The sequence below is a fragment of the Photorhabdus aballayi genome, from assembly GCF_026153155.1.
GTDB classification, from domain to species: domain Bacteria; phylum Pseudomonadota; class Gammaproteobacteria; order Enterobacterales; family Enterobacteriaceae; genus Photorhabdus; species Photorhabdus luminescens.
This window is the reverse complement of record NZ_JAPFCD010000014.1, coordinates 1-105296: the sequence shown is the minus strand read 5'-3', so window position 1 is coordinate 105296 and position 105296 is coordinate 1. Positions and strand designations below refer to the sequence as shown.

The following is a 105296-nucleotide window of genomic DNA, read 5'->3' as shown; positions in this document are numbered from 1 at the left end:
GTGTGATGGAGGTGTTCAAGTTCGGCTTTTTGTTCATCGGTAATGAATATTTTCATGACGGATACCATGAACCTCATTTGGGCTAAAATCAAGCAGTTTCAATGAGCACGGGTATATATCCTTTCATTCCAACTATCAGAATGGACTATATTTCCATCATTGTGTTTCCAGGTAATTTTTTCGTAGCGAAGTTCAATGATTTCCATATGATTGAATTTCTCTTTTGATGTATCCTTGATATCCAGCATAACGGGAACAATATTCACTATTTTCACATTTTCCATTAAGGTATTAAAATATTCCTTTTCTTGACCATGATCGTTTATTTTATACCATTTAAGCTCTGCTGATTTTAGTGTTTTCCCCGTAGTCAATGCCTTATAAAGATATGGGGATGACGAATCAATTTCTTTCTCAATCATAAATGGAAGGTGTTTCCTCGTTCCAGTTAATTTTCCTGTATTATCATCAGTGGTGGTACTGACGCTATGATGAAGACCTAAAATCTCAATACTGCCTTCTCTACCATAGATATCAACGGAACCTTTAATATCTGCTCCACCGTCGTCTTTTATATACATATATAGAGGAATAGCCATTATTAATCTCCTTCAGAAAACGATTTTGAATTACCGGTGGCAGAAATAAGCTTTTGTAAGCATTTTTCACCACTTTTACTTTTATACAGTACACGAATACTATCAACGACATACTGATTTAATTCTGCTTCTGTTCCTCGATAAAAAGGCAGTGAGCAGACAGAGTCAGTGCTAATTGAAACATTGGAATCATCAAGAATAGATAATACTCCGTTTACGTTTTTCGGTAATGCAGTAGCTAACGCTGTTGATAGTGTTTCTGATGAATGGGCATCACTTCCCTTTGCAAGTAAAGGAGCTACTTTGAGCCACGTTATATCTCCACTTGCAATATGATCTGTTATATAATCCCATTCTCCGTTGTCTCCCTCTGGCATATTTGCAATTACTGCTCTTGCACCTTGCTGTTTTATTTGTAGGGTCAATTGCTTTGGTGTTAAATTCGGATATGGATTTTTAGCCGTAACATGATGATCCACGGCCAATGAGCTAAATGATACCAGCATTAAAAGCAAAACCAGTTTTTTCATTTAACCACCAAAATTGTATCTTGAAAAGGGAATGTCTAAACGCCATGATTAGTGTTCCTGAAATGTTTTTGATTTACCGATAGTATTAACAAGCGTTTTTAAACAAATCTCGCCTTTTTTTGATTTATAAAGTGCTCTGATACTTTCGATGACATATTTATTTATTTCTGCTTCGGTACCTGAATAAAATGGCAGTGAACATACAGAATCGGTGCTAATTGAAACGTTAGCATCATTAAGGATCGATAAAACAACTGAGGCATTCTTGGGTATTGCTGTTGCAACCGCTATTGTTAAATCTTCTGCTGAACCGGCATCGACTCCAGTTGATAATATAGGAACAATGTTCAACCATTCAGAATTACCACTTGATATATGAGATAAGATGTAATCCCATGTGCTGTCATCAGTATTAGGCAAGGTTGATATTACGAATTTCCTTGCTCCCATTGAATTTACTTTTTCAGTAACTTGCTTTGGTGTCAGGTTAGAATAGGGATTAGCTGTTCTAAATGATCCCGCTGCATAGGAGTTAAAAGCTAAAAGGTTTAAAGCTATTATTGGAAGTAATTTTTTCATGGTACCACAACTAATATATCATCACTGGATGAAGCAATATTTTTTCTTAGTCCTGCACCGTTTATAACGATACAACCCTCAGAAGCTTGATGATATGAACCATCATTTCTATCTCCGTGGATCCTAAAAGCATCCCGTCCATAAGTGTTTGTGCCTAAAATCGGAACGAGTTTTACGGTATATGGGCCTTTATGATTATTGTATCCGTTAATTCTGTAATGGCCTTGTGGAATGGGGCCTATCAAATATACGTCCTGCATGGATGGATTATTTATCCCTGCTCCGTGACCGCTATAACCTTTTGCAATAAAAGAGCCGTTATGTGTTAGCTCGCCAGTGCTTTGTGAATATTTCCACGTCATACTTGTTTCCATTAGTAAATATTAAGAAATTTAACTTTAAACTTAATAAACATTTTTAAAAGCATAATTTTGTAAAAATAGTAATATTTTTGTAAATATAAGTATTTAAGATGATAAGTTAAGAGTAATTTTAATGATTATTGATTTTGGTAAGTAGGTATGAACGATAAACGAATTGTATAAGATAAATTTGCTCTATTGGAGAAAGAAGTTCATTAGATTACACCCTATGAGATCTACAATTGCTACACGGGCTGGAACCAAGAAAAATACTAATGTATACGTCACTGATGATCTGGTGGATGCGGCTCGTAGCTTAAATATGAACTTATCGTCTATGTTGGATGGGCTTTTGGCACAGGCTGTAGAAGCTAAAAAGTACGGTCAGAAAGAAGATAAACAAGATATGCAGGCAATCAACGCATTTTTGGAGCGTGCAGGGATAATTACGGATGATGAGTTTTTTGGGAGCTTTTGATGTTTATTGTAACTTTTCAACAAAATTAATTGTTCCACTGACTTCAACAGGAGAAATGAAGCTAACTCATAAACGTATTACGCCGGTAGTCGATATCAATGGTGATAAATATTACGTATTTACTCCGGCTATTACATTCCTTGATGCCAATAAAATAAAGAGAAAAGATTTTATATGTAATGTTGTCATTTCACGGGGAGAAATTTTATCAGCAATTGATGCTATTATTACTAACACATAACATGTTAATTAGTGGGAGTAATCTACTGAGTTTTTTTCAAATATTTTTCAGATAAAAATAATGAAATAACAGCGCATCAGCCAAGAAATAAACTTTCTATACCTAATAGATTTCGAGTTGCATCGCGACGGCAAGGGAGCGAATCCCCGGGAGCATAGAGAACTATGTGACCGGGGTGAGTGAGTGCAACCAACAAAGAGGCAGCTTGAAAGATAACGGGTATATAACTGATGCAGATAAACGTATTACTGATAAGTTAATGTCATTGTTGCGGTTACATTTGCTTGGCCGGGGGTAATATTGTGATCGGTCTGAAAATAGCGGGCGTGTAAAGGGATAGATAACTTCCCACCTGTATAGCTGTTACCAATATTTATTTGTGAATGGATAATAACAGGTTGGTTGTTGTAAAGAATTTGCATACCCACACCGGAAGCAGTTGTGCGATTATCATTTTGATCAATCGCCCATACATGATATAAATTATTTTTTGCTTTTTTTCCATCAAGCATTAATTGTATCTGGACATCATCATCACAATCTAAAATAACCTCAAAATCTTTCCCTCCTGCGGTGCTATTAATGCCATAAAAATCACTTTTTTTGATATCGCCCATAGGAACATTAATATTATTATTTCTCAGTGAGCAACTTTTAGTAATAATTCGGGTATTTCCCAAACGATAAGTATGAACAACGTGATTATTTACTCGTGCCTGAATTAATTGATCGTTTCTGACAAAACCAGAACCGGTTGTTGGTGCTATTTTTATTAGTTGAATTGTCAAATAACCCCATGTTTTACCGCAATACCAACGACTAGAATTGTCGCAGCTTACGGGGTTATTAGCAATACGGGGTAACCAGTCGATACCGTAGCCGGGACCCCAAGTATTTATTCTGATACCAACACCGGGAACACCGGATTCGTAAATAGCATCCTTGTTGTATTCCACGCTTTTGTAGGATGTATATCCCCATGATGTAGTAATTTTTGTATCGCAATAGAAGATATTACTTTTATTGTCTAATTCATCTGCACGATATTCATAAATGGTTGTGCCAATAGGGTGATCCCTTGGGACATATAGGGTTCCAAAAGAGAGATGAGTGATTTCTGGTTTAAATCCTTTCTCGAACTGGCAGTTAGCAGCGAAACTATAAGGACTGGCTATCAAACCAATTAATAAGTTGGTGATAATGAGAAAATATTTAAATTTATTGTAAATATTAAACATAGCGTTTTCCTGTGGGAATTATTTACAGTGTGCTTCTATTATATAAATACCGGATAAAGGACTTTTTTCTGGTAGTTTGTAATTAACGATGCATTCCTGAATATCTTTATAACCCCATTTAACGAATAATCGTCCATTATCGGGTAAACCAGTGAGGTAAACTTGCCCTTCGTGACCAACAATAGCGCTATTTACTTCATCGATATCATGGCGTTTTTCTAACGTAACAACCGCGCCAAAAGGAATAGGATTTTCTTGATAATAGAGATTGATGAGAGCTCTGTGGCCTATTCGGGTTTTAAAATCCGCCAGGACTAATGCCCCCCGAGTAGGAATAACGGTTTGAGCATTAACGTCAATATCGACATTATCTGCTAACGAATGAGTATCCAAGGCAATCCGATTTTTCCGGTAACTACTGACATAAGGAATAACCGCATAACCATTCCAATCGGTGGCGATACCAGCATTATTTTGGATCTTTATTCCTTGAGCGCCATCAGCCCGGACTAATGCTAATGTATCTCCCAAATGTTGTGAAAGCGTAATGCCGTATGGATGAGCAACAATACCTCCTTGAAGACCATAATTCAGTTGGTGAGAATGGCGATCATAGCTATAACCGGTATTAAATTGACCATAAGCGCCTTTATATTCCGCATGAATATGGCCGCCAGCGCCAGTACCGTGATTCGTGTAACTTTGTTGTAAACTATAGATTAAATTATTGTCTTCCAACGCTGTGCCACTTAAACCGATTTGGTGGGAAATATCTTTGTTTTTATTGGTATTAAAATTGTAACTGGTCCAGCTATTCTTTAGCCAACGATCTAATGGAATCTGTATGCTGAATGAAAAAAGCTGCTCATTTTTATCCGTATCTGGAAGTTGGCTATAGGTATAATTTAGACTGTAATTAATATTATTGTAATTGGTGCTATAACCTGCATTGATATTACGTTCATAGCCACGTTGTTGCCAATAATTTTGTTGAAAGGCGGACAGATATAAACTGCCAAAGTTTCCCAAAGATTGATTAATATGTAATTGTAATTTACTTCTTTTATTGGTGCGGTAACGCCAGTCACTTTTATTAGAATCATCTATGTCATTGGCCTCTTTAAAATCGTAAAAACCACGTGTCGAATAGTGATAACCTGCCAGAGTAAAATTAGTTCCGGTTAATGAAAGATCTTTTGCATATTGAAAACGGTAGGATTGCCCTTTGGTACTGATATTGGATGGTAAATCGGTGTTAGCATGAGTGATATCAAAAGAGAGAGAACCTAATATACCAAGGTTATAACCTGATCCTAAAGCAATGGATCGATAATCTTTTGAAAAAATCGTACCGCCATAGGTAGTGATATTATTAGAAAAACCATAGATTAATGCGCCTTGAGCAAAATTAGGTTCTCTCCTATGATTATTTGATGATTGATATTGGCCCAGTGTTATTGAATATTGCAATCCTCCTTCCCGCAACATAATCGGTATAGTTGAAAAGGACTGAGTAGATCGATATTCCTGACCATCTGCTTCCTTGATAATAACTTCCAAATCTCCACTTGTTGTAGTTGGGAAAAGGTCATTAATGACAAATGGACCCGGTGAAACATAAGTTTGATAAATAATATAGCCGTTTTGCTTGATTGTAACTTGAGCATTACTTTGAGCAATTCCTCGGACACTAGGGGCGAAACCTTGTAAGCTGTCTGGCAACATATTATCATCAGAAGCGAGCTGTAAACCGCGGAATTGGACACCCTCAAAAATATAGGAAGGGGTAAAACTATCACCTAGCGTTAATTGCCCTTTTAGTGCGTGAATATCCCGTTGTAAATAGGTGTTAATATGCTTCCAACTCTTATCACGACTAGTATAGGTAGAATAATTGCGTAGACGCCATGCTTGCCAATTAGCGCCTGTTCGAAGATTCAGATAATGGGTTTGCGTAGAGCCAGATGGATTATCTTGCCAGGTATTTGAACCGCTATAATTATAGTTAATCAGTAATGAAGTTAATCCTTGCTGCCATAATTCGGGCGAAACATAACCTCTTGCCTGATTGTTTAACATTGCTTGTGGAATACTGATATCCAGCCTTTGTTGACTAAAATTGAAGAGAGCATTTGCTGATGGTATATATTGACTTAAATCAGACAACTCTGTTTCTGGTTGTAAACTGATCAGCTCTGGAAAGTTATCAACTTTTACTCCCATATTCTGCAATTGCTGGATTGTCAGCTTGGGCTGCAATTTATTATTTATCGTGACAAAAGTTACGTTTCTGGTATCTATTTTATCTCTATTAAGGTAAATATCTACCCAGTAAATACCGGGCGGATAGTCATCTTGGGTGAAAATAGAGAGATCAATATCTTCAGGCGAGCCAGAATCAGTACCTATTTCCAGTGCATGAATGTTAAAATAATCTTCAGAATAAGTTTTAGCGGGGTAAAAAAGTATGCCAGTAGCTATAAATGGCAATAATAAGAGCCATGAATGTTCAATATCATAGGGTTGCTTATTAATCTTATGCTGTGAGCATTTTCCCATAATTAACTTTCTGGTATAGAGTAAAGTAACGGTTTTATTAAATGGTTGTTTTTTCCTCGGCAGTAACGCCGCCAAAATCATTAATTGCTTTCCAATTTACCTGCTTTATATTCTTTGCCGGCAGAGGCCAGCTTAGTTGACTAAAGGGTTTAATCATGCCAGCAGGTTTTATTTCATGTTGATCTGCTTTAAGGTGAGAGAATGAAATGAAATAAGGAGTAGGATTTTCTGCGATTAATGAGTTGTTTTCCGTACGGAATTTGAGCTCTTTGTAGGCGGTACTTGACTTTTCTGCCAAATTCGCAGGACGGTAAAACAGTTTAAACTTTGACTTAACTGTTATTTGTAATTGATTCTGATCTGATTTCACCGAAGTGGGAATAGACTTTACATTTAACCAAAAAAGTGATTCCCGATCCTGAGGCAGGTTACTTTCTGTTTTGACAATACGCAGAATATTTTCATGGCCTGCTGCGAGTTTAAAGATGGGAGGAGTAACGATAAAAGGGGTCTTCATATTATCATTTTCATCTTGAATCCAAGACTGAATCAGGTAAGGGGCATCTTTTTCTGGGTTATTTATAGAAATAGATGCTTCTTTTTTGTCACTCATGTAAATAACGCGAGTTCCGCCGATAACGACACCTGCGATAGCGAAATTCATACTGATAATATATAGAAAAATTGTTAAAAATAGGCGTTGATACTGCACGGTAGCATCTCCGTTTTATCGTGTTTTTATGCGTTGTTTTGTGGGATTTGTGGGCATCCATGCCCGGTGCTTCTTATTATTATTAGAAACAAAACGTGAATGAAGTTATACCCGTTATCTTTCAAGTTGCTTCTTAATCCATAGGGTATATGTTCTAAATTTAGCCTGTCTTAGTTATAAACAATCGTAAAATTGGCGACTGCATCACCTGAGCCAGGGCCAATTGCTTGAGCTGTAGCAACATATTTTGCAATGAACTTCAGTTCTGCTGTTTTTTGGTCAGTAAAAGCTTGAGATTTGGAAGCTTTTGCCAAAGGAATCAGAGTTGAATTATCTTCTTCATAGATACCAATAGCAACACCATCGGCGACTGCCTGGCCTTTGTCATTGGATAAGGCCAGAAGATTGTTATTTCTATTATCTATCTGCCCGTCAAATTTGACTTGTGCATGGGTATATTCTGGTGGGCAATCACTCATCTTAATGCTAAAGGGTGTTGCTGCTGCGGTACTATCTACACCACTAAATGCATTTGAGCTAATTGTTCCCATGTTTACATTTTGATTTGCAGAGTCAGTATCGATTTTACAGGCATTTGCGATGATATTACCTGTAAAGTTGATTTTTCCGTCGGCTGCATTTGCTACAGAAATAAATACAGAAGATGCAAGTAAGCATGAAATAATCAGTTTAGTTTTCATTTTAAATAGATCCTAACCCTGCCGGGCATGGCGTCAGGGAAACAGAAATACTGATCTAATGGGAACTGTATAAACATCAATACAGCGTGTAAATATTTATAGCTTTTACCCAATAACAACAACGATAACTCAAGTTGTGTCTTTTTTAGGATAAAGCTAGGTGATCATAGCGATTAATTAGCAAAAATCCAAAGAATGACTGGATAATGTATTATATTTAAGACTTTTATCTGTATTTGTTTCTTAAACAGGATTATTTTTTAATATTAATGTGATTTATTGTATGTAATAAATCATTATGCTAATTAATGAGAATATCTTTTAATTAATAACTGGTTATAAAATTAACTGTGATATAAATCACAATTAATTTATCACGCTTAAGAATTTATTTTTTTGTGCTATTACTTTCATGTTATTACCTCTCGCTGTCATTTTTTCTCTGAGAAGTTTATTTTGATAGAGTAAGTCATCTGGATAAAATTATTCTATAGTTTTCTCATGTGATCTTTCTATTTTAGTTGACGTTATGAACCCTCAACGCAATTAACACTATAAGGAAGGAAAATGAAACAGTTCGTCTTTGTATTGGGCTTTTTGTCCATTGTACTTGCAGTTGCGTGTCCCGCTTCGGCCATGCAAGTAGAGCAAAAAACCGTCACCAATGGCGTAGCATCAATCGAATATTCGGTACGTGGGGAAGGGCCATTGCTCATGGTGATTGCTTCAACCGGGCGAGGAACGGCGGAGTTCGCGCCGCTTGCAGATCGACTGGCGATGCGCGGCTACCGTGTTGCTCTGCCGGAGCCACGTGGAATATCAAGGTCAACCGGTCCGATGGAAAACGTGACCTTCCACGACTTTGCCGACGATTTTGCGGCTGTGGTTGCGGCGGAAGGAGGTAAGGCAATCGTAGTGGGGCACGCTTATGGCCACTGGATCGCTAAGACGATTGCCGCGGATTATCCCGAAATGACGCGTGGCATAGTGCTTCTGGCAGGGGCGGCGAAATCTTGGCCCTCAGAGCTTTCGGATGCGATCACTGTGATTAGTGATCCGAAATCCACCCGCGAGGAGCGGCTGGCGAAACTTAGACTTGCCTTCTTTGCGGAAGGTAATGACCCGACACCTTGGCTTGAGGGTTGGCATTCTGATGTTATAAAAAGCCAGTCCGCTGCGCGCAAGCTGACCAATCGCGAGGATTGGTGGGCTGGCGGGGCGGCGCCAATCTTTGATCTACAAGCGGGTTCCGACCCATTTCGACCTGAAACGTCTCGGATGGAGGCAAAGGATGAGTTCGGTAAGCGCGTTACTGTCGCAGTGATTGAAGGGGCCAGCCATGCACTACCTGCTGAGAAGCCTATTGAGACAGCAAATGCAATCGCCGATTGGGCCGACAAACTGAAATAACTTAAGGACAATATCCAGTCTTTATCGGGGCATTCGTATCGAATTTGTTTTAGTGCGAATGCCCCAATCAGAGACAATTCCAATAGAGTAAAATAGGCATCCTACCTCAAGTTTTACACCTTTGCCGATGATGATCTGGAATACATCTACCTTTCAAATTCAACAGAATTGGCTAAGGAACCATACCAATCAAGTTGTATTAACAATATTAGTTACAACATACTATTAAATATAACACCAAAAAAATATGACAGAACAACGAAAAACTAAACAAACTGCTATATGAAAATTCAGAAAGCCATCACAGGAAAGTAATGGCCTGAATCTGACGAGATTAGTTGATTAGTAACCCAGTAGCAGGAATTGCGGTGATCAGCAATGCGACAATAGTGAGCTTTTCAGCCAGACGTAAGCTATTTCTCTGTGGGTTTTGACGGCGTGCATACAGAAAAACAATGAGACCCGGCGCATAGAGAACGACAGATAATAGCAAATTCATCAAACCGGATGCATAAAGCAACCATATGCCATAAATACAAGCTCCAGCAGCAATGAGTAATAATCCTTTATTGCTACGATCAAAAGCGACTTTTAAAAGAAATGCTCCGACAAGGAAATAGGGTACTAAAATCATCTCTGATGCAATTGCCAGTAATGAATTGTAATTGCTTCCACTTAACCAGATCAAAACGAGAGAGAGCTGCACAGCACTATTAGTGAACCACAATGAAGACGATGGCGCATTATTGCGGTTTTGCTGGCTAAATACTTTTGGAAAAGAGCCGTGTTGGGAAGCGATAAATGGCACTTCTGCCGCCATGATCGTCCAACTCAGATAAGCGCCACAGACGGAGATAATCAATCCGGCAGCAATAATGATTTCACCTGCGGAACCAACAAGTCCTACCATCAGGTTTGCCATTGATGGGTTGCGCATTTCTGCTAACTCAGGTCGTGGCGCTAATCCGAGGGAGAGTAAGGTGACCAATATATATATTGCTAATGCCGCAACGACAGCCAGCATGGTCGCAATACCAACATCTGTCCGTTTCTTCGCCCTAGCTGAAACCACAACAGCACCTTCAATGCCAATAAAAACCCAGAGGGTGATCAACATAGTGTCTTTGACTTGTTGCCAGACAGGAACGCCTAGATCGATGCCTTTAAAATCGAGATTAAAGATATCCATTTTGAAGGCTATGGCAGCAAGTATGATAAAAGCGCCTAAAGGCAGCAATTTTGCCATTGTCGCTAATTTGTTGATTCCGGCTGCGGTTTGAACGCCGCGGAGTACCAACCAATGAACGAACCAGAGTAGAATAGATTCTCCCAATAGGGACTGCCAAGTATTGCCATCACCAAAAATGACGATGCCTTCTTTATCAGTAAAGAAGCTCAGGGCGGCAAAAACGATAACCAGATAAGAAACATTGGCAACAACCGCGCATAACCAATATCCCCAGGCAGAGCAGAAGCCTATTAGTTCACCAAAGCCTTCTTTGGCATAAGTGAAAATCCCTCCATCAAGATCCGGACGAAGACGAGAGAGCAGTAGCAGTGCGGTAGCCAGGAACAGGATACCGACGCCTGTTATTCCCCAACCGATCATTAACGCGGCTGGGCTGGCGATTTCAGCCATATTCTGCGGTAAGCTGAAAACACCCGCACCGACCATAGAGCTGAGTACCAGAGCAGTGAGAGCTGTGAGACCTAGTTTCTTTTCCAAAGATTATGTTCCTAATGTGACATAAAACTGCATTATTAGCCAGTTCATTACCCTGATCATAAAGATGAACTGGGTATCGGGTTTTCATTGCTTCCAAGCTGTACAGAACGGAAAAACAGACTGATTGAACCTAGAAATGGAGGGGGGATTCTACGAAGGGTATGGGTTGGATGCAATGGTTTTCTATGCAAATAACTATAAAATTTATGCATTGTTTGATAGTGAATTTGGTGATGATTAAGTGTGGTGAGAGGCAATTTATTTTTATAAGCTTATATGAGTTATTTTTATAAAGTTGTTTGTTGTACTGAAGTAAATAGGTGATAAGTGTGAAGCACTATGGTGTTATTACTAATTAAGTACTTTTTATTTTAATTTTTTCGATGGTTATCAAAGTTTAATAAAAATAGTTATGAAAGATAAAGTTTTATCTCTGATTTTTATTTTGTTATGTAATATTACTGCTAAGTAATAATCATCTCTTGTTTTCATGTCAGATTATTAAATTAATCTATTGAGTATGTAGTTTCATAATGTTATGAATATCTTATCAAATTAAAACATGTGGAATGTTTTTTTAATTTATTGATTTAATTATAATATTTTTTTGTTTTAATTGGTGTTGTTAATTTTATATTTAAGTTAATGTATTTTTTATTAATTTTTTTCATGAGTAACTAATTAGTTTTCTACAATGTGATATAAAACTAATCTTATATAAAAATAAAAAAATCATGTTGACAACGACTGCTTTGATTTATATTGTTTGTGAAAATATTACTCTGCCATTTATTAACTTATTTTCTTGTATATGTTTTTAATTTTCAGGAATGATTATATGTGCATATGCCAAAAAATATTCTCAGATGGTTAGAGGACAACTGTCATTCAAATTCTTATCTTTTAGGTGCCGATGAATGGCTCAGTATTAAATATTCATAAAGGTTAGAACATATGAAACGTGTTCTTGTAGTGTCGTATTCCCAAAGCGGCCAATTGATCGAGGTGGTAAAAAGCTTAATCTCACCCCTGCAAGAGTCTGACGAGATATACATCCGTGAAGTTGTTTTGAAACCGATTCCAGAATTTGCGTTTCCCTGGAAGTTTTCCAAATTTGTTGATGTTTTCCCAGAAACAGTGCAGTTACATCCGCCTGAGCTAGCGCCTTTGAATCTGGAAGACGAAGAACCTTTTGATTTGGTCATATTAGGCTACCAGGTTTGGTATTTATCGCCAGCTCCTCCGATAACAGCATTTCTTAAGAGTAAAGAAGGAAAACGTTTACTTAATGGTCGACCGGTAGTGACAGTTATTGCTTGCCGAAATATGTGGTTGATAGCTCAGGAAACTGTCAAAAGATTGTTGCATGAAAGTGGAGCGTATTTGCGCGATAACGTGGTTTTTGTTGATAAAGCAAACTTTTTTGCAACAGTATTCACAACTCCGATATGGCTAATGACAGGAAGAAGACAGCCATTTCCTAGCTTACCGCGGGCAGGCGTATCGGAGGAAGACGTTAAAGATGCTACACGTTTTGGCGATGCATTGTTGGCAGCGCTCAAAACGGATAAAGAGAAACTTGATGCTCCAATGTTGAAAGGTCTGGGAGCGGCGGTTGTCGACCAAGCTTTTATTTTCGGTGAACGTGCGGCGCATCGAGGATTTAGATTTTGGTCCGGGCTGATTTGCCGTGTGGGCAAACGAGGAATATGGGTAAGACGCTCTTTATTAGCGTTGTTTGTAACCTATTTGATATTGATGGTGCTAGTTGTTTTTCCTATTTCAGTGGTTGTTCGCCGTTTGCTTGCCCCATTACTTAAAGAGCGTCTTAATGAATTACAGAAATACTATGAACAACCTTCAGGTTCTGCCCGCTATGATGATAAGGAGATAAATAAGTAAATGAGTAACAACGTTTATATCACTAAAGTTTCCGCGTTTATGCCGGGAAACCCGATAGATAATAATACAATGGAATCTGTTCTTGGTTTTGTTGGTGGCCGTCCATCAAGATCTCGCCATATAGTCCTTCGTAATAATGGTATCAAATATCGCCATTATGCCCTGGATCCGGAGACAGGCGAGACAACTTATACATCTGCTCAATTAGCGGCTGAAGCAATAAAAGGTTTGGTTGATGAACATTTTTCTTTAAGTGATATGCAAAGTCTGGCAGCAAGCAGTGGTACTCCTGATCAAATTATACCGGGTCATGGTGTTATGGTTCATGGAGAGATCAAAAATAAACCATGTGAAGCTATCTCAACTGCCGGTGCTTGTGCTGCGGGTATGACAGCGATGAAATATGCTTATTTGTCCGTTCTCTCGGGAACGACAAGTAACGCGGTTTCAACAACGTCGGAAGTACCTTCCACTGTATTGCATGCCCGCAATTTCCAGAGCGAAAACGAAGCTCGGGTTGCAGAACTGGAACGACGCCCTGAAATCGCTTTTGAAAAAGATTTTCTGCGTTGGATGCTTTCTGATGGCGCCGGCGCTGCTTTACTTGAAAATAAACCTCGACCTGATGGTGTTTCATTACGAATTGACTGGATAGATATTTACTCTTTTGCTAATGAGCAAGAGACCTGTATGTACTCAGGTGGAGAAAAATTAGCAGATGGCAGTTTGAAAGGCTGGTCACAAATGGATCAGGCTGATTGGCTTGCATATTCTGTTTTCTGCATCAAACAAGATGTTAGATATTTAAATGAAAGGGTCGTTAAATATACACTTACCGAACCATTGAGACGGATAGTTGCTGATCGTAACTTATCGGCAGAATCTATTGATTGGTTCTTGCCTCATTACTCATCTGAATATTTCCGCATGAAATTTGCCCAGGGTCTTGAAGATATTAATTTTGGTATTGAACAAGAGCGTTGGTTTACTAACTTAACAATGAAAGGAAATACCGGATCGGCTTCTATTTATATCATGTTGGATGAGCTTATGAAGTCGGGTAAATTGAAGAAAGATCAGCGTCTGTTATGTTTTATCCCTGAAAGTGCCAGATTCACCGGGGCATTCATGCACCTGACTGTCGTGTAAATATTTAATCTTAGTGTTAATGAAGAATGGGGAAACAACCTGTTTCCCCTCGTAATTGGTACATCTAGGAAAATACAGCGTGGAAAATTTAGAGAATCGTGTCAAGAGTGTTGTTGCAGAACAACTTGGAATACCTGAAACCCAGATTCTTAATACACAAACATTTGAGGAATTAGGTGCCGACTCGTTAGATAATGTTGAACTGATTATGGCTCTGGAAGAGCATTTCGGAATAACTATTGATGATGAAGAAGCGGAAAAAATAGTGACGATACAGAACGCCATTGATTGTATCGGTTCGAAGTTAGAATCCGCTGACTAATTTGAAGAACTTCATTATCTTTATACCCAATGGATTTCAAGATGCATCGCGACGGCAAGGGAGCGAATCCCCGGGAGCATAGCGAACTATGTGACCGGGGTGAGTAAGCGCAGCCAACAAAGAAGCAGCTTGAAAGGTAACGGGTATATAAGTAAAAAAAGCACATATGATTACCATGTGTGCCTTTTTTTGTTTTTTGGTTGTATACCCAATGGATTTCAAGATGCATCGCGACGGTAAGGGAGCAAATCCCCGGGAGCATAGATAACTATGTGACCGGGGTGAGCGAGTGCAGCCAACAAAGAGGCAACTTGAAAGATGACGGGTATAGGTTATTTGAACAGATCTGCACTGATAGTGGAGCTTCCACCACTGGATTGCCATTCACGGGTAATATGATAGTACTTAGCACCTTTAGCCGCAGCACGTTTAGCAACTTCATAGGAAACATCAGGCATGCTGTTGTAGTAACCTGAAAAGGTGATGGAATCAAAAGGGACCATTTGAGCAGCACTGATTTTATTTAATTCTTGAATTTTCGTACCGTCAGGAAGAGTTACCGTGTAACGTTCACCTTTAGAATACTGGGTTTCAAAGAAACGGCCAACAGAATTACTGGTTGAAGTTGAAGAGGCTAAACCAGGAATTTCTACTTTCTTAGCCGATTCGCCACCAGCAGCCAACGCAGTGCGTCCAGAATCGGAATCTACCGGGATAACAGCTTCATCAGTCTGAATTTGGCGTTTTGGCGCATCATCCTTATAAATATAAGCTGTAACTGTTTGATTACCGCCATCATTCATTGCAACCTGGCGAACAATAAAAAAAGCCGCTGCGCCTTTTTTCTTGGCTTCTTTTGCAATGACTTCCTTCAAATCGGGTTCATTGTCGTAAAAGCCGCTGATAGTGACTGTATCGAATGGTTCCAGCGTTACAGCTTCTGCTTTAGGTAATTCTTTGATGCCGCGAAACAGACGATATTTAGGTGAACTGTCAATTTTCTCTGCATCTTTGTGATACAGATCCGCTATAACGCGCAGGTTGCCACTATTATTTAGATCATCAAGGCTTTGAATATAAAACCCATCTGCCCCCATTTTGTCTGCACGACGGGAAACTGCATCGGCAGCTTCATAAATGGCATTAAAAGGGCCGGTAACCGTAATACGTTTAAACGGTTTCAACTCTGCTGCTTTCTCCGGGGATAACTCCTGAGCTGCTTGAACAGTGGTAATACCCGTTAATGAGAATACCGCTGCTGCAATGATCGTTGTTTTCAGCTTCATAAAAAATCCTTCCACCTTGCGCATTAAATAATAGTTGTAACTTGCTGAACATGGCTGTGTATCACATAGCCGGTAATTATTACATGTAATAATAGCTAATGTCCCACGAATTTATGCTATCAGTATGAATGAATGCAAGTTTATAGAATAGGGCGTCATAAGTTTTTATCAAAATAGGGAGTGGTCCAGTTAAAAGTGCGCTTTGCACCGGTAATACCACTTAGTTATTTTTTTACCTATTAGCGATCGATCACCGATAATATTTTCAGTTGGTTATCAAAATATTTGTTGATAGATTTTACTGATGGCAGTAATAAAGTTAATTTAGTCGCTAAATCGACTGTAGCAAGCAATAATCATCATTAATCTTAGGCTTTAGGAAGGGAACATTATGCGTATTGGTGTACCGAAGGAGCGACTTGTCAATGAAGCACGTGTTGCAGCCACACCGAACACAGTGGAACACCTGCTGAAATTGGGATTTAATGTCGTTGTTGAGAATGGAGCAGGGCATTTAGCCAGCTTTGAGGATAGTGCTTACCAACAAGTAGGTGCTGAAATTACTGATCGTCATAATATTTGGCGTTCAGATATTATTTTAAAGGTTAATGCTCCTGAGGATGACGAAATAGCATTAATGAAAGAAGGGAGTACGTTGGTTAGTTTTATTTGGCCGGCACAGAACCCTGAGTTAATGCAGAAGTTATCAGACCGCAAAGTCACGGTGTTGGCTATGGATTCAGTACCACGTATTTCCAGAGCGCAATCGCTGGATGCGTTGAGTTCTATGGCAAATATTGCGGGTTATCGTGCAATAGTCGAAGCGGCTCACGAATTTGGTCGTTTCTTTACTGGTCAGATTACTGCGGCAGGGAAAGTCCCGCCAGCCAAGGTGATGATTATTGGCGCCGGTGTTGCTGGTTTAGCTGCTGTGGGCGCTGCGGGTAGTCTGGGCGCGATTGTTCGTGCATTTGATACTCGTCCTGAAGTTAAAGAGCAAATTCAGAGCATGGGAGCAGAGTTTCTTGAACTGAATTTTGAAGAAGAGGCCGGTAGTGGCGACGGATATGCAAAAGTCATGTCTGAAGCTTTCATTAAAGCGGAGATGGCGCTTTTTGCTGAACAGGCAAAAGAAGTTGATATCATTGTAACAACAGCGTTAATTCCAGGGAAACCGGCTCCACGTCTTATCACTAAAGAGATGGTTGAATCCATGAAGCCGGGTAGTGTGATTGTTGATCTGGCCGCTCAGACGGGAGGAAACTGCGAATTAACGCAAGCAGATAAATTAGTTGTTACTGCAAATGGCGTGAAAATTATTGGTTACACAGATTTGCCAAGCCGCTTGCCAACACAATCTTCACAACTCTACGGCACTAACCTGGTTAATTTGCTGAAATTACTGTGCAAAGAGAAAAATGGCGAAATCAATATTGATTTTGACGATGTTGTTATTCGTGGCGTGACAGTCGTTAAAGAGGGCGAAATTACCTGGCCGGCGCCACCCATTCAAGTTTCAGCTCAGCCACAGGCAAAACCGGCATCAGTTAAAGCAGAAAAGCCAGCGGCGAAACCTGTTTCACCTTGGTTGAAATATGGTTTATTGGCATTGGCTGTTATCTTATTCGGTTGGTTAGCCAATGTTGCGCCAAAAGAATTCTTATCCCACTTTACTGTTTTCGCATTGGCTTGTGTGGTGGGTTATTACGTGGTTTGGAATGTCAGCCATGCTTTGCACACACCGTTAATGTCGGTAACTAATGCCATTTCGGGGATTATTGTCGTTGGGGCATTATTACAAATTGGCAATGGCGGATGGGTAAGTTTCTTCTCATTTATTGCTGTTCTTATTGCCAGCATTAATATCTTCGGTGGCTTCACTGTCACTCAACGTATGCTGAAAATGTTTCGTAAGGACTAAGGGGTAACTAATGTCGAGTGGAGTTGTTACAGCAGCCTATATTGTTGCCGCCATTTTATTTATTTTCAGCCTGGCAGGTTTATCTCGTCATGAGAGTTCTAAACGCGGAAATATTTTTGGTATCACCGGGATGGCAATCGCATTGATTGCGACTATTTTCGGGCCTGATACCGGAAGTGTTGTCTGGATTATTCTGGCGATGGTGATCGGTGCGGTTATTGGTATTCGTCTGGCAAATAAAGTTGAAATGACTGAAATGCCGGAATTGGTTGCTATTCTGCACAGCTTTGTTGGTTTGGCCGCCGTGCTGGTCGGTTTTAATAGCTTTATTGCTCATGATAGTTTTGCGGAACCTGTGATGGAAAATATCCATCTAACAGAAGTTTTCCTGGGCGTTTTCATTGGTGCGGTTACCTTCACCGGTTCTGTTGTGGCATTTGGTAAGTTATGTGGAAAAATGTCCTCTAAGCCGTTGATGTTGCCAAATCGTCATAAATTAAACCTTGCAGCGCTTGTTATCTCCTTTGTGCTGTTAATTACCTTTGTGAAAACGGAAAGTACGGGCCTGCAAGTGTTCACGTTGTTGCTCATGACAGCAATCGCATTGGCGTTTGGTTGGCATTTGGTTGCTTCCATCGGTGGTGCGGATATGCCAGTGGTGGTTTCAATGCTGAACTCCTATTCGGGCTGGGCCGCCGCCGCCGCGGGTTTCATGTTGAGCAATGATTTGTTGATTGTAACAGGTGCACTGGTGGGTTCTTCGGGGGCAATTCTCTCTTACATCATGTGTAAGGCTATGAACCGCTCTTTTATCAGTGTGATTGCAGGCGGGTTTGGTACTGATGGTTCTTCAACCGGTGATGAACAGGAGATGGGCGAGTACCGCGAAACCACCGCGGAAGACGTTGCTGAACTATTGAAAAACTCAACTTCGGTTATCATCACGCCGGGATACGGTATGGCTGTTGCACAGGCGCAATATCCGGTACATGACATCACAGCTAAACTGCGAGAGAAGGGAGTTAATGTCCGTTTTGGTATTCATCCCGTTGCGGGGCGTTTGCCTGGGCATATGAACGTGCTGTTAGCAGAAGCGAAAGTGCCTTACGACGTTGTTATGGAAATGGATGAAATCAATGATGATTTCTCTGATACCGATACTGTGTTGGTCATTGGCGCCAACGACACCGTTAACCCTGCGGCACAGGAAGATCCCAACAGCCCAATTGCGGGTATGCCCGTTTTGGAAGTCTGGAAAGCACAAAATGTTGTTGTGTTCAAACGCTCTATGAACACAGGTTACGCTGGTGTGCAAAACCCATTGTTCTTTAAAGACAACAGTCAGATGTTGTTCGGTGATGCGAAAGCGAGTGTAGAGGCAATCCTGCGCGCACTGTGATTTTCTATTGTTTTAACTTACAAAACTCTGGTTAAGTTTTGCTGTCTCTCAATCATATCCTGATTGAGAGACAGAGTAAGTTGGAGTAATTTCTAACCCTCAACCAAACTTATCCTTTAGTGCCAGACTACAGGTGGCATTCAGGGAGATCCTTATCCTCGCCACGTGCAATAGCGTCTAAACAGTTAGAAAGTTCATTGCCAGTTAAATGCAAGCCGGTAGCTTCATATTCTAACCAAGCGTTTTCTGCATCACGTAAAAATTGTTGTCTGGATTTCAGAGTATTAGTTTGTTTATGCATAATCTTTCTACAAATGTCACTAATAAAATAAACGTTGCCATTGGGAAGTAAGAATAGCAACGTTTCAGGATGTAATACATCGCACGGTTATGTGAAGAGTTCTGCGTTTGTTATTTAATTTCCAGCGTATCGTACCCCCGCCAGCGATAATTCATCACTGATAAGGTCCAGAACAGAATGAAAATTCCGACGACCCAAAAACCAACATTGCCCATGTTGTCGTTTAATGTCCCAATGGTGTCCCAGAAAAAGCCATGCAAATCCCATTGTTCAGCAATAAGTCCAAGCGCTTCCAATCCACCAATGAACAGCGCTACGGCAACGGAAGCCGCGGTAATGGTCATGTTGTAGTAGAGTTTACGTGTCGGTTGGGAAAACGCCCAACCATAGGCTCCCACCATCACAAAATTATCCAGTGAGTCAATGAGCGCCATACCGCTGGTAAATAGCGCTGGGAATACCATCAACGACCACAGAGGAAGCCCACTGAGAGAACCGGCGGCAGATATACTCAATAGCCCAACTTCGGTGGCGGTGTCGAAGCCCAATCCAAACAGAAAACCGACCAAATACATATGCCAGCTTTTGCTTACCAGTCGGAAGACTGAGTGAAACAGGCGCGTCATGATCCCTCCCGGCGTTGCTTCCAGCTCAGTTAAATCACTTTTAGCCAGATTTCTGCCACGTTTGAGCTCTTGAAACTTCTGATAAACGCTTTTTAATATCAGCAAATTAATCAGCGCTATTGCTAGCAGAAAACAAGCAGAAACTAAAGTGCCAACAATGCCGCCGTAGTCATGAACCCAGCCCATTTGATCTTTAAACGCCATTGAGGTCAAAACGATGGCGAAGCAAGCCAGAATAACAATGGTAGAGTGCCCAAGAGAAAAGAAAGCACCGACGGCAATCGGTGATTTACCCTGTTGCATCAATTTACGGGTGACGTTATCAATTGCGGCGATATGATCAGCATCCACCGCATGGCGCAATCCATAACCGTAAGCTAGCAGGGCTGCCCCCATCATAATCGCATGATGACGAAAAGCGATAAATGCCCAAACCCAAGCCAGTACATTGGCGACAATCAGAACAACAAGAAGAGATACAGCACGTTTTTTATCCGTTAGATTATTCATAATATGGAATACCTGTAAATCTGTAAATGTAAAACCCGCCTTATGGGGGATTGTTAGAAGTTCAAAAAAACAGTAAGTATTTTCTGACTTCATGACCTATAATTTTTTTACGACGTAGGCATACTAATCAGCTTGTAATATTACCTTGGATAAATTTAAATAAGAGGTAAGAGGACTAACCTGTGTTGAGAAGAATGATCTTAATTGACATATTATGGTCTTTGTGTCAAAGCTTTTTTACTAAAAGATTATCTAAATCAATATTCGGATAGGGACCGCAGCTTTTGAATAAAGTCTGTTGGAAAAATCGTATTAAGTTATATATTGACATAGCAGTGTGACCGTATGGAATAACCAATGATTAGGGGGTTTTATGCAATTAACGCCAAGGGAAATCGAAAAACTCATGGTATATACACTGGCTGATGTCGCATTAAAGCGTAAGTCTCGCGGCTTAAAACTCAATTATCCTGAAGCCGTCGCGATTATTACTGCGGCGGCATTGGAAGGCGCTAGAGAGGGAAAAACATTGGAAGAAGTGATGGATGATTCCAGGCATGTTCTGACTAAAGAAGATGTGATGGATGGCGTGGCTGATCTTATTCCGCATGTGCAGGTTGAAGCAATATTTACTGATGGCAGTCGCTTAGTCACGGTGCATGATCCCATTCAATAATTGTTTAAATAAATTATAAATAGTAGGAAAAATTATCTAGACAAAATATTAGTTTATGTTTTGGCTTACGCCTTAACGTGGAGATTTTCCGATGGAAATAAATAATAAAGAAGATATTACTCCGTTGGGGGGGTATATTCTGGCTAGAGACCCGATCTCCTTTAATGAAGATCGCCCGGTTATTCAATTAAAAGTTCGTAATTCAGGTGATCGCCCTATTCAGGTGGGATCTCATTTCCATTTTTTTGAAGTAAATAAAGCTTTGCAATTTAATCGTGCGGCTGCGTTTGGTAAACGACTTAATATCACAGCAACAACCGCTATCCGTTTTGAACCCGGTGATGAAATCGAGGTGTCATTAATCCCGATTGGCGGGAAACAAAACGTTTATGGATTTAATAACTTAGTCGATGGTTGGGCAGGTAAAAGTCAGGTTGCTATTGATGAGCCGGTGGAAAAAACCTGGTTACATGCCGGGTAGTAGAATTGAGTTATACCCTATGGATTTCAAGTTGCATCGCGACGGCAAGGGAACGAATCCCCGGGAGCATAGATAACTATGTGACCGGGGTGAGTGAGTGCAGCCAACAAAGAGGCAGCTTGAAAGATAACGGGTATATATCCTATGGTTTTCGAACAAAGGAATAAACTATGCCAACCATTTCCCGACAGGAATATGTAGGTCTTTTTGGCCCCACGACCGGCGATAAGATCCGCTTGGGCGATACCAATCTATTTATTGAAATTGAGAAAGATCTGCGTGGCTATGGTGATGAGTCGGTCTATGGCGGAGGTAAATCGCTGCGTGATGGTATGGGTGCGGATAACCGTATGACCAGCGAAAACGTCTTGGACTTGGTGATTACCAGCGTCACTATTTTGGATGCTCGGCAAGGCGTTATTAAAGCGGATGTTGGCATAAAAGGGGGACGCATTGTCGGGATAGGTAAAAGCGGTAACCCTAACATGATGAATGGCGTTACTCCCGGTATGGTGGTTGGTGTTAGTACTGATGCTATATCCGGTGAGCATCTCATCCTCACGGCTGCTGGCATTGATACCCATATTCATTTTATTTCTCCTCAACAGGCTGAACATGCTTTATCCAATGGTGTGACGACGTTCTTTGGCGGTGGTGTCGGCCCCACTGATGGTACTAATGGCACCACTGTTACCGCCGGTCCGTGGCATATCCACCGCATGTTGCGTGCTTTTGAAAGTTTACCGGTTAACGTAGGTATTTTGGGAAAAGGCCATGCTGCGGTGGCAATGCCTTTGGTTGAGCAGATCAAGGCGGGTGTTGCCGGGTTAAAAGTGCATGAGGACTGGGGCGCGACTAATTCGGCGTTGCGTAATGCTTTACGTGTAGCGGATGAAATGGATATCCAGGTGGCAGTGCATACCGATAGTTTGAATGAAGGCGGTTATGTTGAGGATACCATTGATGCTTTTGAAGGTCGCACCATTCATACTTTCCACACCGAAGGCGCCGGTGGCGGACATGCGCCGGATATCATTAAAGTTGCCAGCCAGATGAATGTGTTGCCCAGTTCGACCAATCCTACGCTGCCTTACGGTATCAATAGTCAGGCAGAACTGTTTGATATGATTATGGTTTGCCATAACCTTAATCCTAAAGTACCGGCTGATGTTGCATTTTCGGAAAGCCGTGTACGTCCAGAGACTATTGCTGCGGAGAATGTTTTGCACGATATGGGCGTACTGTCGATGTTTTCCAGTGATTCCCAGGCGATGGGGCGCGTGGGGGAAAACTGGCTACGGGTGATGCAAACTGCTCATGCCATGAAAGCAGCACGTGGCAAGTTGCCGGAAGATGCAGCATATAACGATAATTTCCGTGTGTTACGTTACGTCGCCAAAATTACGATTAACCCGGCTATTGCTCAGGGAATAAGCCACGTACTCGGTTCAGTTGAAGTGGGCAAAATGGCTGATCTTGTGTTGTGGGAACCCCGTTTCTTTGGTGTAAAGCCTAAGTTGGTCATCAAGGGCGGTATGATTAATTGGGCGGTGATGGGAGATCCAAATGCTTCACTGCCGACGCCACAACCGACATTTTATCGTCCGATGTTTGGCGCATTGGGTAAAACCCTTCAGGAAACCTGTGTCACTTTTGTATCACCGGCGGCAATGGAACTGGGGGTAAAAGAGAACCTTGGTTTGGAACGTCAAGTTATGGCGGTGCGCAATTGCCGGGCTATTTCTAAGAAAGATATGGTGCGTAATGCTGAAACGCCTACTATTGAAGTGGATGCAGAAACCTTTGCCGTCAAGGTGAATGGTGAATATGCCACAGTAAAACCGGTCAGGACAGTCGCGCTCAATCAGCGCTACTTCTTTAGTTAATCTATTTTTTACTGCCGGTCAGAGAATATTTTTCTGGCCGGATTAACCGATCCATGCGTTCAGAGGATTATCTTATGATTGTTATTGAACAGATTCTTGGTAATGTCAAAAAGGATGTTTTCTGGCGAGATCGCTTGCAGGGGATCTCGCCGGATATCTTGGTGCTTTCGCAATGGGAAGCGCAAAAAAGCCGTTGTCGTAAATCCACCCTTAACGGATTGGATTTAGGCATTTCCCTTGACCGTCATCAGGTATTGTCTGATGGCGACGTTTTACTGTGGGACGAGGCTAAAGGATTGGCGGTTATTGTTCAAATGAGCTTGCGTGATGTGATGGTTATTCATCTGAAATCATTGCTGTCATTAGATTTGGAGACGGTAATGAAAACCAGCTTTGAACTTGGCCATGCTTTAGGTAACCAGCATTGGAAGTCAGTGATTAAAAATAACCAGATTTATATTCCGCTGACAGTGTCAACTAAGGTCATGGATTCAGTTATGAGAACTCACGGTTTTCATGCATTGCCTTACTCCTTTGTTAAAGGCGAAGAAATATTGCCTTCTCTTAACAACTCAGAGGCTCGCTTATTATTTGGCGGTGCAGAGGATTCCGCGACACACGTTCATGTTGATAACACGTTTCTGAACCAGCATGTGATCAAACTAAAATGAATGCGCTCCGCCTAATTAGAATCATGCAGTTTGCTGATTCAGTGCTGCCTGTTGGCGCATTTTCTTTTTCGAACGGTCTGGAATCAGCCATTCAGAGCAAAATCGTGTATGACGTAGCAACGTTAAGCGAATTTACGCGAACAGCGTTGTTACAGGCGGTAAGTAGTGATGGCCGCGCAGTAGTGGCCGCGTGTCAGGCATTGAATTGTGGACAGCATGACTCCGCTATCTCCTATGATTGGGCAGTATTTAACCGCAAACTAAATGAAGAAAGTCGCACTATGGTTACGCGGATGGGGAAAAAGTTAGCGGAAATGGCAGTTGAAGTTACCGGTGAGTCGTTAATTGCATGGTGGCTAGCACAAATAAAGAGCGATATTGCCGCAGGTACCTATCCGATTACTTTGGCGGTCGTCATGAGCGCATTGGGTGCTGCTCCACGTGAAGTGATCGTCATGCATCAATATGGCGTTGCGATGACGATACTCAGTGCGGCTATACGCCTGATGCGTGTTACCCATATTGAAATTCAACGTATCTTGTTCTCATTGAATCAAGATATTGAACTGTTTTGCGATGAGGCGGAAAAAGGGGGGATTGAACAGATGACATCGTATGCACCTATGACCGATGTTCTGGCAGCACTGCACGTTAGCGCATTTACCCGGCTGTTCAGTAACTAACTTGCTCTTGATATCGCTTTTAACCACCTCTTAATCGTGTGAGGAAATCTTGTGAAAAAAATTACCCGAATTGGTATTGGCGGTCCGGTGGGTTCAGGCAAGACTGCCGTTATTGAAGTGATCACACCTATTTTGATTCAACGCGGAATAAAACCTTTAATTATCACCAATGATATTGTTACCACTGAGGATGCTAAACAGGTTAAACGTACCTTGAAAGGCATTTTAGATGAAGAAAAGATACTTGGTGTGGAAACCGGTGCTTGCCCTCATACAGCGGTGCGCGAAGATCCCAGTATGAATATTGCGGCGGTAGAGGAGATGGAAGCGCGTTTTCCTGACAGCGATGTTGTGTTGATTGAAAGTGGTGGTGATAACCTGACACTTACTTTTAGCCCAGCGTTGGCAGATTTTTATATTTATGTCATTGATGTCGCGGAAGGGGAGAAAATTCCGCGCAAGAACGGACCGGGTCTGGTACAGGCCGATATTCTGGTGATCAACAAAATTGATTTAGCGCCTTATGTTGGCGCCAGCTTGGCGGTGATGGAACATGACACTCAAGTTGTGCGTGGTCAGCGCCCTTATATCCTTACCAATTGCAAAACCGGTGAAGGTGTTGAAACGTTGGTAAATATGATCATGCGTGATTTCCTGTTCACTCATTCATTACAGGCGACGCAATGACTTCCACCAGCTCACCGCAAAATATTGGAGAAGTGTGTCAACGGGCGAATAATCTTGGCATCAACGCGCCGGAACTGGCACGATTTCAGGATGAACCGCCGCAGATGGCAAGCGGTGATGTCGGTAAAAGTGGCTATCTACGGTTGGGATTTGCCCGGCGTGGCGATCGGAGCATTTTGGCGCAAATGCAACGCCGGGTTCCTTATTTGGTACAGCGGGCGCTGTATTGGGATGAGGCGCTACCGCAGATGCCGTGCGTATTTATGATCTCCACGTCGGGATGTATCCTGCAAGGAGATAGATTGGCGCTGGACATTCATGTCGCTCCAGAGGCGTTTGGTCATGTCACGACCCAATCGGCGACTAAGATTCATTCGATGGTGAATAACTACGCAGCGCAAGTGCAAACTATCCAGATAGAGCAGGGAGGCTATCTGGAAATGATGCCCGACCCAGTTATACCTCATAGTGGTTCTCGGTTTATTACCGACACTCAGATCACCATTCATCCGACAGCCACCTTGATTTATTCTGAGATAATTATGTCCGGTCGCAAATACCACCTTGCTGATCAGGGGTTTAAATTTGATGTTTATTCATCACGCATTACGGCAACTGATTTCGATGGCAAGATATTGTTTGCAGAGCGTTATGTACTGGAGCCTAAAAAGCAGCCATTAAACAGTGTGGGGGTGATGGGGCCGTTCCATGTGTTCGGTAACGTGATCTTGCTGACACCTCAGGTTCACCATGATCGTATTCTGGCGCGCATGACTCCTCAGTACGATGCTGAAACGGGTATAGCGAGTGGTACCAGTCGTTTACCTAATCAGTGTGGTCTAATCTTTAAGGTATTGGGAAAAGAAACTTATCAAGTTAAAGCGGGTATTCGTCTTTTTTGGCGTATAGCCCGTGAGGAGATCCTGGGTGTGACATTGCCTGAGCCGTTTATCTGGCGATAAAACTCGGGGAGAAAATCTGTTTCGGGTTTTATCGCCAAATGAATATTTATCATACTGTTACTATCACTCTTTAGCGGCTTTAATTGGACATTCAAAACCATCAGGTTTGATCGTCAGAATGTCACATTTAAGATGGTCGATCACATGTTCAGCGGTATTTCCCAGAAAAGCGGCGGATAGTCCGGTTCTGCCGAGGATGCCAAGAACAATAATGCCTGCATTCATCTCATCGCACATTTGAGGAATAACACTCTCCGGTAGTCCTTCATGGATATGAGTATATTTTTCATCAATGCAGAATTTTTGGCGTAACTCTTTCATGGCAATAAGGTGTTGACCGCGTAGAGCATGGTTATAAACACTTGGGTCAAAATCGGGTAGTTCAATAGCGATATTCAGTGGTGCGACAGGGTAAGCGCTGACTAAATGAATTTCTGGGTTTTTCATTACCCGGTTTGCCAGTTCCTGAGTTTCCTTAACCAGTTTCAGGTTCAGTTCATGATGATATGATTCTTCATTAGACAAATTGACCGCGACGACAACCGAGCCTTGGTCCGGCCATATCTGATCTTTTACCATCCATACCGGACATGGGCATTTGCGGAGTAATTGCCAGTCAAGTGGGGTAAAAATCAAGGAGCCCAGTTTGTCATGTTTATGTGTCATCTTCAGAAGTAAATCATGATTATCTGTAATGACCTCTTGGATAATCGCTTCATAAGGTCGATTATGCCATACCACTTTTATTTCAATATCAATACCGGCTTCCAGATAGTAGTACGCTTGTTGTTTAAGCCAGGCGGTGCGTTGGCTGGTAACACCTTTACGCATAGCGTTGCCTTCTTCTGGGGAGAGTAAGGTGGTCATTTCATAAGAGAGATCATAAATGGGCAAGAAAGCTTTAATCCGGCCGCCGTTGCGTTGCACTATATAAACTGCGCGTCTTAATGCCGGTTGATCGTCCTGACTTGGGTCAATTACAACTAAAAGGTTTTGATAGTTTGCCATAATGGTATCCTCACAGAGGCTAGACAAAACACGCTTCAATACTCACGTTTCAATACTAAAGATAAACCAATATAAGCAAACCGAACAGGTCAGAGGAGAACCAGATCAACAAAATAGGGTGATCTGGTTTTAAGATTAGGAAATTGAAACAGATTTTTTTCCGACTAACTCAGACAATTTATCCATGTCTTCAATCGTGATGTATTTACCTTTTACACCGAGAATATCGTTTTTCTGGAAACGCCCAAGCAGACGACTAATAGTTTCAACTGTTAAACCTAAGTAATTACCAATATCACTGCGAGTCATGGTTAAACGGAATTCTCTTGGTGAGAAACCACGTTGAGCGAAACGACGAGAGAGATTATAAATGAATGCGGCTAATCGTTCTTCGGCGTTTTTCTTAGATAACAACAATATCATTTCTTGGTCGCCTTTAATTTCCCCACTCATCAAGCGCATCATTTGTTGGCGGAGATTAGGCATTTTGCCGGATAGATCATCGAGTGTTTCAAACGGAATTTCACAAACCATAGATGTTTCCAGGGCCTGAGCAAAACTTGGATGCTGAGTGTTGAGGATAGCGTCAAAACCGACTAAATCCCCTGCGAGGTGGAAACCTGTAATTTGCTCATCACCTTCTTCCGTAATGGTGTAGCTTTTAATTGTGCCAGAGCGGATAGCATAAAGAGATTTCAACTCATCGCCTGCTTTAAATAACGTTTGGCCTTTCTGGATAGGTTTCTTACGCTCAATGATATTATCAAGCTGATCGAGCTCGTGCTCATTCAGGGTAAAAGGAATGCATAGCTGGCTAATACTGCAATCCTGACAGTGGATCGCACAACCACCAGACTGGATTCGACGAATAACACGTTTTTCCTGGATCATATGGCATGCTCATTTGAAATATTCATATAGTTCAACTTTAGCATTTCTTGATGATTCTGGTAAGAGCTATAATAGTTTTCTGCAATTTATTTAGGAAAATGTATTACCTGTTTATTCTATCCATAAGAAATTATTGCATTGTATGTATAAAACTGATGTTCTGCTATTGCCATCGTTTTGCATAAGGCCGAACACTGCGGAGTTTTGTTGGATTGGCGAGCTTTAAGTAAGGGGGACAACATACTGTTGGTATCCTATGTAGCTGATATAAGGGAGTTGATCGCATTACACTTTTTCATGTGTGTTCTGTTTGATGGCCATAAATTGTTGGTTTTCATATAAGATTGTTAAAGTAGATGAATCTGATATAAATTGGTAATAATTTTCATAGCTGGAATAGAGAATTAAATAACTTTAATGGAATTTTATCTACAATATGGAAAGCTTAACTTGGCATATATAATTTGTTGATTTATAATGTCAATGGAAATTGAATTTATATAATTTCGTATTTTTATCATTAATAACCTGTTTTTTTATAAGCGAAGATAATAAAACTCACTTTTTCTTTTTCCTTAATTTAATAATATAAAATAAGTTCTTAATAAGGATGTTTATTGCCTACAATATTAATGCGGAAAATTGTATTTGTGAAATCGCTGTATTTAATTTGGTGAAAATAATATTAACGAAAGGAATATCATATGGCCTCTGTAACAACAATTAAGACTATTGAGAATATAACCGGAGATTCAATGGTTATTATAAACGGTGAAGACAGTAATGTTGGGACTGTGATTGAAAGGAATAGATATTGGCATGGTAGTTTGCGGGTCCCCTGGATTGGTGATCAAAGTGAGTCTTGGAAAGCATTTAGAATATTTGTATTAGGAGGGTATAGAGATATCATTTGGGTTTTTCAAGATTACTATCGTCCTCCAGGTGAAAATGCAATCAAATATTGTGTAGGTGAATTCTCCTATAAGAATGCACAGGAAATTCAGGGAAATAATCGAGGTGGGGGAGATAAAATCTTCCGGCTCTCCGCCATCCACGGACAAGTTATACATTCGATTAAGCTTGAAATGATATAAATGATTTACGCCCCTGCTACTATGTTGCTAGTAATTTTGTTGCTATTAACTTTAGTGGGGGCTTTTTATGACCCCTGTTTAGAAATTAAGGCTAATTTTTCAGGCGAAACTTACCTTGGCAGATCCCACCCCGAGTAAGTTAACTTTCAACTGATCGCCAATATTAACTGGAACCATTGTAGTGAGGGAGCCAGAGAGAATGATTTCTCCACCGATCAATGCCATATTCAATGTTCCTAGCATATTCGCTAGCCAGGCAACTGCGTTAGCTGGATGCTCTAGTGCAGCAGCGCCAATGCCGGTGTCAACCAGTTTACCGTTTTTCTCCAACGTTATTGTAACGGCAGCTAAATCAATTTCTGATGGCAGACGGGTACCATGACCAATGACAAATAATCCTGATGAGGCATTATCAGCAACAGTATCTGTAATTTTTATTTTCCAGTCACGGATACGGGAATCGACAATTTCGATACAGGGCACGACATAATCTGTTGCTCTGAGTACATCTTCCGCTGTAATACCTGGTCCACTCAGATTGTGTTTCAGGATAAAGCCAATTTCACCTTCCGCTTTCGGTGCAATTAATTGCTCAATGGGTACAATGGCGTTGTTTTTATACTGCATATCTGAGGTGAGAATGCCAAAATCGGGTTGATTGACACCCAATATATCCATAACTGCCTGGCTGGTAATGCCGATTTTTTTACCGACAATTTGTGCCCCGGTTGCTTCCAGCCGGCGAACAATAACTTTTTGCTGGATGAGATAGGCATCATGTAATGTTAATTCTGGATATTCATTCGAGATAGGGTCGATAGCTTGACGACTCTGCCACGATTGAAATAGTTTTTCACTAAGATAGTTTATGACGTTATTCATCTGTTGTTGCTCCTGATCAAATCAAAGAAGTGACATTCCAACTGGAATATCACTTGTCTGAAAGAGACATTATTTGTTGCCGTTAAGTAAAAAATCGATATGGAGCCGGTTGAATGTGTCCGGGTCTTCATATTGAGGCCAGTGACCGCATTTTTCCATTACGACAAAACGGCTATTTTTGATAAGCCCGGCAAGGCGCTGACCTACTGAAACCGCAGCGGTCGGATCGTGTGTGGTCCATAGCACTAGGGTTTCAGCCTGGATTTTTGCCAGCTCGTCTTCGGTCAAAAGATTACGTAAACGGGTGTCCATATCTTGCAGGCACATAATGTTTTCCATTGCAGACAACATACCCGGCTGACGATAGATGGCGAAACGGGCTTCAACCAAGTCTTCTGTCACCATAGCAGGATCTTTCATCAGGAATTCAAGACGCTTGCGGGTAGCTTCTCTATCCGGGTTTTTCACAGCGTTTAAACTCAGTGTGCGCAGGCGTTCCATCACATTTGGATCAGCAATCATGCCACCGGCTGTGTTCAACACCAGACGGTGAATATATTGCGGATATTTTGCTGCAAACCGGGCTGCAACCCATCCACCTAACGACTCGCCAGAAAGGTGAATTTTCTTTAGATTTAATGTCTCAATCAGATCCCGTAGGTGTTCCACATAATCGATAATTTCATAGGAACGGACAGGTTTATCCGTGAAACCATGCCCTAGCATATCGATCGCCAGTACATGAAAGTGAGCGGCATGTGGCAGAATGTTGCGCATATAAGCTTCTAAATGACCGGCAATACCATGTAAAAAAATCAGAGTAGGTCCGTTGCCTGCTTCAAGAACACGGGTTTTTATCCCTTTTACATCGAGATGATGTAGATGGACTTCACCACTGGCAATGGCCGACCAAAGCGAACGTAATTCAGGTTGTGTAGGTTTATGTTGAGGATTCGCTGATATTGACATCATGATATCTCCATTATTTATTTTAAGTTAATACGTTATTAATATAACGACAGCAGGTAACATTCACTAATACTTAATATGTCTAGTCTGAAAGGTAAAAACGATGGTGCTTATTTTTATTCTTACAGGTATTTATTTTCAACGACATCTATTAAGTGCGATAATAGTTCTGATGCGTTGTCTTTTCGCCATGCCATTATTAACTCTATTGTGGGGGAATATCCTGATAATGGCCGGCAAATAACGGCGTCTGTCATGATGCTAGTAATATAGAGCGGTACTATTGCACACCCTAAATTCAGACTAACCATGTTTAAAATTAATAGCATATTGTTAGCTGTTTGAATAATATTAGGAACGACATTATGTTCGGTAAAATAGTTTTCTATAATTTGTTGTAATACGCCAGATTGTGTTGGATCGGGAGTAATAAAATTTTCTCCGTGTAGGTCATCGACTGAAATTTTCTCACAATATCTTAACCTGTGATTAGCAGGCATCAGAACCACCAACGGTTCATTAAGAATGACTTTAAAATCAATGTAATCACTTTTTATCGGTGGACGCATGAAAGCGGCATCAATGTCACCTTGTAATAATTTCTCTTCTTGTCCGGGATTAAATAAACTAATAAGTTCTACTTTTGCTTCAGGATGAGCCAGGCGAAATATTGGAATGACTTCAGGTAATACTTTAACTTCCGCAGATGGAACAAATCCAATAGTTAGCACAATTTGTTCTTGTGCCGCTCTGCGGGCCATTTTTTTTGCTTTCTCTGCATTATCAAGAATAAGCTTTGCTTGCTGGAAAAAAACTTCTCCGGCTTTAGTTAGAGAGACTCTACGTTTATTTCTCTCTAATAGTGTGGAACCAATATAATCTTCTAAATCTTTTATTTGTTGACTTAATGACGGTTGTGCAGTATGTAACTTTTTTGCAGCTTTCGTAAAGTTTAATTCTTCTGCCACCGCAATAAAATAGCGTAAGTGTCTTAATTCCATTGCCGTTTCCTCACATATCGAAAAAAAGTCTCAATTTAAACAAACAATGTATTTCACAAAATATTAATCTATTAATAGCATTCATTTTGCATGTTGGCAAAAAGTCAACCTTTCTTTTACATGAGGATTGAATAATATGACATTGAGCAAAGATTCAGATATTTACCGCCTGATTGATGCCCGAGCCGGTCGTGTAACTCCTCAGATTTATATCGATCCCGAACTCTATCAGTTAGAACTCGAAAGAATATTTGGCCGTTGTTGGCTATTTCTCGCTCATCAGAGCCAAATCCCCAAGCCGGGTGATTTTTTCAATACTTATATGGGAGAGGACAGTGTTGTTGTTGTCCGCCAGAAAGATGGTTCCGTCAAAGCTTTCCTTAATCAGTGTCGCCATCGTTCCATGCGGGTTTGTTACGCGGATAGCGGTAATACCCGTGCATTTACTTGCCCTTATCACGGTTGGTCATATGGTGTGGATGGGCGATTAATTGATGTTCCGTTGGAAACGTGTGCTTATCCACATGGGCTTTGCAAAGAGCAATGGGGACTTCAGGAAGTGCCGTGTGTGGAAAGTTATAAAGGATTGATTTTTGGTACTTGGGATACGACAGCCCCCTCCCTGATTGATTATCTCGGTGATATAGCCTGGTATCTTGATGGTGTGCTTGATCGCCGTGAAGGAGGAACAGAAGTTATTGGTGGTGTGCAAAAGTGGGTGATCAATTGTAACTGGAAATTACCTGCTGAACAGTTTGCCGGTGATCAATACCATGCTTTATTCAGTCATGCCTCCGCTGTACAGGTTTTGAGCGTAAAAGATGGCGACGATAAAAAAGCATTAGGTGCTGATCAGACTTCACGGCCAGTTTGGGAAACGGCAAAAGATGCCGTGCAATTTGCTCAGAATGGTCACGGGTGTGGATTTTTCTTGACTGAAAAACCTGATGCCAACGTTTGGGTTGATGGCGCCGTTGCCCGTTACTACCGTGAAACTTATGCTGAGGCAGAGCAACGCCTGGGGAAAGTCAGAGCACTGCGTCTTGCCGGTCACAACAATATTTTCCCGACACTTTCCTGGCTTAACGGTACTGCAACCATGCGGGTATGGCATCCACGTGGACCGGATCAGGTGGAAGTTTGGGCATTCTGCATTGCCGATAAAGCAGCTTCCCCAGAAGTAAAAGCCGCTTTTGAGAACAGCACTACCCGTGCGTTTGGTCCGGCAGGTTTTCTCGAACAGGATGATTCAGAAAATTGGGTAGAAATTCAGAAGGTCCTTAGAGGTTACAAAGCCCGTAACAGCGTATTGTGTATGGAAATGAGATTGGGACAAGAAAGAGTGCGGGATGATGGAATTCCGGGTGTGACCAATTATGTTTTTTCCGAAACCGTTGCCCGTGGCATGTATCAGCGTTGGGCTGACTTACTCACCAGTGAAACTTGGGATGAGGTAGAGGAAAAAAGCCGGGCTTATCAGCAGGAGTTGGTCAAATGAAAGAATTAATTATCAATCAGGAAAAAAGAGTATCGCCAGAACTGCATTATGAAATAAGCCAGTTCTTGTATTACGAAATTGCATTACTGGATGAGTGGAAATTTCGTGATTGGCTTGAGCTGTTGTCAGAAGATCTCAGCTATACCATGCGCACCATTGTTAATGCTCAAACCCGCGATCGCCGTAAGAGTATCCAGCCGCCAACCACTTGGTTGTTTAATGACAATAAATTTCAGCTTGAACGTCGGATAGCCCGGTTGGAAACCGGTATGGCGTGGGCAGAAGAACCCCCATCTCGTACACGTCATTTACTGACAAATTTAATGATTACTGAAACGGATTCGCCTGACCAATTTCATGTTCAGTCTAATTATTTGCTGTACCGTTCACAAAAAGAGCGAGATGAAGCTTTTTACGTTGGTAAGCGACTGGATTGCGTTCGCCGTAATCCGAAAACGGATAGCTGGCTGATTTGCAAACGTGAAATTACCTTGGATCAGGCAGTCTTAACTTTCCATAACTTGAGTGTCTTATTCTGATGAGTCAATTATTCGTATGTACTGTTGAAGAATTGCCCGATGGAGAAGCGCGTAAGGTTGAATACACACCGGATATTGCGCTGTTTCACTATGATGGCGAATTCTTTGCTGTTGATGACCGGTGCAGTCATGGTAATGCCTCTATATCCGAAGGGTATTTGGAAGACAATGCGACAGTTGAGTGTCCACTGCATACGGCCAGTTTTTGTCTCAGAACCGGGAAGGCGCTTTGCCTTCCTGCAACAGATCCATTGAAGACCTATCCTGTTGTTGTTAAAGACGGAAACATTTATATCACTGTATCGGAGGAGTAATAATGAGTTGGATCAAAGATCAAGTCATTTTATTAACAGGCGGTGGCTCCGGTTTAGGTTTGGCTTTAGTAGAACGTTTTATTGCTGAAGGAGCTAAAGTGGGCGTTTTGGAGCTATCGGCAGAAAAAGCGACAGCTCTGGCGCACTGTTTTGGTAAAGATATCTGTGTTATTCACGGTGATGTTGCCTCTTTTGAGGATAATGAACGAGCAGTGGCTGAAACTGTTCGACGTTTTGGCAAACTAGACTGTTTTGTTGGTAACGCCGGGATATGGGATCACAAAATCAGCCTGCTGGATGCTTCACCAGAGCAGATTGATAAAGGATTTGATGAGCTGATGGGTGTTAATCTAAAAGGGTATATTTTAGGGGCTAAAGCTGCGTTACCGGCACTAACCGCATCAGAAGGCAGCATGATTTTTACGTTGTCAAACTCGTCATGGTTTTCTGGCGGCGGTGGTGTGTTGTATACCGCCAGCAAGCACGGCGCGGTCGGCATGATCCGCCAGTTAGCTTATGAATTAGCGCCAGTTATCAGGGTTAATGGTGTTGCGCCTTGTGGTATGCCAAGTGATCTTCGTGGGGCGGCTTCACTATCTCAGCAAGATAGATGTATTACAGATAACCTGTCATTAGAAAGCCTCGGTGCAGTTTTACCTTTGCAATTTACGCCTCAGCCAAAAGATTTCACTGGCCCGTATGTGATGCTGGCTTCTCGCGCCAATAACCGTACTTTAACGGGGGTGATGATAACGGCTGATGCAGGATTAAGTATCCGCGGTATTCGTCAAACAACAGCGGGAGTGATGTCTCCGAACAAAAAGGAGAGCTCAAATGACCGTTAAATTGATTTGTACTTCACACACGCCTTTGATGGATTTTGGTTCTCCGCCGGAAACGACAGAAAAGCATGTTCGGCAAGTTTTTCAACAATTGTCTGAGCAGGTAAAGGCCTACGACCCGCAATTGATAGTGATTTTCGCTCCTGACCATTTTAATGGTTTTTTTTATGATCTAATGCCGGCATTTTGCGTTGGAGTAAGGGCGAATGCAGTGGGAGATTGGGATATTGGTAAAGGTCCACTCAATGTTCCTGAAAACACCGCGAAGAATTTAATTTCTGCCTTATATGATTCAGGGATTGATGTGGCTCACTCTTGGCGTATGCAAGCCGATCACGGCTTTACTCAACCCTTGATGCTGCTTTGTCAAGATTTACAGCGCTATCCAACAATCCCGATATTTATTAATTGTGCAGCTAAACCGTTGCCGACATGCCGTCGTGTTGTTGAGTTAGGTCGTGCGATTGGTCAATTCCTATTCACCACAGATCAGCGGGTATTGTTGTTAGGTTCTGGTGGTTTATCACATGACCCTCCGATACCACAGATGGGACAAGTTCCACCGGAAGTTGAAGAAGGGTTGATTGCCGGGAGAAATCCGACAAAAGAAGCGCGTCAAAAACGGCAAAACCGGGTAATTGAGGTTGGAAAATCGTTGGCTCGTGGCGAGAATGTCGTTGCTCCGTTGAATCCACAGTGGGATGACGAGTTATTACGTATATTTTGTAGTGGCGATATTCGGCGTCTTGCTTCATTAACGGAGGGAGGAATCGCCATTCAGGGTGGGAAAGGTGGACAGGAAATTCGCTGTTGGATTGCGGCTTTTGCGGCGCTTTCTGTTTACGGCGAATATAAAGCGCAACGGCATTATTACCAACCTATTAAGGAGTGGTTGACAGGGATGGCAATGGTCAGTGCTCAACCTGTAACTCAGATAGGAGCGTAGTATGCGGAATCAGACTTTTATTATCGTTGGAGCAGGGCAAGCGGGGGCGATGGCTGCCGCAACCTTAAGGCAGCAACAATTTGATGGCGATATTATTTTAATTGGTAAGGAATATCATGCGCCTTACGAGCGGCCAATTTTATCAAAAGAGTATTTAATCAACCCAGAGGAAGCGCCGAAATATCTCTTCTCCGAAGATTTTTATCTGAAAAACCGGATAGATTTGCGCATAGGTCAGGCGGTCAGCCAGATTATGCCATTGAAACATTGCGTTATTTTAGAAAATGGCGGCAAGCTCAGGTATGACAAACTCTTGCTCACTATGGGAGCAAGAGCCAGACGATTCCCGCTACTCGATAAACTGGGTGAAAATATTTATACCCTGAGGACGTTGGATGATGCGCAACGTTTACGTCAGGCGGTGAAAAAAGACAAACGGATTTTGATTGTTGGTGGTGGCGTGATTGGCTTGGAACTGGCGGCAACCTCCTGTGAATTGGGAGCAAATGTTACGGTTATCGAACAGGCGGACAATATCATGGGGCGTTGCGCTCCTCCGTTATTGCAAGATTATCTTTTGAATCGTCATCAGGAAAAAGGGGTGCAATTCTTCCTTGATACCAATATTGTTTCCGCACAAAAGCAAGGGAGTGAATTAGTGCTGATGTTGAACACCGGTGAGAAGGTGATCGGAGATATTATTATTTATGGTATCGGCGCTGAATTTAGGGATCAGCTTGCCGCTGATGCTGGTTTAGTGACTAATGGCGGTATCGTCATTGACAGCCGTTGCCAGACTTCTGAACCGGATATTTTTGCTGCCGGGGATGTTTGCCTCCAGAGAGAACCGCTGACAGGTGATCTCCAGCGCCGCGAAACTTGGGAAAATGCTAACCGTCAGGCGACTATCGCCGCGCATGCCATGATGGGGTTGCAACCTCCGCAGCCGGGGGCGCCGTGGTTCTGGACCGATCAGTGGGGTATTAACATCCAGATGGTTGGCAACATGCAGGCTGAAGAGTGGCATATTCAGGGCGATTTGCAATCAGATAAGGCCATTTTATTTGGTACAGAAAATGAAGTCTTAGTGGGCGCTGTTGCGATTAATCAAGGAAGGGAAATGCGCAATTTACGGAAATTACTTGCTAATCCTACGGTTGTTCCGGTGTAGGTTAGTTTTATAGAAATAGGCAATAACGGTATTTTATTGGCAATGAGTGATTTTATTATTGAATTCGGTGACCATGTGGACGGTCACCGACGAGGGTTATATTGGATCATTTATACCCTTCATCTTTCAAGCTGCTGCTTTGTTGGCTGCTTTCACTCACCCCGGTCACATCGTTATCTATGTTCCCGGGGATTCGCTCCCTTGCCGTCGCGATGCATCTTGAAATCCATTGGGTATATACTCTTATATATTCAATCAAGTCAATCAACTATCTTACAAGTAAAGGTTCTATCACATACCCATTTTCTGTCACTCGATTTTCTCCGACAATAATCTTAGTGTCAGGTAAAATGAAATATGAAGATATGATTTTTAGCCTTCTGACTGACATTATATAACCACGCGAATCATCGACAACCCAAGAATATCTAAAACTGCCGGGAGCTATAGTAAAATAATCGTCGGACACTGTGAATCGTGCGTAATCAGTACTCCAGTAATTAATTGCAACTTCAATCGTGTCACATTTCGTATTGTTGGTAACGTGAATCATGCTCGCCATATTACAACCTCCTTACTATTTCAATCTGATTTTATTAAGATTTGATTTATTAGGATGCTGTTTCGGACTAACAACATTAAGTATAAATTAACTAGCTTACCAATAAAGGTCTTATTACGTACTCATTTTCTGTCACCCGATTTTCTCCGACGATAATTTTGGTATCAGGTAAAATGAAATATGAATATGTAATTCCTAGTTTTTTGACTGACATTATATAACCGCGCCAATCGTCAACAAACCAAGCAGCCCTAAAATGTTCAGGAGTGATATTAAAATAATTGTCCGACACTGTGAATCGTGCGTAATCAGTGCTCCAGTAGTTAATTGCAACTTCAATCGTATCATCTTTCATTTTGTTGGTAACGTGAATAATACCCATATTACAACCCCTCATTATTTCAATATGATTTCATTAAGATTTAATTTATTAGAGTGTTGGCACGTACTAACAATATTAAGTATGGACTAGCGGGAGGTATTTGAACAGAAACTTACGGCCTCGCTCCGGCGGAAATCGACCAAACTGTAAATAACTGTATGGAAGTAAGATTATCTCGTTATTCCTAAAAATCATATATAACAATTCACTAACAAATAACCCTCCTAAAATTCGTTATTATTTAATGTTCTATAAAAAACTCAACAATATGACTGGGGAATGTTTTAACATGGAATAATCATATATATGAATAATTAAAAATTATAATAATTTATATTTAAATTTATACAATTGTAACTATAATTCGATGTTATCATTCATATGATCTGCAATATAAACGAAAAATATAAGGAAATAATCATGCTCACAACTACAGAGCAAATAGATGTTGGCTATCCAATATTCACGAACTTAAAGAACCATGAGACTTGCTACTAAAGGGTTTTGCTTAAAAACAGACAAAGGATTACTGTAATGGCTTCTATATCCAAAGACTTCATGAATTTACTCAATACCCTGATCGATCAACAGATCAAGGCGGCAGATCGTCAAACCGAATGGTTCAACATGAGCCCCGATGAGCGTGCCGACTACGTCAAGCAGGTAGACGAGCGGCTACAGGAAATGCAGCAGAGTACCCTGAGTGTGCTGGCGGCCCAGTATTTTCAGATGCAGGACAACCCCGTTTCTGTCAGCGACCAGTTACAGACATTGCAGCAAAGACGGCAGCAGATGAACGATGTGACCGGCACCCCGGCGATCAATGCCTATAAGCAGCAACTGGACCGCGACATCCTATTATACCGTCGCCAGCAGACGGCCATGACGCATTTTGACAGCACTTGGAACAAGGTTTTGTCCATGCTTAATCCCGGCGGCTCCAGTACCTTGAGTGCGGCGACCCTAAGAGAGGATGCGGAGAGCAAGCAGATCAGGTTGAATGCCGAAATCAAGCGTCTGGAACAGAAATTGACCATACAGGTGGCCGATTCCACATTCAGCCAGAGATACGTGACGCTGTTTGCCGAGTTACAGGCTTACAAGGAGGTCAATGCCCGCTACAACGCCTTGCTTAAGGCATCCTCTACGGAAGAGGCTGCGGCCCTCAACACACTGACCAAGGCACCTCGGGCCTCCGATGATCTGCCGGTAAATATTTCACTGTTGATGATGGAGGAACGTCCCGGTTATATCCGCATGAACGTCGCACTGGTTAATGCCAGCACTGATGGCCGCTTCAAGGATTTCTTCCTGGAGAACGGCAGGCTGGTCGTGCCGACGGACGGGGTACTCAATTTCTCCTTCGGTACTGCCGCCCGCTCCTTGGCCTGGCAACAGCAATACCGGCTCAAGAGCGAGCCGCCATCCTCTCGCTCGCCGACTTATGCGCCAATTCGTTCGGTACTGGTCAAAACCGCATTCGTCGAGAAGTACTTCGCCAACTATCTGGTTTCGGAAAGCACCTTGCGCGAAGGTTTCAAAGCGCAGTTATTGAGTAATGGTCACAAGATGCTGCTGACCAATGTTGACCGCAAGGTGCCGAATCAGGTCGGGATTCAGGTATCCGGTCAGGCTCTGAATACCACACTTCCCCGAGAGGTGCCATTGGCAAGCGCCTTGAGTGACTTGATCAACCAGAATGCGGATATCACTAGCTTCCAGACTATCGGCCTAGAGGGGTTTCGCCAGAACAGTTACCACCCGGACCGTGACGGGCTTTTCGTCAATATTCATGAGCTGGAACGCGCGGTCGGTTTTGCCAATCGTCAGTACTTACTGGAAATGCCTCAGGACAACGGTTACTTGTCCGCGACGCCTTTTGGGGTGATGAACATTGACGGCGATAAGGTGAGCAGCAGTCACTTAAACAAGATGCAGACCGATGCACTATATCAATACAACGCCGCATTTTTCGAGAAGCTGGCGCAACTGCGTGACGGCGGAACGAAGGCCAGTCGCTTGTTCAAAGACAGCAGCGAGCGCATGGCGTTTGAGCAACAGTTGTTGCGTTTGCTCGAACGCAACCACATCACCCCCGCAGGGGTGTTGGCGCCGGAGCACACGCGTAACAGCATGCGCGATATCAAGGGCAATAATCTGAATAAGGTGCTGTGGGAACAGGCATTCGCCGCTTCGGTCTGGCAGAGCCCGGATAATGACCCGCTGTTGTTCGAGCTGGCGACAAAACTGGCGAAGAACCCGGCTGTGGACAAGGTTCTGCAAAGTGGTTATGTGCAAAGTGATATTGCTCAGGCTAAGGGGCTGTTGGCGCCGCTGTACGAACAATGGCGTATTCAGGCCATCGAAGAGGAAACTCGGCGGGTCGCCAGCGCCAATGCAGCACAGCATCCAAGCAATCCGAGAGTGCAGGTCTTCGATAAGGCTGCGGTTGAGCATTTGCTGGATGGTAAGTTGCTCACCCTGTTATTGACCGGTCCGCAGGGTCTGGAGAGCGCCGATGCGCAATGGCGTCCAGAGGTTGAGACGGCGTTGTTAAGCAATGAGGGAAGAAGTCTACGTAAACAGGTCTTGTTCCATGTTTTGCGCCCGGTAGCCGATAGCCTTTCCAAGGCTGCGGTTCCGGTCAATCCTCACGCTGCGTTGGGGGAAGACAAGGTTATAATCAATAACCGGCTGAATCAGCCCGACCCGTACCTGATCCTCAATACCCACCCTGAGGAGCCGGCGTATCAAGAGGGTTCGTCCCTGATCAAGGAAGATAAATACCGCAGCTACAACCAGTTCCGTCCAGACCCCAAGAATGGCGCCACCCGCTACATGCATGATCTGGACACTCCGTTCGTGGGGGGGATTTCCGGGACCACCCAGACCGTCAGCAATGTTTTGCCGGAATTATTCGGTGGCGAGTTGAGCGTCAAACAGTATTGGCAGTTCCAGATGGCCAATGCGGCCTTCATGATTCGTAATGGTTATCACTCGTTTTTCGAAACCTTCTATGTCGCCGCGCGTTATGAACCGGAAGGTGCGGACAGCATCGGCAAGGACATGTTGCAGATGTTCGACAAGTATCGCGCTGAAGGCAGTAAGGGGGTGTTGCAGGGTGAACTGTATGACGGCGTGATGGCGCGAGTTCTGCCGATCGTCAATCAGGGTTTGTCGGCGGCTGATGAGTTCCATCCACCGCGTTTTACCATCATTGGTCCAAGGCCGGCGCTGTTGGGGCAGGCGGTGAGGGATCTCGAACTTAAGGCCGGGTTGGTGCCTGTAGGTGATGGATTTGAGCCCCGCCAGAGCAGCGCAGATATCTATCAGTTTGTCGCCGATCCAGTATTGTTCGCCAGATCCAACACTATCAGCGCCGAAACATTGGTCAGATCGGGGCGTCTCTCGGCAGAAGGGAGCGCTCAGTTGGTAAAGGTCGAGTCAGGCTTATACGAGCTCGAATACATTGATAGAAGCGCCAACGATATAAAGGCAAGAGACACTAACAGCGTGCCGGTGTATTTTCTTGGCTACAGCAGCGTCAACCAAGCCAATGCGTCGCCGGCTTATGTGGACATTCCCAAGCATGCGACCATAAGGAACTTTCTGTTCACCGGAACGCTGTCGGGCGGCTCGTTGGTGGTGACTAGTCTTGACGAGAATACCTATCGGGTTTACCGCGACGGTCGGGTCAATAGCTCGCTGTTGTACGACAATGTGGTCATGGCTGTGGACTACAAAGATTACCGGGTAGCCGGCGCCACTGAAGACCTAGCCGCAGCGTACATGCAGTACGTCGATGGAGAATGGCAACTTGTGTTCCAGCGTCAGGAATATCAGCGAGACGGCCAGATGCTCTGGCCGAAACTGCTCGGCGGCGAAGATCCGCTCTCGATCCAGGTCGCAGGCAGTCAAGTAATTGAACGCAACCAGGCTCAATTCGCCACTTACCGCGAGCAGGTCCACCAACAACTGAAAAAGGTTGCTGCTCAGTTCGGGGTGCCAGTTGAAGGGGTCGCCGACGCTGTCTACACGGAGGGAGAGTTTTCTCCTGATCATCCGGCGATTGCTGCGTGGACCAAACTTCGCACTGAGATTCATAATAGGTTCAATGCTGACATCAAACAGTTGGTGGACAAGCGAGGTAAACTCTATGAGGAACGGGGCAATACCACTCGGCGCGCCCTGATTGACCAACAGATAAAGCAGATCGATATCACACTGGAATACTACAAGGCGCAATACGGTACAGTCCTGCGTGAAGCGAGCTTGGTCGAACAAAGCTGGTTATGGCAGCAGATCAAGGCTAAGGACGGCGTAGATGCTGTGGTGCGGATTGACGATACGTCTATCCATAATAGCGGGCAGGAGCATACCAGCAGCGTGGGTGAGCGTTATGCGATCGCCGAGGCTTATCAGCGAGGCGTGCAGGGTACCGCGTTTACCGATGGTTTGCGCAACTTCCGTGACATCAGCATTCCGAAGGTGGATGACAAAATGTCAGTCCTGGGGATGAAGCGTCTGTTTCTCAAAGGCCAACTCACCCCTGAGCAACAAGGAGCCTTGAGCGGCCGCATCACTGAAGCCAGCCAGGCTGAATACATCGACAAGGTGTTGAAGCGGGCGGCAGTGTACAATGAGGACTTTCATCGCGCCGGCAGTAGCTTCGACCGTTTGGTGCCGCAGGACTTTTATTTGTCACTGGTCGGCGATAAGTCCGGCGGCCGTTGCTACCCTCTGGTCAGGGCTATGGCGGTAGCGCTAGCTAGCAGGGGCGAGGCGGGTATCAATAGTCTGGTGGAAAAACTCTTCCTGGCTGCCGCCGATCCCCAGGCAGGCAGTTCCACGCTACTCAAGAACAGTCTGATTAGGCTGCATTCTAATAATATTGAGGCCGTACAAGCATCAACGGCATTGGGGCAGGTCAAATTATCTGAGGTGGTTTCCCTGTTGAAAGAGGCGACTGGGACCTCGACGTTCGCGCTCAATACCCTGAATCACTCGATGATGGTGGGGAGTACGGTCGGAACCGAAGGGCGTCGTTACTATTTCTATGACCCAAATGTCGGGATTTTTGCCTTCAACGACACAATTAGCTTCTCTCAGGCCATGAAGCAACACTTGGTGGAGCGCAAACTGGCTGTTCATTACGATGCGCTTGGCAACGAGTCGACCCCTATCTTCAACCTGGTGGAGATCGATGCCGGCAAGATGGCCGAGGTACCGGTGGGTAATGGTCTGGATGTGGCCGACCTGACCCTCCCCGGTGAATTGACTACGGTCATAGAACAACGGCGGCAGATTGAGCAGACGGTCAACGCTCAGGCTCGGATTGTCGAGGATACCCGGCTGCACACGGCGTTGGCGACCTTTGATGCCGAGCAGTGGGGGGCAAAGTTCGATGAGGCCAGTATACGTCTCGCCCGGGAAAATAGTCTTGACCAGCGTTGGATGCCAGTGATTGGCAATACTCAGGATTTGGGCGAAGGCCGCTACCGGGTTCAGTTCATCAATCGCGACCAGCCAGAGGAGACCCGTTGGGTAAGCAGCGGCGATGCCGCTTTTATCGAATTCCGCCGCTTTGTCGATGAACATATGCTCACCCTAGGCCAACATTTCACCCTCGAACGTAACCAGATACGACCCAAGGCGGGTGTCAATGAGGCGGCTCCTGTTGATGGGCTGAACGCCGGGTTTGCGGTGCAGACGCTGATCCAATGGTTTGCCGACAAAAACCGTAACGACGCGGCGCATGGGATCGCTTCGCCTGACTTGGCTACCGCGCTCAAAGTCCACAGCTACCTCAACTTTGTTCAGATGGCTCATGGTGGCGTACAGGATGTGGCTAAAGTCACTGAACTGGTGCGTACCGCGCTGCGCGGCGAAGTGGTAGCCGCTGAAACCTCGCTCAAAGACTTTGCCTCCACCTTAGGGCACACTGTTAATGAAGGCGCCGGTGTGTTGTTTGGCGGCGCTATGGTCGGTTTGGATGCCTATGAACTGGCTTACGCCGAGAATGATGTGCAGAAGGCGGTGTTCGGTACCCAGTTGGCATTCGACTCGGCTAGCTTCGTTACCAGCGCCGCCGGGGTGGGAGCAGGGTTGATGGGCGCCTCGACGGCCGGGGCAGTACTTGGTGGGGCCGGGGTGATTCTTGGCGGACTCGCGGTGGGCTTTACGGCACTGGCGCAGGCTTTTGGCGCGGTTGCCGAGGATGCTAAGGCGGTAGGCCGTTACTTCGATATAGTCGATAAGGCTTACAAGAACAATGGTTATAAATATGACGACAAGAAAGAGGTGCTGGTGCCCTTGCCGGGGGCGGTGGTCAAGCGTCTCGACTTGCACAATAACCAGATAGTCTTCGATAGCCAGTACATTTACCGCACCCATTCCGGCTCTACCGGTTCAGGGAAAATCAATTATTTCTTCTGGGTTGGTGATTTTCCTCGAATGGTCCATGACCGTGGTCAGGCGATCGAGGTGCGCAGCGGTATTGGTTATAATAAGGCCTCCCAGACCCTCGAGCACGGCGACAGCAATGTTGTGATCCTGCCGGGTACGCCCAAGTCCTACATCCGTTACGAATACATGCTGCTCCCCGGCGCTACCACACGCCATGATGCTGGCTTTGACGTGATCCGCAGGCTTGAGGAAGGCAAGCGGTTCGACTACGACTTCTACATCTTTCCGGGGGAAGAGACGATCCGTAGGATTCATCATGAGTACGTCGATACCCCGATCGAGGTGGTTCTTGATAAGCGCAACCGGCAACTGGTGGTACCTGAGCTGCCGAAGGAGTTGCACGGCTTTCTGCGCTACGAGATCAAGGGGGCGGGGGGCGAATATCTGATCGGCCTCAACGAAGGCACCCGGGTTAAGCTCACGAGTGATAGCGACAATACGTTGTCACGCTGGATTATTGATAGCAGTCAACTCGCCAGTGGCAACATCAGCGTGTCAAAGAACCAACTGGTGATCGGCGGGGTTGTGGTAGAACTTGACCCGGCCCAGAACGGACAGGTATTGCTGGTCAATGGCAAGGGCGAGGTGCGTGAAGTTGACTTTGCCGGCCTGACAACTCAGGTGGTAAGTGAAGATGCAAGCAAATGGCAGGTATCCGGCCAGCAAATAGAGCAGCATCTGAGTGATTTGGCTAAGGCGCATCAGTTGCACGGGCAGTATGTGGTGGTAGAGAACTACAATCACAATGGGCGTAATGTTGGTCGAGCTTTCTACGACGTAGCCAAAAAGCGGATGTTATTCACCGATACCACCCACGAACAGGCCAGATATGCCCAACTAGGGGCGGTGATAGGTGACCATGCTTATTTCTTTGATGCTGACAATGCAGCGGCGTGGCGAGTAAACGCCGCCACCGGACAGATCGACGCGCAGTTTGAGCCGTGGTTCAACCAGAATGCAGGCAAGATCAGTCGGCTATGGCAGGAAGGGGGTTCGGTTTATCTGGCGCGCCGTTATCAGCTAAAGGAGCGGGAAGCTGAGCTGAGCTATCGAATCTTTGATGACCGAATCCTTGATGACCGAATGGAATTGGTCAGTGTAGTGGGTGATGATGCGCTGCTCCAGTTCTTGGCACGTACTGACCGACATAGCGATGAGCTTAAGTCCATACTCCGGGATTACGAGAGTAGTGGCACACAGCGTGAAACGCCGACGTATACACTGGGTGCACGACTGATCCAGCCGACCAGCGCGGCGCTAGTCACAGTGTTCGGCGTGGATGCGGCTGGCGTGCCGCATCGTTACTGGATACGTACCAGCGACGGTACGCTAATCAAGCCGAATCTGGCTCCGCCGGCGGATCAGACGTTGTATTTCAAAGAGCACGAACAGACCCGCAGCGCTTGGCAAATCCCGGCCGACTTGGTGTTGGCGGGTAGCATTACTCGTCCCGCTGGCGCGGAGGTGTTCTTTTTCTACAGTAAGCAGCAGAAAGCCCTGTTCCGTCAGGAAGGACCCGGGCCGGCGGTACTTGACGCCAATCAGCCGAGCGCATTGCGCATCAGCACTCCGGCGTTGGCCAATCTGGTTAACCTGAACGGTAGCCTGATCGCCGTCACTGAGGATGGGCGAGTGGCCCGGCTTGATGCACTGGGGCAGCTTAACTACGAAGCGGTCAACGAACATTGGCTCAAGGGACGTTCCCACTGGTGGCAGGATCTGGCGAGTGTTACTGGCGACAGAGCCACACTGGCGGTGTTCGGGATTAAGGGCGCCGATGGCGAGAGTCTGCTGCCGGTGTGGTACCACAACGGTCAGGTCGTGGTGGCTTCCGCTCCCCTGCAAGACAAGCATCTACAGTTCCTGGGATTCGACGCGGACGGCTCCAGCATGCGACTGTTCGAACCAGACAGTGGTAAGTTGTATCGTCAACCGCCTATGACTGCTGATGAGTTGGCTGACGCGTTCGGTACCGACGAGGTGCTTGACGTTTCGGCACAGCTTCCCGCCGCCAGTGAGCTGGCGCCTGAACTGCACCTCAAAGCGGCGGAGCAAGTTGATGCCGGGCTGCGCCTGACTACCGTCAAGGGCGAGATCCTGCTACGAACCAATGACGGCAAATTGCAGTTAGTTGCCGTCGATAAAGGTTGGCAACAGGATAACTTCGCCCGTCTGCCACAGGCGCTTGCTAAGATCGCCGGTCAGTGGCGAGCCAAAGGCGTGCTGACCTTGCAAGGCGATAACACGCAAGGCTGGTTCGATGTCGGCAGTGGTCAGGTTTTTTCCAGAAGCGGCATTCCTGCCGCAGACAACCTGCGTTTTGTCGGAGTTGCTGCCGGGAAGATGGGCGCGTATGTGTACAGCCCAACGAACCAGTCACTGTACTGGATTCAGGAAGGCGGTGTGAGAAAGCTGAACCACTACACCGGCGTCGAGCGTATTGGTTCGTCGCTGTTGCTTCAGGGTGGGGGCGTGGGTGGTCACCAGGACGATCTGACCCTACCGCTGATTGTCGGTGTTGATAGCGTGGTGTTGCATGGCGGTGCTGATAACGATACCTACCGCCTCAGTCAGGCGATGTGGTCACATTACCGCACGGTGATCATTGACAACGATGACCCGGGCCAGGCTTTGGACCGCTTGATCATACCGGTGGCTGATGCGGAAAAAATGCTTGTCAGCCGCCACGAGGATGACCTGATGTTGACTGACTCGGCTAATGGTACGACCTTGGTGATTCGTAAGGTATTTGGTAGCCAAGCGATGACGCACCGGCATCTAGAGATCGAGCTGGAAGGTTCCTCGTCGATGATCAGCGTGGACCACTTGGTCAAGAACTTTACCCAGCCGGGTTACACCAAAGGAGGATTGGTGGAGTTGTCTTGGGCCAGCAGGCAACCTGTCATCGAGGCCCATGCAGTTGCTGCTATCCCGGAAGCGGATGGGCCGAATTTGGCGAAGTTGAGCGAGGCTATGGCCTCATTCCCTGATATCGGCGGCGCCAGCGAGCGCTTGCCGCAATACCATCAGGCCACACAGGCGTTATTGGTGCCGTCTCTGCTTTGAGCCTAGCAGGAGAAACTACAGGAGGGGCGTAAAGCCCTTCCTGTCTCCGGGCTCAGGTCGATTCTTTCTGTATACCCGTTATCTTTCAAGTTGCCTCTTTGTTGGTTGCATTCGCTCACCCCGGTCACATAGTTCGCTATGCTCCCGGGGATTCGCTCTCTTGCCGTCGCGATGCATCTTGAAATCCATAGGGTATAGATGCCCCTGTTAGTGCTTAATAACATAAAGATCTTTCGATGACATAAGACCGAGTGGGCTGATGTAATATCCTCCAATATAAGGTTTTATTAATCTGGCGCTAACATAGTAATAAATAGGAATTGTCGGGACATCTCTTGTAAGAATATCTTGTGCTTGCTGGAAATATTCTATGTTATTTGTTGCTTTGGCTTTACTGATCAGATCATCATAAACATCATTATGATATGATGATGTATTATTAGAACTATTGGTGACAAAATTATTTAAAAACGAAGCAGGATTATCGTAATCAGCTATCCATGCGTGTCTTACTAAATCAAAATTACCTTGATGCATGGTGTCTAACATTGTTTTCCATTCTTGATTTTGTAAAACAGCATCCACGCCCAAATTTTTCTTCCACATTGAGGTGGCTGCAATAGCAATCCTTTTATGATCCTCTGATGTATTGTAAAGAAGATGAAGTTTCAATGGGTTATTTCTATTATAACCCGCTTCATTCAATAACTGCCGGGCTTTTTCAATTCTTTTTGCCAGCGTCCATGATGCATAATCCGGTTGTTTTAAGTTCATTCCTCCTGTATTTGGCGGAGTATTATTATAGGCTGGTTTTTGGCCTTGCCCCAAGACTTTATTTGTTATGATGTCTTTGTCTAAAGCCAGATTTAATGCCTGCCTGACTCTAATATCATTAAAAGGGGCTTTTTGGGTGTTAAATTCGTAATAGTAAACACCTAATTTAGGGGAAATATGGACCTGGCTGCCTAACTTGGTTTTTAACGAGTTAAATAAAACCGATGGAATAAGTTTGGTGATATCTATTTCTCCTGCCAAATAACGGTTCACCACTGCGGTTTCTGATGTTACGTTAAGATAGGTGACTTTATTAATCACAGTATGTTCATTGTCCCAATATTGCGGATTCCTGATGCCAATCACCTTCTCATTGACGATCCATTCAGCGAGTTTGAATGGGCCGCTACTGACAAATACATTCGGTTGAGTCCATTTTTCACCATACTTCTCAACCGCTTTTTGGCTGATGGGCACCATAACTGGATGTGCCAGCATATTTAAAAAATAGGATAGCGGTTGTTCTAATGTTACTTCTACCGTTAAATCATCCAATGCTTTTACACCTAATTCATCGGTTTTTTTCTTGCCGATAAGAATATCTTTGGCATTTGCTATATACATGTTTTCAATATAACTGCCATACGGGGACGCCATTTGGGGATCAATTAAACGTCGCCAACTAAAAACCACATCATGCGCAGTAATAGGTGAGCCGTCAGACCATTTTATTCCTTCTCTTAGATGAAACACCCAGGTTTTATTATCGTTAGTTTCCCAACGAATCGCTAAATTAGGGGTTAACTTACCATCATTCCCTATACTAATTAATCCACTAAAAAAGTCGTTTATAATATCAAACTCAACATCGCTTTCAACTTTATGAACGTCAAGAGAAGCAGGTTCTGAACCATTATGACGAACAATATTCTGGTTGGTCGCCAGTTGTGTACCAGGTGGAATAATTGCGGCATGAGATAATGTCAAGCTTCCAAGCATAATTCCTGTGAATAAAGATATGTTTTTTATTGTTTTTTTCATCATGATTTCTCCAATAATAACGCATTTTTTCAGATTGATATTGCAAGTTGTAACGCCTGAAATTGGATCTAGGGTAAGTCATTCGACTAAACGTGGAGCCAAAGCTAATTATAGCTAAATATGTATTATTTCATTCCAGATGTCGGTGATTGATAATTTTATTTTTCTAATTACCCTATTTAAAGAGTGATAAAAATAACCTTAATGACTTATTTTTATAAAAATTTATACGAACATTGTTAATTTTTTGGTTAAAAAAATTTATTTAATGACTATATTATCTGTTCCAGATATTAGTTGGTTTTTAACTTTGAAAATCGTGTTTTGTGAATGCATTCACAATTTATCAACAGTACGATTTCCGCTATTGCCGGGTATTAATGAATATTTACATATACCCTATGGATTTCAAGGTGCATCGCGACGGCAAGGTAAGAAGTGAGCATAAGTGTTGTAGATTAGCGGAGCGGGTGTGTAAGATTTTGCGTTTCATGTAAAATTGGCGCATAAACACATAAGCACATAAACGCATAAGCAAGGAGAATATATTATGAATAGTGTTCGTTGGAACGTTGCTGTCTCTGCCGATACTGACCAATCTCTTCGTATATTTCTGGCGAGTCAAGGAGGTGGAAAAAAAGGGGACTTATCCCGTTTTATAGAAGAGGCAGTACGGTCACACATTTTAGAACTGACAGCAGAACAAGTTAAAGTGGCTAACACTGATGTTAGTGAAATAGAGCTAGCTTCAATAGTTGATGAGGCTCTAGATTGGGCAAGTAAACGCTAATGAAGGTTGTTCTTGATACTAATATCCTATTTAGTGCTTTGATCTCACCACATGGTGCGCCAGATGCGATTTACCGTGCTTGGCGTGCGGCACGTTTCGAAGTGGTGACTTCACGGTTGCAGCTTGATGAAATTCGCCGTGCAAGTCGTTATCCCAAATTCCAGACTGTCTTACAACCCGCTAAAGTGGGGGCGATGATCAACAACTTACAACGTGCTCTGGTATTGGAGAAACTATATATTAAAGAGGATACGGATGATCCTGATGATGCGTTTTTACTCGCTATGGCATGTGCTGGTGAAGCAGACTATCTTGTAACCGGAAATCGTCGGGCTGGATTATTACAGCGTGGGTGTTTTGGTCGTACTCGTATTATTACGCCTGCTAATTTTTGCCTTGAGGTTTTATAAAGGAAAGAATCTAGGAGGAGAAATAGCACACGGCACAGATGGATAAAATTTGCATTGGTTAACGATTGTGGTTATATTCTTTATGCTATTAATCGTTAACTTGAGGTGCATTATGCAAACTTTGTACAGGAAGACCAGACTTAATAATAACGTGTCGGCACCTCATGATGAGTATGACGACGCTAATGTAGCGGCTGATCGCCTTGAGAATATTATTAAGGAACTGGCTGATGGTATTCGCAGTAAAGGTAAGGCTAACATTAAGCGTCAGCTAGCGTTGCCGGATAATCAGTTTCTGATGAATATGTTGTTTTTGGCGATACCGGCACGGGCGCTTGCTGAATTGACGCCGGAAAAGAAGAGGTTACTCAATCGTGTGCGTAGCCGAGCGCGCTTTTTTGACAACGTGCGTGAGAACGGTGGTGTGTTAAATTCGGCCGAGGTAGCGAGTTTGCTAGGTGTCAGTAAAGTAACAGTTAAAAAGAAAAAGGACACAGGTAAATTACTAGCCTTGGAATACGATGGTGAGTTTATTTATCCGGCTTTTCAGTTCACCGATGATGAAAGCAAAGGTGAAAAAGGTGTACTCAGGGGGGTGGCGGAGATTCTGTTTCATCTCAATCACTTTAGCGGTGTGATGCAGTACGGATTTTTCGTACAGAAACGTAATGTACTGGATCATCGTTTACCAGAAGGCCAAGAGTTCACTGTTATTGATTTGCTGAGAGATGGTGTTTCGGATGATAAATTTCATCAGATAATTCGTTTAGCCAAGTTGTTTGGCACTCAAGATGCTGCATAAATAAAGAAGGGGAACAGGCACATACCGGTTCCCCTTTTGTCATATTACGGGGATATCCAAGTCGTTCACCAAGATATCTTCGGCAATTTCTCCTTCATACTCAAATTCCCTGAGCATCTTGAGTTCCTCGGTGCGTATCACGTCTTTACCCGAAGGATCGTCATGCCAGAGCACGATGCAGGGCTCCAGTGTGACGTTGGACATATAAGCCAGCCCATCCGCGTGCGGTGACAGCTTCTCCGCGAGTTGCTGTGTGATCCGGTAGTCTGTGCCGGTTAGCTGATGGGCGGTGATATGAATTTTCGGCGCAAGCCGGGTAATGTCTACAACGCGTAAATCTTTCTCTGTCACTAATGTAGCCATATGGTACCCATCCAATTCCCGGTCTGTTATGGCTGGCAGACGTTGAAACACCTCCTTCATCGATGTTCTTGGCGAGTTGGCAAGATATAAATTACCAACTGTGCCGTTCGTTAACCCGTACCGGGTATGCCCTCCGTCGCGGTTAAAGAATACGCCGCTGCCTCCGTGTTTACCCTCTTGTAGTCGGTAAAAAACTGTGCCGACTGAAATGATAATGATACTTTGCGTAATCTTATCGGTGGTGAGGGCGTCGAGCTGCTGCTTTGTCACTGAGTCAGAGCTTGCCTCTGATTTTATTACCACTGAACACTCCTGTATTCTTGCCTGTTTCAGCCATATATTGCCTCCGGTTTTATTACATTAACTGGACGGTGAAGATGCACAATGCTGTGTATTCATCCAGTTGTGTCAGTATATTACAGACAACGGGGCAGGGTATATGTTTTGATACAGAAAATGATTGGAAAATGTACGTCATTGTATGCTATCAGTTAGCCGTGAGAATATGCGGTAGGACAATATTGATGTATTCATTGTTGATGTACTTATTCACGAGAATAATATGAAATGTTTATTATTTTCTTTTATTTGATTTTACTTCTTAATTATTAATATAATAATTGAATTCATATGCTATGAAATAAAAATCGCGCAATAATTAAAGCTATTATTTTTATTTTATTTTTATACAATGATATGCTTTATTAAACAGAATAATAAGTTAGTGATAAATAAACCTTTGGGATTTATCATGATATTACAGCCGAATGTGATGTGAATAATTATTTTCTCATGGACATTTATCATCGGTTTTATTACATGGGGGAAATAATCTATCAATTAGTTTTACATAATTCACAAATAGCGATTCTATTAACCAGAAATATTGAAAATACTTATTTATGATTATGGTGATATATCTTCATTAGCCTACTTTTATAACTAGAAAAATTGACATTCTCAATCCATGTATGAATGGTAATCAATATGCAGAGAACTCAAAGAGTTGTTATTACAGGTATGGGAGCGGTCACACCGATTGGTGAAGATGTTGAATTATGTTGGCAAAGTATTATCGAGAAACAACATCAATTTCACAGAATTGAATTTTCCGATTCATTCATTAATTCGCGTTTCTTTTCTTTCCTTGCGCCAAACCCATCGCGCTATCAATTATTACCAAAAAAGTTAACTCATACGCTTTCAGATTGCGGAAAAACGGCGTTGAAGGCGGCTTCTCAAGCTGTTACGCAAGCATTTGGCGTGAACATATCACCTGTTGAATATTACGATAAATACGAATGTGGAGTAATAATTGGCAGTGGTTGGGGAGCTATCGATAATGCTGGAGATTATGCCTGTCAATATAATAAAGCTAAATTAGCTCATCCTATGAGTAATCTTATTACTATGCCAAGCTCCATGACGGCGGCATGTTCGATTATGTATGGACTACGTGGTTATCAGAATACCATTATGGCCGCCTGTGCAACGGGCACAATGGCAATAGGCGACGCCTTTGAAATTATTCGCTCAGGACGTGCAAAATGTATGATTGCCGGAGCCGCTGAATCGCTTACTCGGGAATGTAATATTTGGAGTATTGATGTACTAAATGCATTATCGAAAGAGCAAACGGACCCAAATCTCGCATGTTGCCCATTTAGCCTTGATCGTTCTGGATTTGTATTGGCCGAAGGAGCGGCGGTGGTTTGTCTGGAAGATTATGATTCAGCCGTCGCGCGTGGTGCAACGATTCTGGCGGAAATTAAAGGTTACGCTCAATATTCAGATGCCGCTAATTTAACCCGGCCGACAGAAGATATTGAACCTAAAATATTAGCGATAACTAAAGCCATTGAGCAGGCACAGATTTCGTCGGAAGATATTGACTACATTAATGCTCATGGTACCTCTACACCATTAAATGATCTTTATGAAACTCAGGCAATTAAAGCAGCACTGGGCCAATATGCTTATCAGGTACCTATATCAAGCACAAAATCTTATACCGGCCACCTTATTGCCGCCGCCGGTAGTTTTGAAACGATTGTATGTGTGAAAGCATTAGCTGAAAATTGCTTGCCAGCAACATTGAATTTACATCGGGCCGATCCAGATTGCGATCTCAATTATTTGCCTAATCAACATTGCTACACCGCTCAACCAGAGGTGACACTCAATATTAGTGCAGGTTTCGGCGGGCATAACGCTGCGTTGGTTATTGCTAAGGTAAGGTAACTGATATGTTGATTTTTGCAATGGAAGATATTGAACATTGGTCGAATTTCTCTGGGGATTTTAATCCCATCCATTATCCGGCGAAAAGCAAGTCCTTGCATAATATGCAGCAATATCCGGTACAGGGGATGTTAAGTTTGCTCTATGTGCGGCAACAGTTTTCTCAATTAACTTCGGATTTTACAACTGGAATATTGAACATTGATGCGTCGTTCCGTCAATATGTTTATACCGCATTACCTCATCAACTGAGGATTGATACTAAAAACAAAACGTTTAAATTGGAAAATCCTAGCAAAGAAAACATGTTGTCCGGCAATACCAGCGTAGAAAATACAATGAAATCAGTTGAGGATTGGATCGTTCAAGATAATTGTCAAAAATTAACGATAACGTGGAGAGAGGTTTGTGAAAAATATGTGGTCTTTAGGCACTATTTCCCGAGTGTCACTTCTATTGGGTGGTTCCTGGATGCGTTTGCTTTTCATCTTATCATTAATTCGACAAGTTTTCTTAATTTTGAGTACTACCATTTTAACCAATTACAAGATTATCTGAACCAATCTTTTACTTTGCATACTGGGCAAGCAATTAAGATAAATAAAACCGTTGTTAATAGTACACTATTATCATCTGCACCGGATATCTGTATTGAATTAAATCCACCATTAATAATTAAGAATGGTCCTAAAGACTATATTCGTATTTTCTATTATCGATGTTTATATGATAGAAAACCTATTTTTGTGTCAAAGGCTTCAATTATCTCTAAGATGAAATAAAAGGAAAGTGAAATGACAACACAAAATAATATTTTTACTAAGATAAAGGATAGAATATTAGTGATGAAGGATATAGAAGAGGAAGAAATAACACCAGAATCTTCTTTTGTTTCGCTTGAATTTGATAGCCTTGACTACGTGGAAATTCAGGTTTTTATATTGGAGGTATATGGTATTAGTATTAAAGCTGAGCTTTTTTCAAATCACTCTATTTTAACATTAAATGAACTCACTGATTATGTAAAATCAAAGCTGTAATCTAAGGTTTTACTTAATTCTGTTTTTTCACCATTAATATTAAAGAGGTTATAATGAACATTCTAGAGCAAGGTAAGGTTGCTGCTTTATATTCAGGTTATTCGGAAACAGAAGGTTCTTCATGGATTGGGAATTTGTGCTGTTTCTCGACTGATCGAGAGCATTTGCCTATTATCGTGAATGGGCGTCGTTTCTTGATTGAGTTTGTTATTCCAGATCATTTACTTGATAAAACGGTTAAACCCAGAGTATTCGATTTGGATATCAATAAACAGTTTTTACTGCGCCGTGACCATCGTGAGATAAATATTTATCTTTTAGGTGAAGGTAATTATATGGATAGAACGACGACAGATAAAAAGCTATTCGAATTAAATGAAGATAGTACGCTGTTTATTAAAACATTACGCCATGCGCTTGGTAAATATGTCGCTATTAATCCTTCAACCACACAATTTATCTTCTTTGCACAAGGAAAGTACAGTGAATTTATCATGAATGCCTTGAAGGCAGTTGAAGACGAATTATCAAAACGTTATCGCGTCAGAATTATTTCTGAATTGCAGGGGCCATATTATGGCTTTGAACTTGATATTATTTCTATTACAGCTTAATTTACAATATTATGGAGAGTGTTATGGAAAAGAGAATAACAACATTTACCATTGAAAAAACAGATGACAATTTTTATGCTAATGGGCGTCATCAATGTATGGTAAAAATCTCTGTACTTAAACAAGAATATAGGAATGGTGATTGGGTAAAATTAGCGCTTAGTGAGGCTGAAAAAAGATCGATTCAGGTGGCGGCATTAAGTGATAGCCTCATATATGACCAATTAAAAATGCCTTCAAGTTGGACAACGACAGATGCGAAAGATAAATATAATTTTGGGTTATTAAATGGTGTTTATAGCGCCGATATTTTTATTGAGGAGCCGGTAACGAATCATGCGGGAGATTGCTGTACAAATGAAAATTATCAGAACAGCGTGAAAAGTGTTCCTGAAATTATTTATCGTTATGTCAGTAGTAATAGAACAAGTACAGAATACCTAATGGCAAAAATGACATTTGAAGACACGGATGGGAAACGTACACTAACAACGAATATGTCGGTTGGCGATGAAGTTTTTGACAGCAAGATTTTATTAAAAGCTATTGCTCCTTATGCAATTAATGCAGATAAATTGCATGAAAACACCAATATATTGTTTGATGAAACAGAAGAGCCGACAAAATCCGATACTCATCATCAAACAATCAATCTTTATACTTGGACATTGCCGCATAACTTGAGAATTTTGGAAGGGAATGACAGGACAGTGAATAATGTATATAACCTTGGTAAAAATCCAGAAGACGATAGATTTTTGACAAGAGCAAGAGTATTTAAACGAGGAACCTCATATGTAAATGCCAGGGATGACATGGGTGGAGGGTGTGTTATGGGCCATGCTTATACCGTTACTATTCCAGACACGCAGCTTGCTGCTGAGGTGATCCATGTAACAGGATGTTCATGGACGACCGGTTATCGCGATGGATATCATGATATCACAATCATTGATAACTACGGTTGTCAACATAAATTTAGAATATCTTCGGTTAACATTGGACGTGCGCTAAGCATAGCGAGAATAAGTTGATTTTCCTTAGTAAAAGACCTTTGTTTATGCTGGTAATCGCATGTGCGTTTACCAGCAATTGATATATTCCGTTATTGAAATAGGAATATAGCCATATCTGTAATTGTACATAAACGAACTTTTACTCAAATATAATATTAATTGATCAAACAGGAAATTTAAAATGAAAGCTACTGATATATATTCTAATGCTTTTAATTTTGGCTCTTATATTAATACCGGTGTCGATCCCAGAACAGGCCAATATAGCGCAAATATCAATATTATCACGTTAAGACCAAATAATGTTGGTAATGTTGAACAGGTTATTAATCTATCATTCTCGCCATTAACAACGTTAAATAATGGGTTTGGTATTGGCTGGCGATTTTCATTAACAACATTAGATGTAAAAACACTTACATTTAGCCGAGCAAATGGGGAGCAGTTTAAATGTAAACCATTGCCGCCTAATAATAATAATGATCTTAGCTTTAAAGATAAAAAATTAAAAGATTTGCGCGTATATAAACTCGATAGTAACACTTTCTATGTTTATAACAAGAATGGCATTATAGAAATACTTAAACGAATTGGATCAAGTGACATTGCAAAAACAGTTGCACTTGAATTTCCTGATGGCGAAGCATTTGATTTAATTTATAATTCAAGATTTGCATTGTCTGAAATAAAATACCGTGTGACCGGTAAAACCTACCTTAAACTCAATTACTCTGGCAATAATTGTACATCAGTCGAATACCCTGATGATAATAATATTTCTGCGAAAATAGCATTCGATTATCGTAACGATTACCTTATTACGGTGACTGTACCTTATGATGCTTCTGGTCCTATTGATTCTGCCAGATTTAAGATGACCTATCAGACATTAAAAGGAATATTTCCGGTTATCAGCTCCTTCCGTACCCCAACCGGTTATGTTGAGCTAGTGAGTTATAAGGAAAATGGGCATAAAGTGACGGACACGGAATCTATTCCGTATGCTGCTGCATTGACTATTCAACCGGGTAATGGGCAACCTGCGATCAGCAAATCCTATGAATATAGCTCAGTGCATAATTTTTTGGGCTATTCTTCTGGCCGAACAAGCTTTGATTCTAGTCAGGATAATTTGTATTTGGTCACAGGTAAATATACCTATTCATCCATTGAACGTATTTTAGACGGTCAAAATGTGGTTTCAGTAACAGAAAGAGTATTTAATAAATTCCATTTAATGACTAAAGAGGCAAAAACACAAGACAATAAAAGAATTACAACAGAAATTACTTACAATGAAGATCCATCAAAAAGTTTCTCAGAGCAACCAGAAAATTTACAACAACCATCTCGGGTGTTAACTCGTTATACGGATATACAAACCAATACTTCACGAGAAGAGAGTGTTAATATTAAAAGCGATGATTGGGGAAATACTCTACTTATTACTGAGACCAGTGGGATACAGAAAGAATACGTTTATTATCCGGTGAACGGCGAAGGTAATAACTGTCCTGCCGATCCATTGGGTTTTTCCCGATTTTTAAAATCAGCTACGCAAAAAGGATCGCCTGATGCTGCTCAAAGTGTAGCTAATAAAGTGACTCATTACACATATCAAAAATTGCCCACTTTTACCGGCGCTTATGTTAAGGAGTATGTCAGTAAAGTCTCAGAAACCATAGACGGTAAAATAGTGAGAACCTTTAACTATGTTAATTCACCGACAAACAAATCTCATGGTTCGTTAGCAAAAATAACGTCAGTGATAAATAACCAACAAACGGTCACCACATTTAAATATGAATATTCGGAAAGCGAGATAACCACAAATGCTACGGTGACGGGGTTTGATGGCGCGCATATGGAATCGAAAAATGTGACGTCTATTTATACCCATCGGCAACTTCGTAAAATTGATGTAAACCACGTGATTACCGATCAGTCTTATGATCTTTTGGGCCGAATTGTAGGTCAAATTATTGACCCGGGTACGACAAAAGAGATTAAACGTAGTTATGTTTATCAATATCCCGGCGGGGATGAAAATGATTTTTGGCCGGTGATGATAGAAATTGATTCCCAAGGTGTCAGACGTAAAACCCATTACGATGGAATGGGACGTATTTGTTCGATTGAAGAACAAGATGATGATGGTATTTGGGGAACATCGGGGATTTATCAAGGTACATATCGAAAAGTTCTTGCCAGACAATATGATGTTTTGGGGCAGTTGAGCAAGGAAATTTCAAATGATTGGTTATGGGATTTATCTGCTAATCCTTTGACTCGTCTGACTACTCCTTTAGTTACAACGAAAACCTATCAATATGATGGTTGGGGAAATCGTTATAGTACTGAATACAGCGATGGTCGGATAGAACTGGAAATCCATGATCCTATTGCGAGGACAATTACTCAAGGGATCAAAGGGTTGGGGATGTTAAATATTCAGCAAAATAATTTTGAGCAACCGGCTTCTATCAAAGCTGTGCATCCTGATGGTACGGTATATAGCACTCGTACCTATCGTTATGATGGATTTGGTCGTACTGTGACTGAAACAGACGCAGAAGGTCATGCTACCCAAATTGGATATGATGTGTTTAATCGTATAGTGAAAAAAACTTTGCCAGACGGAACAATATTAGAATCCGCTTATGCAAGCTTTAGCCATGAAGAATTAATTTCTGCGCTGAATGTGAATGGAACACAATTGGGTTCGTTAGTTTATGATGGCCTTGGGCGAGTAACCAGCGATACAGTGGGAGGACGTAAATCGGAATATTTATATGGACCTCAAGGTGACAAACCTATTCAGTCTGTCACTCCTGCGCACAATAAACAAAACATTGATTATCTTTACTCTCTTGGCAGTGTGATGTCTAAATTTACCACAGAGACGAGCCAACAAAACTTTCGTTACCATCCGAAAACGGGGGCATTATTATCTGCGTCAGAGGGGGTATCCCAGAGCAATTACAGTTATTTCCCATCGGGTGTATTACAGCACGAATCGTTTTCACGAGAAAATAAATCAGTTTCGTCAGGCGATTACCGTTATACGATGTCCGGCTTGATTCAGCGCCATAAAGATAGTTTTGGTCATGATCATGTTTATAGTTATGACGGACAAGGAAAATTAGTTAAAACAGAGCAAGGTTCACAATACGCTACATTTGAATATGACAATGTTGGACGGTTGATAACAACGACGACAAAAGATGCAACATCATTATCCCAATTAGTGACAAAAACTGAATACGATGTTTTTGATCGAGAAATAAAACGCTCACTAATTAGTGACTTCTCAATACAAGTCATTATTTTAAGCTACACAAAGAATAATCAAATCAGCCAACGTACCACTTCCGTTGATGGCGTGGTTATGAAAAATGAACGTTATCAATATGATAGTAATCAACGCCTAAGCCAGTACCAATGTGAAGGGGAACAATCTCCGATTGATCATACTGGTCGTGTATTAAATCAGCAGATTTACCATTATGACCAATGGGGAAATATTAAACGGCTTGATAATACATATCGAGATGGTAAGGAAACGGTGGACTATCATTTTAGTCAAACTGATCCAACTCAACTTATTCGTATTACCAGTGACAAACAGCAAATAGAGTTAAGTTATGATGCTAACGGTAATCTAATTCGCGACGAAAAAGGGCAGACGCTCATTTACGATCAGAATAATCGTTTGGTACAGGTCAAAGACCGGTTGGGTAATTTGGTGTGCAGCTACCAGTATGATGCATTGAACAAATTAACCGCACAGGTTTTGGTGAATGGTACGGTTAATCGGCAGCATTATGCTTCTGGTAAAGTGACGAATGTTCAATTGGGTGATGAAACCATTACTTGGTTGAACAGCGATAAGCAACGGCTTGGTCATCAGAGTACCAAGAATGGTCAGTCTGTCTACTATCAATATGGTACTGACCATAACAGTACGGTTATCGCCAGTCAGAACGAAAACGAGTTGATGGCTTTATCCTACACACCTTATGGTTTCAGAAGCTTAATTTCCTCATTACCGGGTTTGAATGGCGCTCAGGTTGATCCGGTAACAGGATGGTACTTCTTAGGTAACGGATATCGTGTTTTCAATCCGGTGCTCATGAGATTTCATAGTCCCGACAGTTGGAGTCCCTTTGGTCAGGGAGGGGTTAACCCTTATACCTATTGCCAAGGCGATCCCATAAACCGGATTGATCTGAACGGTCATCTTAGTGCTGGCGGGATATTAGGCATTGTGCTAGGGGCAATTGGCATCATTGTCGGGATTGTGTCGCTGGGGGCCGGAGCGGCAATTAGCGCGGGTCTCATTGCTGCGGGGAGCGCTTTGGGGGCGATTGCTTCTACCAGCGCGTTTGCAGTTACTGCGACCGTTATTGGATTGGCTGCCGATTCGATAGGGATTGCCTCAGCAGCATTATCGGAAAAAGATCCGAAAACATCTGGGATATTAAATTGGATTAGTCTTGGATTAGGTGTTGTGAGTTTTGGTATCAGCGCCTCTTCGTTGGTAAAATCGGCACGGAGTGGCTCTCAGGCAGTCAGCGCGGGTGTTATCGGGTCAGTGCCTCTTGAATTTGGTGAAGTTGCCAGCCGTTCCAGCAGACGGTGGGATATCGCATTATCTTCGATATCGTTGGGCGCAAATGCGGTGTCGCTCTCTACGGGGATAGCGGCTGCTGCGGTTGCAGACAGTAATGCGAAGGCAGCTAATATTCTAGGATGGGTATCCTTTGGTTTTGGTGCGGTATCGACAACCTCAGGGATAATTGAGCTTGCGCGCACAGCTTATGCAGTGAATCATCATACTTGGGAACTTAATTCATCAGCAGGTACTTCGGAAGGAAGTGAAGCTTATACATTGTCTCGTTTCACCCAACTAGAACCGGAAGCGGTAAATGTTCACCCATCTATTCGAGCCGTGGAAGTGAATCAAGCGTTTCGAAATAGTACCGGGACTCTGTTTAGTCAATCGTCCATTGAAACTCGTAATGTGTTACGAGGCCGTTTGACAATATAAAAATTCGATTGTTAAGCCTCACAGAAAATAACTATTGGGCGACGTCTGCGTCGCCTTTTGGTTTCTTTGAGATAAAAAATAGAGTGAAATGATGTCAAGGGTGATAATAGTTAATTGTAAAATATGTGATATTGTTCGCATTTATATATCAATATAATGCCTTTGATTATTTAATTTTATTGCGCTTACTACGCGAAATTGTTTTATGATTTTATTTTTAATAAATTATTATTTCATTATAAAACTAAAATAAATTATTTATAGATCATATTCTTGAATTCGTTTTTTTATCCAGTTCCTGTTTTAATTAACGCTCTCCGAAGTACATCTTGACCTATTCACATTAATAAGCGCCTTATATAATTGTCCCTTGCTATTTTATCATCCTCACCTATTATTTTTTTATCTACCTACCTATTTTATCTATCTCTCTTCGCTATCATCAAAAGGCGGGATCACATATGAACGCTTATATTAAGTACGTTAAAAAATTTAATGAGGTTTGTGAGCATTATCAGATGCATAAGATAAGAGAAGATGAACAAGTTTATGATCCAGTTAATAAACCTGTGATTATGTCAGCTAAGTTAATAAAAGCAGCTTTTAATCCTGAGTTGTTTTCTGATGATGTCTTATTTTCACTATTTAGCATATTGAAAAAAGAAATGATGGTTTCCCAGGAATCTTTAATTCGGGTATATATAGAGGGGAGATTGAGTGCGGAACATATTGATCCTATTCTCTATACTGAGCCTCATGAAGACGAAACATTTGAGAGTTGGATATCACGAGCCACCGGGGGTGAACGGTTCTGTGTGATTGTCAATGATACTGAACGTTGGTCTGATTATATTTTTCAAGCAGTTTCTTCTATTTTCGCTCCTCTGAGGAAAATTCTTGGGGAAAGAAATACTTTCATAGGAACCTGTCTGTTTATTGGTAACTATGGATATACGCCATTTGGTGTTCATCTTGATGATCCTTATAGCTCGGTAGTGCATTTCCATTGTGGGCCTAATGCCAAAGAAATGTCTCTGTTTGATAAGGATATTTTTGAAAAAATAGACGGGATAAAGTATCGGTTTAATATGGAGAAACTACGGCCCTATGCCGATAACTGGATAATAGAGGCCGGTGATATATTTATTCTTCCGTCACATCATTATCATATTGGGAATACGCCACAATATTCAGTTGGCATGGGTATTGTCGTGAATAAAGAAACAGAAGACCGTTTGGAAAACATGCTCATTAATAAAGGTATTGCCCAGTCAATCGCTAAAAAAGGCATTGATAATCTTATCGCTGAAGCAGAAGAAAAAAATATTTCTCTATCAGACTGGTTACGTGCTTCACGTGATAGTTATTTTACCTCGCTATATGAAAAACAGGGATTACCCAAAGCTGATCAGAGTAAACAGTTACATTGTGATGATCAGGCAGTAGAAGAAATTACCAAATTAGACCAATTAGAGAAAATAATTACCAAGAAGATGGCGGGTAATGGTGGAGATTTCTGGTCGATTGGTGAGGTTTTGGGTAAGTTGTCACGTGATAACATTATCGATATATTGAATGATCTGTTAGAAAAGAAAGAAATTACTGATAAATATGAACTTCTTTCTGAGGATAGTATTTATATTCATCGGCAGAAAAATTTTAATTTACTTGTTCGCTTTATTGGTAAAACGAATAATGAAAGACTATATGTCAATGAATTTGATACTTTTATTATCAATCCAACACAAGAGGCAATACAAGTTCCTTATTATAAATGCAAAATTAATCATAATGATCCATTTATACAACCAGAAGCATTGACTTCATTAGGCGTTTTCACTTTCGAACCAAACCAGCTATATGGCTTTAAAGCTTACGAGGATATTCTTGATTTCGGTTATGAGAATCGTAATGGATCTTTTTTACTCATTGCACATTCAGATGCTAAAGGGTGGATCAGTTGGATTTACGATCGAAAAAGTTTACAACCCGTCGAAACCATTTGTACTAATTTAAGTGCGTCACGTATTCAGCTATATGTTCGGCTCTTAGGAGCGATGAAATATCATGGCGCAAGTACTGTATTGGAGAAGCTCGCAAGGTCCGATTATGCCAATTTTGTTCGCTGGGAGGCAGTTGAAAGCTTGGCACAGATTGATAGTGCTGCATGCCTGGAATTGTTACACCAGATAGCTCGTGAAGATACCGATACGATGATGCGAGAAACAGCAAAAAATAGCTTACGGCTCAGTGGGTTTGACGCGGCAAGGGAGGACTAAACATGGCGATAAAATTGGTAGTCGAACCTGGCTTTCAAATCACTTTGACGGCTTTAATTGAATATCTGACTGATTCCGGCGTGCTCGAAAGTTTGAGAGCATCCTGTTATAGCCAGGATGATATGTTAAATACGGCAACCCATCTTAAGGCCCTGGCGCTTAATCGCCATGAAGTATTGCAACATATAAGTAACGCCTTAGTGACTCCTGAAACTTTCCAATATACCAATAATGGACAATCACAAAGTTATGTTTTGTACACTTGCCCAATTTTTACATTGCGTCTGATGGTCTGGATTCCTGTGGGATTTCAGGCTCGAAGTATCCCTTTTTCCTATCGTTATGCCCATGATCATGCATTCGACCTGATGAGCGTTGGCTTCTTTGGCCCTGGATACCGCACCTCCCTATATGGTTTTGACTATTCTCAGATCGAGCAGAGTGACAGTGGGGAAACACTTTTTAGCTATGCAGGGGATATGTTTCTGGAAGAAGGGGATATTATTTACTATTACGCTAATAAGGATGTGCACATTCAGCACGAACCTGTTTCGTTGTCAGCATCTTTGAATCTGATTATTCCTAAAAGTATTCCTTCCGTTCGACAAACGATTTTTGAATTATCGGAATCGGCAGGGCGTATTGTTGGCAAACCTATATTCAATAACTTGCAACGGGTAATTTCTCAGCGTTCGATTTTCTCATTGATGGCATATCAGGGGAATCTACGTACACAAAAACTGCTGATCCATATTGCTAAAAATCATCAATCGGAAGAAGCCAGAGCGATGGCATGGGCTGCTATTCTTCGTCATCAACCCTCACAATCGTTGATTGATAGTGCGTTGGATGACAGTAGCAACTATGTCCGTAATGCGATTCAGGCAGTATTGGTAACTTTGCAGGAGAAAATTCATGACTCTTGAATTCACGCCTAAACCGGGTAAGCCATTGGCATTGCCTGAATTGGTTCAGCTTTTGAAGACCAGTAGTATGGTGGATAACGTTTCCTGTGGTCATTACCAGCGGGAAGAGATAGAGATAGCCAGTCAATGGTTGGTAGATTTTGCGGCTAACAAGCAAGAAATATTGGACATCATCTGTAACCAATTGGTATTCCCCAACCAATTCCAGTCTGGAAACGATGTTCAGCCGCCGACATTTATTCTATACAGCGAACGGAGATTTGCCATTCGCATGGTTCTATGGTTACCACTTGGACCTCAGTCCGCGCCTGCGCCATTTTCCTGGTTAGAACCTCATGACCATAATTTCGATTTTTTGACGACTAACTTTTTTGGTGATGGTTATACGACACGTCTTTATGAGTACGACTATGGCAGCGTTGATGGCGCTGAGGGTGAAGAAGTCGCTATGAATTACTTTGGTGAAAAGATGTTATCTCCAGGCAAAGTCATATTTTTCTTTCGCAGTAAAGATATGCATATTCAATTTCCACCACCAAATTTATCCGTCTCTATCAATATCATCATTCAACCTAGAGGGAATGGACAGCGCCAATATGAATTTGATCTGGATAGGGAAAATAATTCTGGCTTTCAGGTTGCACGTATTAAAAACGGGCGGTTTGAACGATTTCGCGCACATAAAGCCTTGTTTTCTGTTTTGATGAAAGAGGGCAATGAACGTAGCAGAGAGCTACTGCATACAATTGCCAGCAGCCATACCCGTGAAGAGCTACGTTCTATCGCTTTTGTTTCCATGCTGAGTTTTGCTACCGATACACAATATCGTGATCAGGTTTATCACCTTGCCATGAATGATCCCAGTAGTTATGTCCGTGTGCAAGCTCAGCAATGTATGTTAGCGCTGGCCTAGCGAGCGTTGATAGTACCGCGTCATACCAGACGCACTAATATAAAAAAAGAGGTAAATCATATGAAAAACACTAATCTGGGCAAGATTGAAACAAGCCAAATGGAAAATTCTCTCCGGTTAGCGACTTTTTCCCAACCGGTGAGTCTGGCTGGGGCAGTACCGCGCACTTTATCTGGTAGTGAAGCGGGAAGGGTGATTGGTTTTGGTTGTCGTTCTTGTACCGAATCATCAAAAAACGAGTGATAAATAACTCTGTAGTTATTTGATAGCAATATAAGGTTGAGCGGATTTCTAATTGGCGAATAAATACCACCGGATGGAGGTCCGCTATTTTGCGTTATTAGGGAGGGAAGATGTTGCATGGTAAACGTGTATTACTCACCGGCGCCAGTGGCTTGCTTGGTCATGCAATCACTGAAATGCTTGCATGCAATGGTTCTCGAATGGTGATAACGGGAAGATGTGAGAATCGACTTAAAGAATTGTCCCGAAAATATCAGGATAACTGCGAAATATACTCATTTTCTGGGGATATATGTCATGATAATTTCCGCCAGCAGTTGATAGATTTCACTTGTGCAAAGTTGGGTGGATTGGATGTATTAATCAATAATGCCGGTGCTTTCCATTTTGGCAATTTGATGGATTTAATACCGGAAGAAATTGATCAAGTTATTACGACTAATATCACTGCTTTAATTCATATGACATATCTCGCCTTGCCACATCTATTATCAAGCACGCAGCCCTCCATTATTAATATTAGCTCCTTGGCTGGAAAAGCCAGCTTGCCAGGGGCCAGTTGCTATGCAGCATCGAAATGGGCCGTCATTGGGTTTACTGTAGCGTTACAGCAAGAACTATGGCAACAAGGTGTACGAGTATGTGCAATTTCACCGGGTCAGCTTGAGGTGTTAGGCGCGGTGTTACCAAATAATATAGGAACTATCCCGCTTTCATCTGTCACTGACGCGATTGTTTTTATTCTTCAGCATCCAGCAGGTAGTTGTCCGGCAGAAATTGTTTTACGGCCGATAGCCAAATAACCTTTCATAATCGTGCTACAATAATAGCGCCACAGTTTGTTCACTTGATTGATATCTGAATAATTGAAGCTTGATATTTGGTAGACCGCACTAACTATCATTAAGTGTTTGTTCTGCTCAATAAACATTCACAGCTCACTCTTAATTCTTGCTCTGCGTGTAGTAAAGATAGCTTTAGCATTGTTATGATCGATACGTCTTATTTCCACATGGGAATAAATAATCTTCCTGTAATCTCATTCAGAGGTATGAAATATAAAAATATTTCAGTAATAAATAAAATGGTGGAATGATTTTAGATGTAAAACATAAATAGATTCAGCATGGTGTCTTTGGTTGATAAATATTGGGTTGTTTACTCCTTTAATTATATAAAAAATCAATCTTCTGAGCTATAAGAATGTTTTATTATTATTATCTTGGAATACACTGAATTGTCATGAGTTGTCTGTAAAATAATATTATTTAACTTAGAGAGAAGATACATGAGTCAGAGAAATGATTTTAAAGCTTTTTCTATTAATGGTAATGCGAATGTAGTAAGTCAAAGATTATATGAAGAAAGTAAGGATTTACTGACTGGGTTTCCACCAAATGATGTTCCCATTCATTTGCTAAATAAGGTATTGCGTCAGGCGTCAACGATATCATCCGTCGTAGCTGATTTTATTGCGACACAATCTGGTGATGATGTTTTGGATAATGGTGATGTAACTAAACTCACCGCTCAATTAAATAGAGCTTTAGAACAGAAAACTAAAATAAAAGTTCCAGATGCTTCATTAACACAAAAAGGCATTGTTCAGCTTACAAATGCGATTGGCAATAGCGACACATTGGCAGTTACACAAAAGCTTGCTCAGGAAATAGTAAATTCATTGCGTGAAGATATTAATAGTAGTAAAGCTAATGATATCCCCGTAGGTACTCCTATCCCCTGGCCAACTACTACACCTCCTGCTGGATGGTTTCAATGTAATGGAGCAGTCTTTGATAAGTCAAAATTTCCGGGGTTAGCCAAGGCTTATCCTAATGGTAGATTGCCCGATTTAAGAGGCGAGTTTATCCGAGGATGGGATAATGGGCGTGATGTTGATGTGGGGCGTGGGGTGTTGTCGTGGCAGGGTGACGCTATTAGAAATATCACAGCATCAATAACAGGACGTACAGCAAACATGTCAGGAAGAATGTTTTCAGGCAGTGCATCTGGAGCATTTTTAACTTCAGGCGAATACGGTCAATACAGTGCAGCAGATAATCGGCCAATGAGTACAGCAGGTGCACGTGATCGACTTGCAGTGTTATCGTTTGATGCATCTCGTGCTGTGCCGACTGCCAATGAAAATCGCCCCCGCAACATTGCATTTAATTACATAGTGAGAGCAGCATAATGACAGGGCCGTTTGGCCCTTATTAAAGTCAATCTGGATGCTACATGTAAACTGGATATTAATCCAGTGTATTCTCGTTACTCGATTAACTGTTTATTCCTACATGGGAATAATCTTGCTGTATATTATTTCAATGTTGATATCGGTGCTGATAATAATTTTTCGTCAGGTGAATGTTTTGCAACTGCCCTAAATAAATTTCACGGTTTTCTTATTGTTTTTTTTACAATGTGATGATGGTGAAGTAATTTTAACCGTGGAATATTAGCGGTAATCCGATTATGGCATTATACTGTAAAAAAGAGATAATAAACAAGGTTGGGGCTATTGAGCCAAGTAAATTAATTAAAAGATGAGGCACAATGATGACTAATATCTATGTAAACAAATATGCTCCAAATGGTATCGTGATGAAATTCCCATTGGCACTAGATAGAAAGATAGAGAAATGGAGTGCGGAGAATTTGAATTTTCGTATTTATACTCCAGGATTTATATGGTTGGGCGGCCGGAATATTTCAGAATTTCGCAATTTATTTTGTTATCCAAATATTTCAAATCTTTATCTTGCATTCACGTTTAAAGCTCAGTTTTTCACTCCACGAAATTTTACGGCAGAAATGTCCAGAGAGAAGCCAACTCAAGATTGGTTTTTCAATAACGGGGAATACGTTGAGAATGGTTTTGATAATTTTGGTATATATTCCGATGATACAGGCGCTGGAGAGTACAGCATAAATTTAATTGAACCCTGTTGTTATATTATAAAAGAGGGTGAATTAAGTTATAGTGGTAAAGATTCTATCTTTCCAAATCTCTCTTTTTTTGTCAAAAATAAAGTAAGTTCAAACTTTTTAGCAAATTTAATTTCTACAGATTATCAAGTCATTATTAATTAGTGAATGGCTTTATCCTATGGATTTCAAGATGCGTCGCGACGACAAGGGAGCGAATCCCCGGGAGCATAGCGAACTATGTGGCCGGGGTGAGTGAGTGCAGCCTGCCTTATTCTCTCTTTCTATTTATCTTGCCTCTGGCAGTTTGGCGAGTTTAAACCCTAAAAGTAGAGCCAAAAAGATAAGAATGGCAATAAATAAAACAACACCATGCCAACCTAATTGGAGCCAAAATATACCACCGAGAGTACCTGCCACACTTGAGCCTAAATAATAACAAAACAGATAAAGAGAAGAGGCTTGTGCTTTGGCCCGGCGAGCACGACGTCCAACCCAACTGCTGGCAACAGCATGTGCAGCAAAGAAACCGAAAGTGAGGACTATCATCCCAATGATAATCGTCACCACAGATGAGAATAAGGTAATAAGCGTACCGATTAGCATCATACTTATTGTCGCGATCAGCACTTTTCCAAGCCCGTATTGATGGGTTAATGTGCCTACTTTGGAGGCTCCGTATGTCCCTGCTAAATAAACAATAGACAACATACCGACAATTGACTGATTAAAATGATAGGGTGAATCCAGTAAACGATAACTTATGTAATTAAATAGAGTAATAAAGCCGCCCATGAGTAAAAAGGCTTCAAAAAACAGTAATGGCAATCCTTTATCACGAAAATGTAATCTTAGATTGATTAATAAAGATTTAGGTTTGAGAGAGCTTGGCCGAAAACGGTGCGATTCAGGTAACATACGCCAAAACATCATTGCCGCAATTAATGCCAATAAACCTAATACGATGACAGAAACCCGCCATGAGAAATAGTCAGTGATAACACCTGATATTAATCGTCCACTCATGCCGCCAATAGAATTACCACTAACATAAAGTCCCATTGATAAAGCAACAAAATTAGGGTGGATTTCTTCACTAAGATAAGTCATTGCAACGGCGGCTACGCCACTGAGAGACAAACCAACCAGAGCGCGTACAACTAGAATTCCATGCCAACTGGTTATAAATGCACTGAGTAAAGTGAAAAGGGCCGCCGTTGTTAGCGCGGTTACCATCACATTTTTACGACCAATGGCATCAGACAGAGGGCCGGTTATTAGTAAACCCAACGCCAACATGCCGGTTGAAAGGGATAAAGATAAGCTACTGGTCGCGGGAGAAACACCAAAATCTTCCGACAACATAGGTAGAATCGGTTGCACAAAATAGAGCAGGGCAAATGTCGCTAATCCGACGATAAAGAGTGACAACGTCACTCTAATGTACAGAGGATCGTTTTTCTGAATATAACTTTTTTTATTTTGAACAAGATGATTATCAAGAGTTGGGTTTTCACTGATACTACTATTACTACTAGGGCTGGCGCTCACATCATTTCCTTACTTAACTCATTAGTTAGTTTATATTTTTATGAAGATCAAGCATATGAATTGCAAAATATTTTGTCTAATATATTAATCATTAATAATGATATGTATTAGATCTTAAAGGTGATTATGGCTATCGAGTTACGGCATTTACGCTACTTTATTGCAGTGGCAGAGGAGTTACATTTTGGTCGTGCAGCGGAACGGCTTAATATTTCACAGCCTCCGTTAAGCCAACAAATTCAATCACTTGAAAATAATATCAATGCACAGTTATTAGAACGTAATAACCGGAATGTGAGTTTAACTCCGGCAGGTAACATGTTTCTAAAAGAAGCTTATCAGATCCTGGCTCAGGTTGATGCTGCGGCAACAAAGGCCGCAAGAATGCAAAAAGGAGAATTAGGTGAAATATCTATCGGTTTTACCTCTACGACCCCCTTTATGCATAAAGTCACTCTGAGTTTACGGCAATTTCGGGAACGTTACCCGGAAGTCGCTATTCATATGCATCAGATGAATACTAAACAGCAGATTGCGCCATTACTGACTGGACGGATCGATGTTGGCATTATGCGTAATACCCCATTACCCGATAACCTTGAGTATCGGCTATTATTTCGAGAACCTTTTATGCTGGCTGTTTATGATGGACATCCTTTGCTGGAATATGCTCCGCAGGGAATAAAGCTCGAAATGTTGGCGGGTTATCCGATGGTATTTTTTGAGCGCGATGTCGGGACTGCTTTATATGATGAAATTATCACATTACTTGCTCAAGCAGGTGTGACGCCGATGATTTCACAGGAAGCAGGCGAAGCAATGACCATTCTTGGGTTGGTTTCTGCGGGGTTAGGCGTCAGCGTTGTGACGGAATCTTTTACTCGAATGAAAGTGGATGGCGTCCAGTATATTCCATTGGCTGATAATCATTCTTGCTCTGAGGTTTGGTTGGTCAATCACAAAAACCGGCCAATATCGGCCGCAGCAGACAGACTGATAAACCTACTCATATCTAATATTCTAAATGGAAAAAATGAGTAGAAATTAGCTAAATTTCGTGCTGAATATCACATATTTACTGAAAGAATCATACGTTTTGCCTAAAACCTCGACATAATCAGCCAACAATTATTTTGAAACGTGAATTAATGAGCGCGTAAAAGGGTAAATAATGGATGGACAGCCGGGGCATGTTGATCAGATAAAACAGATTAATATTGGTACTGTTTATCGGTTAATTGATCAATATGGTCCAATTTCCCGGATTGAGCTATCCAAAAAAGCTCAACTTGCTCCAGCCAGTATTACTAAAATTGTCCGTGAATTGATTGATGCGCACTTAGTTATGGAAACGGAATTTCTGGATTTGGGATTCAGAGGGCGTCCGGCGACTGGATTGAAGCTTGATTCAGAAGGTTGGCATTTCCTGTGTGTCAGTATTAACTTGGGAAGTTTAATATTGGGACTGCGTGATTTAAGTAGTAAGTTAATTGTTGAAGATAGATTGCCATTACCGATCAACAAGAAAAAATCCTTTTTAGAGTGTATTATTGACGAGATTGATGCATTTTTCGGCCGTTATCAATCTCGTCTTGAGCGTTTGACGGCAATTAGCATAACGATAAATGCCATTGTTGATCCGATCAGGGGTTTAATCCACAGTTTCCCTTATTACCAGGTTCAGGAATTGCCAATAGGAGAATATCTACATCGTCGTACTGGATTACCGGTGTTTCTTCAACATGAAATAACCGCCTGGACGATAGCTGAATCATTATATGGGGCGGCAAAAAATTGTCAGAATATTATCCAAATGGTCATTGATGAACATGTTGGCGTTGGCGTGATTATTGCGGGGCAAACATTACATGCTGGCAACCGTGGTGTCATGGAAATAGGGCATATTCAGGCTGAACCTGATGGTAAACGCTGCTATTGTGGGAATGTTGGGTGTTTGGAAACGGTTGTCGGTATCAGCCATATTTTATCCAGAGTAAAACGGCAGTTGACAATGGTACCGGATTCTTTACTGAACAGCGAACCACTGACTATTGAATCATTCTGTCAGGCGGTTAATAATGGCGATACTTTAGCAATAGATATTATTCGTGATATCGGGGTGAAAATTGGTCATATTATCGCAATTATGGTTAATTTATTTAACCCAGAAAAAATTTTGATAGGTTCTCCCCTTAATGCTTCACAGCAAATTTTTTATCCGATGATTAATGAATGTATTCAACGACACGCTTTGCCTGCTTATAGCAAACAGATTGAGTTAGTTGCGACAAAATTTAATAATTCAGGCACATTATCTTCGGTAGCATCAGTTAAAAAAGCTTTATATGATGGTTCATTATTAATCAATTTAATGAAAGGATAATATGCTTGATAGCGGTTATCTGGTTGTAATATTAATTACATATCGTTTTTTGGCTAAATTGATGTAGCAATTAAACAAAACATTGAGCTAACGCAATCTCCCTTATAGTTGCATCCTCTAGACTTAAGCGCTCATTAATCGGATTCTATCTGTCATTATGGAAAACAAAATTTATGTTAACGCGCCTATTTGTTACGGGGACAGATACCAACATAGGTAAAACAGTTGTTACCCGTGCATTATTACAATTTTTTAATCGTGACGGAGCAACGGCAGTAGGGTATAAACCTATAGCCACAGAAGGGTATGAAACGGAAGAGGGTATGCGTAATCGAGATGGCATTATTCTACAAAAATCTTCTCCCGTTCCGCTTAAATATGAAGAAATTAACCCAGTTATCTGGAAAAGCAGGTATTGTGAAGGGAATCAGGTTGATTTCGAACAGATGAAACAAGGATTGAATAATCTTAGTAATAAAGCAGATCGCGTTATTATTGAAGGTAACGGTGGTTGGCGTGTATTACTGGATGATGAAACTTTTTATTTTGATTGGGTGATTAGGGAAAAAATCCCAGTCATTTTAGTTGTCGGTATTCAGCCTGGCTGTGTAAATCACTCAATTTTAACTGCGCAGGCAATAATAAATGATGGATTGCAATTAGTAGGGTGGATAGCTAACAGAATTAATCCTGGTTTATCGCACTATACCAAAGTGATGGATAGGTTACGCCGTCATATTAATGCGCCGCAATTAGGTGAAATTCCTTATATTTTACGTCCCGAAGAGAAAGATTTATCCTGCTACTTGAACGTCGCCACTATATTTAAACAAGTTGGGGGAAGTGAGAGTGAAGTTGGTATAGAGAGCCAATATACATAAATATACCCGTAATCATTGAAGATGCTTGATTTTATCCGAAATGGAGATCATTACCTTCCTCCATTTTGGATATATATCATTTAATAACTCATTAATCTACATAAAATATTACTATAATGAGTTATAATTTTATATTAATTAGAATTTAGTTAATTTTCTGTCTAATTATTTTGTGTTTTTTATAAACCATGATCTTGGTTTTTTTCTGATAAAAGCGATAATTTTTGAATTCACTTATATAAATCACACAAGGATGTGATATATACTGAAAAAATACATAAAAAAATGTGCATATATGCTGTGACAGTCTATCTTATAAATACCATTCGTAATTATGGTCTGATTGGGAAGGAGGCTGTTATGACGATAAGGCAAGGTTGGGCACCGCCATTAACATGGGGACCGTGGGTTGATCTTCGGATGCATTCAGGAATTTCAGTATATACCATAAGTTTTGATACCGACTCATCGGCCCCATCAGCTTTTGGTGTTGAAATTGAATATCCCGTATCGACTGGAGTGAAACGAATAAGTACAACGGGACCTGGATCACATCAAATTACGGATAATAATGGTGCTGGTACGGATCGTATTAGGTTTAAAAGTTACTCTATAGGTCAAGTCATTAGGATCATTTATAACGCTTAAAGTTGAGCCTATGGTTTGCTTTTTTTGATGGATAAATGAAACACAAGAGTAGCAACCATAGGCTTTTCATTAATTCAAGGATCTAAGAATTCCATCTGACAATGATTTCGATTCTATTGCTTGATGGAAGCCTTCTTCTGGATGAATCATAGAAACAAGTCTGGTTTTTATGACTGGCTTACCGTCAAAGTAAATAAACAACTCTTTCCCTAAGTTTCTTGCTAAAAAAAGTTTGAACCGGTCACTACAATTCAGTCCTTTTTTAACCTTAATAAAAATGTTATTGGCATTCACAGCTAAATCATCACCGACTTCTCCTACAGGAAGAGCTTGTTCTATACAAGATTTGGATAAATGAAATGTTTCATTACCTGCGATGTAATCAAGAGAAAGTGGTTGTTTCTGCGAAACACACCCTGTAAGACCAAGGATAATAGACAGCGTAAGGATGAATTTAGTCATTCAGTTTGCCCTCATTGTTGACATTAGTATTCTCAATTATAGCTACCAAAATAAGTTATTTTATGCAAGTTATTTTTTTCTTTGTCGGTTTTATTAATTAAGAGCGGGTAAATTTATTAAAGAGTTCGGTTTTCTAATCAAGTACATTGTTTCCTGTGATCTTTTATCAGCAATGTTATCAGGGGAACATCCTATGCTACTCCCTAATAATAAGATTATTTGCTTTTTTTATTTCTTCTTTTATTGCCGGCAGCAATACGAGCTTGTATCTCCTCTTGAGATAATGGTGTTTTAGCGGGTGATATTTGTGGCGTAATATCAAAAATATTCCTATCATCGAATTCAGGATGGTTAATAAATGGAAAATATTAAAAAATTCATCTTATTGTGGATGGTGCGGGTGACAACAAAGCTCGTCTTGTGGAGGAGTAGGCTTATGTTAGCAACATTGAGTGACATTACCTTCCTCCATATAGCCCAAATTTAAACCCGATAGAACGATTATGGAAGGTTATGAATGAGCCTGTTCGAAATAACCGTTATTTCGCTGATAAACATGAATTTCGAGACAAAGTATTCAAATTTTTCACCACAACGCTACCTGATATAGCGGACTCGCTGATGTCTAGAATTAACGACCATTTTCAGGTGCTAAAAACTGCATCTTGAAGTTTTTTGGGTATATACCTAAAAGGGTATATATAAATATCGTGATTGCGATTTGTGAACGATCAATAAGAAAACCTCACTTGTGAAAAAGTGAGGTTTATCATCAAGCTAAAATCTGAGTACGATATAAATTGGTTTGATCTCTATTTACCACAAACACTCGTCATTTTTTTAACAAACTTGGGTGTACCATCTATTCCATTATATGCAGATATTTGCATGCATTTTTTGTTAATATTAATGATAAAGAAATCACCTTTAAATAGTGCTCCGCTATCGTAGACTCTTGCATTTCCAAATACCGAGGCGTTGTATTCTTTAAGAAAATGTGAATGCCCAACGAAAACCGCCATAACGTTGTATTTTTTAATCAGTGACTTAAATTTTTCTTTTTCAGCATAACTGCTGTTATTAATAAAATGGTCATACCCATCATGGAAATTTAAAACTACGGCCTTTCCTCTGGTTTGGGCAGATTTAAGATCGCTTTCCAACCAATCAAGGGATTTTGTAATGTAAACGGTTGGGCTGATATAGTGATCCAGATTGACGCTATAGGTAGGATAATTTTGTAATTGAACGTAATGAATATCACCAAAATCCCATGAATAAGACAGACTTCCTTTCCATGCTTCATTGTCATAGTCATAGGAGAAATTATTTAATTCTTTACTATAAGCACTTATTCTCTCTGCCATATCAAATACTGCGGATCTGGCACAGGCATTACGACTGAAATCAAGGCCCTCAGGATAAGTACAATCATTAACATTATTGGCATAGTCATGATTTCCTAATCCCATAAATAGCGGGAATTTGATTTTTGATGTATATATCTCATCAAGGCTTCTTCTGGTGCTAGCACGTCCAAACTCGGTAAGATCGCCATTAACGATGCCAAAAGCAAGATGATTGCTTTCATAAATATTATTGATACTGCTTGCTACCTTTCTATTCAGTTCTTCCCACGGTTTTTTGTCAGCATTGGGATCGCCTATTTCAGGATCTAAACGCCACGGTTGAGGATCTGACATCACGGCAATTTTATAATTGCTATCTATATTTTTTTCAGTGAGATAAATGTCAATCTTGATGCCGTAAGAAGAGGAACTTTTAACGGTTTTCTCAAGTTTATAATTAGTCGATGCTTCGGAAAGATAGATATTGTGGTTCTGAGTTCCCCAATATGAAAGACTCCAGTGAACATTTAACTTACCTTCACCGTTGGGTAAACGATAAATAACTTCGCCCTCAGTGCCACTAAAAATCTTACCTTTTGAAGCGAATGAATCGCGACTATATGCGGATATTGATGACGATGGGTTTTCAATCCAACTTCCCCAAAGTAAGTCTGTTTTTTCAGCCGCTAATAAATGTGATGTATTATTATGCAAATAAATTTTTACATATTGCTCGTTGCTATTACTACTAAAATTATCGGTTTCTGTTTGATTTCCTGCGATAGCGTTACATCCTGATATAGTTAGTGCTGTGAAAAACACCATGATAGAGAGAATTTTCTTAGCGATAAGATCGCTCATAACGGTTTCCTATTTTAAAATTTCAATATGATTTCTTGAGTAAATAAGATATTTAACTCACCATAATTATTCGGCAAATATTTATATTTTAAAGCGTGATAATATTAGAGTTGATGATCTGAATTGTCAGTTTTAAAAAAACTAATGGTTTATATATGAAACTATATTGGAGGTGATATTGGAGGTATCGTTTAGGTGTAACTTGCTACGGAAAACACCACTAACGCGCTGTTCACAGAGAGATAATATGGAAAAGGGCCGAAGCGCATAGCCTCGACCTTTACTCATCAATGGTAAAATATTGGCGTAATATTTTCTCCAAACTGTAGTATTTTCCTTCAGAAAGATGATGTGGGTCTATTTGGAGGTTGGATGAGGTTGAGATTGGTTTCCTTGCCGGGTATACACAATCTTTTTGGCATTATTTTCACAATGCCCAACGATTTTACTTCCGGCTTGTTCAACATGGTCATTAGCAACAATTTCCAATTTAAAGCCAGATTCCGGCACACCATTATTGATAATTTTCTGCGTAATTTGCTCTTTCACGCTTTCGCACGAAGCTTGTGCAGCAAGTGCGAATGGGGATAGGGTAAAGAACAATGCACTGCATAAAAGCGCTTTTTTCATCTTCATTATCATCACCTCTATATTACGGCCTGATAGGCATACCTGTATTGCTGTCTAAACAACGTTCGGTATTGGGTTCCCAATAAGCATTGATATTGGTACTTTTCAGACATGCCTCACGAGCATCAATGGCTTTATCGAACTTGTCGAACTCTTTCTCGGCACGTTTATTAACCTTAGTGCGAAGATTTTTGGTTTCATCCCATTGTTCTTTGCTTTGACGAGCAGCTTCTTTATCGAGCACACTATCTCCGCTGCCATGCACTGTGACACAGGTACTTCCGCTAGTACAAGTTGCCGCCAATGCCGGCGTTTGCCATAACAATGGTATTGCCAGAGCGATAACTGGCATAGCTTTTATCAAAGAATTACGAATATTCATCTTTTATCCTCTTGAATGAGATGGAGCCAAATTTATACCCGTTATCTTTCAAGTTGCTTCTTTGTTGGCTGCACTCACTCCCCCCGGTTACATAGTTTTATCTATGCTCCCGGGGATTCGTTCCTTTGCCGTCGCGATGCATCTTGAAATCCATAGGGTATAGATGGAACAATAAGAAATTATCAGATAGATAAATTATAAGATAGCATCAAGATGTTCAACAAATTATCAAGAAGAATGCAATTATTCACTTCTGTGCACACTGAGTCCGGCAAATGATTGGCAAACTGGCATCATTTCTAATGTATTAATGTTGACATGAGCAGGTAAATTGGCCACCCAAAAAACAGCTTCAGTGACATCTTCAGCGGTTAATGCTTGGGTGCCATCGTAGGTTTTATTCACTTTGTCGTTGTCACCTTTAAAACGGACTAAAGAAAATTCAGTTCCACTAACTAAACCGGGTTCTATATCAGTAACGCGGATATTTTTTCCCTGCAAATCTGCTCGTAAGCTTAAACTAAATTGTTTGACGAAGGCTTTAGTTGCGCCATAAACATTCCCACCCAAATATGGCCAACTTGCAGCGGTAGAACCGATATTAATAATATGCCCATGATTTCTTGCTACCATTCCAGGCAGCAGAGCACGGGTCATATTGACAAGTCCTTTGACATTGGTATCAATCATTATTTCCCAGTCATCCAGGTTAGCCAGATGAGCAGGTTCTAATCCAAGCGCCAAACCTGCATTATTGACTAAAATATCGATATGGCGGAGTGATTCTGGTAATTGTTCTATAACCTGGTTGATAGCTGCCCGATCAGTGACATCAAGTTGAACAAAGTAAAAGTTATCACCTAGTTCAGCTTTTAATTTTTCTAACCGTTCTTTACGTCGTCCAGTTGCAATAACTTTAGAACCGTTTTGAATGAATCTTCTGGCAATGGATTCACCAAAACCTGAAGTTGCTCCTGTCACAAAAACGACCATACAAAACCCCTTGTTTACTCGTACTGTTTCTACCATCAGTATACCCGTTATCTTTCAAGTTGCCTCTTTGTTGGCTGCACTCACTCACCCCGGTCACATAGTTTGCTATGCTCCCGGGGATTCGCTCCTTTGCCGTCGCGATGCATCTTGAAATCTATTGGGTATAAATGGGGTTCTGTATTTTTAGTCAAGAGATGGCTGAAAAGCTTTCAGTGATTTTCTTCGATTTTCTTTTTATTCTTCCAGGATGATTTCTGGCAGAGGAAGTTGATCATTAATGATTGCATCCGCAATGCGAATTATATCTTCATCTAATGCACGATCAGTAATCAAAGGAGGACTGATTTCTCGTACTGCATGGTAAAATTTAGCGGTTTCAGGCGCAATTTCGCTAATATTGCCGCGCAGATGAGTGGCCTGACAAACGACCAGAATTGTCATTGAAACAATATGGCGTAATTTCTGCTCCATTTCTAACACATCTTGAGCGGCATGCAGACCTAAACTGACAATATCTTGATTGTATTGTTCTGTGGCGAGGGTATGAATACCTGATGCAGCACAATCATGGCGAATTGCAGCAACTAAAGCGGTTTGAGAAAGTTGGACGCCTTTAAAACCTTGATACATGCCGGGTGTCGGACTCAGTGAATTAGGTAATCCACGTGAGAAACGGTTATCCATCATCAGTGCCACAATGGCATGAAGATGATTGGCGATTAAAGCAATATCCAGTTTTAATGCATCCATTGTCCGGGCAACATATTGCCCCATAAAATTCCCACCGTGTAGAACATCGCCATTTTCTGGATCTATCAATGGATTATCATTAGCTGAGATAACTTCCCGTTCCAATATTTTCCGTGCGGTAGCTAAAGATTCCGGCACTATACCTAATATCTGTGGCGCACAACGAATTGAATAAACTTCCTGTAAGGTATCATTTAGCTGGGTAACTTCTTGATGGCGACAAGCTTTATTAGCTTGTTCTTTAATTCCAGTTAATAAATTAACCTGAGTTGAGCCTGCTAATAAATTACGCAATGCACTTGCCACCGCTTTTTGCCCAGGATGATTTTTTACTTGCTGAATCCGGGCATCATAATGTTCATGAGATGCAAGTAATGCTTCAACAGCAAGGGCAATAGCAGAGATTGAGGCTTTAAATAGTTTCTCTAGTTTAATGACGGTAATTGCACTGATACCTGACATTACCCGTGTGCCGTTAATCAGAGCTAGACCTTCTTTTGCTTGTAACGATAGCGGCGTCAATCCTGCACGTTTAATTGCTTCAGCAGCATCAATTTCTGCCCCCATGTAATAAACTTTTCCGATACCACATAATGCGCGTGCGATATAAGATAAAGGAATTAAATCACCGCTTGCCCCCACCGAGCCATAGCGAGGAACCAGAGGAACAATATCATGATTAATATGATCAACAATTGCCTGAGCGACAATTGGTCTGGTTGCAGACCAACCTTTGCAAACAGAAAGTAACATAGTAAATTGTGACGCTTTAATACAAGGTTTGGACATATAGTCCCCAGTACCAGCAGAAAGAAAAGTTAACAGATTTTGCTGATGCTCTGAAATCTTTTCAAATGGTACAACTAAATTGGCATTCCCCCCAAATCCGGTATTGATTCCATATATAACCTCTCCTGAATTTAATTTTTCCTCCAATTTTTCACGACCATACGTCAAAAGTTCAGTGATCTCCGTTGATATCTCTACTTTTTTTTGTTTTATCGCAATGTCGTAGATATCTTCCAAAGAGATAAGGCCATTTTTATTAATAATAATGGTTGACTGAACATCTTTAGCTTTCATTTTAATCTCCATATATAAGTATGGTAATAATATTTCAAAGAAACGAACACTCCTAAGGATACAAATTAGTATAGATATAAAATATAAGGAATAGTCAATTGAAAATAAAATTAAAATAAATGGTTCGTAAAAATTAATTTACAAATTTAATTTAGGTGGATAATTGTAATAATGACGGTTAATATATTTACAATTTGCAATTATTTGTTTTTACTATCTGATAATAAATGGTCGGTAATGTAAGTTTCGTTGACATAAATTTGAGTTGACCATTAACAATCAAACAAATAGCAATTATTTGTTTTCCTAAGAATACAAGCTAGAATGTAATTATGTTACCACGCAAGTAAAGCAATTGGAGTGTTCATCGAAAAATAAATTGATATCTAGTCGAGGTGATTTATGTCAAAAATAATCCAGACAGATTCTCTCAGTGAACAATCTTATAAGATAGATAATTTCAATCCATCAACTGAAACAATAAATTTCAGTTACACATCGGGAAGAACTTTATTACCCGTCTATAATAAATATGACACACGAAATAAACCTAAAGTTTTTGGCTATTATACAGATTGGTCGCAATATGACGGTAGATTACAAGGAAATCAAGATCCTATTCGTCGAGGTAGAGGAATAGATTTACAGCACCTTTTAGATAATCCTTTTGCTTATGATAAATTAGTTATTGGTTTCTGTGGAATATTAGGTGATGAGGGTGAAAAAAAGCAGCAAATTAAAGAGCAAGCGCCATTTTTTGCCCGCACTAATAATGGAGAAGTGACATTCACAGATGCTTGGGGAGATTGCCAATCTTATCAGAATTGTACTTATTCTGGTTGGCAAGATATCCAAATGCCAAGGGATTTTGATCAATCTAAAAGTATGGGCGTATTAGGTGGATTGGCTAAAGTTCAGCAAGCTGCAAAAGCTCAAGGCCATGACCTTATTATGTCGTTTAGTGTTGGTGGTTGGACCATGAGTAATGGCTTTTATAATATGGTCAGAGACGAAACACTAAAATCCTATTTCTGTTCGAGTTTGGTTGATATATTTCAGCGTTTCCCTATGTTTACCGAAATTGATATTGATTGGGAGTATCCCGGCGTTGCTGGAAATGAAGGTAACATGTATGCGCCAGACGATGGTGATTATTACGTTAGTTTAATTAGAGATTTAACTGCTGCGTTTAAAGAAGCAGGGCGTTCAGATATAAAAATCAGTATCGCTTGTTCGGCGGTACCAGAGAAAATGGAAAAATCAAAAATACCTGAATTATTGCAAGTTGGGCTATATGGTATTAACGTTATGACCTATGATTTCTTTGGTACTCCGTGGGCTGAAAGGTTGTTACATCACACGAATCTCCGTAATTATCCTGGCGGTGATAATAGTGTAGAGAAAGCGGTTGAATATTTATTGAGTCTTGGTGTGCCTGCATCTGCAATCAATATTGGTTACACCGGCTATTCACGCAATGGCAGAAATACGGTTATTGATAGTTATTCTCCATTATCTGGCAGTTATGATCCCGGTTATGTCCCGAAAAAAGATCCGAAGATTACAACAACCGGCTCATTTGAATCAGGGACAACAGAATGGTATGACGCGATATATAATTATCTGGATTTAGAAGAAAAGAGGGGGAGAAATAATTTTGACTTGTATACCGATGAAATAGCAGATGCTGATTATCTCTATAATAAGGATAGCAAGTTGTTTATTTCTTTTGATACTCCTCGTTCTGTTAAAGCTAAAGCGCAATATGCATTAGAAAAGAATCTGGGGGGAATATTTACTTGGACCGCAGATCAAGACCGAGGTTTATTAGTCAATGCGGCCAGAGAAGGTCTTGGTTGTGAGTTAATCACGCAAAAAATAGAGATGGCGCCATTTTATTTCAAGGGTATTAATGTTGAACCGGTTGATCCCGTTAAGCCAGAGAAAGGGGGTGATTACCCCGTCTGGGATGCAAATAAGGTGTATCAGGCCGGTGATAGAGTGAATTGGAATAATCAAAACTGGGAAGCTAAATGGTGGAATAGAGGCACTGTACCGGATGGTGGCGGAACATCTGATACTTATCCTTGGGTAAAGATTGCATAATTAATTAAACCAAGCCACCAGTATAATATGTACTGGTGGCAGCTCCTTTTTATCTTTACTGCTGTAACAATATATCTAGAATAATGGAATGAGTTCAGGTATGACAATTCGTTCAGAATATTAACGCCGGAGTTGATAACCTTGAGATATATTTTTTCTTTTTATGTTCAAATGCCGTTGTTTTAATGATGGTATTGAGAAATGTTCTACAGCATTCTGAGCGCTGCGCAGTGAAATTCCAACGATCTCATTAGCATATGCGCGCATTTGTTGTTCGTAATCTGAAATTGCCTTGACTAACTCTTCGTGGCCCGATGCTACGCTAGCAAGCTTCTGTGTGAGTAAAAGAGCGTCTCGCAGCGCTGTGTTCGCTCCTGAGCCTGTCATTGGCGTCATGTTATGAATAGCATCCCCAAGTAATGTGACAGCACTCGATTTCCAGGGTGGAAGATGGGGCATGCTACGTAAATGTAGCGGAGATATGTTTTCCATGTCGCTTTGTTTAATCAGTGTATGTAGGTTTGGGTCCCATGAAGTCATACGGGCTCGGACCAGATTACAGAGGGCTTCTGCGGAAAAATCGGTGATATTGTCAGGAAGACTATCTGTTGCTGCTACATAAACCCATACTATAAAGTTATCGATTTCTGCTAAAGCGGCTTCTACATGGATATCAACCGGGGCGCGCCACATAGAAATAAACAACCAGTCAGGACTTTTAGGTACGATACTGTTAGGCGTGCCATCCAGGAAATTTTGGGGTAGCAAGGCTGTGAGAACCGGGGTAAGACGCGAACGGCCAATGATTATACTAACACCGACATTAAATCTTTCGATAAAAGGAAGGTACTGTTTACGGACTTTTGAGTTGCTACCGTCTGCACCGACAAGGATATCGACATTTTCGTGACTGCCATCGGCAAAGAAAATGTTAATACCACCGTTTTCAATATGTTCATAATGAACGAATGTTTTATTCCATTGAATTATGTTTGAAAGCCCCTTGTTTAGTATTTCTTTCAGCTCAGTTCTGCTGATTGACAAACGTTGCTCGGAAATTATCTGCCCGTTCATAAGACCGCCCTGAACGGCGAGAAGACGCATACGTTCATTATAAAATCGTGATTGTCCGCCAATATATCTTGATGCCTCCTTAAAGGTTAGCCAGTTTGCATCCGGGAGGCATTCTTGCAGTGCTTGCTTACCGAATGTATTAATATGAATTCCATAACCGGGAAGTTCGGATGACAAAGCAGGGTTCCGTTCATAGATCGTCACTTTAATTCCATTTTTACGTAATCCATGTGCTAAACATGCGCCACCAATTCCGGCCCCAATAATACCGACATGCATAATATCCCCTTTGTGATATAGGTACGAGAGATTCTGGCTAGATTATAGTGACTATATCTATTTGATATTATCTAATCACAGCCATGATTTATGTTTTAGTATTTAAAATAAAAATATACCACATATAGAAAGATGGCAAGGCGGTTTGGTTTTTTTAATAAAATCTTATAAAACAAGTTATCCTGCTGTTTGTTAAATAATATTTAATTAAATTACAGAAGTGAGCTTGTAGTTTTGTGTTTACAGTTTCTGATTTGTCATAAAATTAATATTTATTTTTGATGTGTGAGTTAGTTTGATTTAGAGTTTTTTTACATATAAATATATTATGTGGCATGGTGGATATTTAAATAAATTAATATTCACCTTGTTTTAATTATTCTGATTTTCAACTATTCAAAGGAGTTATAAATATGTTAAGCGACTCTGATATTCGCCAGCAAGTTAAGAGAGAATTTATTTGGGAAGGACATATGGCAGCGATTGAAAAAGCATCCATAAAGGGTAATTTTGCTGTTAGTTTTCGTGCGGCAGGTGGACCTACTCTGAAAGCGCTGAGTAAAGGTGCCGCAGCAAAAGGGCATGATATTCTTGAAAAAACAATTAAACCGGGTTCAATTAGAAAAGCTTATTCTGGAGATGAAGCTTCAGATGTCATAGATAAAGTGCGTAGGGCGTCTATTGAAGGTTATGTCGGTCACTGGGATAGAGAAAGTGGTCATCTTCGAGGTATATATATGAGTACTGGTCACGGATTATTAGATGGAGCGGTTAATGGAAGAATTTATTCAATAGATTTAAATAATCTCGAAACAAGCCTGTCTCCATTAAAAAGACAAAAAAACTGGGCCGCGCTGCCTTTTACGGGTGACTATGATATGCATGATATGATTAGTTTTACAACGCAGCCGCATTCAGTTCCATCTGCTTCGGCAGAAGAGAGGAAAATAATCGAGCTCATTAACCGATTTATTGACAAAGCTGATTCAAACCGGCCATTCGGAGATATAGAACATAATGTTATCAGGCATGGGCCTCAGGTCAGTTATCCTGCTTTCGCTATGGACAAAGAAAGGAAAGAAGTAAAGGCGCGTGGCGGGATTGTTAAAGCTGTTGCTGAACCTGGAGAATTTCCCGTTGCTATTATTAGTAAGGGAAAATGGACCATAGCAAATGATATTTATGAATTGAAGAATTTTTATGACAGAGTTGGCGCAAAAATGAAAGTAAGTTGGATACCCGATGCCGGAAATCCAGGGTTTGTTCCTAATCCGGAAAAGCCGGGTATGGCAAGATTTAGTCGGAAAAAATGAAATGGGCTATACACTATTTTATGAAGGATGATTATTCTGACAACTGAATGTCATTTTGGCAGATATATTATTGTGATTAATATTCTGGTTGATATGAAATTATTTTCATTCTATATCCTATGGATTTCAAGATGCATTGAGGCGGCAAGGGAGCGAATCCCCGTTCACATAGAGAACTATGTGAACGGGGTGAGTGAGCGCAGCCAACAAAGAGGCAATTTGAAAGATAACGGGTATAATTGAATTTAAGATATTTTTCCCATGATAATATACTTTAATTACTCGTCGCCATGAATTTGATGTGGGTAACCACTATACTAACTATTATTGGTCATCATGAGCTAGTACCACTGATTTATCATTTTGTTCGGAGAAATAGATATGAGTAATCAGGATGTCAAAGCGATGTATAACCGATACCCATATCCTAGTTCTGCCATTGGGGATAATCTTATTTATGATATGGCAACGGTTGTAGGGCTTATATTTAAGCCGGGTTATTTAACGGGAAAATATGTGCTCGATTTGGGGTGTGGAACGGGGCATCGTTTGGTAGGGCTGGCAAGTATGTATCCCGATACCCAATTTGTGGGCATTGATATGACGGATAAAGCGTTAGAGGTAGCAGATAAGCTGATATCTTATCATCGATTGGATAACGTCACGTTAGAAAATAATACGATTGAGCAGCTAACACGAAATAATCAGTTCGATGTTGTTGTTTCTACCGGTGTTATTCATCATATGGAGTGCCCACAAGAGGGTTTTTTCGTCGCTTCACGCTCATTAAATGAAGATGGTATAGCGCTTATTTGGCTATACAATGTTATAGGAGAATATGAACGATTGAAGCAGCGAGAGCTTTTGCAGATTTTTGCAAAACAAATTCATGTAGAAGAGTATTTTCTACATACCGATTTAATGAATAAATTATGCAAAAACTTAAGTCGGAATCAGTATGGCGATAGTACAGCTAATCATTTAGACGATAGTGTTGATCAGATTGCTGTTAATGTAGACGCATTTTTGAATCCGATCGTCAATGCATACCGATATGATGAAATATGCGATTTTTATTATAAATCTGGTTTTAAACGTGTGAGATGTTGTGGGTTAAATCGTGAAAACGGTAATAAGTTTTTTGCTGGATGTTGCGAACAATTCGATGATGAATATTTTCTTCAATATCGCGATTTACCTTTAGATGAGCAATTAAGTGAACTCTTTAATACTCTTGATTATAACCAAAAAGTTCGTGTTATCGAGCTGTTGTGGAAACCAACCGGTATATCTTCAATTGGGTTTAAATCTGAAAATGCCCTCTCTTTTGTCAATGATTGGCTGAGAGTGGAAGAGTGAGGAAAAACGGTTAGTCAGTTAAACTTTAATGAAATAAGCGCTAAGCCAGAAACATCGGGTCGATTCCAGTTTCTGGCTATTTTGCATTGATAAATTCGAGTTAATCGTAATATTCCGGCGCCTTACGGAATGTCGGCCAAGCATCCGGATCGTGCCCTGTTACCACAATTGCATTCGTGCGTTTAGCTAGATGCCGTAGTTTTTGCACCGAACGGACGGTTTCAATGGTAGAGGTGAGAAACCCCGGTAGTGCTCGTTCTTCCCAGTGATCGAGGGTATAAGCGGCGTCAATCGTTAACAGCAGGCTGCCGCTGTTCGGCAGGGTCACCAGTAGTGATTGGTGTCCGGGTGAATGCCCCGGAGTAAATACCGTTTTTAATGTGCCATCTCTGTAAACATCGAACATGTCATTGCGTTCCCCATCGAGAAATTCCCATTTTAGACCGGGACGATCAAAATCCTTGCGGATATAGCCGCCGGTAGTAAACCAGTCAGGTGTGTAGGCGTATTCATATTCACGTCGCTGTACGATGTGTGTCGCGTTAGGGAAGCGTCCTATTGCGCCAGTGTGATCGAGGTGAAGATGGGATTGCACCACATAGCGGATATCTGCGGGATCGATACCCAACTTTTTAACTTGAGCGACACAACCTTCATCTTCACGCATCACCGGCCAGTAGGCTTTGGTGATAGTTCCCCAGTAGCCTTTGGGGTCAGTTGCAGTTTCAACGGCATTGCCGCCGTCAATTAGTGTATGACCGTCGGGATGAGTGAGTAAGAAAAATGGAATCGGAATTTCATAATCGGCGCCGTTGCCTTGATTCATCTTGATGTGGTGAACCTTACATTTGATGGTTCCGGTTTGCAGCATATACAGGCGAATGTCTGACATAGTGTTAACCTTTTGATTAGATTATTTATATCCGTTATCTTTTTAAAATCCATAGGGTATTGTAGGTAAGGCTAGATCGTGGATGCTAACATATGCCCCAAGTTGATTTTATCGACATCAAGTTGTATATGAAGAGGTCTGCGGGGCTGATCTTTAGGGGATTAGAAAAATTACCTTATTTAGGTTAAGAGTGATTCAGAATAATCCATCAGACTGTCATCACCCTTTTGACGCATTGGTGAAAAGGGTGATAAGACGCTATAGATTATGAATTTCATCGTGCTTCAATGTTATTTTCAAGACGCCCTCCATATAATAATTTGTCAAGATTAATCAATTGGTTGGTGCGCACTTAGGGAGGATTGATACAACGTGTCTTAAGCCTGTTTTAAGCTGGAATAATCGAACGTTCTAATTTCCTCGTTAAAACCGGCCACTTGTTCAGAAATAAGCTTTGTAATTGAAGAAGGCCCTTTTCCCATTGCTTTTTTCATTAATATCCTATAGGGGTGAAGACTTGCTCTATCGGCAGAAGAAGGATTTTTACATCTATAAATCACTTGCTTCCCTCGTTTTTCACGTTCATACCCAAAGTTGAGAAGACCTAATATCTCTCTCGCTGTAACGATGTGATAGCCTTGTTCATGATTCCATAAATTGGACGGGGCTTCGGCCGACATGAGATGAAAATCTGCATGTCTATGAATACCGCCAAGTACCCAACAATCATTTATCACATCGGTCCATTTATCTATCATTAACATATTCCCCTGGGCGTTTGGGTTCCATGAATTCTCACTTTTCTCTAGGCCAAGTCCGAGAGGTTTAAATAACTTTTCCTGCCAGAGGTCGCCACCTCGACCAATTAGCATCGGCCCGCTTGCTGAAAGGGCTTTACGATAAACTAGCCAGCAATACTCGGTTAGATCATTAAGATAATTCTTGCGTCGGCGGTTGTTAGGGAACTGATTGGAAAGATTTTCATGAACAATATCCTTATCTTGTTCCCACAAGAATGGATTGACCTTTTTTTTGTGGCCTAGTGATTCTAGATCTCGCCTTAATGTCGGCATTTCATATCTTATACCCCAATCATTTATAATAAAAAAAAGTTATATCAAACAGCACTAATTTTTATAGCAGCAGTTTATGAATTAGTCCAATTTGGTGATAATAACTTTAATTTACTGATTGAGGCATAACTCGCTTCCATTGGCATTTGGCACGTCACTGAACCTTCCAATGTAACTATAACCTCGTGTTACCTCGTGTTTTTTAATCCGTTAAATCGGCATAACCTCTAATACCAAATTTTGATTTGGCTGATTTTACAGCATCTAAAACCGCAGCAGCCATGACTTCAGCCGCGAGAATACCAACAGTATTCACCGATGAATCTACACCACCTGTTGCCGCTGCAAAAATAATATCCCCGTCACTCATGGTATGAACGGGGTATATCGTCCTCGCCAGACCATCATGAGCCATCTGGGCAACTTTTTTCATCTGGCTTTTATTCATATTTGCGTTACAACAAATTATGCCAATGGTGGTATTTGCTCCCTGAATGAAATTATTATCTTTGTTATTTTTTATAATGTACGGAGTGAGATCGATAAGATGACCATTTTCATCACATGCGCCTGCAATGGTTTTGCCATTTTTAGGATCTCTGATTTCACCAACCGCATTTACAACAACCATTGCGCCAATTGTCAGCCCCCCAGGCAATTTAACTGATGCTGTTCCAAGGCCACCTTTCATGGCTTTGTTAAAACCAGCCATCTTACCGATAGTAGCCCCGGCGCCTGCGCCAATATTTCCCGATGGAAAAGGGGTTTCGGAAGCGTTTTGTGCGGCAATATAGCCCATTCTGGCGTCAGGACGCACAGTAGGATCGCCAAAATTTAGATCAAAAATTATTGCAGCAGGGACGATAGGCACGACAGTAACACCGACATCAAAACCTTGTTTTCTTTCTTCAAGATAGCGCATTACGCCAGAGGCGGAATCTAACCCAAAAGCACTACCTCCACTCAGAACCACTGCGTTCACTTTCTGAACAGTATTAATGGGATCTAAAAGTTCGGTTTCCCTTGTCCCTGGGGCAGAGCCTCTGACATCAACGCCACAAACAGCCCCGTTGTTGAAAATAATTACGCTACAACCGGTTTGTTGCAACTCATCTTCAGCATGCCCAACCTTAACACCCGGTACATCCAAAATGGTTCCATTTGTCTTATACATAAATGTTCACACCTTAATCTTTAAAGTCATTCATTACTGGTTTTAATGATTTTTGGAGTGAATCATAGCAAAGGCGATCAAACAAGCTGTGATTTTTATTGGGAATTATGTTTGATAAACGAAGGGAGATAGTTATCTATCAGTCAGAAAAGTTAATTTTTTCTGTGTCTCCTGCGGCCAGCGTTTCAAGACTGGTAGGTGATAGGGGAATACGAGGGGATGGTATCGACCAATGTTTGATATCGTGGAGAATGGCAGAACAGATTTTTCCCTGGCAAGCACCCATGCCACACCGTGTCGCCATTTTTGCGCTGTTCCAATCCTGAAATGGTTCAAGTTCGTTTAAACTCACGTCTTCACAACGGCAGATCAAGGTATCAAGGGGAAGTGACTGTGTGATCTCTTTATTTAATTTAAACGCTTTCGCTACTGCGGTTGCAAAATGTTGCCATTTTGTCCGTTTATGTTGCCACTTTTCAGCTAGTGCGTATTTACCACTCGCCGTAAACCCGGCAATAAATCCTTCACAAAGCGCAAGCTCGCTGCCGCCAATACCTGTGCATTCTCCCGCTGCATATACACCGGGTATAGTTGTCTGTTGCCACGTATCTACCTGAACATTCCCTTGTTCGTCCAGCAAGCAACCAAGTAGTTGCGCCAGTTCCGTATTAGGTCTTAAACCAAAACCGCAAGCTAAGCGCGTACAGGATAGTTTCTGTTTCCGCCCTTTATTGCTGATGTACACGCCTGTCAATCTACCTTCTGCCGAGGTTTCTACTCCTAATACCATACTGTTTTTGTAATAATTTTTAAGTGGCGTGAGAGCGATGGCTTGATGCAACTTGTCTGGCCAATGGAATAGTCGCAAGCCAAATGAAAGTAAGCGGTGCAAAGGCGCTTGTTCAATAATGCCAACTACATTCCCTCCGGCTTTTTTTACCGTCTCGGCAACCGCGAGTAAAAGGGGGCCGCTACCCGCAATAACAACACGCTCGCCAGTCATGGGGAGACCACTTTTTATCAGCGCCTGTAATCCGCCTGCGCCGGTGACACCCGGTAATGTCCAGCCAGGAAAGGGCAGTAATTTTTCTTTGGCCCCGGTACAAAGGACAATGCGTTGGTAGTGAATCATTCGGTGCTTACCTACTGTTTCAGTAATTACACATTGGCTGTCTACTGCAATCACTTTACATCCCGGTAAATAGATCAATGCATCTTCGGATAATACCGATAAATAACGTTTCGCCATCGATGGCAATGTATGAAGTGGTCCTTGGCGCCAAATTTGTCCGCCTGCTCTGGGATTGTCATCAATCAGGATAACGGATTGTTGCCCTTGTATCGCAGCCTGTGCGGTAGCCAATCCTGCCGGTCCAGCGCCAACAACTAGCACATCACAGCGCAATACCGTAGAAGGAGATGATGTAGTAAAAGGTAATGGTGTTGCCATGTTCAGATCCTCTCGACTTTCATACCCATTTCACACACTGTCTGGCACGCTATACGACGGCGACCATTAATCATCAAACGGCACTCTTGGCAGATACCCATCCCACAAAAAGGTACTCTCAATTGGTGTGATACAGATATACGGCAATGCTCATCACTGGTGTAAGCTAGCGCTGCCGCAACAGTAATCCCCGTAGGAACTGTGATCAGTTCGCCATCAATAAACAAAGCGATAAAGGGGGGTTTTTTGCGTGTCATGGCAACCTCTGACGAGCCATAGCAGTGAAACGTGCAGGTTGGTAAGGCAGTGGATCAATCTCCGTTTTTCTGTTCAGCATCAATGCAGAGATGATTTTGGCGCTGCCCGGTGCGGTCGTCACACCTAATCCTTCATGGCCGACAGCCAGCCATAGCCATTCATAATCAGGATGTTGCCCCAATAGCGGCAAGCCATCCGGCGTTGCAGCACGAAAGCCAGACCAACAGCGTAAAATATTCATCTGACCAAGCTGAGGTAAAAAATGAAGTGCGCGCTGGAGCATAGAACGGAGTAGGGAGAGATCAATCGTGTGTTTTTCGTTATGGAACTGGCGTGAAGATCCGATTAGAAGCTGACCTGTAGGGCGGGCCTGAACGTTAAAAGCGATTGATGTGTCATCTGAGGTATGTGTACTGGCGCTATATCCTAATTCCACCAATTGATGTGTGATGCAGGTAGGATAACGATCGGTAATCGCCAATTGCCCTTTTTTAGGGACAATCGGTAACTCAGGTAACAGATGTGTGCTCCACAACCCATTTGCCAGTAATATCCTCGGCGCACCATATTTCTTTCCATCACGTAGCACGACGGTCCGAGGCTCTAAGGCATGTACGTGCCCTTTAATAAACTGAATCTTTTCATTACAGTTAGCAAGAAACCAGTGTACGACATTTGGCGCATAGACAATCCCATCCCCGGGAACAGACAAACCACCAGCAATCCCATTTTTCACCATAGGTTCCATCTGATGAATTTGTGCCGCTGTCATTAGAGTATTCTCGATTTCGTAGGTGGCAAGACGTGCGCTTTTTTCCTCAGCCAGTTCCATTTCATCCTCGGCATCCGCCAGCCAAAGTGTGCCGCATCTGCGCCATGCACAATTTTCTGGCATATGTGAGGTGAAGGTTCGCCATATATCCAATGAGTAACTACTTAGTGCCAATTCAGCAGGATTATCGTCCATACACACTAGATGTCCCATTCCTGCTTGTGTTGCCCCTTTACCACCATCATCAATCACAACAACTCTCAAACCATCCTGTACCAACTGATAAGCACATGCGGCGCCAACGATGCCAGCGCCAACGATAATGACATCCGGTATTTGGAGGGAAGTCATACATTGATTCCCCAGACAAAAGGATCGTTCTTGGCAATGATTAGTTTATTATCACCGTAAACATGGGCGGTTCCCCGGATCACTGGGGCAATTTTCTGACCAACCCACTGATATTGGGCTTCAAAAATACTACCAATAATGCTCGATTGGCGCCAAATCTCACCCGGCTGCAATTTTCCATCCGCCGCCAGACAGGCTAACTTAGCACTTGTTCCAGTGCCACACGGTGAACGGTCATAGGTTTTCCCCGGACATAGCACAAAATTGCGGCTATCAGCATTGTTATCAGAGGCGAAATTGTTATCAGGAGCGAACAATTCAATATGGTCGATACATTCACCATTTTCGCCGGTGATTCCTGCTTGTTCTAATGCTTGCCTGATGGCCCAACAGTATTGCGTGAGTTCATTGATATGGTGGTGGGATAGAGGCAATTCGTGCTGACTGATGAGGAAAAACCAATTTCCTCCCCAGGCAATATCTCCATTAACATCACCCACATCAGGCACGTTCACGGTGACATTTTGCTGATAACGGTAAGAGGGGACATTATAAACAGACACTGTTCCATCATTATGGAGTACCGCCTCGACAATCCCAACAGGCGTCTCAATTTTATACTTTCTGGGGGGCAACCAGCCCAGATGATAGAGCGAAGCAATAAGGCCGATAGTGCCGTGGCCGCACATGCCTAAGTACCCAGCGTTATTAAAGAAGATTACTCCTATATCGGCATCAGGCGCAGTAGGCGGGCATAAAAGCGCGCCAACCAACACATCATTCCCTTTTGGTTCAAGAATGAGAGCCTTGCGCCAGTGATCAAATTCGGCTTCAAAGCGTTGACGTTGTTTGGCAACGGTTCCTTTGCCAAGAGATGGAAATCCCTCGATTACCGTGCGAGTAGGTTCTCCACCTGTGTGCGAATCAATGACGCGAATAATCTGATAATCATACTTATCTGCCATAAAGCCACCCAATTAATCTATTTTTAATAAATGGTGGCGTAATATTTCGCTTGTCGCTTGATGAATTTCATACTGCAATATGCTGAAATCAGCACAATGAAAGAGTCACTGAAATATCAGTGCGGCACTCCAATAAAATGAGAAATTATAAATAAATCTTATGGGCGTTATTTCTGTTTTTACCAGAAAAATTTGTAAATTAACCTATAAAATCAAATAGGTAAATAAGAGTAGTCGGAATGACTTTCTGTGACAATTATCACATGAAAACAAAATAGTTCTTTTGAATATTGCTAATACATCGAATCTGATATTTATCTTTTTAATCAAGGTAAATAACTAAACATGAGCCAAAAATCCTATTTTAATGGTAATAGACTGGAGATATCGATGATGAATATATCCCGGAACAATGAAAAAAATGGCATTGCCACAAATGGTCATGATGCTTGTAATGTTGAATTTTTATCGGCGCTTTGTAGTGGACTAGTTAATCACAAACCCAATAACCTGCAAGATATTCTCAATGCGGTTGCCTTAATTACACCATTGTTAAATGCGATTCCCAGCGTGGTTTTTTTTATCAAGGATATCAAAGCACGTTATCTAATTGCGAATCTTACGCTAGCTACACGTTGCGGATTTAAGTCGATCTCTTCGCTACTCGGTAAAACTTCTTCCGAGATCTTTCCTGCTCAGATGGGTCGTTGTTACACCGAACAGGATTTGCGTGTGTTACATCAGGGGGTAATTATTCAAAACCAACTGGAACTCCATTTTTATCATGGACGCAAAGCAGGCTGGTGCATGACATATAAATTGCCATTGTATAATCAACATAATCAAATTATTGGTATGGCAGGAATTTCTCATGATCTAATGGAAGTTAAGGAAAATCATCCTGTGTACCAAAAATTGGCTATCGTTGATGATTATATTCGTGAAAATTTTGATCGAACAATTCGTCTCGAAGAGCTCACTCATTTAACACATCTCTCGGTTGCTCAATTGGAACGTTACTGTAAACGCATCTTTCACCTGACGCCCCGGCAGATGATCCACAAAATCAGAATTGAAAAAGCTTCGGAATTATTGGCGACAGAATTACCTATTATAGATGTCGCTTTGCAATGTGGTTATACGGATCACAGTGCATTTACCCGGCAATTTAAGGCGTTAACTGGACTCACTCCCAGTGATTTTCGTCAGTCAATAGGGTTGGAGTAATTTGCCGTTCTCCTGATACTTCCGTTCATGAGGAATTATCGAGTTCTATCAAAGTCTCTCAGCTTTAAGTTTGCCGTTCCTATTATGCTAATTTCGTCATTGTTCACTGTGAAAAGTGACAAGCTTCTCTGTGGTGAAATAGCCATCATTCCATAAGAACCCAATAAGCCACATTTTATTAACAAAATAAAAACAATTTGCATTTTAAATATCAAGTAAATCAATGACGATCAAAGGATAGGGCTATGAACAAGAGAAAGGTTAGTTGGCATGGTGTTTTTCCAGCAGTGACGACACAATTTAACCCCGATTTTTCCATTAATTTGGACGCCACAAAGAAGGTCATGACGAACCTGATTAAAGATGGCGTTTCCGGTTTAGTCGTCAATGGTTCTGTGGGGGAAAATACATCTCTGTCTATGAAGGAGAAGCGTGCTGTCGTTGAACTCGCGGTAGATGTTGCTGGTGGAAAAGTCCCCGTTCTTTCGGGTATTGCAGAATTAACAACCGATAATGCGTGCAAAATGGTCTCTGAATGCCGCCAGGCAGGTGCTAATGGGGTGATGATCATGCCGCCGCTGGTTTATACGCCGACACCGAAAGAAAGCAGGGCGTATTTCCGTACCATTGCTGCCTCTACCGATTTACCCGTCATGCTATATAACAACCCCTTGCTGTATAAAAACGATATTACGCCGAAAATGCTGATCTCTTTGGCCGATTGCGAAAATATCGTTGCATTTAAAGATTCATCAGGCAATACCCGTCCTTTTAGTGATATTCCCAACGAAGCAGGAGATCGCTTCATTCTTTTTGCCGGTTTGGATGACGTCGTTTTAGAGTCAGTCGCAGTGGGCGCAGAAGGTTGGATTTCAGGCATGTCGAATGCCTTTCCACGGGAAGGAGAGACTTTATTCCGTCTGGCTAAACAGAAACGTTATGAAGAAGCTCGGGAATTATATCGCTGGTTTATGCCTCTGTTGCATTTGGATTTCCGTCCTGATTTGGTGCAATGCATCAAACTATGTGAAGAAATGGTTGGTCGCGGCAGTGCCATTACCCGTCCGCCGCGTTTACCGCTCGAAGGGGAAACATTGGTTGAAGTGCGCGCTATCGTAGAAAAAGCGCTTGCTAATCGTCCTTCACTGCCTGATGTCGGCCTCTGAATTGGGTTGTAACCGTTTTTGATACCCTTGGAGGAATCGTTATGTTGGCAACACATTCAGGTATGCAGTTTATTGGTGGTCACAGGCAAGCAGAGGGAGAGCGTTGTTTGCACAGCCGGCGGGCGGTGGATAACTCACCAATAGGTTATGCGTTTTATCAGGCTACACGACATGAGGTCAATCTCGCTGCCCAAGCAGCAGCCGATGCATTTACACGTTATAGCCAAACATCGTTAGAAGAACGTGCCGTTTTTTTAGATAAAATTGCCGATGAAATTGATGCCCTCGGTGATGATTTTATTGCCCTTGTATCAGCAGAAACAGCTCTGCCTCCAGTCCGACTTCAAGGGGAACGGTCGAGAACGAGCGGACAAATGAGGTTGTTTGCTACGTTGTTACGCCGTGGTGATATTCATGCTGCCCGCATTGATACTGCGCAACCTGAGAGAAAACCACTTCCCAGAGTTGATATTCGCCAATGTCATATTCCTCTAGGTCCTATTGCGGTTTTTGGCGCCAGTAATTTTCCTTTGGCTTTTTCAACCGCTGGTGGTGACACGGCATCAGCATTAGCAGCGGGTTGCTCCGTTGTTTTCAAAGCACATAGCGGCCATATGGCTACCGCTGAGGTCATCGCAGAAGCCATTGAACGCGCTGTTATCGCCGCACAAATGCCCGCAGGTGTATTCAATATGATTTATGGCAATAGCGTGGGGGCAGATCTCGTCAAACACCCAGTTATTCAAGCCGTTGGTTTTACTGGTTCACTCGCTGGTGGACGTGCACTGTTCGATATGGCTATGCAGCGCTCGCAACCTATTCCGGTTTTTGCTGAAATGTCGAGTATCAACCCGGTCATTGTGCTGCCAAATGCTTTAGCGCAGCGGGGAAAACAGATCGCCCAAGAATTGGCAAATTCATTCACATTAGGTAGCGGTCAGTTTTGTACCAAACCAGGGATAATCTTAGGGATTGGTTCACCAGAATTTGATCAATTTATTACCCAATTAACGCAGGAAATCACGCTTCGTCCGGCACAATCAATGCTAAACCAAGGCACATTACTCAATTATCAAAAAGGTATTCATCAACTGGATGATGAACCTTTAATGACACGGTTAGCCATTGGCGAACATCATGAAAATCAGGCAAGTGCGATGCTGTATCGCGCAGATATTGCTTTGTTGTTGAGTAAAAATGCTTTGTTACAAGAGGAGGTTTTTGGCCCTGTTGCGATTGTGATTGAAGTCGAAAGCCAAGATCAGCTTTTACGCGCAATTGACTGTTTGCAGGGGCAGCTTACCGCCTCCTTGATTGGTGAACACGATGAGTTAGCGAATGCACACGAGCTTAGCCAACGATTACAGAACATAGCGGGCAGGGTGATTGTCAACGGCTACCCGACAGGTGTTGAAGTCTGTGATGCCGTAGTTCATGGCGGGCCTTATCCTGCGACTTCGGATGCAAGAGGGACTTCAGTTGGCACACTGGCCATCTGGCGTTTTCTGCGTCCGGTCTGTTTCCAAAACTATCCAAAATCCTTACTTCCGCCCGCACTGCAAGACCATAATCCATTAAATATTTCTCGATTAATCAATGGGGTGATGAGCAAAGAAGTATTGTAAAACACACAGTTACCCGACTTTGGCGTATATCAAATCATAAAACAGAAAAGGGCGAATAATTATGGCGCTATACGAAGCCTCTTCACTGCCAAAATCCGATTCAGGGCAGGGTAAATTTAAGAAGCAATTAACACTCATGGATTTAACCTTTATCGGATTAGGGGCTATTTTTGGCTCTGGCTGGTTATTTGCGGCCAGTCATGTGTCTGTGATTGCAGGACCAGCAGGGATTTTTTCTTGGGTGATTGGCGGTATCGCTGTGCTCTTACTCGGCATTGTTTATTGCGAACTGGGTGCGGCATTGCCGAAATCAGGCGGCATTATCCGTTACCCGGTGTTTTCTCATGGTGAACTCATGGGGTATTTAATGGGTTCTATCACCTTAATTGCGTTTTCCAGTTTGATAGCCATCGAAGTCGTCGCTGCTCGACAATATGCGGCGGCGTGGTTCCCTTTTCTCAGCCTGCCGGGTTCTGGTAATCCAACTCTGGCAGGTTGGCTGGTTCAATTCATTTTATTAGCGTTTTTCTTTTATCTTAATTACAACAGCGTGAAAACCTTTGCGAAATCCAACAATGTTATTAGTATTTTCAAGTTTATCGTTCCGCTGCTCGTCATTATTATTCTGTTTAATTATTTCAATCCGAGTAATCTGCAAGTTCATGGATTTTCTCCTTTTGGGATATCGGGTGTTGAAGCTGCGGTTTCAACGGGCGGCATTATCTTTGCTTACCTTGGCCTGACGCCCATTATTTCTGTCGCGGGTGAAGTAGAAAAACCCCAAAAAACAATTCCTATTGCCCTCATTCTGTCTATTTCACTGTCTACGGTCATTTATGTTTTATTGCAGTTAGCTTTTCTTGGCGGGATACCCTCTGATCGACTCTTTGGTGGTTGGAATAATATTGGGCAATATTTTTCACTGCCATTTCGTGATATAGCCTTAATCCTTGGTGTGGGATGGCTCGCTTTTTTGGTGGTGTGTGATGCGGTGATCTCTCCAAGTGGTACTGGGAATATTTATATGAATGCCACTCCCCGTGTCGTCTATGGTTGGGCAAAAAGTGGAACGTTATTTAATGTGTTTACCCATATTGATGAGAAATCAGGAATACCACGACCTGCGCTTTGGTTGACGTTTATTCTTGCTATTTTTTGGACATTACCTTTTCCTTCATGGGAAAAACTTATCAGTGTTGTTTCTGCGGCGTTAATTCTGAGCTACGCATTAGCGCCAGTAACCGCTTCTGCCTTACGTCGTAATGCCAAAGAGATAAAACGCCCTTTTTATGTTAAAGGGTTTGCGATCATTGGCCCGCTCTCTTTTATTATTTCCGCCTTCATTGTTTACTGGTCTGGTTGGAAAACCGTTTCCTGGCTGCTTGGATTACAGATTATCTTATTTTTCATCTATTTGTTGTTCAAAAATAAAGTCCCTATAGGCAGAGTGAGCTTGCGCCAACAGATAACTTCTGCTTTATGGTTGATCGGTTTCTACAGCGCCATGATTATTATGTCCTATTTAGGCACATTTGGCGGTAAAGGCATTATTCCTGCACCTTGGGATATTGTTGCAGTGGCAGTGATCTCTTTAATTGCCTTTTATTGGGGGACCTTTAGCGCTTTACCCAATGCTATTTTACCAACGGAGGATGAAGATTAATGTTAATGGAATTTGAGTCTGGTAAGTGAAAACGCAGGGAAGGGGGTTAATGTTTAAGTCTGGTTTTGAACTCTTCCAAAATGATATTAAAGCTCACTGAATCGCTGAAAACAGTGAGCGGATTTGTTGTATTTTTTTGGCTTTTGTCAGCCTTATTGGATTTTGGTGTAATCAGGTGTGCTTAGTGTTTCAACCGCCTCTTTCGGTTCGTGAGGACCTGGATAATGCTCTCTCAGGAGACTGAGAGTATTGTAGGATATCGGGTCGCTTTTCCAGGTCGTACTTCTGAATCCGGAGCGATCGATTTTAGCAATGGCGAAATTGCTGTTGGTATTATCAGCTTGGGCAACGATGAAGCCGTTGTTGTCGAAAATGGCAGCTCTTCCGATAGAAGGCATAACAGTCCATGCGTTCGCGTTCGATGCGTAAGAGGCGGTGTTAACCATATGCAACCAGTATTGCTCCGGCCAAGGCTTGTCGTTAGCCGTTAAATTGTAGGGCCATGCAGCGATATGGATGTTTTCATGCTGAGCCATCATATTGTAGGTCATGAAAACTTTGAAATGTTCACCACAAGAAAGCTGGCCAATTCTACCTAATGGGGTATTAACGACTTTCAAGTTGTCAGCCATAGGTGCATCCGAGAAGAAGTTTCGTTCCCCGCGTGAAGGATTGATTTTACTTCTTTTGTCAATCACAGCGCCATCTGGGCCGACGAGCACCTGAGTCATGTACAGATTTTTGGTCTTGGTGTTTTTCTCCGAGATCCCCATAGACAAATAGACATGGTTATCAGACGCAATTTTCAGGAGCTCTTTCCATTCTTTGCTACCTATTTCGATGGAGTTATCAATGTATTTTGAAAAAGGTTTAGGAGGCATCCCCATTGCGTATTGCGGGTCTCCATTGATAAACCCAGGGAGCCAAAGTTCAGGGAATGCAACAAGTACGGCACCCTGAGCTTTGGCTTCTTTCACAAGTCGGTCCGCTTTTTTTAAGCTAGCTTCCACATCAAAGCGTACAGGGGCTGCATTGATCGCAGCAACCTTAATTTGACTGGTGTCTGTGAGGAGATCATTTTTGATGGTTTCAGCAGCAAATGATGGATTTATGCTGATGGATAACAGAACGACCAGTGAAGCTTTGAAAAGTCGTGACGAGCGCGTAGGGGAGGGTTTATTTATGTGGGATAATGTTTCAGGATTAGCGGTAAAATTGGGCGTAGTAATAGCGCCTATTTTTAATGGATTAAACAGATGGGGAAATCTCATAAATTCTCCTTATTATTTTATTCGAAGGAGAAGGGTAATTGACAAAAATGTCACACTCAATAGTTCTAACGTGGTACTTAAACTTTTTAAATCCGTAATATTTTGTTTTAATTGAATTTAATTTTAATTTGGGAGCATGGGTACCTTAATATGGGAGCGATATTCCCCAAATTCTTTAATATAAAGCTATTTCGTGATCCAAGGCGCGGAAACTCATTGAAGCATGGACATCCTTGTCCATATTGATGCCGAAAAATCAAGCGCCTTCTGCAATGCTTGTTGCTTCAGGAACCTCAATTAATTTTCCTGACTTCACATCATATATGTACCCATATATGGAGATATTTGCGGGGACAAGGGGGTGGGTACGAATACGATGAATATCTTCAACTACACTATTAACTTGATTATCAATGGTAAGCCATTTGATATATTTTCCCTCAGATGATCCAGTACCGTTGCCGACATCTTTAAATCCTTCATCGGTCATTACCGCACTTTCTAGGCTACTTTCCAGTAAATCGCCCATGATATTGTCTGTAAACAGCTCCATTCCACAATGAGTATGGTGAATGACAAACCACTCCTTTGTTCCAAAAAGTTTATAAGAAATGATAAGTGAACGAATAGCATCATCGCTGGCCCTTCCGCCGGCGTTACGAATAATATGAGCGTCACCTTCAGATAAACCTGCAAATTTTGCCGGATCTAACCTGGCATCCATACAAGTCAATATGGCAATTCGTCTGACAGCAGGTAAACCAAGGTTTTTTTTATCACCAAAAGTTTCTGCATATGCAATATTAGCGTCACTTATTTCTCTGATAACACTGCTCATCCTTCCTCCCTTCATATTTTCTGGTTTATTTTAATAAAGCAAAACTAGGCTATTCATTTAGATAAATGAATATGAGGCTGAAAATACAGATATATAAATAAAATTTATGAAAATATATACTCGCATCCTTTGTACTGGTCAAGTAAATCCTAAGTGTTTCAACAAACATTGTGATGTAATGACGTTTTTGGAGTTTCAGTGGTGAGAAGAAGTTGGTTCGAAACATTCCCTATAATTAGTAGTCAGCAGTATTCTTGTGCGACTCACTTCTAATATTAGGCTGTTTCTTTAGGATATGATAGGGTATTATCCTATTATAATTGTATTTCCCCAGATGATAGTCCAACCATTATCAGTTTTATGAACTTTATAACCACAAGTGCGAATGTATTGTATCCCGTGTTTTTGTGCGTTTAATGGACAATTTTGTGGAAATATATAATCTAGTTTTCCTTCACCATTTTTTGCTGTCTGGCGTATACGAGAAAATATTTCATGGACATGGGGTAAAGCTAATTTAGTTAGTTGAGTGCGCTTTATAGTTTCTATTGCTTGCATTGTATCTCTTACAGCTTTACCTGCATGGTAATAATTATCAAAATATTCATCTGCAAGATCTAACTTTTTTGTTTTCATAATATTTCTCATTTTTTGGTAGGTGATGAGCGTAATATCATCCTGATGCTATTATTACTCAGTAATACAGAAAGAGGTGAATTTATGGCACGAGTAACCAGTGTTACCCTTGGTGAACACTTTAATGGATTCGTTAGTGATATGATTCAATCTGGCCGTTATGGCAATACGTCCGAAGTTATCCGTGACGCTTTACTCTTGATGGAAGTTCGTGAACAGCGTATTCAAAATGTCCGTGAAATGGTACTTGCGGGTCTGAATTCCCCGGTCAGCAAAAACAGTATGGATGATATCTTTGCTAGGGCAGCAAAGGACTCAAATGTATAAGTTTTCCGAGTTGGCCGATGAAGATATATTTCAGATTGCTCGTTATACAATACGGTGAAGTTCTTTTTCCGACATAGTCACCAACATTTGAATGTCCTTAATTGCAGCAAAAGGATTTTAACCTTTATGCCGCAAAAAGTGACATTACTAACTATATTGGTGTAATAACCAAAGTTCGCCTAATGTATATATGGAATTCATTATCTTCATGTCCACATTGTGAATACCTACTAACCAAAATTACTAATAGTAAGAACGCAACCACAAAATTAGATTTAATTGACACATGACTTGTCATTTTCAGAAGACCACTGCACATTTTGTCAGAACTCGGCTGCACTCAATTGTTGGAGTTGTGAGGAAAATAGCTGAACCAATTTTGGGAGGGATGAGTAGATCTGCCCGGTCACCCAAGCAGACCACTCCTCAGAACCGGACGTGCGGAACTACCGCATCCGGCTCCCGACAGATCCGTGTCCCCACACATATTCAGCAGGAAATGAACATTGAATGCGTTTTCCAACGAAATGGATAACCCAGCACCTTCAGGATCAGATTCAGCTTTTTCCACGTCAGTCGGCGACGCCCACCTTTACGGTTGAACCATCTGTAGAGTATTCGCGTACTTTGGTAGATAAACTGCCCGACTCGTCTCAGGTTATCAGAGATACCGTGATAATTTATCCAGCCTCTGATTACTCTGATGACGATAGTCAGAACAAGCCTTTTGTCAGGTGTATTCAGGTTCTTCCAGAGAAAGTCCCTGAGTCCCTTCAATTTGGCCGCGAAACGGTCTTTGCGACTGGTTAATTTCAGTCGCCATAAACCTTTTCGCTATTTTCTCCAATAGCAGGTAAACCCCAGAAAGTTAAACGTTGGCAGGCGCCTGCCCAACCCAATCCGTATTTATTCAGTCGTTTAGGCAAATACCTTATAGAAGCGTTCTGCCTCACTCATGAACTCAAAGGTAAACACCATATCATCCGCATATCTCACCATCTCCGCCCGACCGTGATGAGGTTAGCTTATTCATCGAAGTGATCTTTTGGATTCATTTATATCATTACCCATGCTTATTATATTTTCAGGCGTCCAAAACCCAGGTGCGTAATACCAACTTATTTTGTTATCGTTTATTACGGTGTAGGCTCCCAAATAGACAAGCAAATCTTTTACAGTGGTAGCACAATTCTGAGACAAGGCCCATCGGGTTTCATTGCTCTGGAAGTCAGCCCACCATTTTTTTATTTTTTGGCTCAATACGTTAAAGTCACTAGAGTATATAATGAATGATTTAGGATTTTTCCCACCTTCTGCCTCCTTATCTTTTGCATATGTTCTGTTTCTGTCAGGAGGACTTGCTAGCCCTCTGTTAGCTGATGCAATGCCGCCAGTTGGCCACCAACTAATATAAGTGTTTTGAGGATCTCTGATAGAGTCAGAGTGGTCGAAAAGTACAAAGGCCGCATGACCAACAGCAATAACACTATTAAATTGCCAGCGCCAAACTATAACCGCACCGACTTGCACTTTGCCGGCAGCGGCATAGCGCTCTATATAAGCTTCTGATGAGTTATCTTGATCGTTGATAAATTTTTGGATAAAGAATCTATTCTCGGAACGAGACTGTCCATAGAAATACTGTATTCCGCCTACGTTTATGGTTCCCAGTGTTTCATTTTTATCTTTCCAACTAGTCTCCATTTCCTGCGTTATGACGTGAGTACCGTATGAAAAAGACCAACAGATAGCAGTACCAGATGAAAGATCCTGCTCCAGTACGTATTTTGGGTGCCGTTGATGTTACATGCAAACTGTGATGATGATTGGGGAAAAATATTTTCGGC

90 protein-coding genes and 2 pseudogenes are annotated in these 105296 nt (G+C 41.7%); 52 read left to right on the top strand and 40 right to left on the bottom strand.

All coding sequences use genetic code 11. The annotated features are described in order from the left end of the window. Positions 1-98: 98 nt before the first annotated feature. Genes OO184_RS09960 through OO184_RS09945 form a run of 4 tightly spaced genes read right to left on the bottom strand, consistent with a single transcriptional unit; the run spans position 99 to position 2070 of the window. On the bottom strand, positions 99-599 hold the full coding sequence (locus tag OO184_RS09960; protein WP_265379047.1) for an Hcp family type VI secretion system effector: 501 nt from the start codon (positions 597-599) through the stop codon (positions 99-101). A gap of 2 nt (positions 600-601) precedes the next feature. Further along, positions 602-1129 (bottom strand): hypothetical protein, encoded by a 528-nt coding sequence (locus tag OO184_RS09955; protein ID WP_265379046.1) that lies wholly within the window; start codon positions 1127-1129, stop codon positions 602-604. A gap of 48 nt (positions 1130-1177) precedes the next feature. Beyond that, a complete protein-coding gene (locus OO184_RS09950) occupies positions 1178-1708 on the bottom strand; it encodes a hypothetical protein (protein WP_265379045.1) in 531 nt (176 codons plus the stop codon). Continuing rightward, on the bottom strand, positions 1705-2070 hold the full coding sequence (locus OO184_RS09945) for a tlde1 domain-containing protein (protein ID WP_088373042.1): 366 nt from the start codon (positions 2068-2070) through the stop codon (positions 1705-1707). The genes OO184_RS09950 and OO184_RS09945 overlap by 4 nt, the downstream gene beginning before the upstream one ends. A 229-nt stretch (positions 2071-2299) precedes the next feature. On the opposite strand from OO184_RS09945, the gene OO184_RS09940 reads away from it, so the two are divergent. Both OO184_RS09940 and OO184_RS09935 read left to right on the top strand, forming a co-directional pair. Next, the gene (locus OO184_RS09940; protein WP_265379044.1) at positions 2300-2548 is read left to right on the top strand and encodes a type II toxin-antitoxin system CcdA family antitoxin; all 249 of its coding nucleotides are present in this window, start codon (positions 2300-2302) and stop codon (positions 2546-2548) included. After that, positions 2523-2789 carry a CcdB family protein gene (locus tag OO184_RS09935; RefSeq protein ID WP_265379043.1) on the top strand — a complete coding sequence of 89 codons (267 nt, stop codon included), beginning with the start codon at positions 2523-2525 and terminating at the stop codon, positions 2787-2789. The genes OO184_RS09940 and OO184_RS09935 overlap by 26 nt, the downstream gene beginning before the upstream one ends. Positions 2790-3034: 245 nt before the next feature. Here OO184_RS09935 and OO184_RS09930 read toward each other — a convergent pair whose 3' ends face one another. The 4 genes from OO184_RS09930 to OO184_RS09915 form a co-directional block, all read right to left on the bottom strand. Continuing rightward, on the bottom strand, positions 3035-4027 hold the full coding sequence (locus tag OO184_RS09930; protein WP_265379042.1) for a fimbrial protein: 993 nt from the start codon (positions 4025-4027) through the stop codon (positions 3035-3037). Positions 4028-4045: 18 nt separating this feature from the next. Continuing rightward, positions 4046-6667 (bottom strand): fimbria/pilus outer membrane usher protein, encoded by a 2622-nt coding sequence (locus tag OO184_RS09925; protein WP_265379041.1) that lies wholly within the window; start codon positions 6665-6667, stop codon positions 4046-4048. Continuing rightward, a complete protein-coding gene (locus OO184_RS09920) occupies positions 6624-7298 on the bottom strand; it encodes a fimbrial biogenesis chaperone (RefSeq protein ID WP_265379040.1) in 675 nt (224 codons plus the stop codon). The genes OO184_RS09925 and OO184_RS09920 overlap by 44 nt, the downstream gene beginning before the upstream one ends. A 170-nt stretch (positions 7299-7468) precedes the next feature. Then, complete coding sequence (locus tag OO184_RS09915; RefSeq protein WP_265379039.1) at positions 7469-7999, bottom strand: fimbrial protein; 531 nt, start codon at positions 7997-7999, stop codon at positions 7469-7471. Positions 8000-8566: 567 nt separating this feature from the next. Here OO184_RS09915 and OO184_RS09910 point away from each other — a divergent pair. Continuing rightward, a complete protein-coding gene (locus tag OO184_RS09910) occupies positions 8567-9409 on the top strand; it encodes an alpha/beta fold hydrolase (protein WP_265379038.1) in 843 nt (280 codons plus the stop codon). 334 nt (positions 9410-9743) lie between these two features. On the opposite strand, the gene OO184_RS09905 is transcribed toward OO184_RS09910, so the two are convergent. Then, the gene (locus tag OO184_RS09905) at positions 9744-11135 is read right to left on the bottom strand and encodes an amino acid permease (protein WP_265379037.1); all 1392 of its coding nucleotides are present in this window, start codon (positions 11133-11135) and stop codon (positions 9744-9746) included. Between the two features lie 954 nt (positions 11136-12089). Between OO184_RS09905 and stlC the strand changes: the two genes are divergently transcribed. The 3 genes from stlC (at position 12090) to stlE (ending at position 14508) form a co-directional block, all read left to right on the top strand. Next, entirely contained in the window at positions 12090-13037 is a 948-nt protein-coding gene (gene stlC / locus OO184_RS09900) for a stilbene biosynthesis aromatase StlC (RefSeq protein WP_265379036.1), read from the top strand. Then, the gene (stlD, locus tag OO184_RS09895) at positions 13038-14186 is read left to right on the top strand and encodes a beta-ketosynthase StlD (RefSeq protein WP_265379035.1); all 1149 of its coding nucleotides are present in this window, start codon (positions 13038-13040) and stop codon (positions 14184-14186) included. It begins immediately after the preceding gene. Positions 14187-14265: 79 nt separating this feature from the next. Further along, positions 14266-14508 (top strand): stilbene biosynthesis acyl carrier protein StlE, encoded by a 243-nt coding sequence (gene stlE, locus OO184_RS09890; RefSeq protein ID WP_049581707.1) that lies wholly within the window; start codon positions 14266-14268, stop codon positions 14506-14508. A gap of 332 nt (positions 14509-14840) precedes the next feature. Here stlE and ydgH read toward each other — a convergent pair whose 3' ends face one another. Continuing rightward, on the bottom strand, positions 14841-15794 hold the full coding sequence (gene ydgH, locus OO184_RS09885; protein ID WP_265379034.1) for a DUF1471 family protein YdgH: 954 nt from the start codon (positions 15792-15794) through the stop codon (positions 14841-14843). A gap of 391 nt (positions 15795-16185) precedes the next feature. Between ydgH and pntA the strand changes: the two genes are divergently transcribed. Both pntA and pntB read left to right on the top strand, forming a co-directional pair. After that, positions 16186-17715, top strand: coding sequence for a Re/Si-specific NAD(P)(+) transhydrogenase subunit alpha (pntA, locus tag OO184_RS09880; protein WP_265379033.1), 1530 nt, complete (start codon positions 16186-16188; stop codon positions 17713-17715). Between the two features lie 10 nt (positions 17716-17725). Beyond that, positions 17726-19114: a Re/Si-specific NAD(P)(+) transhydrogenase subunit beta gene (gene pntB / locus OO184_RS09875; protein WP_265379032.1), complete on the top strand. Its 1389-nt coding sequence runs from the start codon at positions 17726-17728 to the stop codon at positions 19112-19114. A gap of 127 nt (positions 19115-19241) precedes the next feature. On the opposite strand, the gene OO184_RS09870 is transcribed toward pntB, so the two are convergent. Beyond that, entirely contained in the window at positions 19242-19415 is a 174-nt protein-coding gene (locus tag OO184_RS09870; RefSeq protein WP_265379031.1) for a hypothetical protein, read from the bottom strand. 110 nt (positions 19416-19525) lie between these two features. Further along, on the bottom strand, positions 19526-20551 hold the full coding sequence (locus tag OO184_RS09865) for a HoxN/HupN/NixA family nickel/cobalt transporter (RefSeq protein ID WP_265379030.1): 1026 nt from the start codon (positions 20549-20551) through the stop codon (positions 19526-19528). A 373-nt stretch (positions 20552-20924) separates the two neighbouring features. Here OO184_RS09865 and OO184_RS09860 point away from each other — a divergent pair, with 373 nt between their 5' ends. From OO184_RS09860 to OO184_RS09830, 7 genes are all read left to right on the top strand, one after another. Beyond that, complete coding sequence (locus OO184_RS09860; protein ID WP_011146425.1) at positions 20925-21227, top strand: urease subunit gamma; 303 nt, start codon at positions 20925-20927, stop codon at positions 21225-21227. A 91-nt stretch (positions 21228-21318) separates the two neighbouring features. Continuing rightward, positions 21319-21708: an urease subunit beta gene (locus tag OO184_RS09855; RefSeq protein WP_265379029.1), complete on the top strand. Its 390-nt coding sequence runs from the start codon at positions 21319-21321 to the stop codon at positions 21706-21708. Between the two features lie 170 nt (positions 21709-21878). Next, a complete protein-coding gene (locus OO184_RS09850; RefSeq protein WP_265379028.1) occupies positions 21879-23594 on the top strand; it encodes an urease subunit alpha in 1716 nt (571 codons plus the stop codon). Positions 23595-23668: 74 nt separating this feature from the next. Further along, positions 23669-24265: an urease accessory protein UreE gene (locus OO184_RS09845; protein ID WP_265379027.1), complete on the top strand. Its 597-nt coding sequence runs from the start codon at positions 23669-23671 to the stop codon at positions 24263-24265. Continuing rightward, a complete protein-coding gene (locus tag OO184_RS09840; protein ID WP_265379026.1) occupies positions 24262-24948 on the top strand; it encodes an urease accessory protein UreF in 687 nt (228 codons plus the stop codon). The genes OO184_RS09845 and OO184_RS09840 overlap by 4 nt, the downstream gene beginning before the upstream one ends. A 51-nt stretch (positions 24949-24999) precedes the next feature. Then, on the top strand, positions 25000-25635 hold the full coding sequence (ureG, locus tag OO184_RS09835) for an urease accessory protein UreG (protein WP_011146430.1): 636 nt from the start codon (positions 25000-25002) through the stop codon (positions 25633-25635). Beyond that, positions 25632-26597, top strand: a complete 966-nt coding sequence (locus OO184_RS09830; protein WP_265379025.1) for an urease accessory protein UreD — start codon at positions 25632-25634, stop codon at positions 26595-26597. The genes ureG and OO184_RS09830 overlap by 4 nt, the downstream gene beginning before the upstream one ends. 63 nt (positions 26598-26660) lie before the next feature. Here the strand turns inward: OO184_RS09830 and uspE are convergent, their stop codons facing one another. Both uspE and fnr read right to left on the bottom strand, forming a co-directional pair. After that, positions 26661-27605: a universal stress protein UspE gene (uspE, locus tag OO184_RS09825; protein WP_265379024.1), complete on the bottom strand. Its 945-nt coding sequence runs from the start codon at positions 27603-27605 to the stop codon at positions 26661-26663. Positions 27606-27740: 135 nt separating this feature from the next. Then, positions 27741-28496, bottom strand: coding sequence for a fumarate/nitrate reduction transcriptional regulator Fnr (gene fnr, locus OO184_RS09820; RefSeq protein WP_265379023.1), 756 nt, complete (start codon positions 28494-28496; stop codon positions 27741-27743). Between the two features lie 704 nt (positions 28497-29200). Here fnr and OO184_RS09815 point away from each other — a divergent pair. Further along, positions 29201-29590, top strand: a complete 390-nt coding sequence (locus OO184_RS09815; RefSeq protein ID WP_265379022.1) for a hypothetical protein — start codon at positions 29201-29203, stop codon at positions 29588-29590. A 99-nt stretch (positions 29591-29689) separates the two neighbouring features. On the opposite strand, the gene OO184_RS09810 is transcribed toward OO184_RS09815, so the two are convergent. The 3 genes from OO184_RS09810 to hcaR form a co-directional block, all read right to left on the bottom strand. Then, positions 29690-30472 carry a fumarylacetoacetate hydrolase family protein gene (locus OO184_RS09810; RefSeq protein ID WP_265379021.1) on the bottom strand — a complete coding sequence of 261 codons (783 nt, stop codon included), beginning with the start codon at positions 30470-30472 and terminating at the stop codon, positions 29690-29692. A gap of 69 nt (positions 30473-30541) precedes the next feature. After that, entirely contained in the window at positions 30542-31444 is a 903-nt protein-coding gene (locus OO184_RS09805; RefSeq protein ID WP_265379020.1) for an alpha/beta fold hydrolase, read from the bottom strand. 119 nt (positions 31445-31563) lie between these two features. Then, entirely contained in the window at positions 31564-32442 is an 879-nt protein-coding gene (gene hcaR, locus OO184_RS09800) for a DNA-binding transcriptional regulator HcaR (RefSeq protein ID WP_265379019.1), read from the bottom strand. A gap of 136 nt (positions 32443-32578) precedes the next feature. Between hcaR and hcaE the strand changes: the two genes are divergently transcribed. The 6 genes from hcaE to hcaD are packed head-to-tail and all read left to right on the top strand — an operon-like array spanning position 32579 to position 37752. After that, on the top strand, positions 32579-33940 hold the full coding sequence (hcaE, locus tag OO184_RS09795) for a 3-phenylpropionate/cinnamic acid dioxygenase subunit alpha (protein ID WP_265379018.1): 1362 nt from the start codon (positions 32579-32581) through the stop codon (positions 33938-33940). Beyond that, complete coding sequence (gene hcaF, locus OO184_RS09790; protein WP_265379017.1) at positions 33937-34479, top strand: 3-phenylpropionate/cinnamic acid dioxygenase subunit beta; 543 nt, start codon at positions 33937-33939, stop codon at positions 34477-34479. The genes hcaE and hcaF overlap by 4 nt, the downstream gene beginning before the upstream one ends. Continuing rightward, positions 34479-34793, top strand: coding sequence for a 3-phenylpropionate/cinnamic acid dioxygenase ferredoxin subunit (gene hcaC, locus OO184_RS09785; RefSeq protein ID WP_139656928.1), 315 nt, complete (start codon positions 34479-34481; stop codon positions 34791-34793). The genes hcaF and hcaC overlap by 1 nt, the downstream gene beginning before the upstream one ends. Before the next feature lie 2 nt (positions 34794-34795). Continuing rightward, positions 34796-35638 carry a 3-phenylpropionate-dihydrodiol/cinnamic acid-dihydrodiol dehydrogenase gene (gene hcaB / locus OO184_RS09780; RefSeq protein WP_265379016.1) on the top strand — a complete coding sequence of 281 codons (843 nt, stop codon included), beginning with the start codon at positions 34796-34798 and terminating at the stop codon, positions 35636-35638. Next, a complete protein-coding gene (locus OO184_RS09775; protein ID WP_265379015.1) occupies positions 35628-36581 on the top strand; it encodes a 3-carboxyethylcatechol 2,3-dioxygenase in 954 nt (317 codons plus the stop codon). Before hcaB ends, OO184_RS09775 begins: the two co-directional genes overlap by 11 nt. A gap of 1 nt (position 36582) precedes the next feature. After that, positions 36583-37752, top strand: coding sequence for a phenylpropionate dioxygenase ferredoxin reductase subunit (gene hcaD, locus OO184_RS09770; RefSeq protein ID WP_265379014.1), 1170 nt, complete (start codon positions 36583-36585; stop codon positions 37750-37752). A 653-nt stretch (positions 37753-38405) separates the two neighbouring features. Here the strand turns inward: hcaD and OO184_RS09765 are convergent. Next, positions 38406-38696 carry a hypothetical protein gene (locus OO184_RS09765; protein WP_265379013.1) on the bottom strand — a complete coding sequence of 97 codons (291 nt, stop codon included), beginning with the start codon at positions 38694-38696 and terminating at the stop codon, positions 38406-38408. A gap of 534 nt (positions 38697-39230) precedes the next feature. On the opposite strand from OO184_RS09765, the gene OO184_RS09760 reads away from it, so the two are divergent. Further along, complete coding sequence (locus tag OO184_RS09760) at positions 39231-48227, top strand: TcdA/TcdB pore-forming domain-containing protein (protein WP_265379012.1); 8997 nt, start codon at positions 39231-39233, stop codon at positions 48225-48227. A gap of 207 nt (positions 48228-48434) precedes the next feature. Here OO184_RS09760 and OO184_RS09755 read toward each other — a convergent pair whose 3' ends face one another. Further along, positions 48435-50045, bottom strand: coding sequence for an ABC transporter substrate-binding protein (locus tag OO184_RS09755; protein ID WP_265379011.1), 1611 nt, complete (start codon positions 50043-50045; stop codon positions 48435-48437). A gap of 547 nt (positions 50046-50592) precedes the next feature. Between OO184_RS09755 and OO184_RS09750 the strand changes: the two genes are divergently transcribed. From OO184_RS09750 to OO184_RS09740, 3 genes are all read left to right on the top strand, one after another. Then, on the top strand, positions 50593-50832 hold the full coding sequence (locus tag OO184_RS09750) for a ribbon-helix-helix domain-containing protein (RefSeq protein WP_265379010.1): 240 nt from the start codon (positions 50593-50595) through the stop codon (positions 50830-50832). Beyond that, positions 50832-51242 carry a putative toxin-antitoxin system toxin component, PIN family gene (locus OO184_RS09745; protein ID WP_265379009.1) on the top strand — a complete coding sequence of 137 codons (411 nt, stop codon included), beginning with the start codon at positions 50832-50834 and terminating at the stop codon, positions 51240-51242. The genes OO184_RS09750 and OO184_RS09745 overlap by 1 nt, the downstream gene beginning before the upstream one ends. A gap of 112 nt (positions 51243-51354) precedes the next feature. Beyond that, complete coding sequence (locus OO184_RS09740) at positions 51355-52044, top strand: hypothetical protein (protein ID WP_265379008.1); 690 nt, start codon at positions 51355-51357, stop codon at positions 52042-52044. Between the two features lie 39 nt (positions 52045-52083). On the opposite strand, the gene OO184_RS09735 is transcribed toward OO184_RS09740, so the two are convergent. Next, positions 52084-52710, bottom strand: coding sequence for an RES family NAD+ phosphorylase (locus tag OO184_RS09735; protein WP_265379007.1), 627 nt, complete (start codon positions 52708-52710; stop codon positions 52084-52086). Positions 52711-53394: 684 nt separating this feature from the next. Between OO184_RS09735 and OO184_RS09730 the strand changes: the two genes are divergently transcribed. From OO184_RS09730 to OO184_RS09670, 13 genes are all read left to right on the top strand, one after another. After that, positions 53395-54648, top strand: coding sequence for a beta-ketoacyl-[acyl-carrier-protein] synthase family protein (locus tag OO184_RS09730; protein ID WP_265379006.1), 1254 nt, complete (start codon positions 53395-53397; stop codon positions 54646-54648). Between the two features lie 5 nt (positions 54649-54653). Beyond that, complete coding sequence (locus OO184_RS09725; RefSeq protein ID WP_265379005.1) at positions 54654-55430, top strand: hypothetical protein; 777 nt, start codon at positions 54654-54656, stop codon at positions 55428-55430. Between the two features lie 12 nt (positions 55431-55442). Next, positions 55443-55688 (top strand): acyl carrier protein, encoded by a 246-nt coding sequence (locus OO184_RS09720; RefSeq protein ID WP_265379004.1) that lies wholly within the window; start codon positions 55443-55445, stop codon positions 55686-55688. Between the two features lie 53 nt (positions 55689-55741). Next, a complete protein-coding gene (locus OO184_RS09715; RefSeq protein WP_265379003.1) occupies positions 55742-56302 on the top strand; it encodes a hypothetical protein in 561 nt (186 codons plus the stop codon). A gap of 23 nt (positions 56303-56325) precedes the next feature. Further along, the gene (locus OO184_RS09710) at positions 56326-57336 is read left to right on the top strand and encodes a hypothetical protein (protein ID WP_265379002.1); all 1011 of its coding nucleotides are present in this window, start codon (positions 56326-56328) and stop codon (positions 57334-57336) included. Positions 57337-57499: 163 nt separating this feature from the next. Next, positions 57500-62368, top strand: a complete 4869-nt coding sequence (locus OO184_RS09705) for an RHS repeat-associated core domain-containing protein (protein ID WP_265379001.1) — start codon at positions 57500-57502, stop codon at positions 62366-62368. A gap of 461 nt (positions 62369-62829) precedes the next feature. After that, complete coding sequence (locus OO184_RS09700) at positions 62830-64647, top strand: HEAT repeat domain-containing protein (protein WP_265379000.1); 1818 nt, start codon at positions 62830-62832, stop codon at positions 64645-64647. Between the two features lie 2 nt (positions 64648-64649). Next, entirely contained in the window at positions 64650-65573 is a 924-nt protein-coding gene (locus OO184_RS09695) for a hypothetical protein (RefSeq protein WP_265378999.1), read from the top strand. After that, positions 65563-66486: a hypothetical protein gene (locus tag OO184_RS09690; protein WP_265378998.1), complete on the top strand. Its 924-nt coding sequence runs from the start codon at positions 65563-65565 to the stop codon at positions 66484-66486. Before OO184_RS09695 ends, OO184_RS09690 begins: the two co-directional genes overlap by 11 nt. A gap of 60 nt (positions 66487-66546) precedes the next feature. Beyond that, complete coding sequence (locus OO184_RS09685; protein ID WP_265378997.1) at positions 66547-66729, top strand: hypothetical protein; 183 nt, start codon at positions 66547-66549, stop codon at positions 66727-66729. A gap of 110 nt (positions 66730-66839) precedes the next feature. Continuing rightward, complete coding sequence (locus OO184_RS09680; protein WP_265378996.1) at positions 66840-67532, top strand: SDR family oxidoreductase; 693 nt, start codon at positions 66840-66842, stop codon at positions 67530-67532. A gap of 485 nt (positions 67533-68017) precedes the next feature. Beyond that, a complete protein-coding gene (locus OO184_RS09675; protein WP_265378995.1) occupies positions 68018-68923 on the top strand; it encodes a tail fiber protein in 906 nt (301 codons plus the stop codon). 362 nt (positions 68924-69285) lie between these two features. Then, the gene (locus tag OO184_RS09670; RefSeq protein ID WP_265378994.1) at positions 69286-69822 is read left to right on the top strand and encodes a hypothetical protein; all 537 of its coding nucleotides are present in this window, start codon (positions 69286-69288) and stop codon (positions 69820-69822) included. A gap of 123 nt (positions 69823-69945) precedes the next feature. Here the strand turns inward: OO184_RS09670 and OO184_RS09665 are convergent, their stop codons facing one another. Beyond that, the gene (locus OO184_RS09665) at positions 69946-71178 is read right to left on the bottom strand and encodes an MFS transporter (protein ID WP_265379049.1); all 1233 of its coding nucleotides are present in this window, start codon (positions 71176-71178) and stop codon (positions 69946-69948) included. 156 nt (positions 71179-71334) lie between these two features. Here OO184_RS09665 and OO184_RS09660 point away from each other — a divergent pair, with 156 nt between their 5' ends. From OO184_RS09660 to OO184_RS09645, 4 genes are all read left to right on the top strand, one after another. After that, positions 71335-72249: a LysR family transcriptional regulator gene (locus OO184_RS09660; protein ID WP_088372999.1), complete on the top strand. Its 915-nt coding sequence runs from the start codon at positions 71335-71337 to the stop codon at positions 72247-72249. A gap of 130 nt (positions 72250-72379) precedes the next feature. Beyond that, positions 72380-73591, top strand: a complete 1212-nt coding sequence (gene mlc, locus OO184_RS09655; protein ID WP_265378993.1) for a sugar metabolism global transcriptional regulator Mlc — start codon at positions 72380-72382, stop codon at positions 73589-73591. Between the two features lie 173 nt (positions 73592-73764). Then, on the top strand, positions 73765-74472 hold the full coding sequence (gene bioD, locus OO184_RS09650; protein WP_265378992.1) for a dethiobiotin synthase: 708 nt from the start codon (positions 73765-73767) through the stop codon (positions 74470-74472). Positions 74473-74757: 285 nt separating this feature from the next. Beyond that, positions 74758-75120, top strand: coding sequence for a colicin Z C-terminal domain-related protein (locus OO184_RS09645; RefSeq protein ID WP_312023695.1), 363 nt, complete (start codon positions 74758-74760; stop codon positions 75118-75120). 69 nt (positions 75121-75189) lie between these two features. On the opposite strand, the gene OO184_RS09640 is transcribed toward OO184_RS09645, so the two are convergent. Then, positions 75190-75582 (bottom strand): hypothetical protein, encoded by a 393-nt coding sequence (locus OO184_RS09640; protein WP_265378991.1) that lies wholly within the window; start codon positions 75580-75582, stop codon positions 75190-75192. A gap of 372 nt (positions 75583-75954) precedes the next feature. On the opposite strand from OO184_RS09640, the pseudogene OO184_RS09635 reads away from it, so the two are divergent. Further along, positions 75955-76251, top strand: a pseudogene (locus tag OO184_RS09635) (transposase); the annotation flags it as partial. A 143-nt stretch (positions 76252-76394) separates the two neighbouring features. Here OO184_RS09635 and OO184_RS09630 read toward each other — a convergent pair. The 5 genes from OO184_RS09630 to stlA form a co-directional block, all read right to left on the bottom strand. After that, a complete protein-coding gene (locus tag OO184_RS09630) occupies positions 76395-77792 on the bottom strand; it encodes a metallophosphoesterase (RefSeq protein WP_265378990.1) in 1398 nt (465 codons plus the stop codon). A 357-nt stretch (positions 77793-78149) separates the two neighbouring features. Continuing rightward, complete coding sequence (locus OO184_RS09625; protein ID WP_265379048.1) at positions 78150-78422, bottom strand: DUF1161 domain-containing protein; 273 nt, start codon at positions 78420-78422, stop codon at positions 78150-78152. A 22-nt stretch (positions 78423-78444) separates the two neighbouring features. Beyond that, on the bottom strand, positions 78445-78804 hold the full coding sequence (locus OO184_RS09620) for a DUF1283 family protein (RefSeq protein ID WP_265378989.1): 360 nt from the start codon (positions 78802-78804) through the stop codon (positions 78445-78447). Between the two features lie 243 nt (positions 78805-79047). Beyond that, positions 79048-79797 (bottom strand): bifunctional NADP-dependent 3-hydroxy acid dehydrogenase/3-hydroxypropionate dehydrogenase YdfG, encoded by a 750-nt coding sequence (gene ydfG / locus OO184_RS09615; protein WP_265378988.1) that lies wholly within the window; start codon positions 79795-79797, stop codon positions 79048-79050. 234 nt (positions 79798-80031) lie between these two features. Beyond that, positions 80032-81630, bottom strand: coding sequence for a phenylalanine ammonia-lyase StlA (stlA, locus tag OO184_RS09610; RefSeq protein ID WP_265378987.1), 1599 nt, complete (start codon positions 81628-81630; stop codon positions 80032-80034). A 402-nt stretch (positions 81631-82032) separates the two neighbouring features. Here stlA and OO184_RS09605 point away from each other — a divergent pair, with 402 nt between their 5' ends. Then, positions 82033-83736 (top strand): glycoside hydrolase family 18 protein, encoded by a 1704-nt coding sequence (locus OO184_RS09605; RefSeq protein ID WP_265378986.1) that lies wholly within the window; start codon positions 82033-82035, stop codon positions 83734-83736. A 120-nt stretch (positions 83737-83856) separates the two neighbouring features. Here OO184_RS09605 and OO184_RS09600 read toward each other — a convergent pair whose 3' ends face one another. Then, positions 83857-85089 (bottom strand): stiblene epoxidase, encoded by a 1233-nt coding sequence (locus OO184_RS09600; RefSeq protein ID WP_265378985.1) that lies wholly within the window; start codon positions 85087-85089, stop codon positions 83857-83859. A 413-nt stretch (positions 85090-85502) separates the two neighbouring features. On the opposite strand from OO184_RS09600, the gene OO184_RS09595 reads away from it, so the two are divergent. Both OO184_RS09595 and OO184_RS09590 read left to right on the top strand, forming a co-directional pair. Beyond that, on the top strand, positions 85503-86402 hold the full coding sequence (locus OO184_RS09595; RefSeq protein WP_265378984.1) for an Insecticial toxin: 900 nt from the start codon (positions 85503-85505) through the stop codon (positions 86400-86402). 381 nt (positions 86403-86783) lie between these two features. Further along, positions 86784-87761 (top strand): class I SAM-dependent methyltransferase, encoded by a 978-nt coding sequence (locus tag OO184_RS09590; protein ID WP_265378983.1) that lies wholly within the window; start codon positions 86784-86786, stop codon positions 87759-87761. Between the two features lie 100 nt (positions 87762-87861). Here OO184_RS09590 and attM read toward each other — a convergent pair whose 3' ends face one another. The 7 genes from attM to OO184_RS09555 form a co-directional block, all read right to left on the bottom strand. Then, complete coding sequence (gene attM / locus OO184_RS09585) at positions 87862-88653, bottom strand: AttM family quorum-quenching N-acyl homoserine lactonase (RefSeq protein WP_176692914.1); 792 nt, start codon at positions 88651-88653, stop codon at positions 87862-87864. 377 nt (positions 88654-89030) lie between these two features. Beyond that, a complete protein-coding gene (locus OO184_RS09580; protein ID WP_265378982.1) occupies positions 89031-89666 on the bottom strand; it encodes a hypothetical protein in 636 nt (211 codons plus the stop codon). A 262-nt stretch (positions 89667-89928) separates the two neighbouring features. Then, entirely contained in the window at positions 89929-90900 is a 972-nt protein-coding gene (locus OO184_RS09575; RefSeq protein ID WP_265378981.1) for a P1 family peptidase, read from the bottom strand. 139 nt (positions 90901-91039) lie between these two features. Next, a complete protein-coding gene (locus OO184_RS09570) occupies positions 91040-92350 on the bottom strand; it encodes an FAD-dependent oxidoreductase (RefSeq protein WP_265378980.1) in 1311 nt (436 codons plus the stop codon). 2 nt (positions 92351-92352) lie between these two features. Continuing rightward, the gene (locus tag OO184_RS09565; protein WP_265378979.1) at positions 92353-92607 is read right to left on the bottom strand and encodes a 2Fe-2S iron-sulfur cluster-binding protein; all 255 of its coding nucleotides are present in this window, start codon (positions 92605-92607) and stop codon (positions 92353-92355) included. Beyond that, complete coding sequence (locus OO184_RS09560) at positions 92604-93731, bottom strand: NAD(P)/FAD-dependent oxidoreductase (RefSeq protein WP_265378978.1); 1128 nt, start codon at positions 93729-93731, stop codon at positions 92604-92606. Before OO184_RS09560 ends, OO184_RS09565 begins: the two co-directional genes overlap by 4 nt. Further along, positions 93728-94696, bottom strand: coding sequence for a 4-hydroxyproline epimerase (locus OO184_RS09555; RefSeq protein WP_265378977.1), 969 nt, complete (start codon positions 94694-94696; stop codon positions 93728-93730). Before OO184_RS09555 ends, OO184_RS09560 begins: the two co-directional genes overlap by 4 nt. A 390-nt stretch (positions 94697-95086) precedes the next feature. Here OO184_RS09555 and OO184_RS09550 point away from each other — a divergent pair, with 390 nt between their 5' ends. The 4 genes from OO184_RS09550 (at position 95087) to OO184_RS09535 (ending at position 100377) form a co-directional block, all read left to right on the top strand. Next, positions 95087-95923 carry an AraC family transcriptional regulator gene (locus OO184_RS09550; RefSeq protein WP_265378976.1) on the top strand — a complete coding sequence of 279 codons (837 nt, stop codon included), beginning with the start codon at positions 95087-95089 and terminating at the stop codon, positions 95921-95923. A gap of 245 nt (positions 95924-96168) precedes the next feature. Beyond that, on the top strand, positions 96169-97089 hold the full coding sequence (locus OO184_RS09545; RefSeq protein ID WP_265378975.1) for a dihydrodipicolinate synthase family protein: 921 nt from the start codon (positions 96169-96171) through the stop codon (positions 97087-97089). A gap of 41 nt (positions 97090-97130) precedes the next feature. Beyond that, the gene (locus tag OO184_RS09540; protein WP_265378974.1) at positions 97131-98714 is read left to right on the top strand and encodes an aldehyde dehydrogenase (NADP(+)); all 1584 of its coding nucleotides are present in this window, start codon (positions 97131-97133) and stop codon (positions 98712-98714) included. 61 nt (positions 98715-98775) lie between these two features. After that, on the top strand, positions 98776-100377 hold the full coding sequence (locus OO184_RS09535; protein ID WP_265378973.1) for an APC family permease: 1602 nt from the start codon (positions 98776-98778) through the stop codon (positions 100375-100377). Between the two features lie 152 nt (positions 100378-100529). On the opposite strand, the gene OO184_RS09530 is transcribed toward OO184_RS09535, so the two are convergent. The 3 genes from OO184_RS09530 to OO184_RS25450 all read right to left on the bottom strand — a co-directional run bounded on the left by OO184_RS09530 (position 100530) and on the right by OO184_RS25450 (position 103122). After that, positions 100530-101648, bottom strand: a complete 1119-nt coding sequence (locus tag OO184_RS09530; protein WP_265378972.1) for a nitrilase-related carbon-nitrogen hydrolase — start codon at positions 101646-101648, stop codon at positions 100530-100532. A gap of 256 nt (positions 101649-101904) precedes the next feature. Then, complete coding sequence (locus OO184_RS09525) at positions 101905-102486, bottom strand: beta-class carbonic anhydrase (RefSeq protein ID WP_265378971.1); 582 nt, start codon at positions 102484-102486, stop codon at positions 101905-101907. Positions 102487-102792: 306 nt separating this feature from the next. Then, positions 102793-103122 (bottom strand): hypothetical protein, encoded by a 330-nt coding sequence (locus tag OO184_RS25450; protein ID WP_265378970.1) that lies wholly within the window; start codon positions 103120-103122, stop codon positions 102793-102795. 84 nt (positions 103123-103206) lie between these two features. Between OO184_RS25450 and OO184_RS09515 the strand changes: the two genes are divergently transcribed. Further along, positions 103207-103449, top strand: coding sequence for a type II toxin-antitoxin system ParD family antitoxin (locus OO184_RS09515; protein WP_265378969.1), 243 nt, complete (start codon positions 103207-103209; stop codon positions 103447-103449). Positions 103450-103938: 489 nt separating this feature from the next. Here OO184_RS09515 and OO184_RS09510 read toward each other — a convergent pair. Further along, a pseudogene (locus tag OO184_RS09510) lies at positions 103939-104460 on the bottom strand (RNA-dependent RNA polymerase family protein); the annotation flags it as partial. A gap of 18 nt (positions 104461-104478) precedes the next feature. Then, the gene (locus OO184_RS09505; protein WP_265378968.1) at positions 104479-105153 is read right to left on the bottom strand and encodes a hypothetical protein; all 675 of its coding nucleotides are present in this window, start codon (positions 105151-105153) and stop codon (positions 104479-104481) included. Positions 105154-105296: the final 143 nt, after the last annotated feature.

What these genes read in the sequence shown, in the direction of transcription:
- OO184_RS09680 (WP_265378996.1), top strand. Translation starts at nt 66,840, where the DNA reads ATGTTGCATGGTAAACGTGTATTACTCACCGGCGCCAGTGGCTTGCTT.
- OO184_RS09675 (WP_265378995.1), top strand. Translation starts at nt 68,018, where the DNA reads ATGAGTCAGAGAAATGATTTTAAAGCTTTTTCTATTAATGGTAATGCG.
- mlc (WP_265378993.1), top strand. Translation starts at nt 72,380, where the DNA reads ATGGATGGACAGCCGGGGCATGTTGATCAGATAAAACAGATTAATATT.
- OO184_RS09950 (WP_265379045.1), bottom strand. Translation starts at nt 1,708, where the DNA reads ATGAAAAAATTACTTCCAATAATAGCTTTAAACCTTTTAGCTTTTAAC.
- OO184_RS09660 (WP_088372999.1), top strand. Translation starts at nt 71,335, where the DNA reads ATGGCTATCGAGTTACGGCATTTACGCTACTTTATTGCAGTGGCAGAG.
- OO184_RS09570 (WP_265378980.1), bottom strand. Translation starts at nt 92,350, where the DNA reads ATGGCAACACCATTACCTTTTACTACATCATCTCCTTCTACGGTATTG.
- OO184_RS09765 (WP_265379013.1), bottom strand. Translation starts at nt 38,696, where the DNA reads ATGGGTATTATTCACGTTACCAACAAAATGAAAGATGATACGATTGAA.
- OO184_RS09945 (WP_088373042.1), bottom strand. Translation starts at nt 2,070, where the DNA reads ATGACGTGGAAATATTCACAAAGCACTGGCGAGCTAACACATAACGGC.
- OO184_RS09540 (WP_265378974.1), top strand. Translation starts at nt 97,131, where the DNA reads ATGTTGGCAACACATTCAGGTATGCAGTTTATTGGTGGTCACAGGCAA.
- OO184_RS09670 (WP_265378994.1), top strand. Translation starts at nt 69,286, where the DNA reads ATGATGACTAATATCTATGTAAACAAATATGCTCCAAATGGTATCGTG.
- OO184_RS09840 (WP_265379026.1), top strand. Translation starts at nt 24,262, where the DNA reads ATGAATGCGCTCCGCCTAATTAGAATCATGCAGTTTGCTGATTCAGTG.
- ydfG (WP_265378988.1), bottom strand. Translation starts at nt 79,797, where the DNA reads ATGGTCGTTTTTGTGACAGGAGCAACTTCAGGTTTTGGTGAATCCATT.
- OO184_RS09630 (WP_265378990.1), bottom strand. Translation starts at nt 77,792, where the DNA reads ATGAGCGATCTTATCGCTAAGAAAATTCTCTCTATCATGGTGTTTTTC.
- OO184_RS09575 (WP_265378981.1), bottom strand. Translation starts at nt 90,900, where the DNA reads ATGTATAAGACAAATGGAACCATTTTGGATGTACCGGGTGTTAAGGTT.
- OO184_RS09960 (WP_265379047.1), bottom strand. Translation starts at nt 599, where the DNA reads ATGGCTATTCCTCTATATATGTATATAAAAGACGACGGTGGAGCAGAT.
- OO184_RS09810 (WP_265379021.1), bottom strand. Translation starts at nt 30,472, where the DNA reads ATGAATAACGTCATAAACTATCTTAGTGAAAAACTATTTCAATCGTGG.
- OO184_RS09710 (WP_265379002.1), top strand. Translation starts at nt 56,326, where the DNA reads ATGGAAAAGAGAATAACAACATTTACCATTGAAAAAACAGATGACAAT.
- uspE (WP_265379024.1), bottom strand. Translation starts at nt 27,605, where the DNA reads ATGGCAAACTATCAAAACCTTTTAGTTGTAATTGACCCAAGTCAGGAC.
- OO184_RS09700 (WP_265379000.1), top strand. Translation starts at nt 62,830, where the DNA reads ATGAACGCTTATATTAAGTACGTTAAAAAATTTAATGAGGTTTGTGAG.
- OO184_RS09850 (WP_265379028.1), top strand. Translation starts at nt 21,879, where the DNA reads ATGCCAACCATTTCCCGACAGGAATATGTAGGTCTTTTTGGCCCCACG.
- OO184_RS09545 (WP_265378975.1), top strand. Translation starts at nt 96,169, where the DNA reads ATGAACAAGAGAAAGGTTAGTTGGCATGGTGTTTTTCCAGCAGTGACG.
- OO184_RS09560 (WP_265378978.1), bottom strand. Translation starts at nt 93,731, where the DNA reads ATGACTTCCCTCCAAATACCGGATGTCATTATCGTTGGCGCTGGCATC.
- OO184_RS09725 (WP_265379005.1), top strand. Translation starts at nt 54,654, where the DNA reads ATGTTGATTTTTGCAATGGAAGATATTGAACATTGGTCGAATTTCTCT.
- OO184_RS09535 (WP_265378973.1), top strand. Translation starts at nt 98,776, where the DNA reads ATGGCGCTATACGAAGCCTCTTCACTGCCAAAATCCGATTCAGGGCAG.
- OO184_RS09695 (WP_265378999.1), top strand. Translation starts at nt 64,650, where the DNA reads ATGGCGATAAAATTGGTAGTCGAACCTGGCTTTCAAATCACTTTGACG.
- OO184_RS09690 (WP_265378998.1), top strand. Translation starts at nt 65,563, where the DNA reads ATGACTCTTGAATTCACGCCTAAACCGGGTAAGCCATTGGCATTGCCT.
- stlA (WP_265378987.1), bottom strand. Translation starts at nt 81,630, where the DNA reads ATGAAAGCTAAAGATGTTCAGTCAACCATTATTATTAATAAAAATGGC.
- OO184_RS09640 (WP_265378991.1), bottom strand. Translation starts at nt 75,582, where the DNA reads ATGACTAAATTCATCCTTACGCTGTCTATTATCCTTGGTCTTACAGGG.
- hcaR (WP_265379019.1), bottom strand. Translation starts at nt 32,442, where the DNA reads ATGGAATTAAGACACTTACGCTATTTTATTGCGGTGGCAGAAGAATTA.
- OO184_RS09745 (WP_265379009.1), top strand. Translation starts at nt 50,832, where the DNA reads ATGAAGGTTGTTCTTGATACTAATATCCTATTTAGTGCTTTGATCTCA.
- stlD (WP_265379035.1), top strand. Translation starts at nt 13,038, where the DNA reads ATGAGTAACAACGTTTATATCACTAAAGTTTCCGCGTTTATGCCGGGA.
- hcaB (WP_265379016.1), top strand. Translation starts at nt 34,796, where the DNA reads ATGAGTTGGATCAAAGATCAAGTCATTTTATTAACAGGCGGTGGCTCC.
- OO184_RS09645 (WP_312023695.1), top strand. Translation starts at nt 74,758, where the DNA reads ATGTGCATATATGCTGTGACAGTCTATCTTATAAATACCATTCGTAAT.
- OO184_RS09715 (WP_265379003.1), top strand. Translation starts at nt 55,742, where the DNA reads ATGAACATTCTAGAGCAAGGTAAGGTTGCTGCTTTATATTCAGGTTAT.
- OO184_RS09530 (WP_265378972.1), bottom strand. Translation starts at nt 101,648, where the DNA reads ATGAGATTTCCCCATCTGTTTAATCCATTAAAAATAGGCGCTATTACT.
- OO184_RS09505 (WP_265378968.1), bottom strand. Translation starts at nt 105,153, where the DNA reads ATGGAGACTAGTTGGAAAGATAAAAATGAAACACTGGGAACCATAAAC.
- OO184_RS09550 (WP_265378976.1), top strand. Translation starts at nt 95,087, where the DNA reads ATGATGAATATATCCCGGAACAATGAAAAAAATGGCATTGCCACAAAT.
- OO184_RS09865 (WP_265379030.1), bottom strand. Translation starts at nt 20,551, where the DNA reads ATGAATAATCTAACGGATAAAAAACGTGCTGTATCTCTTCTTGTTGTT.
- OO184_RS09915 (WP_265379039.1), bottom strand. Translation starts at nt 7,999, where the DNA reads ATGAAAACTAAACTGATTATTTCATGCTTACTTGCATCTTCTGTATTT.
- OO184_RS09515 (WP_265378969.1), top strand. Translation starts at nt 103,207, where the DNA reads ATGGCACGAGTAACCAGTGTTACCCTTGGTGAACACTTTAATGGATTC.
- ydgH (WP_265379034.1), bottom strand. Translation starts at nt 15,794, where the DNA reads ATGAAGCTGAAAACAACGATCATTGCAGCAGCGGTATTCTCATTAACG.
- OO184_RS09720 (WP_265379004.1), top strand. Translation starts at nt 55,443, where the DNA reads ATGACAACACAAAATAATATTTTTACTAAGATAAAGGATAGAATATTA.
- OO184_RS09955 (WP_265379046.1), bottom strand. Translation starts at nt 1,129, where the DNA reads ATGAAAAAACTGGTTTTGCTTTTAATGCTGGTATCATTTAGCTCATTG.
- OO184_RS09755 (WP_265379011.1), bottom strand. Translation starts at nt 50,045, where the DNA reads ATGATGAAAAAAACAATAAAAAACATATCTTTATTCACAGGAATTATG.
- OO184_RS09625 (WP_265379048.1), bottom strand. Translation starts at nt 78,422, where the DNA reads ATGAAAAAAGCGCTTTTATGCAGTGCATTGTTCTTTACCCTATCCCCA.
- pntB (WP_265379032.1), top strand. Translation starts at nt 17,726, where the DNA reads ATGTCGAGTGGAGTTGTTACAGCAGCCTATATTGTTGCCGCCATTTTA.
- OO184_RS09595 (WP_265378984.1), top strand. Translation starts at nt 85,503, where the DNA reads ATGTTAAGCGACTCTGATATTCGCCAGCAAGTTAAGAGAGAATTTATT.
- OO184_RS09775 (WP_265379015.1), top strand. Translation starts at nt 35,628, where the DNA reads ATGACCGTTAAATTGATTTGTACTTCACACACGCCTTTGATGGATTTT.
- OO184_RS09565 (WP_265378979.1), bottom strand. Translation starts at nt 92,607, where the DNA reads ATGACACGCAAAAAACCCCCCTTTATCGCTTTGTTTATTGATGGCGAA.
- OO184_RS09605 (WP_265378986.1), top strand. Translation starts at nt 82,033, where the DNA reads ATGTCAAAAATAATCCAGACAGATTCTCTCAGTGAACAATCTTATAAG.
- pntA (WP_265379033.1), top strand. Translation starts at nt 16,186, where the DNA reads ATGCGTATTGGTGTACCGAAGGAGCGACTTGTCAATGAAGCACGTGTT.
- OO184_RS25450 (WP_265378970.1), bottom strand. Translation starts at nt 103,122, where the DNA reads ATGAAAACAAAAAAGTTAGATCTTGCAGATGAATATTTTGATAATTAT.
- OO184_RS09935 (WP_265379043.1), top strand. Translation starts at nt 2,523, where the DNA reads ATGATGAGTTTTTTGGGAGCTTTTGATGTTTATTGTAACTTTTCAACA.
- attM (WP_176692914.1), bottom strand. Translation starts at nt 88,653, where the DNA reads ATGTCAGACATTCGCCTGTATATGCTGCAAACCGGAACCATCAAATGT.
- OO184_RS09830 (WP_265379025.1), top strand. Translation starts at nt 25,632, where the DNA reads ATGACTTCCACCAGCTCACCGCAAAATATTGGAGAAGTGTGTCAACGG.
- stlC (WP_265379036.1), top strand. Translation starts at nt 12,090, where the DNA reads ATGAAACGTGTTCTTGTAGTGTCGTATTCCCAAAGCGGCCAATTGATC.
- OO184_RS09750 (WP_265379010.1), top strand. Translation starts at nt 50,593, where the DNA reads ATGAATAGTGTTCGTTGGAACGTTGCTGTCTCTGCCGATACTGACCAA.
- OO184_RS09805 (WP_265379020.1), bottom strand. Translation starts at nt 31,444, where the DNA reads ATGATGTCAATATCAGCGAATCCTCAACATAAACCTACACAACCTGAA.
- OO184_RS09705 (WP_265379001.1), top strand. Translation starts at nt 57,500, where the DNA reads ATGAAAGCTACTGATATATATTCTAATGCTTTTAATTTTGGCTCTTAT.
- OO184_RS09845 (WP_265379027.1), top strand. Translation starts at nt 23,669, where the DNA reads ATGATTGTTATTGAACAGATTCTTGGTAATGTCAAAAAGGATGTTTTC.
- OO184_RS09590 (WP_265378983.1), top strand. Translation starts at nt 86,784, where the DNA reads ATGAGTAATCAGGATGTCAAAGCGATGTATAACCGATACCCATATCCT.
- bioD (WP_265378992.1), top strand. Translation starts at nt 73,765, where the DNA reads ATGTTAACGCGCCTATTTGTTACGGGGACAGATACCAACATAGGTAAA.
- fnr (WP_265379023.1), bottom strand. Translation starts at nt 28,496, where the DNA reads ATGATCCAGGAAAAACGTGTTATTCGTCGAATCCAGTCTGGTGGTTGT.
- hcaE (WP_265379018.1), top strand. Translation starts at nt 32,579, where the DNA reads ATGACATTGAGCAAAGATTCAGATATTTACCGCCTGATTGATGCCCGA.
- OO184_RS09855 (WP_265379029.1), top strand. Translation starts at nt 21,319, where the DNA reads ATGGAAATAAATAATAAAGAAGATATTACTCCGTTGGGGGGGTATATT.
- OO184_RS09925 (WP_265379041.1), bottom strand. Translation starts at nt 6,667, where the DNA reads ATGATTTTGGCGGCGTTACTGCCGAGGAAAAAACAACCATTTAATAAA.
- hcaC (WP_139656928.1), top strand. Translation starts at nt 34,479, where the DNA reads ATGAGTCAATTATTCGTATGTACTGTTGAAGAATTGCCCGATGGAGAA.
- OO184_RS09930 (WP_265379042.1), bottom strand. Translation starts at nt 4,027, where the DNA reads ATGTTTAATATTTACAATAAATTTAAATATTTTCTCATTATCACCAAC.
- OO184_RS09620 (WP_265378989.1), bottom strand. Translation starts at nt 78,804, where the DNA reads ATGAATATTCGTAATTCTTTGATAAAAGCTATGCCAGTTATCGCTCTG.
- OO184_RS09910 (WP_265379038.1), top strand. Translation starts at nt 8,567, where the DNA reads ATGAAACAGTTCGTCTTTGTATTGGGCTTTTTGTCCATTGTACTTGCA.
- OO184_RS09740 (WP_265379008.1), top strand. Translation starts at nt 51,355, where the DNA reads ATGCAAACTTTGTACAGGAAGACCAGACTTAATAATAACGTGTCGGCA.
- OO184_RS09730 (WP_265379006.1), top strand. Translation starts at nt 53,395, where the DNA reads ATGCAGAGAACTCAAAGAGTTGTTATTACAGGTATGGGAGCGGTCACA.
- OO184_RS09815 (WP_265379022.1), top strand. Translation starts at nt 29,201, where the DNA reads ATGGCCTCTGTAACAACAATTAAGACTATTGAGAATATAACCGGAGAT.
- OO184_RS09940 (WP_265379044.1), top strand. Translation starts at nt 2,300, where the DNA reads ATGAGATCTACAATTGCTACACGGGCTGGAACCAAGAAAAATACTAAT.
- OO184_RS09600 (WP_265378985.1), bottom strand. Translation starts at nt 85,089, where the DNA reads ATGCATGTCGGTATTATTGGGGCCGGAATTGGTGGCGCATGTTTAGCA.
- OO184_RS09760 (WP_265379012.1), top strand. Translation starts at nt 39,231, where the DNA reads ATGGCTTCTATATCCAAAGACTTCATGAATTTACTCAATACCCTGATC.
- OO184_RS09870 (WP_265379031.1), bottom strand. Translation starts at nt 19,415, where the DNA reads ATGCATAAACAAACTAATACTCTGAAATCCAGACAACAATTTTTACGT.
- OO184_RS09555 (WP_265378977.1), bottom strand. Translation starts at nt 94,696, where the DNA reads ATGGCAGATAAGTATGATTATCAGATTATTCGCGTCATTGATTCGCAC.
- hcaF (WP_265379017.1), top strand. Translation starts at nt 33,937, where the DNA reads ATGAAAGAATTAATTATCAATCAGGAAAAAAGAGTATCGCCAGAACTG.
- OO184_RS09860 (WP_011146425.1), top strand. Translation starts at nt 20,925, where the DNA reads ATGCAATTAACGCCAAGGGAAATCGAAAAACTCATGGTATATACACTG.
- hcaD (WP_265379014.1), top strand. Translation starts at nt 36,583, where the DNA reads ATGCGGAATCAGACTTTTATTATCGTTGGAGCAGGGCAAGCGGGGGCG.
- OO184_RS09525 (WP_265378971.1), bottom strand. Translation starts at nt 102,486, where the DNA reads ATGAGCAGTGTTATCAGAGAAATAAGTGACGCTAATATTGCATATGCA.
- OO184_RS09685 (WP_265378997.1), top strand. Translation starts at nt 66,547, where the DNA reads ATGAAAAACACTAATCTGGGCAAGATTGAAACAAGCCAAATGGAAAAT.